This is a genomic window from Paenarthrobacter sp. TA1.8 (assembly GCF_048595705.1).
Taxonomy (GTDB): Bacteria; Actinomycetota; Actinomycetes; order Actinomycetales; family Micrococcaceae; genus Arthrobacter; species Arthrobacter nitroguajacolicus.
In genome coordinates this window covers 3,373,917-3,485,916 of record NZ_CP184287.1, presented here as the reverse complement: position 1 = coordinate 3,485,916, position 112,000 = coordinate 3,373,917, and the positions used below count along the sequence as shown (strand labels likewise).

114 protein-coding genes and 1 tRNA gene (1 of these 115 running past the window's edge) are annotated in these 112,000 nt (G+C 61.6%); 75 read left to right on the top strand and 40 right to left on the bottom strand.

What is annotated here, in order from left to right; all coding sequences use genetic code 11:
* Together ACNAOT_RS16220 and mshA are read right to left on the bottom strand one after the other, a co-directional pair.
* Positions 1-200 carry the 5' portion of a formate--tetrahydrofolate ligase gene (locus ACNAOT_RS16220; protein WP_420178591.1) on the bottom strand. It extends 1,489 nt beyond the left edge of the window, so 200 of the gene's 1,689 nt are visible here — the first part of the coding sequence; the start codon lies at positions 198-200; its stop codon lies off the left edge, out of view.
* A gap of 99 nt (positions 201-299) precedes the next feature.
* A complete protein-coding gene (mshA, locus tag ACNAOT_RS16215; protein ID WP_420178590.1) occupies positions 300-1,544 on the bottom strand; it encodes a D-inositol-3-phosphate glycosyltransferase in 1,245 nt (414 codons plus the stop codon).
* 111 nt (positions 1,545-1,655) lie between these two features.
* On the opposite strand from mshA, the gene ACNAOT_RS16210 reads away from it, so the two are divergent.
* Entirely contained in the window at positions 1,656-2,174 is a 519-nt protein-coding gene (locus ACNAOT_RS16210; RefSeq protein WP_420178589.1) for a GNAT family N-acetyltransferase, read from the top strand.
* Here ACNAOT_RS16210 and ACNAOT_RS16205 read toward each other — a convergent pair.
* A complete protein-coding gene (locus tag ACNAOT_RS16205; protein ID WP_420178588.1) occupies positions 2,171-3,544 on the bottom strand; it encodes a 6-phospho-beta-glucosidase in 1,374 nt (457 codons plus the stop codon). The two genes, ACNAOT_RS16210 and ACNAOT_RS16205, sit on opposite strands and share 4 nt — an antisense overlap.
* 64 nt (positions 3,545-3,608) lie before the next feature.
* On the opposite strand from ACNAOT_RS16205, the gene ACNAOT_RS16200 reads away from it, so the two are divergent.
* The 6 genes from ACNAOT_RS16200 (at position 3,609) to tsaD (ending at position 8,907) form a co-directional block, all read left to right on the top strand.
* Positions 3,609-4,703, top strand: a complete 1,095-nt coding sequence (locus ACNAOT_RS16200) for a carbohydrate kinase family protein (RefSeq protein WP_243836821.1) — start codon at positions 3,609-3,611, stop codon at positions 4,701-4,703.
* Positions 4,704-4,769: 66 nt separating this feature from the next.
* Positions 4,770-6,011 carry an alanine racemase gene (gene alr, locus ACNAOT_RS16195; RefSeq protein ID WP_420178587.1) on the top strand — a complete coding sequence of 414 codons (1,242 nt, stop codon included), beginning with the start codon at positions 4,770-4,772 and terminating at the stop codon, positions 6,009-6,011.
* On the top strand, positions 6,008-6,583 hold the full coding sequence (gene tsaE, locus ACNAOT_RS16190; protein WP_420178586.1) for a tRNA (adenosine(37)-N6)-threonylcarbamoyltransferase complex ATPase subunit type 1 TsaE: 576 nt from the start codon (positions 6,008-6,010) through the stop codon (positions 6,581-6,583). Before alr ends, tsaE begins: the two co-directional genes overlap by 4 nt.
* A complete protein-coding gene (tsaB, locus tag ACNAOT_RS16185; RefSeq protein ID WP_420178585.1) occupies positions 6,583-7,254 on the top strand; it encodes a tRNA (adenosine(37)-N6)-threonylcarbamoyltransferase complex dimerization subunit type 1 TsaB in 672 nt (223 codons plus the stop codon). The genes tsaE and tsaB overlap by 1 nt, the downstream gene beginning before the upstream one ends.
* Positions 7,255-7,267: 13 nt before the next feature.
* Positions 7,268-7,765 carry a ribosomal protein S18-alanine N-acetyltransferase gene (gene rimI / locus ACNAOT_RS16180; protein WP_420178584.1) on the top strand — a complete coding sequence of 166 codons (498 nt, stop codon included), beginning with the start codon at positions 7,268-7,270 and terminating at the stop codon, positions 7,763-7,765.
* Positions 7,762-8,907, top strand: a complete 1,146-nt coding sequence (tsaD, locus tag ACNAOT_RS16175; RefSeq protein ID WP_420178583.1) for a tRNA (adenosine(37)-N6)-threonylcarbamoyltransferase complex transferase subunit TsaD — start codon at positions 7,762-7,764, stop codon at positions 8,905-8,907. The genes rimI and tsaD overlap by 4 nt, the downstream gene beginning before the upstream one ends.
* 20 nt (positions 8,908-8,927) lie before the next feature.
* On the opposite strand, the gene ACNAOT_RS16170 is transcribed toward tsaD, so the two are convergent.
* Positions 8,928-10,079 (bottom strand): glutamate--cysteine ligase, encoded by a 1,152-nt coding sequence (locus tag ACNAOT_RS16170; RefSeq protein WP_178997144.1) that lies wholly within the window; start codon positions 10,077-10,079, stop codon positions 8,928-8,930.
* Positions 10,080-10,243: 164 nt separating this feature from the next.
* On the opposite strand from ACNAOT_RS16170, the gene ACNAOT_RS16165 reads away from it, so the two are divergent.
* Genes ACNAOT_RS16165 through ACNAOT_RS16155 form a run of 3 tightly spaced genes read left to right on the top strand, consistent with a single transcriptional unit; the run spans position 10,244 to position 12,385 of the window.
* On the top strand, positions 10,244-11,395 hold the full coding sequence (locus ACNAOT_RS16165) for a GTP-binding protein (protein ID WP_420178582.1): 1,152 nt from the start codon (positions 10,244-10,246) through the stop codon (positions 11,393-11,395).
* A 29-nt stretch (positions 11,396-11,424) separates the two neighbouring features.
* A complete protein-coding gene (ykgO, locus tag ACNAOT_RS16160; RefSeq protein WP_011775528.1) occupies positions 11,425-11,547 on the top strand; it encodes a type B 50S ribosomal protein L36 in 123 nt (40 codons plus the stop codon).
* 25 nt (positions 11,548-11,572) lie between these two features.
* Positions 11,573-12,385 carry a shikimate 5-dehydrogenase gene (locus tag ACNAOT_RS16155; protein ID WP_091468917.1) on the top strand — a complete coding sequence of 271 codons (813 nt, stop codon included), beginning with the start codon at positions 11,573-11,575 and terminating at the stop codon, positions 12,383-12,385.
* Between the two features lie 13 nt (positions 12,386-12,398).
* On the opposite strand, the gene ACNAOT_RS16150 is transcribed toward ACNAOT_RS16155, so the two are convergent.
* On the bottom strand, positions 12,399-13,628 hold the full coding sequence (locus tag ACNAOT_RS16150) for a THUMP-like domain-containing protein (protein WP_420178581.1): 1,230 nt from the start codon (positions 13,626-13,628) through the stop codon (positions 12,399-12,401).
* Positions 13,629-13,695: 67 nt separating this feature from the next.
* Between ACNAOT_RS16150 and ACNAOT_RS16145 the strand changes: the two genes are divergently transcribed.
* From ACNAOT_RS16145 to ACNAOT_RS16065, 17 genes are all read left to right on the top strand, one after another.
* Complete coding sequence (locus tag ACNAOT_RS16145) at positions 13,696-14,058, top strand: hypothetical protein (protein ID WP_091468911.1); 363 nt, start codon at positions 13,696-13,698, stop codon at positions 14,056-14,058.
* 191 nt (positions 14,059-14,249) lie between these two features.
* Positions 14,250-14,546 carry a co-chaperone GroES gene (gene groES / locus ACNAOT_RS16140; RefSeq protein WP_011775524.1) on the top strand — a complete coding sequence of 99 codons (297 nt, stop codon included), beginning with the start codon at positions 14,250-14,252 and terminating at the stop codon, positions 14,544-14,546.
* An 84-nt stretch (positions 14,547-14,630) separates the two neighbouring features.
* Positions 14,631-16,244 carry a chaperonin GroEL gene (gene groL, locus ACNAOT_RS16135; RefSeq protein WP_017200315.1) on the top strand — a complete coding sequence of 538 codons (1,614 nt, stop codon included), beginning with the start codon at positions 14,631-14,633 and terminating at the stop codon, positions 16,242-16,244.
* Between the two features lie 173 nt (positions 16,245-16,417).
* Entirely contained in the window at positions 16,418-18,055 is a 1,638-nt protein-coding gene (locus ACNAOT_RS16130; protein WP_420178580.1) for a helix-turn-helix domain-containing protein, read from the top strand.
* 116 nt (positions 18,056-18,171) lie between these two features.
* Entirely contained in the window at positions 18,172-18,489 is a 318-nt protein-coding gene (locus ACNAOT_RS16125) for a hypothetical protein (protein ID WP_420178579.1), read from the top strand.
* Positions 18,486-19,586, top strand: a complete 1,101-nt coding sequence (locus ACNAOT_RS16120) for a flavin-containing monooxygenase (protein ID WP_420178578.1) — start codon at positions 18,486-18,488, stop codon at positions 19,584-19,586. The genes ACNAOT_RS16125 and ACNAOT_RS16120 overlap by 4 nt, the downstream gene beginning before the upstream one ends.
* A 216-nt stretch (positions 19,587-19,802) precedes the next feature.
* Entirely contained in the window at positions 19,803-21,866 is a 2,064-nt protein-coding gene (locus ACNAOT_RS16115; protein ID WP_420178577.1) for an acyltransferase family protein, read from the top strand.
* The gene (locus ACNAOT_RS16110) at positions 21,863-23,944 is read left to right on the top strand and encodes an acyltransferase family protein (protein ID WP_091468899.1); all 2,082 of its coding nucleotides are present in this window, start codon (positions 21,863-21,865) and stop codon (positions 23,942-23,944) included. Before ACNAOT_RS16115 ends, ACNAOT_RS16110 begins: the two co-directional genes overlap by 4 nt.
* 244 nt (positions 23,945-24,188) lie before the next feature.
* A complete protein-coding gene (gene guaB / locus ACNAOT_RS16105; RefSeq protein WP_091468897.1) occupies positions 24,189-25,700 on the top strand; it encodes an IMP dehydrogenase in 1,512 nt (503 codons plus the stop codon).
* 103 nt (positions 25,701-25,803) lie between these two features.
* On the top strand, positions 25,804-27,690 hold the full coding sequence (locus tag ACNAOT_RS16100) for an ABC transporter ATP-binding protein (protein WP_178997123.1): 1,887 nt from the start codon (positions 25,804-25,806) through the stop codon (positions 27,688-27,690).
* A 42-nt stretch (positions 27,691-27,732) separates the two neighbouring features.
* A complete protein-coding gene (locus tag ACNAOT_RS16095; protein WP_091468893.1) occupies positions 27,733-28,869 on the top strand; it encodes a GuaB3 family IMP dehydrogenase-related protein in 1,137 nt (378 codons plus the stop codon).
* 167 nt (positions 28,870-29,036) lie between these two features.
* Positions 29,037-30,791 (top strand): glycerol-3-phosphate dehydrogenase/oxidase, encoded by a 1,755-nt coding sequence (locus ACNAOT_RS16090; protein ID WP_179019766.1) that lies wholly within the window; start codon positions 29,037-29,039, stop codon positions 30,789-30,791.
* A 47-nt stretch (positions 30,792-30,838) separates the two neighbouring features.
* Positions 30,839-31,327: a PTS sugar transporter subunit IIA gene (locus tag ACNAOT_RS16085; RefSeq protein ID WP_420178576.1), complete on the top strand. Its 489-nt coding sequence runs from the start codon at positions 30,839-30,841 to the stop codon at positions 31,325-31,327.
* A gap of 111 nt (positions 31,328-31,438) precedes the next feature.
* Positions 31,439-32,296, top strand: coding sequence for an SURF1 family protein (locus tag ACNAOT_RS16080; RefSeq protein ID WP_364307014.1), 858 nt, complete (start codon positions 31,439-31,441; stop codon positions 32,294-32,296).
* A complete protein-coding gene (locus tag ACNAOT_RS16075) occupies positions 32,293-32,793 on the top strand; it encodes a DUF3817 domain-containing protein (RefSeq protein ID WP_420178575.1) in 501 nt (166 codons plus the stop codon). The genes ACNAOT_RS16080 and ACNAOT_RS16075 overlap by 4 nt, the downstream gene beginning before the upstream one ends.
* Positions 32,794-32,900: 107 nt before the next feature.
* A complete protein-coding gene (guaA, locus tag ACNAOT_RS16070) occupies positions 32,901-34,490 on the top strand; it encodes a glutamine-hydrolyzing GMP synthase (protein WP_091468881.1) in 1,590 nt (529 codons plus the stop codon).
* A gap of 176 nt (positions 34,491-34,666) precedes the next feature.
* Positions 34,667-38,848, top strand: coding sequence for an AAA family ATPase (locus tag ACNAOT_RS16065; protein ID WP_420178574.1), 4,182 nt, complete (start codon positions 34,667-34,669; stop codon positions 38,846-38,848).
* A 26-nt stretch (positions 38,849-38,874) separates the two neighbouring features.
* Here ACNAOT_RS16065 and cpaB read toward each other — a convergent pair whose 3' ends face one another.
* The 3 genes from cpaB to ACNAOT_RS16050 form a co-directional block, all read right to left on the bottom strand.
* A complete protein-coding gene (cpaB, locus tag ACNAOT_RS16060; RefSeq protein ID WP_420178573.1) occupies positions 38,875-39,675 on the bottom strand; it encodes a Flp pilus assembly protein CpaB in 801 nt (266 codons plus the stop codon).
* A gap of 65 nt (positions 39,676-39,740) precedes the next feature.
* Positions 39,741-40,010 carry an FmdB family zinc ribbon protein gene (locus ACNAOT_RS16055; RefSeq protein WP_420178572.1) on the bottom strand — a complete coding sequence of 90 codons (270 nt, stop codon included), beginning with the start codon at positions 40,008-40,010 and terminating at the stop codon, positions 39,741-39,743.
* A gap of 154 nt (positions 40,011-40,164) precedes the next feature.
* Positions 40,165-40,779, bottom strand: coding sequence for a 5-formyltetrahydrofolate cyclo-ligase (locus tag ACNAOT_RS16050; RefSeq protein ID WP_420178571.1), 615 nt, complete (start codon positions 40,777-40,779; stop codon positions 40,165-40,167).
* Between the two features lie 97 nt (positions 40,780-40,876).
* Here ACNAOT_RS16050 and galU point away from each other — a divergent pair, with 97 nt between their 5' ends.
* The 5 genes from galU to ACNAOT_RS16025 all read left to right on the top strand — a co-directional run bounded on the left by galU (position 40,877) and on the right by ACNAOT_RS16025 (position 44,396).
* Positions 40,877-41,812, top strand: coding sequence for a UTP--glucose-1-phosphate uridylyltransferase GalU (galU, locus tag ACNAOT_RS16045; RefSeq protein ID WP_178997109.1), 936 nt, complete (start codon positions 40,877-40,879; stop codon positions 41,810-41,812).
* Positions 41,813-41,823: 11 nt separating this feature from the next.
* Complete coding sequence (locus tag ACNAOT_RS16040) at positions 41,824-42,435, top strand: GNAT family N-acetyltransferase (protein ID WP_091469620.1); 612 nt, start codon at positions 41,824-41,826, stop codon at positions 42,433-42,435.
* Between the two features lie 145 nt (positions 42,436-42,580).
* Positions 42,581-43,471: a hypothetical protein gene (locus ACNAOT_RS16035; RefSeq protein WP_091468869.1), complete on the top strand. Its 891-nt coding sequence runs from the start codon at positions 42,581-42,583 to the stop codon at positions 43,469-43,471.
* A 6-nt stretch (positions 43,472-43,477) separates the two neighbouring features.
* Positions 43,478-44,287, top strand: a complete 810-nt coding sequence (locus tag ACNAOT_RS16030; RefSeq protein ID WP_420178570.1) for an SDR family oxidoreductase — start codon at positions 43,478-43,480, stop codon at positions 44,285-44,287.
* A 36-nt stretch (positions 44,288-44,323) separates the two neighbouring features.
* Positions 44,324-44,396, top strand: a tRNA-Ala gene (locus tag ACNAOT_RS16025).
* Positions 44,397-44,452: 56 nt separating this feature from the next.
* On the opposite strand, the gene ACNAOT_RS16020 is transcribed toward ACNAOT_RS16025, so the two are convergent.
* Positions 44,453-44,920, bottom strand: coding sequence for a hypothetical protein (locus tag ACNAOT_RS16020; protein ID WP_420178569.1), 468 nt, complete (start codon positions 44,918-44,920; stop codon positions 44,453-44,455).
* Positions 44,921-45,264: 344 nt separating this feature from the next.
* On the opposite strand from ACNAOT_RS16020, the gene arr reads away from it, so the two are divergent.
* The 7 genes from arr (at position 45,265) to ACNAOT_RS15985 (ending at position 50,175) form a co-directional block, all read left to right on the top strand.
* Positions 45,265-45,675 (top strand): NAD(+)--rifampin ADP-ribosyltransferase, encoded by a 411-nt coding sequence (gene arr / locus ACNAOT_RS16015; RefSeq protein WP_420178568.1) that lies wholly within the window; start codon positions 45,265-45,267, stop codon positions 45,673-45,675.
* A 305-nt stretch (positions 45,676-45,980) separates the two neighbouring features.
* The gene (locus tag ACNAOT_RS16010) at positions 45,981-46,517 is read left to right on the top strand and encodes a PadR family transcriptional regulator (RefSeq protein WP_091468858.1); all 537 of its coding nucleotides are present in this window, start codon (positions 45,981-45,983) and stop codon (positions 46,515-46,517) included.
* Between the two features lie 4 nt (positions 46,518-46,521).
* Complete coding sequence (locus ACNAOT_RS16005) at positions 46,522-48,225, top strand: ABC1 kinase family protein (RefSeq protein ID WP_420178567.1); 1,704 nt, start codon at positions 46,522-46,524, stop codon at positions 48,223-48,225.
* 29 nt (positions 48,226-48,254) lie between these two features.
* Positions 48,255-48,776, top strand: a complete 522-nt coding sequence (locus ACNAOT_RS16000) for a universal stress protein (RefSeq protein WP_420178566.1) — start codon at positions 48,255-48,257, stop codon at positions 48,774-48,776.
* Entirely contained in the window at positions 48,763-49,206 is a 444-nt protein-coding gene (locus tag ACNAOT_RS15995; protein WP_420178565.1) for a fluoride efflux transporter FluC, read from the top strand. The genes ACNAOT_RS16000 and ACNAOT_RS15995 overlap by 14 nt, the downstream gene beginning before the upstream one ends.
* Positions 49,203-49,574: a fluoride efflux transporter CrcB gene (gene crcB, locus ACNAOT_RS15990; RefSeq protein ID WP_420178564.1), complete on the top strand. Its 372-nt coding sequence runs from the start codon at positions 49,203-49,205 to the stop codon at positions 49,572-49,574. Before ACNAOT_RS15995 ends, crcB begins: the two co-directional genes overlap by 4 nt.
* A gap of 70 nt (positions 49,575-49,644) precedes the next feature.
* On the top strand, positions 49,645-50,175 hold the full coding sequence (locus tag ACNAOT_RS15985; protein ID WP_091468845.1) for a ferritin: 531 nt from the start codon (positions 49,645-49,647) through the stop codon (positions 50,173-50,175).
* Positions 50,176-50,216: 41 nt separating this feature from the next.
* Here the strand turns inward: ACNAOT_RS15985 and zapE (ACNAOT_RS15980) are convergent, their stop codons facing one another.
* The 5 genes from zapE (ACNAOT_RS15980) to ACNAOT_RS15960 form a co-directional block, all read right to left on the bottom strand.
* Positions 50,217-50,795: an AFG1/ZapE family ATPase gene (gene zapE, locus ACNAOT_RS15980; protein ID WP_420181182.1), complete on the bottom strand. Its 579-nt coding sequence runs from the start codon at positions 50,793-50,795 to the stop codon at positions 50,217-50,219.
* 25 nt (positions 50,796-50,820) lie between these two features.
* Entirely contained in the window at positions 50,821-51,039 is a 219-nt protein-coding gene (gene zapE, locus ACNAOT_RS15975) for an AFG1/ZapE family ATPase (protein WP_420181181.1), read from the bottom strand.
* 62 nt (positions 51,040-51,101) lie between these two features.
* Complete coding sequence (corA, locus tag ACNAOT_RS15970; RefSeq protein WP_091468841.1) at positions 51,102-52,097, bottom strand: magnesium/cobalt transporter CorA; 996 nt, start codon at positions 52,095-52,097, stop codon at positions 51,102-51,104.
* 10 nt (positions 52,098-52,107) lie between these two features.
* Positions 52,108-52,533 (bottom strand): DUF1761 domain-containing protein, encoded by a 426-nt coding sequence (locus ACNAOT_RS15965; RefSeq protein ID WP_178997087.1) that lies wholly within the window; start codon positions 52,531-52,533, stop codon positions 52,108-52,110.
* A gap of 19 nt (positions 52,534-52,552) precedes the next feature.
* Complete coding sequence (locus ACNAOT_RS15960; protein WP_091468835.1) at positions 52,553-53,068, bottom strand: Lrp/AsnC family transcriptional regulator; 516 nt, start codon at positions 53,066-53,068, stop codon at positions 52,553-52,555.
* Between the two features lie 174 nt (positions 53,069-53,242).
* On the opposite strand from ACNAOT_RS15960, the gene ACNAOT_RS15955 reads away from it, so the two are divergent.
* Positions 53,243-54,478, top strand: coding sequence for an MFS transporter (locus ACNAOT_RS15955; RefSeq protein ID WP_091468834.1), 1,236 nt, complete (start codon positions 53,243-53,245; stop codon positions 54,476-54,478).
* A gap of 10 nt (positions 54,479-54,488) precedes the next feature.
* Here the strand turns inward: ACNAOT_RS15955 and ACNAOT_RS15950 are convergent, their stop codons facing one another.
* From ACNAOT_RS15950 to ACNAOT_RS15940, 3 genes are read right to left on the bottom strand one after another with little or no spacing between them, the layout of a single operon-like run.
* On the bottom strand, positions 54,489-54,995 hold the full coding sequence (locus ACNAOT_RS15950; RefSeq protein ID WP_420178563.1) for an Lrp/AsnC family transcriptional regulator: 507 nt from the start codon (positions 54,993-54,995) through the stop codon (positions 54,489-54,491).
* Between the two features lie 54 nt (positions 54,996-55,049).
* Entirely contained in the window at positions 55,050-55,691 is a 642-nt protein-coding gene (locus ACNAOT_RS15945; protein ID WP_420178562.1) for a TMEM175 family protein, read from the bottom strand.
* A 31-nt stretch (positions 55,692-55,722) separates the two neighbouring features.
* On the bottom strand, positions 55,723-56,952 hold the full coding sequence (locus ACNAOT_RS15940; protein WP_420178561.1) for an MFS transporter: 1,230 nt from the start codon (positions 56,950-56,952) through the stop codon (positions 55,723-55,725).
* Positions 56,953-57,052: 100 nt separating this feature from the next.
* On the opposite strand from ACNAOT_RS15940, the gene ACNAOT_RS15935 reads away from it, so the two are divergent.
* Positions 57,053-58,027 (top strand): LysR family transcriptional regulator, encoded by a 975-nt coding sequence (locus ACNAOT_RS15935; protein ID WP_420178560.1) that lies wholly within the window; start codon positions 57,053-57,055, stop codon positions 58,025-58,027.
* Here the strand turns inward: ACNAOT_RS15935 and ACNAOT_RS15930 are convergent.
* Positions 58,002-59,033: a nitronate monooxygenase gene (locus tag ACNAOT_RS15930; protein ID WP_420178559.1), complete on the bottom strand. Its 1,032-nt coding sequence runs from the start codon at positions 59,031-59,033 to the stop codon at positions 58,002-58,004. The two genes, ACNAOT_RS15935 and ACNAOT_RS15930, sit on opposite strands and share 26 nt — an antisense overlap.
* A gap of 41 nt (positions 59,034-59,074) precedes the next feature.
* On the opposite strand from ACNAOT_RS15930, the gene ACNAOT_RS15925 reads away from it, so the two are divergent.
* Positions 59,075-60,010, top strand: a complete 936-nt coding sequence (locus ACNAOT_RS15925) for an N-acetylglucosamine kinase (protein ID WP_420178558.1) — start codon at positions 59,075-59,077, stop codon at positions 60,008-60,010.
* 11 nt (positions 60,011-60,021) lie between these two features.
* Here ACNAOT_RS15925 and ACNAOT_RS15920 read toward each other — a convergent pair whose 3' ends face one another.
* Positions 60,022-61,053: a pirin family protein gene (locus tag ACNAOT_RS15920; protein ID WP_420178557.1), complete on the bottom strand. Its 1,032-nt coding sequence runs from the start codon at positions 61,051-61,053 to the stop codon at positions 60,022-60,024.
* Positions 61,054-61,103: 50 nt separating this feature from the next.
* On the opposite strand from ACNAOT_RS15920, the gene ACNAOT_RS15915 reads away from it, so the two are divergent.
* The 10 genes from ACNAOT_RS15915 to ACNAOT_RS15870 all read left to right on the top strand — a co-directional run bounded on the left by ACNAOT_RS15915 (position 61,104) and on the right by ACNAOT_RS15870 (position 70,728).
* Positions 61,104-62,900 (top strand): glycoside hydrolase family 35 protein, encoded by a 1,797-nt coding sequence (locus tag ACNAOT_RS15915; RefSeq protein WP_420178556.1) that lies wholly within the window; start codon positions 61,104-61,106, stop codon positions 62,898-62,900.
* A 29-nt stretch (positions 62,901-62,929) separates the two neighbouring features.
* Complete coding sequence (locus ACNAOT_RS15910) at positions 62,930-63,382, top strand: NUDIX hydrolase (RefSeq protein WP_420178555.1); 453 nt, start codon at positions 62,930-62,932, stop codon at positions 63,380-63,382.
* A 46-nt stretch (positions 63,383-63,428) separates the two neighbouring features.
* Complete coding sequence (locus ACNAOT_RS15905) at positions 63,429-63,587, top strand: hypothetical protein (protein WP_179019417.1); 159 nt, start codon at positions 63,429-63,431, stop codon at positions 63,585-63,587.
* A 28-nt stretch (positions 63,588-63,615) separates the two neighbouring features.
* Positions 63,616-64,797, top strand: coding sequence for a ribosome small subunit-dependent GTPase A (gene rsgA, locus ACNAOT_RS15900; protein ID WP_420178554.1), 1,182 nt, complete (start codon positions 63,616-63,618; stop codon positions 64,795-64,797).
* A gap of 154 nt (positions 64,798-64,951) precedes the next feature.
* The gene (locus ACNAOT_RS15895; RefSeq protein WP_091468810.1) at positions 64,952-66,046 is read left to right on the top strand and encodes an ABC transporter ATP-binding protein; all 1,095 of its coding nucleotides are present in this window, start codon (positions 64,952-64,954) and stop codon (positions 66,044-66,046) included.
* Positions 66,046-66,786 carry an ABC transporter permease gene (locus ACNAOT_RS15890; RefSeq protein WP_420178553.1) on the top strand — a complete coding sequence of 247 codons (741 nt, stop codon included), beginning with the start codon at positions 66,046-66,048 and terminating at the stop codon, positions 66,784-66,786. Before ACNAOT_RS15895 ends, ACNAOT_RS15890 begins: the two co-directional genes overlap by 1 nt.
* Positions 66,783-67,526 carry an ABC transporter permease gene (locus tag ACNAOT_RS15885; RefSeq protein ID WP_420178552.1) on the top strand — a complete coding sequence of 248 codons (744 nt, stop codon included), beginning with the start codon at positions 66,783-66,785 and terminating at the stop codon, positions 67,524-67,526. The genes ACNAOT_RS15890 and ACNAOT_RS15885 overlap by 4 nt, the downstream gene beginning before the upstream one ends.
* A complete protein-coding gene (locus tag ACNAOT_RS15880) occupies positions 67,523-68,479 on the top strand; it encodes an ABC transporter substrate-binding protein (RefSeq protein ID WP_420178551.1) in 957 nt (318 codons plus the stop codon). The genes ACNAOT_RS15885 and ACNAOT_RS15880 overlap by 4 nt, the downstream gene beginning before the upstream one ends.
* Positions 68,480-68,599: 120 nt before the next feature.
* Positions 68,600-69,820 (top strand): pyridoxal phosphate-dependent aminotransferase, encoded by a 1,221-nt coding sequence (locus ACNAOT_RS15875; protein ID WP_017200378.1) that lies wholly within the window; start codon positions 68,600-68,602, stop codon positions 69,818-69,820.
* Between the two features lie 53 nt (positions 69,821-69,873).
* Positions 69,874-70,728: a polyphosphate kinase 2 family protein gene (locus tag ACNAOT_RS15870; RefSeq protein WP_420178550.1), complete on the top strand. Its 855-nt coding sequence runs from the start codon at positions 69,874-69,876 to the stop codon at positions 70,726-70,728.
* Here the strand turns inward: ACNAOT_RS15870 and ACNAOT_RS15865 are convergent.
* On the bottom strand, positions 70,725-70,985 hold the full coding sequence (locus ACNAOT_RS15865) for an exodeoxyribonuclease VII small subunit (RefSeq protein ID WP_420178549.1): 261 nt from the start codon (positions 70,983-70,985) through the stop codon (positions 70,725-70,727). The two genes, ACNAOT_RS15870 and ACNAOT_RS15865, sit on opposite strands and share 4 nt — an antisense overlap.
* A 40-nt stretch (positions 70,986-71,025) precedes the next feature.
* Complete coding sequence (gene xseA, locus ACNAOT_RS15860) at positions 71,026-72,303, bottom strand: exodeoxyribonuclease VII large subunit (protein ID WP_420178548.1); 1,278 nt, start codon at positions 72,301-72,303, stop codon at positions 71,026-71,028.
* Between the two features lie 182 nt (positions 72,304-72,485).
* Here xseA and ACNAOT_RS15855 point away from each other — a divergent pair, with 182 nt between their 5' ends.
* Together ACNAOT_RS15855 and ACNAOT_RS15850 are read left to right on the top strand one after the other, a co-directional pair.
* Entirely contained in the window at positions 72,486-73,349 is an 864-nt protein-coding gene (locus ACNAOT_RS15855) for a hypothetical protein (protein WP_420178547.1), read from the top strand.
* Positions 73,350-73,399: 50 nt separating this feature from the next.
* The gene (locus ACNAOT_RS15850) at positions 73,400-74,485 is read left to right on the top strand and encodes a 4-hydroxy-3-methylbut-2-enyl diphosphate reductase (protein WP_024817476.1); all 1,086 of its coding nucleotides are present in this window, start codon (positions 73,400-73,402) and stop codon (positions 74,483-74,485) included.
* An 87-nt stretch (positions 74,486-74,572) separates the two neighbouring features.
* On the opposite strand, the gene ACNAOT_RS15845 is transcribed toward ACNAOT_RS15850, so the two are convergent.
* Entirely contained in the window at positions 74,573-75,847 is a 1,275-nt protein-coding gene (locus tag ACNAOT_RS15845) for a DNA recombination protein RmuC (RefSeq protein WP_420178546.1), read from the bottom strand.
* A gap of 111 nt (positions 75,848-75,958) precedes the next feature.
* Here ACNAOT_RS15845 and ychF point away from each other — a divergent pair, with 111 nt between their 5' ends.
* On the top strand, positions 75,959-77,044 hold the full coding sequence (ychF, locus tag ACNAOT_RS15840) for a redox-regulated ATPase YchF (protein WP_420178545.1): 1,086 nt from the start codon (positions 75,959-75,961) through the stop codon (positions 77,042-77,044).
* Positions 77,045-77,291: 247 nt separating this feature from the next.
* On the opposite strand, the gene ACNAOT_RS15835 is transcribed toward ychF, so the two are convergent.
* The 4 genes from ACNAOT_RS15835 to ACNAOT_RS15820 all read right to left on the bottom strand — a co-directional run bounded on the left by ACNAOT_RS15835 (position 77,292) and on the right by ACNAOT_RS15820 (position 79,871).
* Positions 77,292-77,858 (bottom strand): hypothetical protein, encoded by a 567-nt coding sequence (locus ACNAOT_RS15835; protein WP_420178544.1) that lies wholly within the window; start codon positions 77,856-77,858, stop codon positions 77,292-77,294.
* Positions 77,859-78,074, bottom strand: coding sequence for a hypothetical protein (locus tag ACNAOT_RS15830; protein WP_420178543.1), 216 nt, complete (start codon positions 78,072-78,074; stop codon positions 77,859-77,861).
* Positions 78,075-78,095: 21 nt separating this feature from the next.
* On the bottom strand, positions 78,096-78,989 hold the full coding sequence (locus ACNAOT_RS15825; protein WP_420178542.1) for a hypothetical protein: 894 nt from the start codon (positions 78,987-78,989) through the stop codon (positions 78,096-78,098).
* A 228-nt stretch (positions 78,990-79,217) separates the two neighbouring features.
* Positions 79,218-79,871, bottom strand: coding sequence for a hypothetical protein (locus tag ACNAOT_RS15820; RefSeq protein ID WP_420178541.1), 654 nt, complete (start codon positions 79,869-79,871; stop codon positions 79,218-79,220).
* A gap of 90 nt (positions 79,872-79,961) precedes the next feature.
* On the opposite strand from ACNAOT_RS15820, the gene ACNAOT_RS15815 reads away from it, so the two are divergent.
* Complete coding sequence (locus tag ACNAOT_RS15815) at positions 79,962-80,189, top strand: hypothetical protein (RefSeq protein WP_420178540.1); 228 nt, start codon at positions 79,962-79,964, stop codon at positions 80,187-80,189.
* Between the two features lie 2 nt (positions 80,190-80,191).
* Here the strand turns inward: ACNAOT_RS15815 and ACNAOT_RS15810 are convergent, their stop codons facing one another.
* From ACNAOT_RS15810 to ACNAOT_RS15800, 3 genes are read right to left on the bottom strand one after another with little or no spacing between them, the layout of a single operon-like run.
* Entirely contained in the window at positions 80,192-80,509 is a 318-nt protein-coding gene (locus ACNAOT_RS15810; RefSeq protein ID WP_420178539.1) for a hypothetical protein, read from the bottom strand.
* Between the two features lie 39 nt (positions 80,510-80,548).
* The gene (locus ACNAOT_RS15805; protein WP_420178538.1) at positions 80,549-80,794 is read right to left on the bottom strand and encodes a hypothetical protein; all 246 of its coding nucleotides are present in this window, start codon (positions 80,792-80,794) and stop codon (positions 80,549-80,551) included.
* A 39-nt stretch (positions 80,795-80,833) separates the two neighbouring features.
* Positions 80,834-81,058: a hypothetical protein gene (locus tag ACNAOT_RS15800; RefSeq protein WP_420178537.1), complete on the bottom strand. Its 225-nt coding sequence runs from the start codon at positions 81,056-81,058 to the stop codon at positions 80,834-80,836.
* Positions 81,059-81,160: 102 nt separating this feature from the next.
* On the opposite strand from ACNAOT_RS15800, the gene ACNAOT_RS15795 reads away from it, so the two are divergent.
* Positions 81,161-81,499, top strand: a complete 339-nt coding sequence (locus tag ACNAOT_RS15795) for a hypothetical protein (protein WP_420178536.1) — start codon at positions 81,161-81,163, stop codon at positions 81,497-81,499.
* A gap of 20 nt (positions 81,500-81,519) precedes the next feature.
* Here ACNAOT_RS15795 and ACNAOT_RS15790 read toward each other — a convergent pair whose 3' ends face one another.
* Complete coding sequence (locus tag ACNAOT_RS15790) at positions 81,520-81,960, bottom strand: hypothetical protein (RefSeq protein ID WP_420178535.1); 441 nt, start codon at positions 81,958-81,960, stop codon at positions 81,520-81,522.
* A 726-nt stretch (positions 81,961-82,686) separates the two neighbouring features.
* Here ACNAOT_RS15790 and ACNAOT_RS15785 point away from each other — a divergent pair.
* From ACNAOT_RS15785 to ACNAOT_RS15760, 6 genes are all read left to right on the top strand, one after another.
* Complete coding sequence (locus ACNAOT_RS15785) at positions 82,687-82,971, top strand: helix-turn-helix domain-containing protein (RefSeq protein WP_420178534.1); 285 nt, start codon at positions 82,687-82,689, stop codon at positions 82,969-82,971.
* Between the two features lie 304 nt (positions 82,972-83,275).
* Positions 83,276-85,807, top strand: a complete 2,532-nt coding sequence (locus ACNAOT_RS15780) for a hypothetical protein (protein WP_420178533.1) — start codon at positions 83,276-83,278, stop codon at positions 85,805-85,807.
* A gap of 768 nt (positions 85,808-86,575) precedes the next feature.
* Positions 86,576-88,213, top strand: coding sequence for a peptide ABC transporter substrate-binding protein (locus tag ACNAOT_RS15775; RefSeq protein WP_420178532.1), 1,638 nt, complete (start codon positions 86,576-86,578; stop codon positions 88,211-88,213).
* Between the two features lie 208 nt (positions 88,214-88,421).
* Positions 88,422-89,351: an ABC transporter permease gene (locus ACNAOT_RS15770; protein ID WP_420178531.1), complete on the top strand. Its 930-nt coding sequence runs from the start codon at positions 88,422-88,424 to the stop codon at positions 89,349-89,351.
* Positions 89,341-90,324: an ABC transporter permease gene (locus ACNAOT_RS15765; RefSeq protein ID WP_420178530.1), complete on the top strand. Its 984-nt coding sequence runs from the start codon at positions 89,341-89,343 to the stop codon at positions 90,322-90,324. Before ACNAOT_RS15770 ends, ACNAOT_RS15765 begins: the two co-directional genes overlap by 11 nt.
* Before the next feature lie 11 nt (positions 90,325-90,335).
* Entirely contained in the window at positions 90,336-92,051 is a 1,716-nt protein-coding gene (locus ACNAOT_RS15760) for a dipeptide ABC transporter ATP-binding protein (RefSeq protein WP_420178529.1), read from the top strand.
* A gap of 153 nt (positions 92,052-92,204) precedes the next feature.
* Here the strand turns inward: ACNAOT_RS15760 and ACNAOT_RS15755 are convergent, their stop codons facing one another.
* Positions 92,205-93,206: an SGNH/GDSL hydrolase family protein gene (locus ACNAOT_RS15755; protein ID WP_420178528.1), complete on the bottom strand. Its 1,002-nt coding sequence runs from the start codon at positions 93,204-93,206 to the stop codon at positions 92,205-92,207.
* A gap of 160 nt (positions 93,207-93,366) precedes the next feature.
* Here ACNAOT_RS15755 and typA point away from each other — a divergent pair, with 160 nt between their 5' ends.
* Together typA and ACNAOT_RS15745 are read left to right on the top strand one after the other, a co-directional pair.
* Positions 93,367-95,283 (top strand): translational GTPase TypA, encoded by a 1,917-nt coding sequence (gene typA / locus ACNAOT_RS15750; RefSeq protein ID WP_420178527.1) that lies wholly within the window; start codon positions 93,367-93,369, stop codon positions 95,281-95,283.
* A gap of 34 nt (positions 95,284-95,317) precedes the next feature.
* Positions 95,318-95,749 (top strand): hypothetical protein, encoded by a 432-nt coding sequence (locus tag ACNAOT_RS15745; RefSeq protein ID WP_420178526.1) that lies wholly within the window; start codon positions 95,318-95,320, stop codon positions 95,747-95,749.
* Here the strand turns inward: ACNAOT_RS15745 and ACNAOT_RS15740 are convergent.
* Positions 95,682-95,870: a hypothetical protein gene (locus ACNAOT_RS15740; RefSeq protein WP_420181180.1), complete on the bottom strand. Its 189-nt coding sequence runs from the start codon at positions 95,868-95,870 to the stop codon at positions 95,682-95,684. The genes ACNAOT_RS15745 and ACNAOT_RS15740 overlap by 68 nt on opposite strands.
* Positions 95,871-96,068: 198 nt before the next feature.
* On the opposite strand from ACNAOT_RS15740, the gene fdxA reads away from it, so the two are divergent.
* The 3 genes from fdxA (at position 96,069) to ACNAOT_RS15725 (ending at position 99,072) form a co-directional block, all read left to right on the top strand.
* A complete protein-coding gene (fdxA, locus tag ACNAOT_RS15735; RefSeq protein ID WP_024817464.1) occupies positions 96,069-96,395 on the top strand; it encodes a ferredoxin in 327 nt (108 codons plus the stop codon).
* Between the two features lie 12 nt (positions 96,396-96,407).
* A complete protein-coding gene (dapC, locus tag ACNAOT_RS15730; protein ID WP_420178525.1) occupies positions 96,408-97,556 on the top strand; it encodes a succinyldiaminopimelate transaminase in 1,149 nt (382 codons plus the stop codon).
* Positions 97,557-97,788: 232 nt separating this feature from the next.
* Positions 97,789-99,072: a citrate synthase gene (locus ACNAOT_RS15725; RefSeq protein WP_091468769.1), complete on the top strand. Its 1,284-nt coding sequence runs from the start codon at positions 97,789-97,791 to the stop codon at positions 99,070-99,072.
* 87 nt (positions 99,073-99,159) lie between these two features.
* Here the strand turns inward: ACNAOT_RS15725 and galE are convergent, their stop codons facing one another.
* Positions 99,160-100,200: a UDP-glucose 4-epimerase GalE gene (galE, locus tag ACNAOT_RS15720; protein ID WP_026005471.1), complete on the bottom strand. Its 1,041-nt coding sequence runs from the start codon at positions 100,198-100,200 to the stop codon at positions 99,160-99,162.
* An 80-nt stretch (positions 100,201-100,280) separates the two neighbouring features.
* Here galE and ACNAOT_RS15715 point away from each other — a divergent pair, with 80 nt between their 5' ends.
* Positions 100,281-100,907 (top strand): TetR/AcrR family transcriptional regulator, encoded by a 627-nt coding sequence (locus ACNAOT_RS15715; protein ID WP_420178524.1) that lies wholly within the window; start codon positions 100,281-100,283, stop codon positions 100,905-100,907.
* A 109-nt stretch (positions 100,908-101,016) separates the two neighbouring features.
* Entirely contained in the window at positions 101,017-101,628 is a 612-nt protein-coding gene (locus ACNAOT_RS15710; protein WP_420178523.1) for a hypothetical protein, read from the top strand.
* 17 nt (positions 101,629-101,645) lie between these two features.
* Here ACNAOT_RS15710 and ACNAOT_RS15705 read toward each other — a convergent pair whose 3' ends face one another.
* A complete protein-coding gene (locus ACNAOT_RS15705; RefSeq protein WP_420178522.1) occupies positions 101,646-102,488 on the bottom strand; it encodes a hypothetical protein in 843 nt (280 codons plus the stop codon).
* A gap of 13 nt (positions 102,489-102,501) precedes the next feature.
* Positions 102,502-103,527 (bottom strand): 2,3,4,5-tetrahydropyridine-2,6-dicarboxylate N-succinyltransferase, encoded by a 1,026-nt coding sequence (gene dapD / locus ACNAOT_RS15700; RefSeq protein WP_420178521.1) that lies wholly within the window; start codon positions 103,525-103,527, stop codon positions 102,502-102,504.
* Positions 103,528-103,612: 85 nt separating this feature from the next.
* Here dapD and dapE point away from each other — a divergent pair, with 85 nt between their 5' ends.
* The gene (dapE, locus tag ACNAOT_RS15695; RefSeq protein WP_420178520.1) at positions 103,613-104,737 is read left to right on the top strand and encodes a succinyl-diaminopimelate desuccinylase; all 1,125 of its coding nucleotides are present in this window, start codon (positions 103,613-103,615) and stop codon (positions 104,735-104,737) included.
* Between the two features lie 86 nt (positions 104,738-104,823).
* Here the strand turns inward: dapE and ACNAOT_RS15690 are convergent, their stop codons facing one another.
* From ACNAOT_RS15690 to ACNAOT_RS15675, 4 genes are all read right to left on the bottom strand, one after another.
* On the bottom strand, positions 104,824-105,690 hold the full coding sequence (locus ACNAOT_RS15690; protein ID WP_178997006.1) for an amino acid ABC transporter permease: 867 nt from the start codon (positions 105,688-105,690) through the stop codon (positions 104,824-104,826).
* A complete protein-coding gene (locus ACNAOT_RS15685; protein WP_091468752.1) occupies positions 105,687-106,337 on the bottom strand; it encodes an amino acid ABC transporter permease in 651 nt (216 codons plus the stop codon). The genes ACNAOT_RS15690 and ACNAOT_RS15685 overlap by 4 nt, the downstream gene beginning before the upstream one ends.
* Positions 106,338-106,429: 92 nt before the next feature.
* On the bottom strand, positions 106,430-107,308 hold the full coding sequence (locus ACNAOT_RS15680) for a glutamate ABC transporter substrate-binding protein (protein WP_420178519.1): 879 nt from the start codon (positions 107,306-107,308) through the stop codon (positions 106,430-106,432).
* 55 nt (positions 107,309-107,363) lie between these two features.
* Positions 107,364-108,119 (bottom strand): amino acid ABC transporter ATP-binding protein, encoded by a 756-nt coding sequence (locus ACNAOT_RS15675; RefSeq protein ID WP_011775438.1) that lies wholly within the window; start codon positions 108,117-108,119, stop codon positions 107,364-107,366.
* Between the two features lie 163 nt (positions 108,120-108,282).
* Here ACNAOT_RS15675 and ACNAOT_RS15670 point away from each other — a divergent pair, with 163 nt between their 5' ends.
* The 4 genes from ACNAOT_RS15670 (at position 108,283) to ACNAOT_RS15655 (ending at position 111,192) form a co-directional block, all read left to right on the top strand.
* Positions 108,283-109,122: a TIGR00730 family Rossman fold protein gene (locus ACNAOT_RS15670; protein WP_178997004.1), complete on the top strand. Its 840-nt coding sequence runs from the start codon at positions 108,283-108,285 to the stop codon at positions 109,120-109,122.
* Positions 109,123-109,140: 18 nt separating this feature from the next.
* On the top strand, positions 109,141-109,482 hold the full coding sequence (locus tag ACNAOT_RS15665) for a DivIVA domain-containing protein (RefSeq protein WP_420178518.1): 342 nt from the start codon (positions 109,141-109,143) through the stop codon (positions 109,480-109,482).
* Positions 109,483-109,586: 104 nt separating this feature from the next.
* On the top strand, positions 109,587-110,798 hold the full coding sequence (locus ACNAOT_RS15660) for a hypothetical protein (protein ID WP_420178517.1): 1,212 nt from the start codon (positions 109,587-109,589) through the stop codon (positions 110,796-110,798).
* A 226-nt stretch (positions 110,799-111,024) separates the two neighbouring features.
* Positions 111,025-111,192 carry a DUF3117 domain-containing protein gene (locus ACNAOT_RS15655; protein ID WP_009357720.1) on the top strand — a complete coding sequence of 56 codons (168 nt, stop codon included), beginning with the start codon at positions 111,025-111,027 and terminating at the stop codon, positions 111,190-111,192.
* A 111-nt stretch (positions 111,193-111,303) separates the two neighbouring features.
* On the opposite strand, the gene ACNAOT_RS15650 is transcribed toward ACNAOT_RS15655, so the two are convergent.
* Positions 111,304-111,936 (bottom strand): O-methyltransferase, encoded by a 633-nt coding sequence (locus ACNAOT_RS15650; RefSeq protein ID WP_017198612.1) that lies wholly within the window; start codon positions 111,934-111,936, stop codon positions 111,304-111,306.
* Between the last annotated feature and the right edge of the window lie 64 nt (positions 111,937-112,000).

The following is a 112,000-nucleotide window of genomic DNA, read 5'->3' as shown; positions in this document are numbered from 1 at the left end:
ATGGCAGAGACCAGCACCACCTTGCCGGGGGCCTTTCCCTGGGGGAGCACCAGCTTGGCCCGGTTGATCTTGGCCTTGTAGGGCCCATACAGCTCGAGGGCGTCCACATTGATGCCTGCGCGTTCGGCGATGTCTTCAATGGGGAGCATGGTTGCGTGGTGGGCAATTTCAAGATCACTCAGGACCTTGTTTTCAGACATCCTTGTCCTTCGGCTCTGCCCGCAGCGGGGATGCGGCTGCTGGGGTTCTTTCGCTGTGCGCGACAATCTATCAGCCCGGGAGCGGATACGAGTGGAGACTCAGCGCCGGGGTAGCAGCAGGCCGCCGACGGCCTCCCGATAACTTTCCAAGGTGATCGCTGCAGTGCGCTGCCATCCAAAGGACTCGGCATGGGTGGCAGCGAGCCGGCCCATGTCCTCCCGGGTTTGGACGTCGTCGTAAAGATCCTCAAGGGCGTCGGCCCAGTCGGAGGGGTCGTGCCCGTCCACCAGCAGGCCGGTTCTTCCGTCCGAAATGGCTCGGGAGAGGCCACCAACGTTGGTTGCCACCACGGGTGTACCGCACGCCTGTGCTTCCAACGCCACCAAGCCGAAGGATTCGCTGAAGGACGGCATCACCACCACGTCAGCGGACCGGAACCAACTGGCCAGCTCCGGTGCCACGACAGGCGGCCGGTGAGTGACGACGTCGGCCAGTCCGGCGTCTTCGATGAAGTGCTGGAGGTTGAAGTCCTTGGCGCCGCTAAGGGAACCCAGAATAGTCATTTCCAGATCGATATCAGGCCTGCGTTGACGCAGGATCCCGGCCGCCTTGACGAAAACCTGCGGGCCCTTGAGCCGCTGGATCCTTCCGGCGAAGAGGATATGGAAGCTGTCGGGCCTGACTCCCCGCAAGGAACGGGACTTCCTCCGGAATGACGGGGTGAACACCTTCAGGTCCACCCCGGGTGGCGCGACGTCGATCCGGTCAAGGTCTGCTCCGTAATGGGAAACCAGTTCGTCCGCCTCGGCAGGAGTGTTGGCAACCAGCCGCGAAGCACCGTCAACAATCCGTTGTTCGCCTTCTTCGCGGCGCCGTGGCTCAGGCCGTTCGCCGGACTCCAGGACGAGATTCTTGACCTTTGCCATGGTGTGCATGGTGTGGACCAGCGGGACACCCCAGAGTTCTGACAACTCAAGCCCTGCCACCCCGGAAACCCAGTAGTGGGAATGGATCGCGTCGTAACGCCCATGGAGCTGTCGGTGGCGGATCTTGTCGATTTCTTCCACCATGTGGTGCAAGAGCGCCGGTAGTTCTTCCTTGGGCAGCTTGCGGCGCGGTCCAGCCATGACGTTATGGACACAGACGCCCGGCCCGGGATGCTCGACGGCGGGCTGTCCGGTTTTCGTGGAACGGGTGAAGATCTCCACCTCCACACCGGACTCGGCCAGTGCCATGGCCAGGGCGCGGACGTAGACGTTCATTCCGCCGGCATCTCCCGCGCCGGGCTGCTCCATGGGGGAGGTATGCAACGACAGGAACGCCACACGACGGATCAACGGCACCCGGTCCTCCTCACGATCACGGCAATAATCAGCTTTGCCCTGCAGAAAACACTACTCCTGCGTTCGAGTCCCGGGCCGAGCAAGCCCCGCTATGTGGACAAGGCTGCTAGCGTGGCGGCTGTGAGCCAAGAACAAAACTTCCAGATCCGCAAAGCAACGCCTGAAGACTGGCCCGGAATGTGGTCCATCCTGGAGCCTGTGATCCGCAGCGGCGAGACCTTCACCTGGGACCGTGACACCACGGAGGAAGCAGCCAGGACCAAGTGGATCAAGGAAGCTCCCGCTCAAACGTTCGTGGCGGCGCGCCAAGACACGGGCGAGATACTGGGAACGGGGGAGTTCCACGCCAACCAAGCCGGCGGCGGCAGCCATGTTGCCAACGCAGGGTACATGGTGGGGGCCAACAACTCGGGCCAGGGCATCGCCCGGGCGCTCTGTGCCTACTCCCTGACCGAAGCCAAGGCAGCCGGGTTCCTGTCCATGCAGTACAACGCCGTGGTGGAGAGCAACGTCAGGGCTGTGTGGTTGTGGCAATCCATGGGGTTCAAGATTTTGGCCACGGTTCCCGAAGCCTTCAACCACCCGGAGATCGGCTACGTGGGCCTCCACGTCATGTACAGAAAGCTCTAGGCCCACAACTGGCTTAGCCCGGGAAAAGCTGCCTCGTACCCTTCCAGCAGCTGCCGGCCCAGGGGGGCCGAACCTACCAACGGGTGAGCGGTAAAGGCTTGGACGGCGGCCTCGCGCTCGCCGGCGACTACGGCCCTGATGGTCAGCCGCTCAACCTCTTTCACATGCTGCATCAGGGTGAGGAACTGCCCGTCCGGCCGGTCCTGCGGAAGTGGCGACGCGCCGTCGGGCGTTACCTCGCAAGGAACCTCGACGACGGCGTCTGCCGGCAACCCCGGAACGGCCACCTCTGCGGTAGACGAGGCGTGCAACACCGGCGAGTTGGGCACGTTGAGGATCAGCTGGGCGGTCCCGCCCCCGGACAGTGCGCGCATAACGGACAGGGCAACGCGTTCGTAGCCGCCCCCTGCCAGATCAGACTCGTCGCGCTGCTCCCCATGCGTCCGCGCTTCGGCCAGGTAGCCTTCCTCGCGGGAGCGCCGGGCAGCATCCCAGACCTTATAAGGATGTGGGGCCTGAAGAAGCGAGGGGTAGAGCGACTGTTGCTGGTCGTGGATGGACGCCCCGCGCGTTTCGCGTTGCTGTCCAATGGCTTCAGTGGCCTGTGACGTTTGGTAGTAGTAGTACAGGTATTCGTTGGGCAGGCAGCCAAGTTGCAGCAGGGTGTGCTGGCCGAACAACCGCCCCTCCTCCATGGTTTCGAGGGCAGCGTGATCGGACAGCAGAGCAGGTAGCAGATCCGTTCCACGAGGAGCCAGCCGGTAAAGCCAGCCGAGGTGGTTCAGCCCGTAGTAGCCCACGCCGTCGAGCGTTCCTTCTTTGAGGGGCGCCCCCGCAGCCCGGGCGGCACGCTGGACCAAACCATCGGCGGAGTCGCAGATGCCGATCACCTTGCGTCCCAGGACGGGAACCAGCGCTTCGGTGACCATGCCGGCAGGATTGGTGAAGTTGATGAGCCACGCGTCGGGGCAATGGCGACGCATCGCCTCAGCGAGCTGCAGCATGTGGGGGATCGAGCGGAGCGCATACGAGATGCCGCCGGCGCCGGTGGTCTCCTGTCCAAGCAACCCCAGCCTCAAGGGAATCTGCTCGTCCGCGATCCTCCCCGCAGTACCGCCTGGGCGGATTGCGGCGAACACCATGTCTGTTCCCGTGAGTGCCTGCTCGAGGTCTGTGGAAACCACGACGGCGGGTGCGGAACCTCTGTCCGCCGGCATGTCGCGGAGTACCGCCTCAATGGCCGCCAGCCGCGAGCCGTCCACGTCAAAAAGGACGAGTTCATCCACCAGTCCGGCGAACGGACCGGCGCACAAAGCCCGGTATACAAGGGGAACCCGGAATCCGCCGCCACCGGCAATCATGAGCCGCATGGTCCGAGTCTATGCAGGCCCGCAAGTCTATGCAGCCCAGTACGTGCAGCGTAGTCTGCCGTGCATGGACGCTAAACCCCAGCGACGCTTCGATCCCCTGGCTGCGCTGCGGTCGGATGGGGACCACCAGTGCGACCTCCTCCTCACTGGAACGGTTTTCCAGGACATCATCTTCACCGGGCTCCCGCACGCCCCGGAACCCGGCACGGAGGTCTGGAGTGAGGGCATGGGCAGCTGCCCCGGTGGTGTCGCCAACCAGGCCATTGCCGCCGCGCGCCTCGGCTTGCGGACCAATCTCGCGGCAACCTTCGGGGACGACGGCTACGGTGACTACAACTGGCAGATCCTGGAAAGCCAGGAACACGTCGACCTTTCGCTCTCGCAGAAGGTTCCCGGCTGGCACTCACCGGTCACGGTATCCATGTGCGTGAACCAGGACCGGTCAATGGTGACCCACGGCCACCCCGCCCCGATCAGTTCCTCCGAGCTGATCGGGAAGCCACCCAAGGCGCTCGCCGCCGTCGCTGACCTGGGGGAGGAGCTGGAACCGTGGATGCTCGCAGCGAAGGAGGCCGGAACCAAACTCTTCGGCGTGGTGGGCTGGGACCCGACAGGGGAGTGGTCGGAGCGCCGGCTGAACCAGCTGGGGAACTTCTACGCCTTCCTGCCCAATGCCCCGGAAGCGATGGCGTTTACCGGGAAGGCCGACCCCTGGGCGGCCCTGTACTCCTTGGCTGACCGGGTTCCCGTGGCAGTGGTAACCCTTGGCCCCCAAGGCGCGGTGGCAGTGGATTCGGAAACGGGTGAAGAGGAGTGGGTGCCGTCCCTGCCCGTATCAGCTTCCGATCCCACGGGCGCCGGGGACTGTTTCGGGGCGGCCTTCATTGTGGGATGCCTGGCAGGGTGGAGGTTGGGGGACCGGCTCCGGTTCGCGAACCTTTGCGCCTCCTTGGCGGTCCAGGAAGTGGGCGGCTCACTGGCAGCACCGGGTTGGGGTGACATCGCCGACTGGTGGCAACGGGCGAATGCGAGGAAGGAGCGTCAGTCAAGTCAGTGGTTGAGGCGCTTCGCCTTCCTGGAACCGATCGTCAAGGACATTCCGGCGGAAGCACAGCGTCGGGCCCGGGCGACCATCGCGCATTTGTCGGACGCGCAGTAGCCGTGAGAGCCCCACAGCTAACCGCGCAGTTAACCCGAGTTCACTGACAGCACTAGAATCTCTAGGGTGACTTACGAAGCAGCTGCAGATATCGGTATCGGGTCGAAGGCCTCCATAGCAAAGTCAGCGGTGCTGGAACGCTCCGCCGTGATCGACCTCGACGCCGTGCGGCACAACGTTCGTCAGTTCGTCGGCATCGCCTCCCCGGCCGCTGTGATGGCCGTGGTGAAGGCAGACGCTTATGGCCACGGTGCCGTGCAGGTTGCCCGGGCAGCCCTCGACGCCGGAGCGGCCTGGCTGGGTGTCGCCCACATCTCCGAGGCGCTCGCCCTGCGTGCCGCCGGGGTTGATGCCCCGCTACTCGCCTGGCTGCACACCCGTGAAAGCAACTTCCAAGCGGCAGTGGCCGCCGGCATCGACGTCGGAATTTCCGGTTGGGAACTCGAAGCCGTGGTGGCTGCCGCCCGGGAGCAGGAGCGGCCGGCGCGTGTGCACCTCAAGGTGGACACGGGACTGGGCCGGAACGGCTGCCCCATCGCTGACTGGGACCAGTTGTTGGGCCAGGCCATGGAGTACCAGGATCAAGGCCTCTTGCGGGTGGTGGGCATCTTCTCTCACCTCGCCGTTGCTGACGAACCCCATCGCCCTGAAACCGATGATCAACTGGCTGTCTTCCGGGAAGCCATCGCCATGGCCGAGGACGCGGGCGTGGATACCGAGGTCCGGCACATTGCCAACACGCCGGCGGCGTTGTCCCGCCCGGATTCACACTTCGACCTCGTCCGAGTGGGCCTGGGCATCTACGGATTGTCGCCCTTCGACGGGGCTACGTCTGCGGAACTTGGCCTGCATCCCGCCATGACGGTCCGGACCCTCCTGTCCAACTGCAAGAAGGTGCCCGAAGGCCAGGGCGTTTCCTACGGACTCAATTACCGGACCAGCCAGGAAAGCACGCTGGGCCTGGTGCCGCTGGGCTATGCAGACGGTGTCCCGCGGATCGCCACGGGAGGTCCTGTTCGGGTGGACGGCATCAACTACCCTGTGGTTGGCAGGATTGCCATGGACCAAATGGTCATTGACCTGGGGCCGCTGTCCCCTGAAGAGGCGGCAAATCTCAAGGGCGCCGAGGCTGTTATGTTCGGCAACGGTGCCGACGGCGGGCCCACCGCCGATGATTGGGCGGCCGCCGCGGGAACCAACAACTACGAAATCGTGACGCGCATCAGCCCCAGGGTTCCGCGCAGTTACGTCAATGAGCTGCCCGCCCGGATCGAACTCAACAATGCAGCAGATACGGCCGCGCTGTGAGCGAAGCCCAGTGGGAGCGCACGCTGACGGTCACGACGGCGGAGCAGACCCATGCGCTCGCGGCAGCTTTGGGTGGGGTGCTTGAGGCCGGGGATCTTCTGGTCCTGACCGGCGAACTGGGTGCGGGCAAGACGACGTTCACCCAAGGACTTGGCGAGGGCCTGGGAGTCCGTGCCGGCATCATTTCGCCGACGTTTGTCCTGGTACGGATCCACCCCAATCTCGCTGATGGACCCAGGCCCGGGGGCCCGGACCTGGTCCATGTTGACGCTTACCGGCTGGACTCGGCAGCGGAGATTGACGATATCGATCTGGAGAACACCATGGATACAGCGGTCACCGTGGTGGAATGGGGCCGGGACCGGGTGGAGCACCTCTCGGACAGCCGCTTGGAGGTTGACCTTCTCAGGTCTGTTGGCGGGGATAACACGGCAGCCACAACGGACGGCGATGTCATGGACTTCGATACCGATGACGACGACGAACCCCGCACCATCGTTTTCCGTGGATTTGGTCCCCGCTGGGCCGAGGCACCGAAGCTCTTGGAGACCAGCGAAAACGGAGGCTACTGATGCTGATACTGGCCATTGATACCTCAGCGGTTGCCAGTGCGGCCCTGATCTCGGATGATGCCATGGAAAGTGTGGTGGACTCTTTCGCTACGGAGGACACCCGAAGCCACGCGGAAGTGCTGGCTCCCGGGATTGAAAAACTCCTGGCTGGTGCCGGGGTCACCGGCGCGGACATCGATGCGATTGTCACCGGTGTGGGACCCGGCCCGTTCACCGGGCTCCGCTCCGGTATCGCCACCGCCCGCACTCTCGCCTTCGTGTGGGACAAGCCGCTGTATGGGCTCATGAGCCTGGATGCCATCGCCTTGGAAGTGGCGGAGTCCACCGCGGCGACCCCCGAGTTCCTGGTGGCTACGGATGCCCGACGCAAGGAGGTCTACTGGGCTCGATACAGCCTGGCCGACGGCCAGCTTCCGGAGCTCGTGGACGGCCCCCACGTTGGTTTCGCCTCGGAGCTTCCGGACTTGCCGGTGTTTGGAGCAGGGGCAGGCCTCTACGCCGATGTCCTCAAGGCGGATGAAGATTTTGCCACCACCCAGCCGGATGCGGCCTCGTTGGGCCAATTCGCCTTGGCCAAGCTCACTGCCGGGCAGGCTTTGCTTGACTCAACACCCTTGTATTTGCGGGAATCGGACGCCCAGGTGCCTGGCCCCAGGAAGCGTGCACTGTGATGGGAGGGACACTGTGAAACTGTCACCCAAGCTGGAACTCGCAGGAGTTTCCCTGCGCGACATGACCGAGGCCGATGTCCCGGCCGTGGAGACGCTGGAGCGCCGGCTGTTCCCCGTGGACGCGTGGCCCTTGCAAATGTTCTTCGACGAGTTGGCCCAGCCTGAGACCCGGCGCTACGTGGTGGCAGAGGTTGCAGGGGAGATCGTGGCTTACGCCGGATTGATGTGCATCGAGCCGATCGCGGACGTCCAGACGATCGCCGTCGTGCCTGAATTCGAGGGCAAGGGTATTGGCTCTGCTGTCCTGACAGAACTGATTGACGAAGCGCGGCGCCGCCGTGCCGAGGACGTCCTGCTGGAAGTGCGGGCGGACAATCCCCGCGCCCAGCAACTGTACTTGCGGTTCGGTTTCGAGCAGATCCACGTCCGTCCCCGCTACTACCGGGACGGCACGGACGCCCTGATTATGCGCCTTGAACTGAACAAACCCCAAAAAGGAGCCACAGCGTGAGCGGGCCGAATCCGGAACAGCCAAAGCAGCCGCTGGTGCTTGGCATTGAGTCATCCTGCGACGAGACCGGTGTGGGAATCGTGCGGGGGACCACCCTGCTGACCAACACGGTGTCATCGTCCATGGATGAGCATGTTCGCTTTGGCGGCGTTATCCCGGAGATCGCGTCACGCGCACACTTGGACGCCTTTGTGCCCACCTTGCAGGAGTCGCTCCACGAGGCCGGCGTCACCTTGGATGACATCGATGCCATTGCCGTCACGTCCGGTCCGGGCCTTGCAGGGGCGCTGATGGTGGGTGTTTGCGCTGCCAAAGCCCTTGCCGTTGCTACCGGCAAGCCGCTCTACGCCATCAACCACTTGGTGGCGCACGTTGGCGTGGGGTTGCTGGATAGTGGGGCACCTTCGGAAAGAGCGTCCGACGCCGTTGCTGCCGCCGGCCTGGGTGCCGGAAAGCTTCCGGAGAACCTCGGAGCATTGCTGGTATCGGGTGGACATACGGAAATCCTGCGCATCCGGAGCATCACGGACGACGTGGAGCTGCTGGGTTCAACCATCGACGATGCCGCCGGCGAAGCGTACGACAAAGTGGCCCGCATCCTTGGTCTCGGGTACCCGGGCGGGCCTGCCATCGACAGACTGGCACGCCAGGGCAACTCCAAGTCCATCCGTTTCCCCCGTGGACTCACGCAGCCCAAATACATGGGCACCGCGGAGGATAAGGGACCGCACCGTTACGACTGGTCCTTCAGCGGCCTGAAAACAGCCGTGGCCCGGTGCGTCGAGCAGTTCGAAGCCCGGGGCGAGGAAGTTCCCGTGGCAGATATCGCGGCAGCGTTCCAGGAGGCCGTGGTGGACGTCATCAGTTCAAAGGCGGTCCTGGCCTGCAAAGAGCACGGCATCACTGACGTCCTGCTGGGTGGGGGCGTTGCAGCGAACTCAAGGCTGCGGGAACTGACTGGGCAGCGCTGTACCTCCGCAGGTATCAAATTGCATGTTCCGCCGCTGGATCTTTGCACGGATAACGGAGCCATGGTTGCCGCGCTCGGAGCGCAGCTGATCATGGCCGGCATTGCTCCCAGCGGAGTTTCCTTCGCGCCGGATTCTTCCATGCCGGTGACTACGGTCTCAGTGCCCGCCTAGCGCTCCGCGGGCTAGTACAGCTAGGCGTCCGGACCCTTGCGCATCTGCTGGACGAGGTCCATGACCACTGCCTGCAGGTCGCCGTTGTGTTCAGCGGCCACCCGGCGCTGGCGTTGGTAGCTTGCTCCGCGCTCGATAATCTTCAGGACGTCCGAGAGTTCTTCGGAGCAACCGAGCTTGGCCGCTACAGGTTCCAGCCGGGCGACGGTTTCAGCGAGGTGCTCTGTGACCAACTGCTCGTTGCCCTCGGCGTCGAGAATGATGATGGCTTCCATGCCGTACCGTGCGGCGCGCCATTTGTTCTCCTGCACATGCCACGGCGGCATGGTGGGGATGCTGCCGCCGGCATCAAGGATGGAGGAGAACTCGTCCACGAGGCATTGGGTCAGCGCAGCAATGGCGCCTACTTCTTCAAGTGTGGCCAAGCCGTCGCAGATGCGCATCTCGATGGTGCCCAGGTTCGACACGGGGCGGATGTCCCAGCGGATTTCGGAGGTCGCGTCAATGACACCTGTGGTGAACATGTCCTGGACGTAGGACTCGTAGGCCTCCCATGTTTCGAACTGGAAGGGCAGCCCGGCGGTGGGAAGCTGCTGGAACATGAGCGCACGTTGGGAAGCGTAGCCGGTTTCTTCGCCGGCCCAGTACGGGCTGGAGGCGGACAACGCCTGGAAGTGCGGGAAGTAGTTGACCAGGCCGTCCAGGATGGGGAGGACCTTGTCCCGGCGGTCGATGCCCACATGGACGTGAACACCGTAGATCACCATCTGGCGTCCCCACCATTGGGTCCGCTCGATCAGCTTGGCGTAGCGTTCCTTGTCCGTGACGGGCTGGAGCAGGGGAGGGCTGAACGGGTGGCTGCCTGCGCAGAACACCTCCACGCCCATGGGGTCGGTGACTTCACGGACGGCGGCCAGGGATCGGCTGAGGTCTTCCTTGGCATCCTTGACGGTCTCGCAAATGCCGGTGACCAGTTCCACAGTGTTGAGGAGCAGTTCGCGCTTGATATGGGGGTGTTCGTCGTCCTCATTGAGGTCGGGGTGGTTCGCGGCGACGCCCTTCAGGACATCGTTGGCCACTGATACCAATTCCCCGGTGCGTGCATTGACGAGCGCCAACTCCCATTCCACACCCAGTGTCGATTGCCTGGATGGCGCAAAATCAATCTGCACGTAGTCCCCTCATAGTCTGTCTCAGCCGGACACGGTTCCCCGCTGTGGGGCCGCCAGCGGTCGGATCAAGTCTAATGCAGCCGGAACACAGGTGGCTGCTGGGGACTAGCGGGAGACAAAGACCGTCATTTGCTAATGAGAATGATTCGCAATAGAATCAACGCATGCATCTTACAGTCCTCAGTTCCCTGGACAGCCAATGCCGGGAGTCAGCCGCCGCCAGGCTCGGCCAGACCCACGCCAATTCCGTAGTGGTCCTTCACGATCTTCTGGATGGTTCACTGGTCCTGCGGCGCGTCTATCGGAACGGCCAGTTGTTCGAACGCGAAACCACGGTGTTGGAGCATGGTTGCCTTAGCTGCACCGTCAGGTTGGACGTTGTCCCGACGGCGGAACGCCTCGGCTCATGCGGCTTCGACCACGTTGTCCTGGGCCTCCCACCCGGCGTCGCAGCAGGGATGGCTGTTGCCGGGCTTCGACGTGGATTGAGCCGCCCGGCGGTGATCGACAACGCCGTCCTGGCCTTGGACCCCGTGGACCTGGACGACCATATCTGGGATCGTCACACGTTGTTTGAATCAGGATTCACGTCCATGCCCACTGATGATCGCACCAGTGGAGAATTTCTGATCGGCGAGTTCGGGCAGGTGGACACCGTGATGGTGCACCCCGGACTGGGGGCCGTGCTGACCGGCGAGCCCCGCGAGGGCTCCGCACAGTGGCTGCTGGGTGTCGAATTACTCGGCCAGTTGGCGTCCCATGCCGGAGTTGTTGGCGCGGCTGACGACTACCGGCCGGGATGCTTCGACGACGCCGAAGCCGCGGCCCGTAACCGGCCCGGCGTCGTGCGTGTGCCCGTCAGCGAAGCCAAAGGTTCCTTCCGGACGGTGCTCCGGAAAGCGGGTCGACCACTGCATCCTGGGCGCTTCCGTGATGCGCTGCCACAGCTGGCGGCCGGCACGCACTGGCTGCGTGGCCGGCTCTGGATCGCATCGGCGCCTAAAACGCGGATCGCCGTCCAGGGAATCGGGCCGCGCGTGTGGCTGGAAAGCACCGGAAAGTGGCTGGCTGACACTGTTGAATCAGCGCCCGGCCTCGCGCGCCCGGGGAAGGCAGGCGCCGACGTCGACTCCCTCCTTGACTGGCACCCCAGCCATGGCGACCGCGGAACTGTGCTGGCCATCACCGGAAGGTCGGAGGACATTGATCCCCAGGAAATCAGCGATCTGCTGGACGGCTGCCAACTAACGGAGGCGGAGATGGAGCAGGATTTCGGCGTCTGGGACGACCCCCTGGAACTCAGCGACGCCCTCTAAACCGAACACCCACACAAAGGAGAAACACCATGAAAGTCAGGAATTCGCTGCGTGCCCTCAAGAAGATCCCCGGCGCCCAGATCGTGCGCAGGCGGGGGCGCACCTTCGTCATCAACAAGAACAACCCGCGGATGAAGGCGCGGCAGGGCTAACAGCACGGCGTTGTTTAATGGGGGAATGCCAATCCTGAACAAAGACATGTCCCTGTGCATTTCGCTTGCGGCCCGGCCCAGCAATATCGGGACCAGGTTCCACAACTATCTGTACGATCTGCTCGGCCTGAACTTTGTCTACAAGGCATTCGCCCCCGCGGACATCACCCTTGCGGTAGCGGGCATCCGCGGCCTCCCGATCCGGGGCGCCGCGGTGTCCATGCCGTACAAGGAAGCCGTCATCCCGCTGGTTGACGTCATGGACCCGTCGGCCAAAGCCATTGATTCGGTGAATACCATCGTCAATAACCACGGTGTCCTCACCGCCTACAACACGGACTACATCGCGATCGCCCGGCTCCTGAAGGACCACCAGGTTCCCAGCAGCCACACGGTGCTGCTCCGCGGTGCCGGCGGCATGGCCAAGGCCGTAGCCGCAGCCCTTCGGGACGCCGGGTTCACCGCTGTGACCATCGTGGCACGCAATGAGGGCACCGGCCGTGCGCTCGCAGACCTCTACGGCTTCGGATGGCAGGACGACGTCAACGGCTCAACCGCGGACCTCATCATCAACGTCACTCCCTTGGGAATGGCAGGTGCGGATGAAACCGCCCAGTCCTTCGATGACGCCACTATTTCCGCTGCCCAGGTGGTGTTCGACGTCGTGGCATTGCCGTCGGAGACGCCGCTCATCACCGCTGCCCGGCGAGCCGACAAGAAGGTGATCACGGGCGCCGAAGTCATCGCTATCCAAGCCGAGGAGCAGTTTGTCCTATACACGGGCGTGCGTCCGAGCGCCGAGCAGGTGCGTGAAGCTTCGGAGTTCTCCCGCCGCTAGCTCTTGTGACACATCAGGCCGTCACTGGCTCCACGACAACAGCCACTCTTTCCTCGCCGATCCGGGTGAGGACCAAGGTGGCTGTTTTCGCATCCTTGCCCTTGATGGGTTTGGCGGGAAGCAGTTGCTTCCGCAGCTCCTCCGGGGTCACTGCCGTGCCGCGCTTCTTGATATCCAGCACCGTGACGCCGTTGTTCTTCACCCATGCCTTGAGCGCCTTGACGTTGTAGGGCATCACTTCAAGCACTTTGTAGGCACGGGCGAACGGGGTGTCATGCAGCTCGGGGGCGCATATGTAGGCGATGTGCTCGTCCACCAGATGCCCACCGAGGCGTTCTGCGACGTCGGCCACCAGCCCTGCCCGGATCACCGCCCCATCGGGTTCGTAGAGGAAGCCCCCGACAGGTCCGACGGCGGCTACCGGGCCGCCGTCGAAATCCGCACCGCTGGTGATTTCAGCGGCGCCTTGGCTGCCGATAACCAGCGCTGCGCGACGCACGCCGGCGCGGGCCACTGCGTTGAACCATAAGGTCACTTCGGTAACATCGCCGCCCACTGAGACCCATTGGGCCTCGCAGCCTGACGGCACGGAATCATGGGGGATGCCGGGACCCATTTTGACGCCGATTGCGCGGCCGGTGGCTGCCAGGCGTTCAACGAAGGACAACGGGGGAGAGAACGCTTCAGGGTCCCAGATCCGCTTGGTTCCGGAAGTGGACGTGGTTCGCCGGGCAGGATCCAGCCATACACCGTCGATCCCGTCCAGTTCCACGGACGTGGCATCCGAGTGCACCACAGTGGCGTGCGGGAATGGCATGAGGTTGATCGTGGCGCAGGCGGCAGTGGTTTCATCCATCTCAACGGCGGTCACCGAAATGTCCATGGAAGCCATCGCCATGGAATCGGCACCAAGGCCGCAGCCGAGGTCGGCAACGTGCGGGATGCCCGCCTTCGCGAAACGCTCGGCGTGCCGGGCCGCGACGTTCAAGCGCGTTGCCTGCTCCAGTCCCGCTTGAGTGAAAAGCATCTGCCGGGCGAACTCGCCGAACTTGGCCTCGGCACGTGTCCGCAGGCGGGATTGCGTGAGGACCGCGGCCACGAGTTCGGGGGAGTGGCCCGCTTTCCGGAGCTCGGCATTGACGCTGAACGAGTCGGCTTCCCGGTAGGGCCCCAAGGAGGCAAGAAGTTCCCATCCTTCAGTTGTCAGCAAGGGCGCGATCTGTTCCTGCGGTGCGTGAGGCATGGGATCAAGCCTAACGGCGCGGTGCTTGACAACGTGACCGGCGAATCAGCCCGATAGGGTTGTTTTCATGGAAGACAACGCAGCCCCGCATCACTCCACCATGACAAAGTTCGCTCGTCCGGCCCTGATAGCGGGGGCAGTGATCGCGGTGGTTTGCGTCGGCCTGCTAATCATTATCTTCGCGCTGGATTCCTTCAATGCCGCCACCTACTCCGTCGCCGGCAAGAGCGTTAACGACGCCACCGAGGAAGCGCGGGGCATCCGCGAACTCTACAGCGGCGCCAGAACCGGTGGAATCATCACCTTGGTGATCTCCGGCGTCGTTGCTATTGCCGCTGCCGTAGTGCTGTATCTGAACCGCGGCAACGCTCCGCTGGACGAGGATGACGACGGCGAGGACTACGATCTGGACGACCTCACCGGCCGGTGACGGAGGTTCACTCATGACGAAATTCTGGCACTCGCCTTGACCGAGTGCTAACGCTTACATAGAGTCTTGTTAGCACTCTCCCCCGGAGGGTGCTAATCACGCCAAGCGTCTTCCGGCACCGCGACGACGGTTGTACGCTCCGGCACCCTAGTTCTTAGTCCATGAATCAGCTCATGAAAAGGAGAGTCCGAGTGTCGGTCTCGATTAAGCCTCTTGAGGATCGTATTGTTGTTCGCCCGCTCGAAGCAGAGCAGACCACGGCTTCCGGCCTGGTAATTCCGGACTCCGCACAGGAGAAGCCGCAGGAAGGCGAAGTTGTTGCAATCGGCCCCGGCCGTTTCGATGACAACGGCAACCGCGTACCGGTTGACGTAGCTGTTGGCGACGTCGTCATCTACTCCAAGTACGGTGGAACCGAAGTCAAGACCGGCGGCAACGAGTACCTCGTTCTGTCCGCCCGCGACGTCCTTGCGATCGTCGTAAAGTAACTTCCTGGAGCCCCGCACCGCCGCCGCGTTGGAATCATTCCGACCGTCAGCGGTGCGGGTTTTCTGTCTTGAAAGGACACAACCATGGCAAAGCAGCTTGCTTTTAACGATGCTGCCCGCCGGTCTCTTGAGGCCGGTATCGACAAGCTCGCCAACACTGTCAAGGTGACGCTTGGCCCGCGCGGCCGCAACGTCGTGCTGGACAAGAAGTGGGGCGCTCCCACGATCACCAACGACGGTGTGACCATCGCCCGCGAAGTTGAGCTTGACGACCCCTACGAGAACCTTGGCGCACAGCTGGCCAAGGAAGTAGCAACCAAGACCAACGATGTCGCCGGCGACGGCACCACCACGGCCACCGTGCTGGCACAGGCCCTGGTCAAGGAGGGCCTCCGCAACGTTGCTGCCGGCGCCGCTCCTGGCGAGATCAAGCGCGGCATCGAGGTTTCCGTCGAAGCGATCGCAGCCCGCCTCCTGGAGAACGCCCGCGAAGTCGAAGGCACCCAGGTTGCCAGCGTCGCAGCCATCTCCGCGCAGAGCGACGAGGTTGGCGAACTGCTGGCCGAAGCGTTCGGCAAGGTTGGCAAGGATGGTGTCATCACCATTGAAGAGTCTTCCACCACCCAGACCGAACTGGTGCTCACCGAGGGCATGCAGTTCGACAAGGGCTACCTTTCCCCGTACTTCGTCACCGACGCAGAGCGCCAGGAAGCAGTTCTTGAAGACGCCCTCATCCTGATCAACCAGGGCAAGATCTCCTCGCTGCAGGACTTCCTGCCGCTGCTGGAAAAGGCCCTGCAGGCCAACAAGCCGCTCTTCATCATTGCTGAAGACATCGAAGGCGAAGCCCTCTCCACGCTGATCGTCAACCGTATCCGCGGCACGCTCAACGTTGTTGCCGTCAAGGCTCCGGGCTTCGGCGACCGCCGCAAGGCCATGCTCCAGGACATCGCGACGCTCACGGGCGCCCAGGTTGTTTCCCCGGACCTCGGCCTGACCCTGGACAGCGTTGGCCTCGAGGTACTTGGTACCGCTCGCCGTATCACGGTGACCAAGGACAACACCACCATCGTTGACGGCGCCGGCACGGCCCAGGACGTTGCCGACCGCGTGGCGCAGCTGCGTGCTGAGCTCACCCGGACGGACTCCGACTGGGACAAGGAAAAGCTGCAGGAACGCCTGGCCAAGCTGGCCGGCGGCATCGGCGTGATCAAGGTTGGCGCAGCCACCGAGGTTGAGCTGAAGGAAAAGAAGCACCGCATCGAGGACGCTGTTTCCTCCACGCGTGCAGCCCTGGAAGAAGGCATTGTTTCCGGTGGCGGTTCCGCTCTCATCCACGCCCTCAAGGCGCTGGACGAGTCCCCGGCCGTCAAGGCCCTGGAGGGTGACGCGGCAGCTGCTGTGGGCATCGTCCGCCGCGCCTTGGTTCAGCCTTTGCGCTGGATCGCCCAGAACGCCGGCTTCGATGGCTTCGTGGTTGTTGCCAAGGTTTCCGAGCTGGAAGCCAACCACGGCTTCAACGCCAAGTCCGGCGAGTACGAGGACCTGATCGCCGCTGGCGTGATCGACCCCGTCAAGGTCACCCGTTCGGCTCTCCGCAACGCCGCTTCCATCGCTGCCCTGGTTCTCACCACCGAGACCCTGGTTGCCGAGAAGCCGGCTGAGGAAGAAGACGCACACGCAGGCCACCAGCACTAAAAGCCTGTTATACAGAAGCCCCGGTCACCTTGACCGGGGCTTCTGTTGTTTCCGGGGTGGTGTCGTGGCCTGTGTCGCTCAGCTATTGTGAGCGCACGACGGCGGCGGTAACCTGACGCTAATACGGCGGCTTGGGTGCGTCAACGGGGCGCATCGACGCCGACGGGTAAGCCATGACGATGCCTGCCACAGCTTTGGACCTGGGACGCTCGGCATTCTCCGAGCACCGCTGGAGCGATGCCTTCGAATGCCTCGCACGCGCCGACACCGCAGGGGGACTGCCTGCTCAAGACATCGAGTTGGTGGCCTCCGTAGCGATGCTGTTGGGCAAAGACACCGAGGGCGTGGCCTACTTGACCCGGGCGCACGACGAATTCATCACGCTGGGCGACACGGATAGTGCCGCACGCTGCGCAGCGTGGCTGGTGCTGTACTTGATGGATCTCGGTGAGCCCGCCCGCAGCAGCGGCTGGATGTCCCGGGCCAAGCATCTGGTGGAAGGGCTGGATAGCCCTACTGCAGCGGAGGGCTACCTGTTGGTTCCGGAGGCACTTGGTGCCCTGTACGGAGGAGCTCCGGAGGCGAGCTTTGCGATTTTCAGCCGGGCGTTGGAGATCGGCCGGCACTTCCAGGACAAGGACCTCATGGCGCTGGGCCAGCTCGGCGTCGGAACCGCCAGGCTCACCCTCGGATTCCCTGATGAGGGCCTTCAACTTCTTGATGAAGTGATGGTCTCGGTCATCGCGGGCGAAGTTTCGCCCATCCCGTCCGGGATCATCTACTGTGCGGTGATCGGCAACTGCCGTTTGGTGTTGGATGTCGGCCGTGCCCAGGAGTGGACGGCCGCGTTGGAGAAATGGTGCGGGGCCAGGCCGGACATGGTCATGTTCAGCGGGCAGTGCCAGTCCCACCGGGCGGAGTTGTTTCTCCTCCATGGCGCATGGGATGACGCCCTTGCCGCGGCGCGGATTGCCCAAGACCGTGCGCGGCGGGGCGATCCGGAAGCCACTTACGGCGCTTGGTACCAGCAAGGGGAAATTCTCCGTCTCAGGGGAAGCCTGGCCGAAGCCGAAGCTGCCTATGCAAGGGCAGGGGAGACAGGTTTCGAGCCTCTTCCCGGTATGGCCCTGGTGCGATTGGCCCAGCAGAACGGCCCCCAGGCCCAGTCCATGATGCGTCGGGCAGTGGCAGCATCGGATCCTGCCAACCGGCGAAGACTTCTTCCGGCTCTTGTTGAGGTGGAACTCGCCTCCGGTGAGCTGGCAGCGGCAAGGTCCGCTGCCAATGAATTTGCGTCCCTCGTTAACCCGGAAAAGCGCCCTCTGGAAGCTGCCCTCGCTGCCCACGCGGAGGCGAGCGTGCTCTTGGCTGAAGGCAGCGCGGAAGCTGCCCTGATGGCGGCACGGACGGCATGGAGGCTGTGGTTCTCCCTTGAAGCACCGTATGAGGCAGCCCGTTGCCGCGTGCTCGCGGGCAGGGCCTGCGCGGCGCTGGGCGACCCTGATTCGGCGACCATGGAATTCGAAGCGGCCCGGGCGGAATTCGTGGAGCTGGGTGCCGCTCCCGCGGCCTCAGAAGTAGTGGGCAACAGTGGAGAACGCGATCAAGGCACCAGCTCGCCGCTTACTGTCCGCGAACTGGAGGTCCTGCGTCTGGTGGCGGAGGGCAACGCGAACAAAACCATTGCCCGATCCCTTTACCTCAGCGAAAAGACCGTTGCGCGGCACGTGAGCAATATCCTCACCAAACTCGCTGTGCCATCGCGCGTGGCTGCGAGCCGGTATGCGTTCGATCACCATCTGTTGAGCTAACGCCATCTGTTGAGGTAACGCCCGTTCGCCTGTGCGCATAAGTACCCATGCAGCGTGGGTGGGAATGGGTCATTTTGCCGACGCGGTGGATGGGGCTGGACTCATAGCTTGGCTGTATGAACATTCCACTGCTTGCCGGCACCGTGTCCACCGTGCTCTTCGCCGCCAGCATGCTCCCCATGCTTCTGAAGGCCGTGCGCACCAAGGACCTTGAGTCATACAGCGTCGGCAACATCGCCACCACCAACGTGGCCAACGCAGTGCATTCGTTCTATGTCTTTGATCTTCCGGCAGGCCCCGTATGGCTGCTGCACTCCTTCTACGTTGTGGCGTCTGCCCTCATGCTCCTGTGGTGCCTGCGCTACCGGAAGGTTCCTGAAGACACACACAAAGAACCCATCGGAGAGCCAGTAATTGAAGGGAAAAAGTCATGAACTGGAGCCAGAACCCAGCAGTAGACACGCTCATAGTAGGAGGTGGACAGGCAGGCTTGGCGATTGGATATTGGCTGGCACAAGAAGGCAGCAGCTTCCTGATAGTGGATGAAAATGCCAGGACGGGAGACTCTTGGCGGCAGCGATGGGATTCCCTGCGGCTGTTCACTCCCGGCAAGTACGACGGCCTTCCCGGGGCGCCGTTCCCCGGCGACAGGTTGAGTTTCCCCACCAAGGATGAGCTGGCTGACTACCTTGAGGACTACAAGCGTCGCTTCGACCTGCCGATCGAACACAATGTGCGTGTCGACGGCCTTGTGAGCGACGGGGATGGATTCCAAGTCACCTCGGGGCAGCGATCATGGCATGCCAGGAACGTGGTTATTGCCACGGGGGGATACCGCGTGCCCAAGACCCCGGCCTTCGCCGGGGAGCTGTCGGCGGACATACTCCAACTCCATTCCCAGGACTACAAGAATCCTTCCCAGCTCCAGCCCGGCCCTGTCCTGGTGGTGGGACTGGGGAACTCAGGGGCGGAGATTGCCATGGAGGTCAGCGGGAGCCATCCGACCGCTGTGGCGGGAGCACCCGGTGGCGAGCTCCCCGTGCGCCACGGACGTGCAGCAGCGCGCTTCGTGCTTCCGGTCATTCGTTTCGCGGGCCTGCACGTGCTCACACTCGACACCCCTGTTGGCCGCAAGGTTGCTCCAAAGTTCATGCAGAAGGCTGCGCCGCTGATCCGGACCAGGACCAAGGAACTGCGCGCTGCAGGTGTTGAATTGCTGCCCAGGGTCACCGGTGTCCGGGACGGGTATCCGGAAGTTGGCGGAGACACCCAAACGGTCAAACCTGCCAACGTTATCTGGTGCACGGGTTACCGGGACGACTACTCGTGGGTCCGGGTGCCCGTGGTGGACGGGGCCGGCAGGCTGCTGCAAAAGCGGGGAGTGGTGGCCGATGTTCCAGGTGTGTTCTTCATCGGCCAGGAATTCCTGTTCGCTGCGGCTTCGGCGACCCTTCCGGGGGTCGGACGGGACGCGCGCTACCTTGCCCGTCGGGTGGCCGCACCGCGTTCCAGCGGACTGGTGAACGTGTAATGGGTCACGTTAGTGAGGGGCGTGGCCGGCTGCAGTGTTAACGAGAGCGGGGAGTATCAGCACAGGTCACGCACAGGTTCGGGTGGCACAATGTATGGCTGGACCTGTGCTGATGGGGCTTCGGATGGCGGCCAGGGACACCCTTCCACATCGGTTGCGCGACTGAAACCGCGTAATATTGATGCTTTGTGCCAGAGCTTTGAGGAACTGCCTAACGTGACGACGCCAACGATTCCAGCCCCTGCCCACCACGGTAAGCGGGCTGCCGGACCCGTTGCAAAGTCTAAGTTCCGCCCCGAAATTCAGGGCCTTAGGTCCCTCGCAGTCCTGATGGTGGTCAGCTACCACATCTGGATCGGCAGGGTCTCCGGAGGCGTTGATGTCTTCCTCCTCATTTCAGCGTTCCTCATGACCCTCCAGTTCACGGGACGTTACAAACAGGGCCGCCCCATGGACCTTGTGCGCCACTGGCTGCACCTGTTCAGGCGGCTGCTGCCCGCCGTCGTCGTTGTTCTGGTGGGCACTCTCGCAGCAACCTTCGTTTTCCTGCCAGCCACGCGTTGGGTTGAAATTGTCCAGCAAACCTGGGCTTCGCTGTTTTACTTTGAGAACCGGCTGCTGCAGGAGCTGGCGGTTGATTACTATGCCACCGACCACAGCATGGCGAGCCCCGTTCAGCACTTCTGGTCCTTGTCCATCCAGGGCCAGGTATTCATTGTGTGGCCCATCATCTTTGCGACGGTTGCGCTGGTGTGCCGCCGCTTTGCCCTCCGCTACCGCGCCACTCTGGTGTATGTTTTCGCCATCATTTTCCTGGTCTCGTTCATCTACTCCATCATCTTCACAGCCAACAACCAGGCCGTGGCATACTTCGATACCTTTGCCCGTTTGTGGGAGTTCGCCTTGGGCACGCTGGTGGCGTTGGTGCTACCGGGCCTGGACTTCTCCAAACCCGTCCGTGTGATCTTGGGATGGGTGGGGGTGGCAGCGATGCTCACTTGCGGAATCCTGTTGCAGGTACAGACTGCGTTCCCGGGATTCGTCGCCTTGTGGCCCACGCTGGCCGCGGTCGCGGTGATCGCAGCCGGTCAGACCGGGAGCCGTTTCGGGGTGGACCGGATCCTGAGTTCCAAATTCCTGGTCCGGCTCGGTGACAACTCCTACGCCCTATACCTCTGGCACTGGCCCATCCTGGTGATTGCCCTGGCCTGGAGCGGCAAGGGTCAGGCCGGTTGGCTTTCCGGCACGGCCATCATTGCGCTGTCACTCGTTTTGGCGTTCCTGACCACCAAGTTCGTGGAGAAGCCGTTCCGGGAATGGAAATGGCCCGAGATGAAGCGCCGCCGCTCGGTCATCGCAATCGCGACGTGCCTGGCAGTCGTTTCCGCACCCCTGCTCGCTTTCCAGTACAAGCTGGACTTGGACCAGCAAGCTGCAGAGGCGCGAATGGTCTTCGACAATCCCGGGGCAAAGGCACTCCTGCCAACGTACGTGAATGAAGCGGCTCCAAATGCGCTCACTCAGCCCACCGCGGAAAGGATCGGGCGTGACTGGGCCCAACTGCCCGAGGGGTGCTCCGGAGACACGAAACCCGAGTCGCAGTTGCTGCGGGATAACTGCCGGCAGAACGGTGTGGGTTCCGACGCCACCAAGACAGTCCTGGTGGTAGGCAACTCGCACTCCCAGCAGTGGCTTGCCGCCATGGAAGTATTGGCGGAGCAGCATCATTGGCGTCTCTACTCGCTGCTGTACGGGGCGTGCCCCTTCATGACTGAAGACCCCGAGTCGGAGCCTGGCTGTAACGAGTTCAACCGTGAAGTGCGCAGCCACATCCGGGACCATACGCCGGATGCCATCTTCATGGTGGGCACAGCGGCTGTGTCGTCCTTGCCTGACGAAAGACTGACCCACGGCTTTGAGGACCTCGTTCCCGAGGTCACGGCACTGGGCATCCAAATGGTGGCAGTGCGGGATAACCCAAGGTTCACTTACAGCCTGACGGACTGCGCCCTCGCCAAAGGGGTGGACAGCCCTGATTGCCGTCCGCTGAAGTCGGACGTCCTGGCCGAACCCAGTCCTTTTGACGCCGTGGCGGGTAAATACCAGGACCTGATCCTGCTGGATATGACCGACCTTGTGTGCCTGGGGATCTACTGCCCGCCCATCATCGGTAACACCTTCGTGTACCTGGATGACAACCACCTGACCAAAACGTACGTCAAGAGCATGTCGGGCATGCTCGATGAAAGGTGGTTTGCCGCGACAGGGTGGCAACGATGATGGACACTCGCGCAAGAACGGCTGCCCCGCCAAGCAAGGAATCCACGACGTCGAAACCCGGCTTCCGCCCGGAAGTCCAGGGCCTGCGTGCCCTGGCAGTGCTCATGGTCGCGGCCTACCATATCTGGCTCGGCAAGGTCTCGGGCGGCGTGGACGTTTTCCTGCTGATCTCGGCTTTCCTGCTGACGCTGTCCTTCACGCGCAAGCTCGAAAGTCATAAGCCACTTCGACTCCTGCGGCATTGGCTGCACGTGTTCAAGCGGTTGCTGCCCGCCGTCGTCGTTGTCTTGCTGGCCGCCCTGGCAGGCACCTGGGCACTCATACCGCAGAGCCGGTGGCCCGATATCCTCACCGAGGCCTGGGCATCCCTCATGTACCGGCAAAACTGGCAGTTGGCCGCTTTCGCGGTGGACTACTACGCCCAGCAGCACGTTCATGCCAGCCCCCTGCAACACTTTTGGTCGCTATCCGTGCAAGGCCAGGTGTTTATTCTGTGGCCGTTGATCTTCGCCGGAGTCGCGCTTCTGCAACCGCAGCTGGCTAAGCTGTCTCCGCAGCGGAAGGCCGCAACCCACAGGCAGTTGCTGTTCATCGCCTTCGGCGCGGTCTTCCTGGCATCACTCGTGTTCTCCATCGAGCAGACCGCCAACAACCAAGCCCACGCTTACTTTGACACCCGTGCACGCCTATGGGAATTCGCGCTGGGTTCCCTTCTCGCCCTGGCGATCCCATACCTGAAACCGGGACGCCGGTTCCGTGTTTTCCTGGGATGGGCAGGAATTGCAGCGATGCTCGCCTGCGGGCTGATGCTCACGGTGGACCGCTCCTTCCCTGGATTCGTAGCCCTTTGGCCCACCCTTGCGGCTGCAGCAGTCATCATCGCGGGTCAGAGCGGTAGCCCCTTCGGTGCCGACCGTCTCCTGGGCTCACGCCCACTGGTCATGGTGGGTGACAACTCGTACGCCCTGTACCTGTGGCACTGGCCGGTTTTGGTGTTCTTCCTCCTGGCCACCGGCACTACCGCGCCCAGCCTCCTCCAAGGCCTGGGAATCATGACGGTTTCCATGCTGTTGGCGGTAGCCACCACAAGGTATGTGGAAGTTCCCCTGCGCCGCTGGAAGTGGCCGGACGTGCGGTCCTGGCGGGCCGCCGTCGTGATTGCCACGTGCGGTGCGCTGTTGGCGTTGCCGGTCACGGTGTGGCAAAGCGCCATCACCGCTGAAGCTGCAGCGATTGCGGATCAGCCCCACGAACTGACGCCGGGTGCTGCCGCGTTGTCCCCGGAGTACGCCGGTGAGCCGAGCGAAGAAGCCCTCATCATCCCCGCGCCCGCAGCCATGAAGGACGAGTGGGCAAACGTCGACGGCAAGTGCACCGGCGACAACGTACCCAGCGATCCGTTGCTGCAGGACTGCCTGCAAAATGAGGAACCGGCGGTGGTCACCAAGAGGATCGTGGTGCTCGGTGATTCCCATTCCCAGCAGTACACGGCTGCTCTTGGCCCGATTGCCAAAAAGCACGGCTGGGAAGTGGTGACGCTGCTTAAAGGTGGCTGCCGGTTCGGTGCCCAGTCGCCGGAGCGCCCCGATTTCTGCAACGAGTTCAACAAGGCAAGTTCCGCCTACGTGATGGAGCACAAGCCCGACGCAGTTTTCACCGTGGCATCCAAGACGCACGTCGATGCTCCATTTGAAACCGAAGTGCCCGGATACCTCGAAGGCATCAAGCCGTTCACGGACCTGGGAATCGATGTGGTGGGTGTCCGGGACAACCCGCGGTTCAGCTTCAATATGCCCGAGTGCGTGCAGAAGAAGGGCAAGGATTCGCCCGACTGCAATGTGCCCCTTGAAGAGTCCTTGGCGGCGTCATCACCTTTGGACGACTATGTAGGCAAGGTGGAGCGGCTCTACCTGATGGACATGAGCGACTTCATCTGCGAGCAAGGGACCTGTCCCGCGGTGGTTGGTAACGTCTACGTGTATAAGGACGACAACCACCTCACCAAGACCTATGTTCAAACCATGATCCCCATGTTTGAACAGCGGCTGCTGGCCGCTACCGGTTGGTCCGCAAGCTAGGTTCCGCGCTCGCCGGCGGTTTCAAACGTACGACGGCGGCCTGCCGCCAGTGCTGTTGCTCACAGTCAGGCGTCGCGGAATATGGCGATCGGCGCGGAGGTTCTAGTATTTATCCAATACCTTCTGCACAGGTAACTTTTGCACAGGTACTCTCTGCACAGGCCAGTCCCGTAATGACGGGCTGGTCATCAGTTGCAACCCCTACCAGTTAAGCCCCCGGAACCCAGGTAAGAGGCGCACACTCATGACCCAGCCCGAACACGATCCCTTTGGCTTTGTAGGCCTGACCTACGACGACGTCCTGTTGCTGCCCGGCCACACGGACGTCATCCCGTCCGACGCTGACACGTCCTCCCGCATTTCCAAGCGCATCTCTGTACAGACTCCTTTGCTTTCAGCAGCAATGGACACCGTGACCGAATCCCGCATGGCCATCGCCATGGCCCGGCAGGGTGGTTTGGGCGTGGTTCACCGTAACCTGTCCATCGATGACCAGGCCGAGCACGTAGACCGCGTCAAGCGCAGCGAATCCGGCATGATCACCAACCCGCTGACCATCGGCCCGCAGGCCACGCTGCAGGAGCTGGACGAGCTGTGTTCCCGCTACCGCGTTTCCGGGCTTCCCGTCGTGGACACGGACGGACGCCTGCTGGGTATCGTCACCAACCGCGATACCCGCTTCATTCCCGAATCTGAATTTCCGCTGCGCAGCGTTAGCGATGCCATGACCAAGATGCCGCTCATCACCGGTCATGTGGGTATCAGCCGTGAGGAAGCCTCCCACAAGCTGGCCACCAACAAGATCGAGAAGCTCCCGCTCGTTGATGAGCAAGGCCGCCTGATGGGCCTCATCACTACCAAGGACTTCACCAAGGCTGAGCAGTACCCGTTGGCCACCAAGGACGACGAAGGCCGCCTCCGCGTAGGTGCCGCCATCGGATTCTTCGGTGACGGCTGGGAACGCGCCATGAAGCTCGTCGACGCCGGCGTAGACGCACTGTTCGTTGATACCGCCAACGGCCACTCCCAAGGTGTGCTGGACATGATCCGCCGCCTGAAGTCGGATCCCATTGCGGCGCATGTGGACATCATCGGCGGCCAGGCAGCCACTCGTGAAGGTGCCCAGGCACTGATCGACGCCGGTGCTGATGGCATCAAGGTGGGCGTGGGGCCGGGATCCATCTGCACCACCCGCGTCGTCGCCGGCGTGGGCGTGCCGCAGATCACCGCCATCTACGAATCCGCCAAGGCAGCAATCCCCGCCGGTGTTCCCCTGATTGCCGACGGCGGCCTCCAGTACTCGGGCGATATCGGCAAGGCACTGGTTGCCGGAGCCGACACCGTGATGCTGGGCTCCCTCCTCGCCGGCTGTGAAGAGTCCCCGGGCGAGCTCATCTTCGTCAACGGCAAGCAGTTCAAGAGCTACCGTGGCATGGGCTCCCTTGGCGCCATGCAGTCGCGCGGCAAGAACACGTCCTACTCCAAGGACCGCTACTTCCAGGCCGACGTCTCGGGCGACGACAAGCTCATCCCCGAAGGCATCGAAGGCCGCGTTGCCTTCCGCGGTCCGCTGGCCTCCGTGGCTTACCAGTTGGTGGGTGGTCTCCGCCAGACCATGTTCTACACGGGCGCCCCCACCATCCCGGAGCTGAAGGCACGCGGCAAGTTCGTCCGCATCACGCCCGCAGGCCTGAAGGAATCGCACCCGCATGACATTCAGATGACCGTCGAAGCGCCGAACTACGGTTCCCGCTGATCACCCATCTGCTCAACAGCTGTTCCCCGTGGAAGTTTCCACGGGGAACAGCTGTTTAACAGGACGCGACATAAATGTCGGTCCCGAAGAATAGGCTGGGCACATGTCAGAAAAGCCCGCACAATCGCGGCACCCGGAGTCGGTCCGGCTGAACTCGGTCCCACCGGGGGCGCCGCCCCGCAAGCTCGCCTTGCGGCCATACGCGCGCGCCGTTGGGCAGGTCCTCAAGGTGAGCTTCAAAGCTTCACCCGGCGCAGTCATCATGAAGGTGGCAGGGTCCCTGATTTCGGCCACTCTGCCGCTGGTCACCACGTATTTCGCTGCACTGACCACCACAGCACTGGCGGCCGGGTACGCGGGAGACCCCGACGCCGGTCCCCGGGCCATTCTGTACGTCATCATCACCGCAGCGCTGGGATTGTTCTGGGGCGCCTTCAGCAGCGTTGACCGCTACATCCAGCAGCTGATGAGCTTCAAGGTGGGCGCCATCGTGGGCGACATGATGTACCAGCGCTTCCTCGCACTGGAATTCTGGCGCTATGACGACAAAGAAACGGTGGATCTTTACGACCGCGCCAAGCGGTTCTCCGATTCGTATGCCCGCGTCCTGGACCGGATAGCCGCCATCTTCACACAGTTCGTTTCCGTGGTCCTGGCTATCGGTGCTTTGCTCCTGGTCAGCTGGTGGATCGCAGTCATCGTACTGGTGGCCATCGTGCCCAGCGTCTACCTGCAGTTCAAACTGTCCCGCGAACAGATCGCGCACTGGAATACGCAGGTGGATTCGAGGCGGCAACGCCGGATGATCGAACAAAACCTGCTCCGGCCCCAACACATTGCCGAGATGCGGCTGTACGGGATCGTCGGATACCTCATGGATCTGCGATCGAGGCTGCGGGATGCTGACGAACGCAGGCGCCTGGACTTCCAAAAGCGGTACATTCCCAAGCAGCTTGCCGCCGATTCCCTGCAGTACGGGGCCGAGGTTGTGTCCCTGATCTGGGTTGTTGGCCAGATCATCGCCAGGGCGCAGCCAGTTGGACAGTTCCTGTACGTGCAGCAGATTGTGAGCCGCGCGCTGTCTACCGCCAACAGCCTTGTCTCTTCGCTGAGCTCCATTGACGAGGACCTCGCCAACCTCAAGGACTATGAGCTTTTCATGGCCCTCCCTATCCCAAGCGGGAAAGAAAAGCCGCTGTCTTCGTCGCCCGCAACTGTGGAGCTGCGGGACATCCGGTTCAGCTACACGGGGAGCGACATCGAGGTCATCAAGGGCATCTCCATGACCATCAGGGCAGGTCAGCACATCGCCATTGTGGGGGAGAACGGTGCAGGCAAATCAACGCTGATCCGAATCCTGGCTGGACTGTACCGCCCCGACTCCGGCCAAGTGCTGCTTGACGGCGTGGACCTTGCCGGGATCGACGTCACCAGTTGGCACCGGCACCTTGCAGTGCTGAGCCAGGAGTTCCTGAAATACGAGTTCGCCACCGCGGCGGAGAACATCTATCTCGGCGACGTGGACCAGCCCCGGGACGACGACCGGATCCGGCGGGCGGCCTCGGACGCCGAAGCCATGGAGTTCATCAACAAGTTGCCCAACGGCCTGGAGAACCACGTCAGCAACTGGATGGAGGACCCCCGGGGACGCAAGGGAAGCGGGCTGTCGGGTGGCCAATGGCAGCGCCTGGCCATGGCACGCAACTTCTACCGCGATGCCTCGTTCATGGTCATGGACGAGCCCACGTCAGCCATCGACGCTTTGGCGGAACATCGCATTTTCACCCGGCTTTTCGCAGACCGGAGCAGCACCATCATTGCCATCAGTCATCGCCTCGCCACCATCGAGAAGGCAGATATCGTGTACATGCTGGAGGACGGCCGCATTGCCGAGCAGGGAACCCACAAGGAACTGGTGGCATTGAGGGGACGCTACTTCCGGATGTTCGAATCCCAGCTCTCGGTGGATGAAACCAGCCGGAACACCTAGGGGGAAAACGGGGCCTTCGTTTTGGTGGGATAAACTCGAGCAGTGACTTATGAGATTGAGATTGGCCGTGGCAAGCGTGGGCGTCGTGCCTACTCCCTGGATGACATCGCGATCGTCCCGAACCGCCGGACGCGTGACCCGAAGGACGTCTCTGTCTCCTGGCAGATCGACGCCTACAAGTTCGACACCCCCGTTATTGCGGCTCCCATGGACTCCGTCATGTCCCCGGATACTGCCATCGCTTTTGGTCGCCTCGGCGGCTTGGGCGTCCTTGACCTCGAAGGTCTCTGGACGCGCTATGAGGATCCCCAGAAGGTGCTTGACGAGATCGCGGACTTGGCCGACGAGACCAACAGCCCAGCCGTCACCCGTCGCATGCAGGACCTTTACCAGGCACCCATCCAGCCTGAACTCATCAGCTCCCGCTTGGCGGAGATCCGCGCCGCCGGCGTGACTGTTGCAGGGTCCTTGACCCCCCAGCGCACCCAGGAGCACTACAAGACCGTGGTGGCTGCCGGCGTCGACATCTTTGTCATCCGCGGGACCACGGTTTCGGCTGAGCACGTCTCCAAGAATCACGAGCCCCTGAACCTCAAGCAGTTCATCTATGAACTCGATGTTCCGGTGATTGTTGGCGGAGCAGCCGGCTACACGCCTGCCCTGCACCTCATGCGCACCGGCGCTGCCGGCGTCCTGGTCGGTTTCGGCGGCGGAGCCACCACCACCACTCGTCGCGCCCTCGGTATCCACTCACCCATGGCTTCAGCCATTTCCGATGTCGCTGCCGCCCGCCGCGATTACATGGATGAGTCCGGTGGACGTTACGTCCACGTCATTGCCGACGGTGGCATGGGCAGCTCCGGAGACATCGTCAAGGCCATCGCCATGGGTGCCGACGCCGTCATGCTTGGCAGTGCACTCGCTCGCGCCGAAGAGGCACCGGGCCGGGGCTGGCACTGGGGTCCTGAAGCACACCACCTCGAATCTCCCCGCGGCGATCGCGTCAACGTCGGAACGGTTGGTCCGTTGGAAGAGGTCCTCTTCGGACCCGGCCACCACACGAACGGGACGTCGAACCTTATCGGCGCCCTGCGCCGCTCCATGGCGACCACCGGCTATTCGGACCTCAAGGAGTTCCAGCGCGTCGACGTCGTGGTTTCTCCTTACGCAGGCAACTGAAACTAGTCGCTGAAGGCCCGTGTTGGCTCCGATCACCATCGGAGCCAACACGGGCCTTCTTCGTTGGGGCGGTTCTTCCGATCGCGGCTGCACCCGTGCCCTGCCCAAGGAGGCGAGCAACAAGTAGGGTAGGGGACTACCAGCTGTTGCGTTTGAGGAGGGGTCCGATGAGCAATGTCGCAGGCGGTCCGCAGGTGAATTCCCCGGGAGCACTGAGCCCGGAATCCCGTGCCGCATCGATCGAAGTCCTGAAAGCCACTGCCCAGCCGGGCAAAGAGCTCGACATCCTGATTGTTGGCGGCGGAGTAGTAGGAGCCGGTGCAGCGCTGGACGCAGTGACTCGTGGCCTCACGGTAGGCATCGTCGAGGCGCGGGATTGGGCGTCCGGAACCTCCTCCCGATCGTCCAAGCTCATCCATGGCGGCCTGCGGTACTTGGAGATGCTGGATTTTGGCCTCGTCCAGGAAGCCCTTCAGGAACGGGGGCTGTTGATCCAGCAGATCGCGCCGCACCTGGTGCGCCCCGTCCCCTTCCTCTACCCGCTGACGCGCCGCATCTGGGAGCGCCCTTACGTCGGTGCGGGCATCATGCTCTACGACACCTTGGGTCTGACGTCCGGCCACAGCCGGGGCGTCCCCATGCACAAGCACCTCTTCCGGCGCGGAACCCTGCGCGCAGCTCCGAGCCTCAAAGAAGATGCCTTCGTCGGATCCATCCGCTACTACGACGCCCAGGTGGATGATGCCCGTCTGGTGGTCAACCTTGTAAGAACTGCGGCGCACTATGGCGCCCACGCAGCGAACCGCGTCCGCGTGGTTGATTTCCTGCGCGAGGGGGAACGCGTGGTCGGTGCCAAGGTGGAAAACCAGGAGGATGGCACAGTCTTCGAGGTCCGGGCCAAGCAGGTGGTCAACGCTACAGGCGTATGGACCGATGAAACCCAGGCAATGGTGACGGACCGTGGGCAACTCAAGGTGCGGGCCTCCAAGGGAATCCACCTTGTGGTGCCGCGCGACCGCTTCCAATCCACGGTCGGGTTGATCCTCCGCACCGAAAAATCTGTGCTCTTTGTGATCCCTTGGGGCAGGCACTGGATCATCGGCACAACAGATACCGATTGGACGTTGGACAAGGCACACCCGGCAGCTTCCAGCAAGGACATCGATTATGTGCTGGAACATGTCAACAAGGTTCTCAAGCGTCCCCTGACCCGCGAGGACGTGGAAGGCGTGTACGCAGGGCTCCGCCCCCTGCTCGCTGGTGACAATGACTCCACTGCCAAACTGTCCAGGGAGCATGTGGTGGCGCACCCCGTGCCCGGACTCGTGGTGGTAGCCGGCGGGAAGTACACAACGTACCGTGTCATGGCCAAAGACGCCGTGGACGAGGCAACCAGGGCCATGGACGAACGTGTTCCCTCCAGCTGCACTGAGACAATTCCGCTCCTGGGCGCCGAGGGATTCAAAGCCGCGTGGAACCGTCGCGGCAGGTCCGCCGAGCAGGCGGGCGTGCATGTGGCACGCGTGGAGCACCTGCTCAACCGTTTCGGATCCATGACCCCCGAAGTCCTGGACATTATCGCTGGACGGCCGGAACTGGGCGAGCCCCTTCCCGGAGCGGATGACTACTTGGCTGCCGAAGTTGTCTATGCAACAACCCACGAGGGCGCGCGCCACGTTGACGACGTTCTGACCCGCCGCACCCGGATCTCCATCGAAGCGTGGGACCGGGGTGTGTCTGCCGCGCCCGTTGTAGCTAAGCTGATGGGAGAAATCCTTGGCTGGAGCGAGACCCAGCGTGAGAGCGAAATCAAGCACTACCTGGCGCGCGTGGAAGCTGAACGACTTAGTCAGCAGCAACCCGATGACGAATCGGCCGATGCCGCGCGCATGGGAGTGGATGACATCGTTCCCCTTCGCTGACCAGCTCAAGGAATTGAGGCCGGGAGGCCACATGGAGGGAACATAACTTGGCTGAACCACTTGACCGTTACGACGCGGAACTGACCACCCCGGATACGGTCATCCTTGAACTTGTTGCCAAAGACAAGATCGATGCCGCAGCGCAACTGGCTCACAGGCTCCACGCAGCAGGCAGGATCTCCAATCTTGAAGGCTTCCTGGAGCAAGTGCATTCGCGTGAGCACCAGCTTGCCACCGGGCTTCCGGGTGGCATAGGACTGCCGCATGCCCGAAGCGAATTCGTGGACAGGATCTCCATTGCGGTAGGCGTGACCAAGTTTGGCCATGCCTTGGACTTCGGCGCCACTGACGGTCCGGCAAACCTGGTCCTCCTTATCGCCACCCCGGCCAGTTCCTTCTCCGACCACCTGGAGGTTCTTGCCACGCTCGCGCGTTCCCTCTCCAAGGAGTCATTCCGGGAGTCCCTGCGCCGGGCACACGATACCGAGGTCATCTCCGAACTCATCAACTCCAGCCTGGTGTTCTTCGACCACTAAAGATTGGGGCAGGCCCTTTCGTGTCGACTTCGTCGCCACGTAGGGACCCTGCTGCCCCATCTAGCCAACCTCGTTTCGTTGTTCTACAGCCGGACGAAGTACGGTTAAGGGGTGTTGAAAACCGCGTTGAAACCCCGCTGGATCGCAGGACTGGTCTTTGCGCTTCTGTTGTCCGGGGTGTTTGTGCTGCTCAGCCAATGGCAGCTCAGCCGGTCCGCCCAGCACGAGCCCCCCGCTCCGTCCAGCATCGAAGAAGTGAAACCGCTGGTGGACGTCCTCCAGCCGGGCCAGTTCTTCCCCGGCTCTGTCTCGGACCAGATGGTCACCGCTACGGGATCGTACGATCCCGGCAAGCAGGTCCTCGTTGAAGGCCGCCTTTACAACAACCAAAAAGGCTTCTGGATAGTCTCAGCCTTTGCCGTCAACAACGCTCCCACAATCAAAGGCGCAGGCGCCTCGCCCCAGACCTGGATCCCGGTGGCCCGCGGCTGGGTGGCGGACCCCGCCCAAGCTGGCCCGCCGCCGTCGGGAACCATCACGTTGACGGGTCGCCTCATCCCATCCGAAGCGCCGCTTCCAAACGTCGACGCCGGTCCAGACCGGGCGTCTGCAGTCTCAACGGCGGAGCTCATCAACAAGTGGGAAGTCTCCAGCTATCAGGGTTTCGTCGCCGCGACATCCGAGGCCTCAGGCGGAGTGACCATTCCCCTTGACGGTGACGTCAAAGCACTTAATATCCCGCCGCAGCCCCCTGCAGAACAAGTCAACTGGCTAAACCTCTTCTATGCGGTGGAATGGGTTGTCTTTGCCGGGTTCTCGATCTTCATTTGGTGGCGTCTGGTGAAGGACGACTACCGGCGCGACCTCGAAGAAGACGAAGACGAGGATGATGACTTCGACGAAACGGGCCATCCCGAAGCAGCCACAGAACCCACAAGCCCAGAGCCAGAACATAAGGTGCAGCAATGATTGAGCCAAAACCGGCTATCCAGCCCGAACATTCCGGACCCAAGCCCAAGAAGCGACGCTTCGGCGGCACGGAAGCGCAGATCCGTTCGGCGTTGAAGTTCTACAAAGTCATGGCATACCTGACAGGTGCCATGCTGCTCCTGCTATGCGCCGAGTTGATTGCCCGCTACGGCTTTGGTGTCTCGCTCTTCGCGGGCGGCACGAATGCGATTACGGGCCAACCCTTTGGCTTTGGCTTTGCTGAGTCAGAACCCAAGGGCGTCATCGGTGGCTTCAACATCTCCACCTCCGTGCTGATCGTGCACGGTTGGATGTACGTGGTGTATCTGGTTTCAAACTTCCGCCTGTGGTCGCTCATGCGCTGGCCTTTCTCCAAAATGGTCCTTCTGGCGCTGGGCGGAGTCATCCCGCTGCTGTCCTTCATCGTGGAGAAGAAATTCCACGCGCAGGTGGAAGCGGAACTCGCAGCCAACCCGCAGGCGTCCAAGCGCTACTAGGACTTCACGGCGTCCCGGTGTGAGATGCCTAACGGCAGGCCCTGTTTTGGGCCTTGGCCGCCCTTGTCAACGTGCACCGGGGCGGCCCGGCAAAGTAGTCTTGTCTGGTGACTACTCCCACCGCACCCCAAACTTCCCAGAAGCCGGTGCTGGTTGTTGACTACGGTGCCCAGTACGCGCAGCTGATTGCCCGCCGCGTCCGCGAAGCGAATGTGTATTCGGAAATCGTTCCGCATACCTTCACCACCGAGCAGCTTCTGGCCAAGAACCCGGCAGCCATCATTCTCTCCGGAGGGCCTTCCAGCGTCTACGCCGAGGGCGCCCCGTTCGTGGGTGCTGACCTCTTCGAGGCCGGCGTTCCCGTTTTCGGTATCTGCTACGGCTTCCAGGCCATGGCGAATGCCCTGGGTGGCAAGGTGGCCCAGACCGGTTTGCGGGAGTACGGTGCCACCGAAGCACTCCTGGTGGGTGACGCACGCTCCATCCTCGACGGAGTCCCGGCGTCCCAGAACACGTGGATGAGCCACGGCGATTCCGTTCACGAAGCCCCCGAAGGCTTCGAGGTGCTGGCAACTACGGCCGGAGCCCCAGTGGCTGCCTTCGCCAACGATGAGAAGCGCCTTTACGGTGTGCAGTGGCACCCGGAAGTGAAGCACTCCGTCCTTGGACAGCACGTCCTGGAGAACTTCCTGTTCAAGGGCGCGGGCCTGAGCCCCAACTGGACCACGGGCAACATCCTCGAAGAGCAGGTGGACCGTATCCGCCAGCAGATCGGCGACTCGAAGGTCATCTGTGGCCTCTCCGGTGGTGTCGACTCTGCAGTGGCTGCCGCTCTCGTCCAGCGCGCTGTCGGCGACCAGTTGACCTGTGTGTTCGTTGACCACGGCCTGCTGCGTGAAGGCGAAGCAGAGCAGGTTGAACGCGACTTCGTGGCCGCAACGGGTGTCAACCTGTACGTTGCCAACGAGCAGGAGCGCTTCCAGTCGGCATTGGCCGGTGTCAGTGATCCCGAGACCAAGCGCAAGATCATTGGCCGGGAGTTCATTCGGGCCTTCGAGGAAGCGGAACGGGCCATCATTGCCCAGGCCGCTGCCGAGGGTGAAAAGATCAAGTTCCTCGTCCAAGGCACACTGTACCCGGACGTCGTCGAATCCGGCGGTGGCGAGGGTGCTGCCAACATCAAGAGCCACCACAACGTTGGTGGGCTTCCGGAGGACCTGCAGTTTGAGCTGGTCGAGCCACTGCGGGCCCTGTTCAAGGACGAAGTCCGTGCCGTTGGCGCCCAGCTCGGCCTCCCGCAGGAAATCGTCGGCCGCCAGCCGTTCCCCGGTCCCGGCCTGGGAATCCGCATTGTGGGCGAAGTGACCAAGGAACGCCTGGACCTTCTGCGTAAGGCTGATGCCATCGCCCGCGCCGAGCTGACAGCTGCCGGCCTCGACAATGACGTATGGCAGATGCCGGTGGTCCTCCTGGCCGATGTCCGCAGCGTTGGAGTTCAGGGCGACGGCCGGACCTATGGCCACCCGATCGTGCTGCGTCCGGTGTCTTCCGAAGACGCCATGACGGCAGACTGGTCGCGCCTGCCGTATGACCTGCTCGCACGTATCTCCAACAGGATCACCAACGAGGTGGACGGCGTTAACCGCGTGGTACTGGATGTCACCAGCAAGCCACCGGGAACCATCGAGTGGGAATAGCATTCTGAGTGGCCGGCTTCCGTTGGGAGGCCGGCCACTGTGCTTGAACCGGGCAACGTCATCCGGGGTACGTCTTTGCCCCAGGAAATGCTTCCTACTGTGAAATGACGGCGAATTTCACGTTGGAACAGCGTTGCGGAGCGGGCTGACCGAGGATTCCCGCTACCCTCGAACGTATGCCGGTATGGTCCAAGGCGTCTAAAGCTAGTACAGAAAAGAAGGCAGAAGTCGTGTCAGTAGGTCAAGGCCAGGAAGAGGGCTCCGAAGAGCTCCGCAAATGGCTGTCTGGTCTCAAACCCGTCACCGGGGCAGATACGATGCTGCGCTTCGTCAAGACACCCGAAGGCGCGATCGATCTCAGCAATGCCCATCCTTCCGGGCTGGCTCAGTTGCTCGCCGGTCGCAGAACACGGCTGTCCACTCTCATCAGGGACCGCCAACAGTACTTGGTGGCGGCCAGGGCGGCCCGCAACATCCGGTCCAAGATCTTCGAGCTCAGCAACGACCGCGGCATCGAGGCCGGGTACTTGTCCGCCGGGACCGTGGTGTGGACCTCGGCCGTTGGTGGTAAGCCGCAGCGCGTCTCCGCGCCTGTGATGCTCACGTCCATCGTCCTTACAGTCAGGCCGGGCGAAGACGACTTCGAACTTCAGCTCACTGAACAAGCACGCATGAACCCCGCGCTGGTGCGTCACCTGAAGACAGTCCACGGCATCGTTTTCGACGTCAACGCTGTAGCACGCATGGCTTACAACACGGCCCGGCTGGATCCCCAGCCGGTTCTGGACCGGTTGTCCACGCTCATTAAGCCTATCCATGGTGCAGAGGTGGAGTTCAACCTGCTGGTCACTACCCTGGCTGACCTTTCGGGCAACCTGGATGATCCCTGGATCAACATGAACAACCCCACGGTTGCGGCCCTCTCGACCGCAGCCAATGGCGGCGACATTGAGCCGGAGCCCATTAAAGCGGGCAGGTTCCCCAGCTTGGATCTTCGGGACCCGGCCGACGAACTTCTCTTGCTCGACGCCGATACGGACCAGCAGTACGTGGTGGACGCCGTTCGCGCGGGAGACTCCCTGGTTGTCTCCACTCCTCCTGGAAGTGGGCAGACGCAGACGGCAATCAACGCCATCGGTGCCTTGGTCAGCGAAGGCAAGTCCGTGTTGGTGGTAGGAGACAGGCAAGCCAGCCTCGCGGGTCTTTCCGCGCACCTTGAATCGTTGGGCCTCGAATCGGTGCTCTTCAGGCCTGGTAACGGGACCACGCCGCAGCAACTCAAGGGTCAGCTGGTCAGGGCCATCATGCGCAATGAGAAAGCGCTTGAACCACAGCTTGGCAACCTTCACCAGACACTGACAGGCCACCGTCATGCCCTGATGGATCATGTTGCCTCGCTGCACAACGTCCGTGAGCGCTGGGGGTGCTCGCCCTATCAAGCGATGCAATCACTCGCCGAGCTGACGTCCATCCATCCGGCACCCTCCACTACTGTGCGCTTGAAGCGAAGCGTCCTGGACAATATCAAGGACCGTGAAGAGCTCGCGGGGCGCCTTCGTCGCGCTGCCGAACTTGGTAGCTTCAGCCGGGCCTCCACTTCCAGCCCTTGGTATGGCGCCCGTTTGGTCACCCGTAAGGAGACCGAGGAAGCCCAGCAGCTCGCACGCTTGGCCGAGGAGAAGCTCCCCGTCCTGCGGGATCGCATGAAGCAGGTTTCCGATCACGCTGAGATTCGTCTGGGCGAAACCTTTACCGAGTGGGGTGCGCAGCTTGAACTGCTGATCGCTGTCCGCGAGAGCTTGGATAAGTTCACTCCGGACATCTTCGACCGGCCGGTGCATGACCTCATCTCAGCCACTGCCAGTTCCGCCTGGCGCCGTGAGCGCAATCTTGAGATGCCTTCCATGCAGCGATCACGCCTGCGCCGGGTCGCCAAGGAATACGTACGCCCCGGTGTCCACATCGCGGACCTCCACAGCTCCCTGGTCCTTGTCCAGGAGCAGCGTGCCCTGTGGGCAGGCTATGCCACAACCCAGCGACACCCGGCGGTGCCATCCGGCCTTGCCGATCTCGGGGCCCTCTACCGCGAACTCGACGCCGAGCTGCGCCGTCTTGGTGATTCGCTCAAGCACACGTCCGATGGCGGTTCGTTGCAGGAGACGCCGTATCTGCAACTGATGGAACGCCTCGAGCGTCTCGTCGCGGACACGGCCACCTTGGAAACCCTTCCTGAGCGAACACTCCTCATCGAGGAAATGCGGGAGCACGGGCTCGGCGAACTGCTTGCCGACCTTGCTGCCCGGGAAGTCCCGGCGTCGTCGGTAGCGGCCGAGCTGGACCTTGCCTGGTGGCAGTCCGCTTTGGAAGCCATGATCAGTGGTGATGACTACCTCGCCATGTCCGACGGTGATTCGTTGCGGCGCCTCGAAGCTGAATATCGCCTGGCCGACCAAGCACATATTGCCAGTGGCGCCGCCCGCCTTCGTTGGCAGCTGGCCCAGAAGTGGCGTCAGGGCCTTCTTGAGCACCCGAGGCAGGCGGAGTTGCTCCGTGCCTTGTTGAAGGACGGCCGTGTGACGTTGCCCGCCTTGAGCGCCCAAGCACCGGATCTTGTGCCTCTGTTGGTTCCTGTGTGGTCCGTCAGCCCTTATTTGCTCACGGGCGTTCTCCCGGCCGAGCAAAAGTTCGACGCCGTGGTGGTCATCGACGCCGAATCCACCTCTCTGCAGGCGGTTCTTCCCGCGATCGCCCGAGCACGACAGGTAGTTGCCTTCGGTGATGCAAAAATCGCCAATGCGCGTACTTTCAGCGTGGCCGTGGAACCTCCCGTTGCCGGGGTTGCCAGCCATGAAAACGTGGACAGTGCATTCAAGGCTCTGGCCCGGGTCCTGCCCACCTGGCAATTGAACTGGGTCTATCGCGCGGTGGACGAGGACTTGATCCTCCAGCTGAGCAAGAACTACTACGACGGCGGTCTGCGACGCCTGCCGGACGGCAATTCGGTCACTGGCCTGGATCGATCGATTCACGTGGAGTACATACCCGACGGCACCGGGCTGCCCGGTGCGGACCATGAGGGCGTTGAGTCTGTCACTGCAGAAGTGAACCGCGTGGTGGACCTTGTCTTCGAACATGCCAGGCTCCGGCCCCGTACTTCCTTGGCCGTGGTGACCGCAAGCCTGCGCCATGCTGCCAGGATCGGCGAGGCCATCAGGCTCCAATTGCCTAACCACACTCTTTTGTCCAGCTTCTTCGGAGCGGGCCCCGAGTCCTTCCGGGTGGTGGACCTTGAGCGCGCCCAGGGGCTGGTGCGTGACCACGTGATCTTCTCGCTGGGCTATGGCCGCACTCCGCACGGCCGTGCGCTCCATTCCTTCGGCCCGTTGTCCACCGAAGGCGGGCGAAACCGTTTTGCCCTGGCAATGACGCGCGCTCGACGCTCCATGCACGTCCTGACGTGCTTCCGGCCTGAGGATCTCGACCTTGATCGTCTGGCCCATGGTGCAGTGGATTTCTATGAACTGCTGGACCGGGAACTCTCCGGTAACAGCAACCTTGGAACACCTGCCTCCCGCGCTGTAGCCAGTGAGCAGGCGCTGGGTGAGGATCCGTTGGTGGCCGATCTTGGCGAACGCCTGCGTGCACGTGGAGCCCGGGTCTGGCATCTTTACGATGGTGTGCTGGATATCGCGGCGGCCGCGGACCCCGTCCACACCATTGGCCGCGAGGGTGCGGAAATCCCCACCCCTGTCGCCATCGAATCGGATGGCACTGAACGGTACCGGCGGATGAGCGTCCGTGAACGGAGCCGGTTGCGGCCGCAGTTGCTTGAGCGTATGGGCTGGCGCTACATGTCGCTTTGGACGATCGAAGTGTTCACGGATCCGTCCTCCTGCGCTGACCGGATTGGTTCGTACCTGGGGCTTGAGAACCACATCGCCCAGTCCGCTTCTGCCCACCATGGCTTCCTGCATTCGGATGGTGAACAATTGAATCCGGGCAATGAAGACCAGAGGGTGGACCAGGGCCCCGCCGTCCATGCAGACGGCGAAGCTCAGGCCGTTGCTCGTGAAGAACATGGCGTCGCCGCGACCAAAGGCTACGCGGAGAATGGGAAAGAAGCACCACTGATGGATCAGGAAACAGGCACAGAAGACCGCGCCGCGCAGGACTCCGGCGAGCCGGTCAACGATGCCACTGAAGAAGCTGCGGATGCCAAGGCCACGGCAGCTAAGACAGCCTCCAACGGAATTCTTCCTACGAAGGCTGCAGAGGATGATCCCCGGCGATGGGGCGACGAGTCCGGCTACGACCATGAGCAGTGGCTGAAGGAACAGAAGCCCCCGCATTGGGGCTGAGCTCCATCCGGCAGCAGACCGGCGCACTATGGGCTGACTAAAACAAAGAAGAGCTTGCCTTGCGTGGATGCGCCGGCAAGCTTTTCTGCTTGTTGGGGATCGGCCGCCACCACTACCAAGCCGTCGGTATCACTTGTCCCCAGCCATTCGCCGGGCTTGCCGCCTTGGGCTGATGTCCAGAGAACGGGCACCGGGCCCGCAAGAACCTGGCTTTGCCGGGCCTCGTCATAGGAGCCCGCCGCGGTAATGACCACTGTAACCAGCTGGCCGGGGGAGAGAAGCTGGATGGATGAGGGATCAGCCATCCTGAGGGGGACCGCTGCCGAGCCCACGGGTGCGCCCGTCAGGAGTCCCGGGCCCAGCAGGCTGGCCTCCGTAGGTATCTGCCCTCTGCGGAGGGGGGAAGCAAGCTGACGGCCAACAAGGGTGCCGATACTATGCACCGATCCGGTAATCGCGAGATCGGACGGCACTCCAACGCTGGTGAAATCAGATTCTGTGAGGCTGCTACCTGTCGGCAGGTCGCGGGCTGCTACCACGATGCTCACGCGCTGCTCAGACGCAGGAGTAAGTTGCTGGACGGCGATGCCGGCAGCCACGCACAGCAGGAGCGCAACGGCCAAGCGGCGGTTGCGTGAAATCCATGATCCAAATCCGCCCCGCTGACCGACATGACCTCTTGGACGGCGGCTGAACCGTGAGGTGTCTCCGGCTCGGGAACGGGATGGTCGGGCAGGAGAGCGGTTCAGCGGCGGCCAGTCACCGGCGGCTGCTGCTGCTGAACGCTCGGCGCGGGCCATGAGGGCTCTGCGGGAGGAAGATGACATCCCGCCACGTTAGCCAGTCGCACCGGGCCGCAAACAGCGGTCCGGTGCCTTATGTGGAAAACCTTTTAGCTGGCTGCGGCTGCAGTTGCGGGTGCTGCTGCAGGGGCCGCCGGGGACGACGGTGAAGCTGGTGCGGCCGAAACCGTGCTGCCCTTGGCATCGCGGGAATCAGTCCGGTAGAACCCGGAGCCCTTGAAAACGACGCCAACGCTGTTGAACTTCTTGCGAAGCGCGCCCTTGCATTCGGGGCACTCCGTCAAGGAGCTGTCAGAAAAGGACTGGACGATGTCAAAGGCATGGTCACAGTCTTTGCAGGCGTATGCGTATGTGGGCACTGAGTTCCTCCTTCAGGACAAAGTTCAGGTCCTGTGCAACACCGGCGGAGAATGTCCGCCTTAGCAGTCGCAGGGCCTGAGTGCTAATTCTATCATTGGTCCCTGTCTGGTGTACCAGCGGATGTGCCGGACCTCACTTGCCGGGACAAGGCTGTCAGACGGGCTCCGGTCCGTCGTGGAGTTGGACGACGCCCGACGGGGTCAGCACCTGGCGTACCGGGCGATCAAATGCCTCGGCGGGAATCGAGCCTGAAGGCAACAAATCGTCGTCGTACACCACTGCGATGGTGGGCGGCCGCTGGCCGGCAGCATCGAGGCCTTGGAGAAGTCGGTCGTAGTAGCCACCGCCCTGGCCAATGCGGTTTCCGTCCCGATCCACGGCTGTGGCGGGCATGAAGATCCCTGCAGCTTTGGCAATCACGGTGCTTTCCAAGCGTTCACCCTCCGGTTCGTCTATGGGCGCATAGGCGGACCTGACAAAGGCCGTGGAAGGCGTCCAATACACCCAACTCAGCAACCGCCCAGGCTCGCAAACAGGCAGCAGCACTTGATGCCCGGCCCCGTGCAGGGACTCGATGAGGGGGATAGTGGGCGGCTCGAAGGCGACGCCAAGGTACACAGCAAAGGTGGCGGCGCCGCCGGGGGAGAGCTCCGCTGCCCAGGCTGTCCCATGCCGTGCAAGCGACTCGCCTGCAGTTGCTATGTGCTCCGGAGTGAGTGTCCGCCGGTGCAGCCGCCGACTGCTGCGGATGTCTTCCTTGGATGCCATGTATGTCCAATCTGAGGTTCTCCCTGCCCGCTGAAGAGCAGGGGCTGTCCGCTACCAAGACGAAATGTGCGTCCCGCCGCGGCGAGGGGTTTAGCCGATGATGTGTTCCTTCCGTTACATTAGTCCGGTGACTCTAGAAAACAACGCTGTCCGTAAGGCCGTCATCCCCGCAGCGGGCCTTGGCACCCGGTTCCTTCCCGCCACCAAGGCGATGCCGAAGGAAATGCTGCCCGTGGTGGACAAGCCCGCCATCCAGTATGTGGTCGAAGAAGCAGTCAAGGTGGGCCTGCACGACGTCCTGATGATCACGGGGCGCAGCAAGCGCGCGCTGGAAGACCATTTTGACCGCGTGCCCGCTCTGGAGGCCACCTTGGCTGAAAAGGGCGACACCGCCAAGCTTGAGGCCATCCAATCCGCCACCAACCTCGGCGACATTCATTACGTCCGCCAGGGTGACCCGAACGGCCTGGGCCACGCAGTCCTTCGTGCAAAGCAGCATGTTGGCTATGAGCCCTTCGCCGTTCTGCTGGGCGATGACCTGATCGATGCCCGCGAGGACCTGCTAAGCGAAATGATCGCTGTCCAGCAGAAGACCGGCGGTTCCGTGGTTGCCCTTATTGAGGTGGAGCCGTCCAAGATCAGTGCTTATGGTTGCGCTGATGTTGAGGACAATGGCGAGGACGGCTACGTGCGCATCAAGCAGCTCGTCGAGAAGCCTTCTCCGGAAGAGGCCCCGTCCAACCTTGCTGTGATCGGGCGCTACGTCCTGCACCCGGCTGTGTTCGACGTCCTGGAGAAGACTGCACCCGGACGCGGTGGAGAGATCCAGCTGACAGACGCCCTCGAGGTTCTCGCTGCCGGCGAGGGCGAAGGCTATGGCGTCTACGGCGTTGTCTTCCGCGGCCGTCGCTACGATACCGGTGACAAGCTCAGCTACCTCAAGGCCTGCATCGAGCTTGCCTGCGAGCGTGAAGACCTCGGTCCTGAGCTTCGCGAGTGGCTGCCCAACTTCACAGCCGCTCTTCCCAAATAAACAAACTCATGATGTACGGCTCCGCGATCTGGCCGGTGACGCTGGAAAGCGGAGACCTGCTGCTTCGGCCTATCCGTTACCGCGATAAGCGGGAATGGTCCGAAGTCCGTTCGCGGAACAGCGAGTGGCTCGCGCCATGGGAGGCGTCCAACCCGGCACCGGGTGGGCGCCTCCCCAGCTACCGCCAAATGGTGGGTTCCTTGAATGAACAAGCCCGTCAGTCAACCGCCCTGCCATTCCTCATTGTTGAGCGAACCGATGGCTTTGGTGAGCCGAAAATCGTCGGGCAACTGACGGTTTCATCGATCGTTTGGGGGTCGGCCATGATGGCCACCCTCGGATATTGGGTTGATAAGGACCGTGCCGGGCACGGCATCGCTCCCACAGCGGTTGCGATGGCCACAGACCACTGTTTCAGGGTGCTGGGACTGCACCGTATGGAAATCAACATCCGCCCCGAGAACTCAGCGAGTTTGCGGGTGGTGGAGAAGCTTGGATTCCGCGACGAGGGGTACAGGGAGCGCTACCTGCACATCAACGGCGAATGGGCTGACCACCGCTCCTTTGCACTGACCTCCGAGGAAGTTCCAGAGGGACTCCTGCGCCGGTGGCTCAGAAGATAAACGGGCAGGTCATCGGCCTTTTTGCCCATATCTCCAATCATTTGCGGACTTGCGGGCGACACACCGGCCGCAATGCCGCCGCACCCGAAGATTTGCTTCTACGGTTTTGAATGTGGACTTCCCTCTCAGCAGCTCAGTGATACTCGTGGTCACTGTTGCGCTGTGGATGGTCTGGGTGGCGCCCTATGTTCTGCGGAACAGGCGGCAACAAGTCCAAACGGCCGGTGTTCCAGCAGAGGCTTTTGATGACGAACCAGACGAAACGCAGGCAGGGGTGGTACTGACTTTGGCACCTCAGCAGGAGAAACCGATGGAGACCATGCATAGCGAAGCACCGGCGTCGCCCCAGGAATCCCGCGCGGCCGAGCCCGCCCTCGGGAAGGTACCCACTACTCCATTCACTATCCGCTACGCCCGGCTAACGCTGGCCCTGGCAGGTCTTGCCCTGCTGGTGACAGCTGCGGTGTCCGGAGTCCTACGAATTCTTGGGATCGGTTCTGTCTGGTTGCCGCTGGTGTCGCTCATCGGTGCGGTGCTCGCCGTCGTAACGTTGCGGAAGCTGGCCCTGCGTGATCTTCGCGAACGCCGGGCCCGTCGTGCTGCTCAGGCCTCTCCCATCCCGACGCCTGCGCGATACCTGCCGAAGGAACCGGCTGTGGAGTCGAAGGAAACCACGGTTTTCGACGCCGAAGCCACCAGCCGTGAGGCTGCTCGCTTATCCGCGGTGGAACTGCGGCAGGCAGCGCTGGCCGTGGCTATTGCCGCGGGAGACAAATCTGCTCAGAATACGAAGGATTCGAAGGGTGCCTCCTGGCAGCCAGTCGAGGTCCCGAAGCCCACGTACGTGGCTGCTGCCAAAGCACCGCGTCCGGCTCCAGAGCCTTTGGATCTGCCCGAAGCACCAAAGCCTGTGGGCAAACCTGTCCTGAAGCAGAACGTTGAACAGGCTGAGGTTGCGGCCGCCGTAGTCGCATCCGCCAAGGGCCACAGTGCTCTGAGCAACCTGGACGATGTCCTGCAGCGTCGACGCGCCTAACCACACGTGACAACGCTGTGCGTTGCGGGTGGCACGGGCCAGGTAGGTCATGAGCTTGTCCGACTCGCCCTTCTAGCGGGGTACCAGGTTTCGGTCCTGAGCCGCAATGTGCCGCCTGTCGGCTCAGCGAAGCACCACGACGGCGCCACATACTTTGCGGGCGACGTCACCTCAGGGGATGGCCTGGCAGCCGCGGTGGCGGGTGCCGACGTCGTCATCGATTGCCTTGAAGGGCAGTTCGGCAAAGCCCAAAAGCAGTTCGCCGACGGCGGCGGCAGGCTTCTTGCTGCAGCGCACCTGGCTGGCGTCCGCAAAGCTGTGGCTCTGTCCATCATCAACTGTGATCTCAGCTCCTTTTCCTACTACGCCTCCAAAGCCGCCAAGGAACGGAAGTACGCGGAGTCGCCATTGAAGACCGTGGTGGTCCGGTCAACGCAGTTCCATGGCTTGGTGGCAAGGATTTTCGCGGCCGGTGCAAAGGTAAGGCTGATTCCCACCTTCAAAGCCGTCAGACTCCAGTCGATCGCGCCGGCAGATGTTGCAGCGGCGTTGCTTGAGGCAGCGGTGGGTGAATCGCGGGATAACTCGCATGCCGAGCATCTAGTGGTGACAATTGCAGGCCCGGAAACCCTGGCAATGAGGGAGATGGCAGAGTCATGGAAATCGGTAGTGGGCTCGAGGGGCAGGATTATTGAGTTGCCTTTGCCCGGACCGATGGGTGATTTTCTTCGCGCCGGACACAACCTGAGCTCCGAGCAGCCGTATGGCACGGAGACGTTCGTGTCGTGGTTGGAAAAGCACAGGGAAAGTTTGTAGCCTAAGGTCACTGGCCGGGCAGTTGAGCTTGGTTCAGGGGCTATAGCTCAGTTGGTAGAGCGCTTCGTTCGCATCGAAGAGGTCAGGAGTTCGAATCTCCTTAGCTCCACAGATTTTCTGGCCTTCGGTGGTCCGCAACGCCGAAGAACGTTCCCATCTATCGCTTTAGGGGCAATTCAGCGTGCCGCTGAGGGGCTGCCCGGCCCAGAAGTTGGTGGAGTTGGGAACCTTGTAGTAGCCACGGATCTGGTACGTCCAGGTACCGGACAAGTCACCTATGCTGTGGATGCCCGAACTATAGGAACGTCCGGAGCTCTTGCTCATGTCGCCGGTGAACTGCACGAGGCCATCCGGGTCGATGACCTTGAGCTCGTGGTAGTTGGCGAACGGAACAGCCGGGAAGCTGCCGACACTGATTTTGGCCTGGGCGAACCAGAGGAAGGAATCGCAGCTCTTGGTCACGGCCACGGTGTTTGCTGCTGGTGCCGGAATACGTGCGGCAGTAAGCGCCATTGCGCCGGCATCGGTGTCGTTGAATTGGGCGTGTGCGGGTGGAACCTGGGCACCCATCAAGAGGAGTACCGCGGCCAGGATGATGGCCGGTACTTGCCAGATGATGCCCTTGCATTGCATGCGTGTGGTCCTCGTTCCCGTAGCGTGGTGATCTCTCCCTCCAAAAGTGTGCCCGGGCGGTCTCAGGAATGGCCTCGGTGAACACTCAAGGTCTGCTCAAGAATGAAAGTACCCCCTGAGACTGGACCAGGAAAGTGGACCGGGGACCGGCCTGAAGAGCAAACGGGCCGGCCCCCGGGGACTTTGGTGGAACCTCTGGGGCTCCTGCTGTTGCTGCGTCTGGCTGACAAGAACTACTGTGCAGGGCCCGGATCAAGAACAAATCCTGTGTTTGGTCAACAGTTCCTCAGGAAAACCTCAAGACTTCCGCGCTGCCTGGATGAGCTGGTATGTAGGCTGTACCTGTGAGTCAACCGTTGGACGAGGGTCCGTTCTTTCACGGCACCAAAGCCCATCTTCGGGAGGGCGATCTCCTGAGGCCAGGCTTCAGGTCGAACTACCGTCTTGATGTGGTGATGAACCATATTTACTTCACGGCTCTTCGGGACGGTGCGGGGCTGGCTGCCGAGCTGGCGGCCGGCGAAGGGGAACCGCGCGTCTATGCCGTTGAACCCACCGGAGCATTCGAGGACGACCCGAACGTGACCGACAAGAAGTTCCCGGGCAACCCCACCCGATCATTCCGCAGCAGCTCCCCGCTCAAGGTCACTGGTGAAGTGACTGACTGGACTCGGCTGACTCCCCAAGCGCTGCGAGAGTGGCGGGAACGGCTGGCGGCAATTGTTGCGGACGAACGCGGCGAAATCATCAACTAACGGCTTTGCGCGGAGCAAGCGCTCAGGGCAGGTAGTGGCCCCTCCGGAAGCAGCAAAAGACGAGTACCAACTACTCGTGTGCCGGCTTGGCGGCTCGTCTTTACTGGACCCAGCGGATCCCCGCAACGGCCAGTGACCCCCCTCGTTGGCCGGGGCTGCCCAAGGATCCGCGGCAGGGGCCGGACGGCATCACCCAGAAGTGCTGTCCGGCCCTGCGCAAAGGGCCCTGCCATTGTCTCAGGGACAAACCGTGTATATCGTTAACTATCGTTCAGTATCGTTCGCGACATACCGAGGTGAGCCTGATGCATAATTCATTCCCCGCAAACGGATTTATGGGAAACAACCTGGACGGCATGTGGCAAGCCGTGGAGGAGTTCCGGTCACGCTTCGAGAAGCGTTCAGGCACCCGGGCTGGGCGGGGCGAGCTGAGGACAGCCATTCTGGCCCTCCTCGCTGAGCGTCCAATGCACGGTTATCAGATCATCCGTGAAATCGAAGAGCGGAGCGGTGGAAGCTGGAAGCCAAGCGCTGGCTCCGTTTATCCGACCCTGCAGTTGCTGGCAGATGAGGGGTTTGTCAGCACTGAGGAATCAAATGGCCGCAAGATCTACTCCCTCACCGAAGCGGGCCGCGAGGACGTTGCAAGTGCCGAAACAGCAGCGCCTTGGGAGTCCGCCGGCAACACTCCCGGCTTCGGCGCACTGCCCAAGGCTGGGGTCGAGCTTGCTCAGGCGGCGGCCCAGGTGGGGCGCACCGGAACGCCAAAACAGGTGCAGGAAGCTGTGACGGTGCTGGAAGACGCACGCCGTCGGCTGTACTCGATCCTCGCCCAGGACTGAAGGGGTGACGTCGGTTCGACGTAACCGGACGGATCCCTTGGCCGGTGAAGCCAGAGCCCGTTATCGCCGAATCCTGCGCTTTGCCGCATGGCATTTACTGGTCACCTGGTGGTTCGAGTTGTTTCTGCCTCGAGTCGGGCTGCGCCGACTGACTGAGCGCAACCGGGCTCAAAGGATGCGGCGCTTCGCGCAACGCTTCCATGGCCTTGCGGTGGAGCTTGGCGGCCTCATGATCAAGGTGGGCCAGTTCATGTCGTCCAGGCTCGATGTACTCCCGCCGGAGATCACTGCCGAGCTGGAGGGCCTTCAGGACGAAGTCCCGCCGGTCCCCTTCCCGGCCATTCGCGCGCTTGCTGAAGCCGAACTGGGTGCGCCTTTGGAAGCAGTGTTCGCTTCGATCGAGGAGACGCCGATCGCAGCCGCGTCACTCGGCCAGGCCCACCGGGCGAAATTGCTCCCCGGCAACGCCGAAGACACTGGCCTCAGCAGCGTGGTCTTCAAAGTGCAGAGACCGGGCATCGATACCATCGTGGATGTAGATCTCGCTGCCCTGAGGAGAGTGGGTGGCTGGCTTAGCCGCATTCGTATCGTCTCAAACCGTGCTGATGTGCCCGCCCTCATCAAAGAGTTCGCCCAGACCAGTCTGGAGGAAATCGACTACCTGAATGAGGCGGCAAATTCAGAGCGTTTTGCTGCTGACTTCGTCGACGACGCCCGGGTAACCGTGCCGGGGGTGGTGTGGGAACGGACCACGCGCCGCGTGCTCACTTTGGAAGATGTCACAGCCATCAAGATCACTGATGCGGAGTCCCTGCGAATGGCGGGGATCGACCCTGCCTCCGTTGCCCCTGTTTTCGCTTCCGTGATGTTTGACCAGTTGTTCACCAACGGCTTCTTCCATGCCGATCCGCACCCTGGCAATATCTTTGTCACACCCAATGCCGGATCAGCGGAACATCCTTGGAAGCTGACGTTCATCGATTTCGGGATGATGGGCGAGGTCCCTGCGAAGACCAGGAGCGGACTGCGTAAACTCCTGATCGCGGCTGCCTCGCGGGATGGAAAGGGCCTCGTCGCCGCCATCAGCGACGTCGGCGTCTTGATGCCCTCGGCTGATACTGCCGAGTTGGAGCGGGCAATGACGCAGCTGTTCGCGCGTTTTGGCGGGATGGGTTTCGCTGAACTTCGCGATGTGGATCCGCGGGAATTCCGTGATTTTGGTGCGGAGTTCGGCAACGTGATCAGATCGCTTCCGTTTCAGTTGCCGGAGAATTTCCTGCTCATCATCCGCGCAATGTCGCTCACGTCGGGGGTATGCAGTTCGCTGGACGCCCGTTTCAATCTTTGGGATTCGGTGGAACCGTATGCGGCACAATTGCTGCGGGATGAGCGCAGCAATCTCGTCAATGACGTCGCTGCACAGGCGTTCGACGCCGCTGCGGTCGCCTTGCGCCTGCCGAAAAGGCTCGACGGGCTGGTCACCAAGCTTGAGGACGGCTCACTGCAGGTATCCAACCGGCGGCTGGAACAACAAATGGCCCGCATTATCGTCTTGCTAAAGCGAGCAGTGGGTGCGCTGATCTTCGGAGCAATGCTGGTGGCTGGATCCGTGATGAGGGCCGACGACCTAGTGCTCGGCAATGTGCTGATGATCGGGTCGGTGGTTCCGCTGCTCTACGGGTTGTGGCCGGGCCGGGGTCATCTGTAAGCCAGCCGTCGTCGTCGTAGAATTGCCCTGTGACTGAGACCCCCACCCCACGTCCCGAGGCCTCCGGCAACATGTCCGGCCCCATCCTGGTGGGGGTGATGCCCGGGCAACATGCCATCGTTGTGGAGCGGGCAGCACAGGTTGCCGCCAGCGCGGGTGTTCCACTGGTCTGCGCCTATGCGGATGTCACGGTGTACCCCGTGGACGGAACAGCGGGCGGTCCGGCCGCCCCCATTGATCCGGATGGGGTTGCCGGAGCCCAAGGCATTCCGGAATCAGTGACGGCGACCATTGCCCACCAGCTTGATGGCCTGGACATCGAGTGGTCCATCGTGCCGCTCGCGGGGGAGCCCGCGCGTGCCCTGGCACGCGAGGCCGGGGATATCGGCGCCTCCATGATCGTGGTGGGTACGCGTGAGCACAAACTGACGGCCGCCCTCAAAGAGCTGACGGCCGGTTCGGTGGCCCGGCATCTGTTCCATCGTCAAGACCTGCCAGTGCTCGTTGTCCCCGTGAACCCCAGGGTCCCGGACGACGATGACGACGACTGAGGCAACAAAGGCACTCCACCGTCAGTGGGGCTTCATCGGCATAGTTGCAGCGGGCGGGGTGTTCGGAGCGCTCGCCCGGTACGGCTTGGGACTGGTGATACCGGCGCCAAATGCTTGGCCGCTTCCCACCCTGGTCATTAATCTCTCCGGCGCGTTGGCACTGGGCGCCCTTCTGGAAGGACTTTCCCGCAGAGGGTCCGACGTCGGTAATCGCCAGGTTTTGCGGCTCGCCTTGGGTACGGGGTTCTTGGGGGCATACACCACCTACAGCACCCTCGCTTTGGACGCAGTTCACTTGTTTACGGTGAGTGAGGCACCTGGAGCTATCGGATACTTGGCTGTGAGCCTGCTCGGTGGAGCCGCGGCCACGACTGCGGGCATCTGGTTGGGTGCCTGGCACCATCGGCGTGCAACCGGACGCCAACAATGACGGTGGTACTCCTTGCGCTCGCGGGCGGAATCGGCGCAGCTGTCAGGTTCATGGTTGACGGTTTCATGAGGCAGCGCTTCAAGACGGCCCTCCCGTGGGGAACCATCCTGATCAATGTCTCAGGTTCCTTGGCGCTAGGGTTCCTTGCCGGACTGCTGATGCGGGGCCAAGCACCTGAGCCGCTGTTCTTAATCGTGGGAACAGGCTTCCTCGGTGGATACACCACGTTCAGTACGGCAAGCCTGGAGACCATCCGGCTGATTCAAAGTGGCAGGACGGGCCTGGCGCTCCTTAACAGCTTGGGATCCATGGCGGCAAGCGTTCTTGCTGCAGCGGCAGGAGTGGGGTTCGGCCTGTTGCTCGCTTGAGCGGTTGATGGCTCCAGCAGTGGCGAAGCTCACCCACAAAAGTGTCATGGCCCGGCTGTAGGATCGAGCCATGGCTAAGAAGACTTTCAATGAGCTGTTGTCCGCCCAGGTCGCCAATGAGTTTGCGGCCTCCCAGCAATACATCGCAGTAGCTGTGTATTTTGATGGCGAAGACTTGCCGCAGCTGGCCCGTCACTTCTATCGCCAGTCCCTCGAAGAGCGCAATCACGCCATGATGATGGTCCAATACATGCTGGACCGCAACGTGCACGTGGAGATCCCGGGTATCGCCCCGGTGCGCAACAACTTCAGCAACGCCAAGGAGCCCATCGCCCTCGCCTTGGAGCAGGAAAAGGAAGTTACCCGGAGCATTGAGGAGATGTTCCGCGTTGCCCGTGCAGAGGGCGATGCTTTGGGTGAGCAGTTCATGCTGTGGTTCCTGAAGGAACAGGTCGAGGAAGTTGCCTCAATGACCACGTTGCTGAACATCACGGAACGTGCCGAGAACCTCTTCGACATCGAGAACTACGTCGCGCGCGAAACCGTAGGCGACGGCGGACACGACACCAGCGCGCCATCGGCCGCCGGCGGGGTCATCTAGGTAGCTGCCTCGGTTAAGTGCCTCAAGGGGCCGCTGGATGCTTAGCTTCCGGCGGCCTCTTCGCTGTCCATGTCCTTGTCCGGATGGGAGCGGCTCAATAAGGACAATCGGCTGGCGATGCGCGCAAGGTCTACCGGCAGGGCAGTGCCGCTAGGCTCAACGTCCCAGTCGAGAGGTCCAGCGCCCACCAGGAACAGCGTGATGTCCTGGTCGTAAAGGACATCCACCACGTTGCTGAACCGCTGCCAAGCAGGCGCGGACGCAGCATCATCGGCCGGCGAGGGAACATCGTCGATGACCCATGTCCTGAATGTTTCAGCCAAGGCGAGAAAGTCCGATGTCGAGGTCAACCCACCGCACAGTTCCTCAAATCCAACCCACAGGAGATCAGGATCGGAGTTCTTGACCACGATCGGTTGGGCGGTGGGGGTCAAAACGCGGCTTTGCGGGGGCGTTGGCCGGAACAAGCCCAAGCGCCCCAGCTGTCGGGGTGTGCCGGGGGAAATAATGCGGCCTGAGCGGAACGCACCACTATCGGCAGCGGGGTCGGTTCCAGCAACCGGATAGCGACGAAAATCCGAGGCGCCACTGATTTCCACGGTATCCATCATCTCCTTGATCGCCTCGATGGTGGGCAGGAAATGGTCATGCCATAGGGGATTGGGCAGTAAGTCGTCCGTAGCTGTCCATCAGCCAAGTTTTACCGCGGCCGACGGGTCCGTGGATGTATAGGCTTCGAGGCGGCTTCCGGGGAAGCGCCCGACGGCGGCGGGTTACTTGGGCGCCAAATGCCGCCAGTCGCCCGGCTGCTTGCCGCTGGCTGGATTCGAGCTCAAAACCCGACCGCGCGGCGTCGTGCGCCATGCCCTCCACCAAAGTCCTCATGACGTCCCGCGGAGTGCGCGGATCAGGCCTCAGCGGCGGCGTCACAACCAGCCTTTGCGTTTGAAGATGACATACATGAGCAATGCGGCGCCGAACATGAGCCCAACAGCCAGTGGATAGCCAAAGTCCCAATGCAGCTCAGGCATATGGTCGAAGTTCATTCCGTAGACGCCTGCCACGAAGGATGGAGCGAAGAGGATGGCAGCCCACGAGGAGATCTTCTTGACCTGCTCGTTTTGGGCAGCACTGGCCTCGTTCTGGCGGTTGGCGGTCAGCGTGCCGTCAAGGGTGAGGGCGTTCTGGAGGAGATCCCGGAACGAGTTTGCCCTGGAGATCACGCGTTGGACGTGGTCCTCCACGTCCCGGAGGGAGCGCTGCAGCTCGATGTCCACGCCGTACTTTTCGAAGCCCTTCTCCAGGAGCACCATCATGTCCGGCAGGGGATGAATGGCACGCTGGAACTGGATGACTTCGCGGGCGAGCTCATAGATACGGCGGGATACGGCGCTGTCGCCGCTGAAGAGCTGGTCCTCAATCTCGTCAATGTCGTTTTCAAGACCTGCAACCACAGGGGCGTAGTCGTCCACTACTTGGTCCAGGAGGGCGTACAGCACTGCCTCCGGGCCGTGGCGGAGGAGATCCGGGCGTTCCTCCAGCCGCTTGCGCACCCGGGCCACGCCACCGGTTTCGGCATGCCGGATGGTCACCACAAAGTTCGGTCCCGTGAAGACGTGGAGCTCGCCGAACTCCACAGTTTCGGTTTCGTCCAGATACCGCGCCGGACGGAGGACGGTAAACAGATTGTGGTCGTAGCGCTCCAGCTTGGGTCGCTGGTGCGCGGAGACGGCATCTTCCACGGCGAGTTCGTGAAGCCCGAACTCTTCGGCGACGGCGGCCATTTCGTCTTTGGTGGGACGGTAGAGGCCAATCCAAGCCATGCCGCCGTGTTCCGCGAGTGTCTCAAATGTCTGTTCGAGGTTTTGCGGGGTGGCAGTGCGTACGCCGTCTACATATACGGCGTTGTCGATAATGGTCACTGGTTGAACGCTACTGCATGGCCCCGATGATGGCGCCCGCGACGGTCATTGCCACGATGTCGTGGCCGGAGTCGATGAGGGTCACTGCCCATGGGCGCCCGGCGAAGCCGTTATGAATGACATGGCCGCCGGCGCGGAATACCAAGGCAAGGATCAGCGCGAAGAAACCGCCGGCAAGGAAAGTGTTGAGGTCCAGGGCGCTGATGAGGACAGCGAGGAGAATGCTGGTCACGGCAGCTGCCACCATCATGGGAACCCAGATGCCTGCGCCGCCTTCAATGTTCTTGAGGTCGTCTTCGGTTTTGCCGATTGCCTGCATCCACTTCCGGCCAAGCACAGCCGGCATGTACCAGACGAAGCCGATCACCATGCTTGAAACGAAGGCCAGAAGTACGGCGAGCCAGTTGATCTGGGAGATGTGTGAGAGCCAATCCATGCCTAAAAGCCTAGTGCGTTCAGGCCTCTGGGCTTGCGCTCCGGCCTTCTTGCCTGGACCGTGTTGGTGTTGCAGCCATTCTCCCGATGAGGGGCTCAGTACGGTACGGGATGTGGGTGTGCAGGGCTAACACTGTTTCGGTCCTGATGACTCCCTTGGTACGGAGTACTGACCGCAAAGCTGACTGGAGGTTGTGTGTATCCGTTGCCACCACGCGGCACCAGAGATCGCCGCGGCCGGAGATTTCATGGACCTCCAACACTTGGGGGATCAGGCGCAAGGCGCCGATGACGCCGTCGAGTTCCCGGTGGGTGACTTCAATCGTGACGAAAGCGACGACGTCGTAGCCCACCTTTTCGAGGTCCACTTCCCGCCCAGCGGCTTGCAGCACGCCTGAACGGAGAAGGCGCTTGACCCTGCTTTGGGCTGTATTGCGTGCTATGCCCAGTTCGTCGCTTAACTCCGCGATCTGGATGCGGGGGTCTTTGATCAGTTCCAAGAGGATCTTCAGGTCCAGGGGGTCAAGGGTGTTCAAATGGTCACTCCAGCTCACTTGGCTCGTACTACTTTGAGTATTCTGCTCAATTCTTGCATTCTGATAGTCCTCAAAGATCAGTGCTACTGCATTCTATTGCCATCACTACATAGCTGGGCTGCAATTCTCACAAGGAAACAAACAGTCCGGCCACCGAGTCCGAAGGCATGGAAAATGACTGTCTTGAGCGAACTCCGCATGCGTCCGGTTACCGCCGAACGCTGGGGATGGGATGCCTCCACCACTGCCAGGTTGGTCCTGGCCGGGGTTGTAATCTTTACGCTGCTGGTCGGCGCCAACCTGGCTACGCCCTTGTACCCGTTGCTGCAAGCCAGGATCGGCATGTCTTCGCTCGGCGTGACGGTTGCGTTCTCCAGCTACGTCCTCGCACTAGTAGCCGTTCTCATGGTGGCGGGCCATTGGTCGGACCACATCGGGCGGAGGGCAGCGCTGGTGCTCGCTGTCCTCGTCGGTTTGGCGGGAGGCGTCATCTTCGCGAACGCGGACACTCTCATCACCTTGTCCCTGGGCCGGGCGCTGCAAGGCGTGGCGGTTGGACTAGCCACGGGAGCCAGTTCCGCTGCACTGCGCGAATTACTGCCCCAGCGGCCCGATTGGGCGTCCCGCTTTACGTTGCTTTCTTCTGCCGGCGGCGTGGCCGCGGGCCCCGCAATCGGTGGTCTCTTGTCGCTCCTGCCGGACCCGACGCGCACTCCGTACTATGTGCACTCCGCGGTATTGGTAGCTGCCCTCATTCCCTTGTGGCTGCTGAAAGCCAGGCCAGCCATCGCGCCGGCGGAAGGACCGAAGCCGCTGAAGGTCCTTGCCCCCCGGAAACCGTCCATATCGCATGATGCGCGCGGAGCATTCTGGATGGCTTCGGCTACCGGGTTCCTGAGTTTCGCGGTCTTCGGCTTCTGTCTGTCCTTGGCGCCCGGGTATTTCGCCAGCGTTGTCCACGCCGATTCCAGGCCGCTGATCGGACTGCTTGCCGGCGTCACTTTGGGCGCTTCAGCACTGAGCCAACTGCTGGGTGCACGCGGACGCTTCGTGGTCCCCGTGGCGCTTGCCGTGCTGGGGGTCTCGGTTGTTTTGGTGGGAGCCGCCGCAGCATGGTCCAGCCCCTGGTTGCTGGTGGCAGCAAGCATCACCGCCGGAGTGGGGCAAGGGATTGCTTTTCGGCAAGTATTCAACGAAGTGGCTGGGAAAGTGGAAGCCGCCCGCCACGCCCAGGTCATCAGCACCGTCTACGTCATCACTTATCTGGGGAGTGCTGTTCCGGTAATTGGGCTGGGGCTGGCTGTCTCGGCGCTCGGACTGCAGCCCGCCGTCGTGGGTTTCACTGCTTTGTGCGGCCTGGCTGCCTTGTCGCTTGCGGCGGTGTCCCTTCGAAGCGCCTTGCGTTCCTGAGCTGCTCCGTTTATTCGGGCAGCGGTCCCCGGTTGCCGGGAATGTGCTGGAACACCATGGTGGTTTCCGTGTGACCCACCACGGGATCGGTGGCGAGGTTGTCCAGGAGCCAGTTGCGGAGGTCGTCCGTATTGGCGACGGCGATGTGCAGCAGGTAGTCCACTGAACCGGTGGTGTGGAAAGTGGAAATGACGGCCGGGAGATTGGGAACCCGCGCCGTAAAGCGGTCGATTTGGTCACGGTCATGGGCGCGGAGGCGAACCGCAATGAGGGCCTGAACAGAACGGCCGATGGCCGGCAGGCTCAAGACCGCTTCAAATCCCTCAATGATTCCCCGTTCGGAGAGCGCCCTGGTGCGCATGAGGGCAGTGGAGGGGGCGATTCCTACAAGTTCAGCCAGCTGCTTGTTGGAGATCCGGGCGTCGTCCACCAACGCGGCGAGGATTCGTTCGTCGATCGCGTCGAGCGGCTCTGCGCTGCCCGTGCTTGACCGAACATTCTTCGTGGGGTTGCTCACGGATCCTCCTGAAATTGCCTTTTGTCCATCCTAATCCGTGAAATCTTCAGGTGACTATCGTTTGGCGGGGCGTCGGCGGGCCCATCTCCGATCAAGCCGCTGGAGAGGCTCACTAAGCAGCATCACCAGCAGCGGCCAGTTTCCTACGCCCGGAATGACAAGGGCCAAAACAAGCGCCAACAGGAAAAGTCCGGAAACGATGCCGCTCGCTCGAATTCCTGACACCGCATCAGCGTCATCCATGGTGTGGAGATCGGGGTGGGTCCGCAAATAGGCACGGGCCAGAAGGAGCATGAGGCTGGTGGCGAACAGGGTTCCAATGTAGACAAGGGGCTGCGCCCAGTCAGACTGCATCTGGGTGGACAGTGATGTGGCCACGGGCATCACCACAATGGTGAACATCCATGCCACCGTCAGCCACAACAAGCCCGGGTCCACGCGCTTGACGCTGCGGAACAGCTTGTGGTGGTGCACCCAAAAAACGGCAATCAGGATGAAGCTTAGGACAAACCCGAGCAGGGCGTACTGTTCTTCCGCCAACCACTCGGCCGTTGTGCCATCGTGGTCCGCCAGTTCACCCACACTCTCCATGAGGGGCAGGATCAACAACGTCAAAGCAATCGCCACCACGGCATCCGTAAACGCCTGCAAACGCTCCGGCGACGACAGTTCCCGGCTTTTCGTGACCTGTGTCATGCCTCCGATTGTAGGGGCAGCCCGGCTGAAATCAGCGGGAGTTTAGCCGTGGGCGGTGCACTATCAAGGTGACTGCCGCCGTCGTACATGACAGTGCGATGACGCTCAACGCCAAAGCCGGCCAGCCAAACGCCTGAAAGGCAAGCCCGCCGGCCCAACCGATGACGCTGGAACCCAGGTAGTAGGACAGGTTGTACAGGGACGCTGCCTGCGCCCGGCCAGTGGTGGCAATAGCTCCCGTCCATCCGGACCCAACGCTATGGGCGGCGAAGAAGCCGCCAGTGAAGATCACCAGCCCGGCAAGGGTGGCTGCGAGGTTCTCCACCAATGTCATTGCCAAACCTGCCGACATGATGGCAATACCTGCCACCAGGACGTTCCGCCGACCGAACCTGGTGGTCAGCCCCGCGGCCCATCGTGAGCTGATGGTCCCGGATAGGTACGCCAGGAAAATTAGGCTGACTACGGTGGCAGGAAGTCCAAAAGGTTCGGCATGCAATCGGAATCCGAGGTAGTTGTAAACGGCAACAAAGCCACCCATGAGCAGGAAGGCCTGCAGATACAGCGACACCAACTTGGGATTACTCGAGTGCCGACCGAGGGTTCGCAGGGCGCCACGAAATCCCATGGGCGGGGCGGGACTGAACCGGCGTTGCTTGCGAACAAGAACCAGGAACAAGACTGCTGAAACGGTGGCCAGCAGGGAAACAGCCAGCGCCGCGGCGCGCCACCCCCAAAGTTCTCCAACAGGTCCGGCGACCAAACGCCCGGCCAAACCACCCAAGGTAGTTCCGGCAACGTAGGTTCCAGCGGCGAGGGCGGTATGGATTTTAGTAACTTCCTCATTGAGGTAGGCGATGGCGATGGCCGGGATTCCGCCCAGGGCCATACCTTCCAGAGTTCGGAGCCCCAACAGCCAGGGCACTGTGGGTGCCAGAGGCACCAGCAACCCTAAGAGCGTGGCGACGGCGACGCCGATGGCCATGGCGCGGACCCGGCCAATCCTGTCGGCCACAAAGGACCACGGCAGCACAGTGACTGCCAAGCCCACAGTGGCGAGGGAAATGCTCAAGGCCGCTTCGGCCGCCGTGATCCGGAGGTCCGCGGCCATGAGTGGAAGTATGGCCTGCGTGGAGTACAACTGCGCGAAGGTCGCAACCCCGGCAAGCGCCAAAGCGGCCAGGACGCGACTATAACCGCGGGAACCTTTGACGTGTCCGTCCCAGGAGTCGGTGCTGGGCTTGGAGGTTGCGTTGCTCACCGAGCCAGATTAGGGCTGGGTGGACACCATGTTCCAATGCATAGGTCACTTAGGATTGATGCAATAGTGCATGAATTGATCCTGCCAATAATGGAGCTTTATGGAACCCGATCACCAACAGCTCGTTCAACTGCTCCCTCTGCTACCTGTCTTGGCGGAACTTGGCCGGACGGAACACATGACTGAAACAGCCGAGATCCTCGGCGTTCCACAGTCGACAGTGAGCAGGGCCGTTGCACGGGCCAGCGCCATCGTGGGGATGGACCTGCTGATCCGCGAGGGTCGTGGCATTCGCCTGACACCGGCCGCGCGGACGCTGCTGCCCTACATCGAAGCAGCGCTGGAGGACTTCCAAGCCGGGCTGGACAGGGTGCGGCACGAATCTGACGTTGTGAGGGGCAGGATCGGGGTTTCGTTCCAACACACCTTCGGTGAAGCCACCCTTCCCTTGCTCATCAGCGCCTTCCGCGCACACCACCCGCACACTGTGTTCGAACTCTGGCAGGGTCCACGCGACGATTGCCTGAGGCAGCTGGCTAACGGGGACATGGATTTCGCGTTGACGGCACCCATCGCGCCGGAGGGGCGGGGTATTCGTGCTCTGCCTTTGTACCGCGAGCCATTGCGTGCGGTGCTGCACTACCGGCACCCTCTGGCCGGAAGGTCCAGCGTCCGCCTCTCCGAACTCCGGCACGAACCGTACATCACCCTCCCGGAGGGGGTGGGCCTTCGAGCTTTGGGTGAAGCGCTCCTGCGCGAAGCCGGATTCAGGCCGCGGATTGCTTTTGAAGTCCAGGAGTCCACCTCTGCCCGTGGATTGGTCTCGGCCGGGCTGGGCTTTAGCATCCTTCCGCCAGCGGGACCCGGTTCAGGGACCGGCCAGTTCCTTCCCGAGGCCGAACTTGGGCTCGTGGAAGTGGCTATCGAATCGGACCTGGCATTCCGGCAGATCGGTATCGCCTGGAGGGAGCGGAGTTTCGAACCGGACGCCGTCAGGCTGTTCCGGGAACTCGTGGTCACCGAGGGCGGCGACTTGCTCGCCGAACTTGTCAGAGCCCGTTCAGGAACTCCCTGACCACGTCTTTCGCAGATCCTTCCCTGGCCTGCTGCCAGCCGGTCCCTGCCCACAGGTTGAGGCGATGGGGATCACCTGCCGCGGATGATGCAGCCCGGACAGGGCTGGTGAGGTGGTGGATGGCCGGATAACCCTCCGGCGCGTCCTGATGGTCGCGGATGAATTCATTGACCAGCGACCGTGCCCATCGCCCCGTGAATGCCCGGGTCATTGCTGTCTCCGTAAATCCGGGGTCACCCAGCGCGTCCTTGTGCGGTTTCCGTGCACCGCTCTCGTCAGTCCGAACCAGGGCGGTCCCGACTTGCGCTGCTACCGCGCCAGCGGCCAGCACGTCGCGCAGCACTGCGGTATTCATGATGGCTCCGGCAGCGATGAGGGGAAGTCCGACGGCGGCGCGCACCTGGGCCACCAGCTCCGCCGTCGTACGGGCTGCTGGTCCCTGCGGGCCAGGCAGGAAGGCTGCCGTGTGTCCGCCCGCGGAGCTGTGCTGCACTGCGATGGCATCGGGGCCCTCTTCTGCAGCCGCAAGAGCCTCGTCCACACTGGTAACACTGGAAATGACCCGGCTGCCTGCTTTTTGCAGGGCCTGGACCACCGGCTTTCCCGGCAGGCCGAAAGCGAAGCTCACGAACTCCACGGGGTCGGCCAGCAGGGCATCGATCTTGTCCTGCCAGGCGTCGTCGTCATCGAGCCGGAGGGGAGGTAGCGTCACGCCGTAACGGGCCGCTTCGGGTTTCAGCTCCGCCCGGTATGCCTCAAGTTCCGCCCGTGCTTCAGGACCGGGCGGGAGCTGGCTTGGGTCCGGTACGAACACGTTCATGCCAAACGGAATATTAAGTTCCCGCGTGGCAGCAATTTCAGCCGTCATGGCTTCGGGGCTCTTGTAGCCGGCAGCGATGAAACCCAGTCCACCACCCTCATGAACTGCTTTCACCAACGCCGGCGTGGACGTTCCCCCGGCCATGGGAGCTGCAACAAACGGTGTACCAATCAGGGATTCAGGCATGTGCGGTTTCTCCTCCGGACGCTCCAAGCTAGTCTTTCACGGTGAACAATCCTGACTCTGCCACGCATTCCCACGCCGCCCCGGAAGCCGTGAGCGGCACTGTCATCGGCCTCGACATCGGCGGCACGAAAACCCGCGGCGTGCGGTTCCACAACGGATCGCCGGTCCGGGATGAGAGCGCAGGCAGCTCCAACGTCCAAAATGTTAGCCGGGACGTGGCCGCAGCGAACCTCGCTGAGTTGTTCGGGAAAATCGGTGGGGGCCACATTGACCAGGTGTACGCCGGTGCAGGGGGGATCGATACGGACGAAGACGCCCAGGCGCTCGCCGACCTCATCGCACCGCACGCCCCAGGCGCCCGCATCACGGTGGTTCACGATTCACGGCTGTTGCTGGCGGCTGGGGGAGCGGGCACGGGCGTCGCGGTCATTGCCGGGACCGGCTCGGCCGCGTGGGGAAAGAACGACGCCGGCGAGGAAGCCCGGGCAGGTGGCTGGGGCTATCTCCTGGGCGACGAAGGAAGCGGCTACTGGCTGGGGCGCGAGGCCGTCCGGCACAGCCTGCGCCGGATGAACCAGGGCCTGGAGCCTGACCGGCTCAGCCGTGCACTGTTGGACTCCGTCGGTGTGGAGGAACCCGGCAAGCTGATCGCACTGTTCCACTCCCCGGACACCGGCCGCCGCTACTGGGCGCAGCAGGCCCGGTTGGTAGTGGAAGCCGCCGACGCCGGTGACGAAACAAGTCAGGCACTAGTGGAGCAAGCAGGCCGCGACCTGGCTGAACTCGCCGAACAGGCCGTTCGCCAATTGGGCCTGGACGGTCCAGTGATCCTCGGCAGCGGACTCGGCATGAACGTCCCGCGGCTCCAGGAAGCGTTCAAGGCCAGGCTGGCCCAAAACGGCATTACTGATGTGCGCATTCTTCAACAGGATCCCGTGTTCGGCGTCCCGCGGCTCGTAGCGGAGCAGCGGGGTTAACCGTACAAAACTTAGCCGCGGGTTCGTGGCCGTAGCTTGACGCCCGGGAGCGGCGGGGCGGGAATGCGGCCAGCCTCCGGTCCTGCGTCAGGACCATGCCCGGGGACGAAGCCGAAGCGTGAGCTGGCGGCAGCGTCGTCGTCGAGCGATCCTTCGGTTTCCCACTCCTCACGGGCCTTTTCCACTTCCTCATGCGTCCTGCCCACGAAGTTCCACCACATGAGCAGGTCTTCGCCGAACGGTTCGCCGCCGAGGAGCATGAAGCGGGTGTCCGGTTGCGCTTGGACGGCAAGGCTGGACCTGCCGGCCCCCAAGTAGGCCAGGGGACCAGCCTCGATGTCCTGGCCATCGATCACGACGTGGCCATCCAGGACCAGTACGGCGTGCTCAAAATCGGGCCGCAAGGGCAATTCGAGGGACCCCGTGCCCGTGATGTCGGCTCCAACAATCGGGCTGAACATCGTGGCGGGGGAGCGCTGTCCGGCAAATTCGCCCACCATCACGGTGGCCGTAAAGCCTTCGCCCACCGCTACCGGCAGGTCCCTCACCTGTTCAAATGACGGCGCACGGTGCCTGTGCTCGTCCGGAAGGGCAACCCACAGCTGGAGTCCTCGGGACATCGGAATTTCTTCCACCAGTGGACTGGACCCGGTCTCGGTAGTGGCCGGAAGGACGGAGAACTCGGAATGGGAGATGCCATGGCCTGCCGTCATGATGTTCAGCTCGCCGGGCCGGACCACTACATCGCTGCCTACGCTGTCGCGGTGCCGTACGGCGCCTTCCAGGGGCCATGTGACAGTTTGAAGTCCGCAGTGTGGGTGGGGGAGTACGCTCATGGCCACCCGGTCGGGCCCGAAACTGTCCAGGAAACACCAGGCACCCACAGTCGGTAGACCTCGCTGGGGCAGCGTCCGCATGACGTTCATGGCGCGCACGCCACCCAGGGGAACCTCACGCTCGGGCCACAGCTGAACGCAAGGACCTTGACCTTCCGGCGCCGCGGGGCACACTTCCTGTGCGGGGGAAGTATCAAGATTGGTCATGTGATCATCACCTGTGCATAAATGTTGGAAATTGAGCTAATCTGTTCCACGTGAACAACGCCCTCCTGAGCTACCGAGACGCCGTCCTTTACCGTTCGGGTGAACCGTATCGCATCCTCGCCGGAGCCATCCACTACTTCCGTGTACACCCGGACCTGTGGCAGGACCGGCTGCGTCGACTTAAAGCGATGGGCGCTAACACGGTGGACACATATGTTGCCTGGAACTTCCACCAGCCTACGCGCGATGAGGCGCCGGACTTCAGTGGCTGGCGGGACTTGGGCCATTTCATTGACCTCGCGGCCGAGGAGGGGCTCGACGTCATTGTCCGCCCTGGCCCGTATATCTGCGCCGAGTGGGACAACGGTGGCTTCCCCGCCTGGCTGACCGGCGTTCCCGGCATCGGCCTGCGCTGCATGGACCCGGAATTCACGGGTGCCATCGAGGAGTGGTTCGATCAGCTCCTCCCGATCATCGCCTCACGGCAGGCGTCAGCGGGCGGTCCTGTGGTGGCCGTTCAGATTGAAAACGAATACGGCAGCTACGGCGACGATCACGAGTACATCCGCTGGAACCGACGCGTCCTGGAGGATCGCGGCATCACTGAGCTCCTGTTCACGGCCGACGGCGGCACGGACTATTTCCTTGACGGCGGTTCCATCGGGGGAACCTGGGCGACGGCAACGCTGGGAAGCCGGGGCGACGAAGCGGTGGCCACATGGCAGCGACGCCGGCCCGGCGAGCCGTTCTTCAACGTTGAGTTCTGGGGCGGCTGGTTCGACCACTGGGGCGAACACCATCACCGCCGGGACGCCGAGGACGCCGCGTTGGAAGCACGCAAGATGCTCGATCTCGGTGGCTCACTCTGCGCCTATATGGCCCACGGCGGGACTAACTTCGGCCTCACTTCCGGCAGCAATCACGATGGCACCATGCTGCAGCCGACGGTTACCAGCTACGACTCAGACGCGCCCATCGCAGAGAACGGGGCCCTGACGCCCAAGTTCCATGCTTTCCGCAGGGAGTTCTTCCGGGCGCAGGGCGTAGAGAAGCTACCCGACCTCCCTCAGGAGTTGCTGGCTGACGCACCGGTACTTCCGGCGCAGTCCCTGCCTTTGACCGCGGGCCCGGACCTGCTGGAGCTTGTGCGGGAAGCCGGCAAACCTGTCAGCAGCGTGAGGCCACTTAGCTTCGAGCAGCTGGGACTCGACGCGGGCATGATCCTCTACGCCGCCGAAGCCATCCTTCCTGGCCGCCCAGACGCTCCCTCGGAGAGCCGGCTGAAGATCACTGGCCTGAATGACCGTGCCTACGTGTGGGTGGACGGCACCTTTGCTGGTGTCCTGGACGACGTCAACGGTTCCGAGGGGTTGCCCGTCAGCGGCACGGGCATCCCCGCCAAGCTTGAGATCCTGGTCGAGAACCTCGGCCGCATCAACTACGGACCTCTGACGGGTCATGGGAAGGGAATTCTGGGCGGCGTCCTCGTCAACCAGCGCTACACCTTCCACTGGACGCAGACACCTGTTGCACTCGCAGACTGGACGCAGGAAGACCTTGAGGGGTTGGCAGGCGTCGACTTCGAGGTCCGGGAACCGGCCGACACTTACATTGCCTTGCCCGACTCGGGGAAGGGCTTCGTCTGGCTCAATGGCTTCCTCCTGGGCAGGTACTGGGATAAGGGCCCACAGGTGACGCTCTACGCACCGGCTCCTTTGCTTAAAACCGGCCGAAACAGCATCAAGGTGCTGGAACTCGGGAAACCAGGGACCGTCGTCGAACTTCGCGAAGCGCCTGACTTGGGTCCGGAAGAAGCAGGTCCGATCTCGGCGGCCGAGCTTCCGTAGAGTCCAGCCCGAGGATTTATGCTGACTCCATGACCCTCCAGTTCGATACCCGCCCAGCCGCTTACGCCGTGATTGTCCAAGAGGACAAGATCCTGCTTGCTTACTGGAAGCAGGACGGCAAGGAAGGCTGGACGCTACCGGGCGGAGGCCTGGATCTGGCGGAACATCCGGTGGACGGTTGCAGGCGTGAAGTCTTCGAGGAAACCGGGTATGAAGCGCGCATCGATCGCATGCTGGGTATCGACGTCGGCCATTGGCCTGCTGATGTCCTTCCCGACGGTTCGGTCAAGGATTTTCAGGCCATCCGACTGGTCTACGAGGCAACGGTGGTGGGCGGAGAACTGACCCATGAGGTGGACGGGAGCACCACGCACGCCGCGTGGATCCCCCTGAAGGACATTGGGAAACTCAACCGGGTGTCGTTGGTGGACACGGCACTGCGCCTGCACCGGGAGCGCCCGGCGGACGGGAAGCTGAGCTAAGCCAACCGGAAGGTGGGCCATAAGGCCTAGCCAAAAGATTCCGATGTTGGCTACGCTGAACATCGTTGCCGGCCCATCAGCTGCCGGCCTGGATGCCGAGGAGGTGGATTTGATGATTGCCACGATCTTGCGCGCCCCGCACTACGTTGCGGCGCGCCGTCATCAGCCCACCATTCCTGCCCCGGCATCAGCCTGCCAAAACTAGGCGGCCGGGCCTCCTCAGAGGCATTACATTGAACACTTACGCTTCAAGCGACCCTTCTTTTAGTTCCATCAAGCAGCTGCCCACTCACCCATTAAACGGACCAGTGGAGTACGGCTTCACCGACAAAACCGCGGAGCTTTTCCGCGCCCACAGCGCCCCCGGGAACCAGGAAACGGCCACACCCGGTCGCGTAGTGCGCCTTGACAGGAACCGGGTGCTCGTCGCATCGGCCCAAGGTCTCCTGCATTTGCCCTATCCCACGCATGGGTTTGTTCCGGCCACCGGAGACTGGGTATGGCTAGGCCACAACAACGCTGGCGAGCCCGCCGTCGTCGAGGTCCTTCCCCGCCATTCGGCGCTGAGCCGCAAGCGGGCCTTTGAAGCCTCGTCGGAAGAACAGATACTGGGCAGCAACATCGACATTGTTGCGGTGGTTGTCCCTGTGGACCGTCCGCTGACACATAACCGACTTGAACGGACGTTGGTGGCTGCGTGGGACTCCGGCGCCACGCCGCTGGTGGTCATCACCAAGGCTGACCTCGCCCACCTCGCGGACGACGTCGTGGGGGAAGTCATCCTTCAGGCCGCGGGCGTTGACGTCGTTACCACGTCTGCGGAGCAGGGCGATGGCCTCGACGAATTGATGCAGCGAATTCCTCAAGGCGCCACCTTGGTTCTCCTGGGTCCTTCCGGTGCCGGGAAATCGACGCTTATCAACGCCCTCGCGGGGCGTGAGCTCCAGCAGACAGGCGAGGTCCGGGCAGGCGACGGCAAGGGCAAACACACCACCACCTCGCGGGAGTTGGTACCTCTGGCGGGCGGCTCCGTGCTGATGGATACGCCGGGAGTCCGCGGGTTCGGGCTCTTCGACGCCGACGAGGGCATGGACGAGATGTTCGGCGATCTGGAGGAACTTTTCTCCCGGTGCCGCTTCACGGACTGCGCCCACCAAGCGGAGCCGGGATGCGCAGTCCAAGAGGCGCTCGCGGAGGAAATCCTGGATCCCCGGCGCTGGGCCAGCTACCTGAAGCTGCAACGCGAACTGGCGGCCTTGGCCAGGAAGCATGACGCTGCGGCCCGCCGTGCCTACCAGCGCGAATGGCACCAAAGGGTGATGTCAGCGGACCGAGGCCAGCGTGCAGCGGAACGTTACAAGCACGACCAAGCCGAGGAACGGACCGGAAAGGGCGGCAAGCGACGAAAACGCTGAACATTGCCGATTCATTACGGAACTCGTGGCGACGCTGACATCGTCGGTGGTGCTGGCTACGCTGGGTGAAGATTGCTTTGCAGCCAAGTAATAAGAGTGCATATGATCATCTGGCTCTACCGATGTTCTCTACCACAGATAGGTAAGCCCGGGTATGGCCGAAGCCATGATTGATTTCAAGAGCGTCACCAAGCAATACCAGGGCGGGCAACCGGCGGTGGATTCTCTCACCATGTCCATCGACAAGGGCGCCATAACCGTGTTTGTTGGCCCTTCGGGCTGCGGAAAGACCACTTCCCTGCGCATGATCAACCGAATGGTGGAGCCCACCAGCGGAACCATCACTGTTGCAGGGGAAGATGTCTCCCAGGTTCCCGCGGCCAAGCTCCGCCGCTCCATGGGCTATGTCATGCAGTCATCCGGCTTGCTTCCGCACCGATCCGTGCTGGATAACATCGCCACCGTTCCACGGCTCAACGGCGTACCCAAGGCGGCTGCGCGGAAACGCGCGGAGGAACTGCTCGACGTCGTCGGGCTGGCTTCCGTCCTGGGCAAGCGATACCCGTCACAACTCTCGGGTGGTCAGCAGCAGCGCGTTGGAGTTGCCAGGGCGCTCGCTGCTGATCCGCCGGTCCTGCTGATGGACGAACCTTTCAGCGCAGTGGATCCTGTGGTCCGTGACGAACTGCAACAGGAACTTCTGCGTCTGCAGCGGGAATTGGCCAAGACCATTGTGTTTGTCACGCACGACATCGACGAAGCCACTGTTCTTGGTGACAAGGTGGCTGTCTTCGCCGTCGGGGGCAAGCTCGCGCAATACGCGGCTCCTGAAGAGATCCTTCGGGCACCTGCGAATGACTTCGTGGCCTCCTTCGTGGGGCGCGACCGCGGCTTCCGCCACCTTGCCTTCAACGCCGCAGACGCCGTGACGCTGCACCCTGTCACCATGGTGAGTCCTTCCGATGGCCACCACGCGGGCCGCCAATCGGGGGAGTGGGCACTGGTTGTCGACGACGATTCGCGGCCGCTCGGATGGTCTTCACCGCGGGACGGCGCCGGGCTGATCCCCGGAGGTTCGCTCTTCCGCAAGGGAGATACGCTGCGGCGCGCGCTGGATGCGGCGTTGTCGTCGCCGTCGGGCCTGGGCGTCGCGGTTGACGACGACGGCCGGGTGGCCGGAGTCCTGAAGGCGCCGGAAGTCCTGGCTCTTATCGAAGAAGTCCGGCACCACAGGGAGGACGCCACCTGATGGAGTGGTTCCTTGCCAACAGTGGCATGGTCCTGGGGTTGGCCGGTCAGCACATGGTGCTGGCGATCATTCCCATGATCTTTGGATTGCTGATTTCGGTCCCCCTGGCCCAGCTGGCCAGGCGCAACAGCACGCTCAGGTCAGTGGTGGCAACAGCCACCTCATTGCTGTACACCATTCCCTCACTGGCCCTCTTCATCATTCTTCCCACCATCCTCGGCACGCGGATCCTGGATCCGCTGAACGTGGTGGTGGCACTGACCATCTATGCCGTGGCATTGCTGGTCCGTGCCGCGATGGACGCCTTCGACTCCGTGGATGATGACCTCCGAAACGCTGCCGTTGCCATGGGTTTCAAGCCCCTGGCCCGGTTCTTCCAGGTAGACCTTCCGTTGTCTTTGCCTGTGCTGTTCGCAGGACTTCGAGTGGTGTCAGTCAGCAATATCTCCCTGGTGAGCGTGGCGGCCCTGCTTGGTGTGGGCAACCTTGGGGTCCTGTTCACTGACGGCCTGCAGCGCACGTTCATCACCGAAGTTGTGGTGGGCATCATCGCGATCCTGGTGTTGGCGCTGTTGATGGATGCGGTTCTGGTGGTGTTGGAGCGGCTCTTGACGCCATGGACCCGCGCGGCAGGTGGAAGTTCGTCGCGTCCGGATGGAAACGCCGTGCTCACCGAGCCCAAAGCGGGACCCGCGAAGCCGCACGCGGCCCTCCGCCCGGACCCGGGAGCGTCCGCATGAACATCTTTGCTGAAACCATTGCCTGGCTGACAAACCCCAAGAACTGGGCCGGAAGCGGTGGAATCCCCACCCGCTTGCTGGAGCACCTGCAGTACAGCGCACTGGTGCTACTCATCGCCGCCGCCATTGCAGTGCCAATCGGTCTCTACATCGGGCACACCGGGCGCGGCCGCGTTGTCGCAGTGGCTGTCGCCGGAGCATTGCGTGCCCTCCCGACGCTCGGTTTGCTGGTCCTCTTCGCGTTGCTCGCCGGCAGTGGCTTGATGCCTCCAGTGTGGGCGCTGGTCATCCTCACAGTGCCGCCGCTTCTGGCCGGGACCTATGCCGGCATTTCCAGTGTTGATGCCACGGTGGTGGACGCTGCCCGGGCCATGGGCATGACCGAACTTCAGATCCTGTTCCGCGTGGAACTGCCCAACGGACTGCAGGTGATGTTCGGCGGCATCCGCACCGCGGTTCTGCAGGTCATCGCGACAGTCTCTGTGGTTGCCTACCTTCCGTTGGGTGGGCTTGGCCGGTATCTGTTCGACGGCCTCGTGCTGCAGGATTTCCCCAGGATGCTCGGAGGCTCCCTGCTCATCGCGGGGTTGGCCATCGCTGTGGACCTGATCCTGGCCGGCATACAAAGGCTCGTCATCTCGCCCGGCCTGACCCTCGACTCAAGCGGCCGCCAGAAGGCAGCCGACGATCTCACAGCCACGGTTCCCGCCGGGGCTGCCGTTCAAGGAGGTACATCATGAAAAACCCCGTCCCCATGACTCTTACGCGCCGTGGTCTGGGCGGCCTTGCCGCTGGACTGGGTGTGGCCCTCGCGTTGAGCGCCTGCGGCGGCAGTCCCTTGGCCACGCCTTCCACCTCGGCGCCCAGCGGTTCCTCCGCCGGAGGCTCACTGGTAGTCGGTTCGGCAGACTTCCCGGAGAGCCAGGTCATCGCAGAGATCTATGTGGGTGCCCTCAACGCGGCTGGTCTCACTGCCACGTCCAAGCCGAACATCGGGTCGCGCGAGATCTACTTCAAGGCTGTCCAGGACGGCTCCGTGGACCTCGTGCCGGACTACTCCGGCAACCTTCTCTCCTATGTGGACACGGAGGCCGCTGAGGTATCTGCCGAGGACGTCTACAAGGCGCTCCCGGGCAAGCTTCCGGAAGGCCTCGCGGTCCTGGAGCCAGCCAAGGCCGAGTCCAAGGACGCCATGGTGGTCACCAAGGCTACGGCGGAGAAGTACCAGCTGAAGTCCATCGAGGACCTGGCCAAGGTCTGCAAGGACTTCACCATGGCTGCACCGGCCACGTTCGAGACCCGTGCCTACGGCTTCCCGGGGCTGAAGGCCAACTATGGTTGCGAGCTCAAGGGCCTGCAGCCCTTCAACGACGGCGGTGGCAACCTGACTCTCCAGGCTCTCCTGGAGGACAAGGTTCAGGTGGCGGACATCTACACCACCACGCCGTCCATCGCAGATAACGACCTCGTCGTCCTGGAAGATCCGAAGAACAACTTCAAGGCACAGCAGGTCCTGCCGTTGGTCAAGGAAGCCAAGATGACGGACAAGGCCAAGGAAGCGCTCAACAACGTTTCCAAGATCCTTACCACCGACGACCTGATCAACCTGAACCGCGCAGTAAGCGGCGACCAGAAGCAGTCGCCTAAGGATGCCGCAGCCGCATGGCTGAAGGACAAAGGCATCGTCAAGTAGTACCTGAACAAAACCGCGTACGACGGCGGTGACGGACCCGCGCGGGACCGTCACCGCCGTCGTCGTATGTGTGAGTCAAGTCTCAGCTGAACTCCATCACCCGTGTGGCATATTTGAGGGATGGCGAATTTCAAGCAGTCCACCAAGCTTCATAATGTCCTCTACGACATCCGTGGACCGATTCTTCAGGCCGCCCAGCAAATGGAAGCGGAGGGTCACCGGATCCTCAAACTGAACATCGGAAACCCGGCCCCTTTTGGTTTTGAAGCGCCTGACGCCATCTTGGTGGACATGATCCGCCACCTGCCTAACGCTCAGGGCTACAGCGATTCCCGAGGCATCTTCTCGGCCAGGACCGCCGTCTCGCAGTACTACCAAACGCGCGGCATTCAGAACATCCACGTTGACGACATCTACCTCGGCAACGGTGTCAGCGAGCTCATCACCATGTCCCTCATGGCACTGCTGGACGACGGTGACGAAGTGCTGATTCCCACGCCGGACTACCCCCTGTGGACGGCTTCCGTGGCACTTGCCGGCGGCCGTCCCGTGCACTACCTCTGCGACGAAGAGTCCGGATGGCAGCCCGATCTTGAGGACATGGAATCCAAGATCACGCCGCGGACCAAGGGCATTGTGGTGATCAACCCCAACAACCCCACCGGCGCCGTCTACCCGGAGGAGACCCTCAAGAAGATCGTCGCGTTGGCAGAGAAGCATGGACTGGTTCTCTTCGCTGACGAAATCTACGAGAAGATCCTCTACGAAGACGCAGTTCACGTTAACCTCGCCGGGCTTACCGGTGATGACGTTCTGTGCCTGACGTTCAGCGGCCTGTCCAAGGCCTACCGCGTCTGTGGCTACCGCGCGGGCTGGATGGCAATTTCCGGGCCCAAGAAGGATGCTGCCGATTATCTTGAGGGCATCAACCTGCTGGCCAACATGCGCTTGTGCGCCAACGTACCTGCACAGCACGCTATCCAAACCGCGCTCGGCGGCTACCAGAGCATCAACGATCTCATCCTTCCCGGCGGCAGGCTCCTGGAGCAGCGCAACAAGGCGTACGACCTCCTGAACGCCATCCCCGGTGTCAGTACCCAGCAGGCCAGGGGCGCCCTTTATCTGTTCCCGAAGTTGGACCCCGAGGTTTATCACATCAGGGACGACGAGAAGTTCGTCCTGGACCTGTTGAAAGAACAGAAAATCCTGGTCTCCCATGGGCGCGCGTTCAACTGGGTTCGTCCGGATCACTTCCGAATGGTCACCTTGCCCAACGTCAAGGACATCGAAGAAGCCATTGGTCGCATGGCGGACTTCCTGTCGAGGTACCCGGGCAACTAGCCTGAGGTCCATAGCCGCGCCACGGGGGCGCGGCCGGGCAGAAAGGCATGCCAATGGCTGCTGCAGTTGAGTTCGCCAAAAGTCCGGCCGAAGTACTCAGGGTGGGCTCGGGGTTTACGCTGGCAGGCGTGGACCCTGAATCCACCCCGGGCTACACCGGTGTGAAAGCTGATGGCACGGCGCTGCTGGCCGCCCAGGATGATCGACTTGCGGAACTGCAGGAAAAGCTCTTTGCCGAAGGGAAGTTCGGTAGCCCCAAGAGGCTCCTGCTCATTCTTCAGGCCATGGATACTGCGGGCAAAGGCGGCATTGTCAGCCATGTTGTGGGAGCGATGGACCCGCAAGGTGTGCAGCTGACCGCTTTCAAGGCGCCGACGGACGAGGAAAAATCGCACGACTTCCTCTGGCGGATCGAAAAACAAGCCCCTGCGGCCGGAATGGTGGGTGTTTTTGACCGTTCACAATATGAGGACGTCTTGATTCATCGCGTCCATGGCTGGGCTGACGCTGGCGAACTGGAGCGCCGTTACGCAGCCATCAACGACTTCGAGTCACGCCTGCACGAGCAGGGAACCACCATCGTCAAGGTCATGCTCAACATCAGCAAGGACGAGCAGAAAAAGCGCCTCATCGCCCGCTTGGACGATCCCGGTAAGCACTGGAAATACAGTCGCGGCGACCTCGCGGAACGTGCGTACTGGGATGACTACATGGACGCGTACAGCACGGCGTTCGAGAAAACGTCAACCGATATCGCACCTTGGCACGTGGTGCCCGCCAACAAGAAGTGGTACGCCCGCATCGCCGTCCAGCAACTGCTGTTGGATGCCCTGGGTGGTTTGCAATTGGATTGGCCCAAGGCTGACTTTGACGTCGCCGCGGAGCGAGCCCTCGTGGTGGAGTCCTAGGCCGTAGGACTGCCGCTGGCCGGGGCTCCGCCGTCGCTGCTTGCATCACGGGCGGTGGCCAGACGCTTGCGTGCGCCCTCAAGCCAGTCCTCGCAGCGTTTGGCCAGTGCCTCGCCGCGCTCCCAAAGCGCTAGCGATTCTTCCAAGCTGGCTCCGCCTGCTTCCAAGCGCCCTACGACGGCCACGAGTTGTTCGCGGGCTTCCTCATAGCTCAAGCTGTCCAAGGATTCCGGTGCCGTTGGATTGTTCTCAGTCATGGTGTCCTTTGATGTGGTGGTGACGGTGGTTTCAGCAGTCTTAGTGTTCGACGAGTTGTCCTTGGCCGGCGGAAACAGCCCTGAAACGGCCCTCAGCTACGCGGACGCTTAGCGGCGTCCCCTCCGGTGCTTCCTCGGGGCTGCTCACCACGTGGTGCCCCGTCTGGTCCTCGCCGAGGAGCTGGACAACGGCATAACCGCGGTCCAGTGTTTTTTGGGGTGAGAGGGCACGGACCTGCGCACGCAAGTGGTGGACTTGGTCCAATGCCCTGAGTACCGCGGTGCTGACCGCAGAATGGGTCCTGCGCTGCAAGCGGTGGATGTCTTCGGAGCGGGCATCCACCATCGAAGCAGGAGTGGCCAATACGGGCCGGGACCTCAGTGCATGGAGACGATCAGTCTCGCGGTCCACCATGCGGCTGATACTTCGGCGGAGATGGTCCCGCGCCTGGCGAACCATGGCCAGTTCTTCGGCCACATCCGGAACTATGCGCTTGGCCGCGTCTGTGGGTGTTGACGCACGTAAGTCCGCTACGTCGTCCAGGATCGGACGATCAGCTTCATGGCCGATTGCACTAACAATCGGAGTGGTCGCGGCCGAGACGGCTCGAATGAGGTCTTCATTGCTGAACGGCAGGAGATCCTCCAGCGCGCCGCCACCGCGGGCGAGGACAATGACATCCACGTGGGGGTCGGCATCCAGTTTCTTTAGGGCCGCGATGATCTGCGAAACGGCGGTGTTGCCTTGGACAGCCACTTCGCGAACGTCAAACTCAACTGCTGGCCAACGCAACGCTGCATTGCGAAGGACGTCCTTCTTGGCATCGGAATCCCGACCCGTGATGAGGCCGATGCGGTGGGGGAGCAACGGGAGTTTGCGCTTCCGCGAATCCGCGAATAGTCCCTCGGCTGCCAAAGCCTGGCGAAGTCGTTCGATCCTTGCCAGTAGATCGCCCAGGCCTACCGGACGAATGTCCTTGACGGACATGTTCAAGCGGCCGGTCTTGACCCAGAAGTCCGCCTTGACCAAGGCAACCACCCGGGAACCCCGTTCCAGGGGTATCTTCTGGCGGTCAAGCACCGTTGACCAGACCGATGCCGGAAGTGAAATTCCTGCGTCAACATCACGCAGGGTCAGGAAAGCGTTACCGCCCCGGCGGTTCAGTTCAATGACCTGACCTTCGATCCATGCAGCCGGAGCCCGCTCTATGTGTGCCTTGAGCTTGCGGGACAGCAATTGCAGGGGCCAGGGGTTGTCCGGGCTGGTTTCGGCGGCAGTCCCCGGCAGCGTGGATTCCGGTGTCGCTTCAGCGGACATGGTGGGTCCATGGCTGGTTCAGTCGCCGTGTTTTTTCCTGCATTGTCATAGTCCTCGCTCAGGGGTGCGGCTGTGGTTGCCAACCGGCCTTCCAACTCTATCCATAGCTTGGGCGACGCCTCCGACATTTTTTCTGCCATGTGGACAGACCTAGGATGGTGCCATAGCCCCCGAGCCTGAGGATGACCTTGCGTACTTTTGTTTCAGCATTGGGAGTTATCCTCGCCTTAATCCTTACGGCTGTGGCCGTTCCAACGGCGTGGATTGACCAGAACATCGTCAAAGAAGAGGGCTTTGTACGCATAGCAGGTGAATTAGGCAACGATCCGGAATTCCAAGACCGCCTGGCCACGGCCGCTGTTGGAACCTTCGAGTCCTCCGTGGATCTTCCAGGACCTATCCAGTCCTTGGCGGCCGACGCGCTCCGCAGCGCTGCATCGGGCATGCAATCGTGGAGCGACTACCCTCAAGCGTGGGAAGAGACAGTACGCAACAGCCACAGGTTGAACTTCGGCGCAGCGAACCAACCGGAGGAGGCCGCCACCACCACTGCCCTGGTCCTTGATATCAGCCCTTTGGTTCGGCTCATTCGTGATCATTTTGCCGAGGCCACCCGGATTCGGATTGATGTTCCTGCGGAAAGTCTGGTGTCCCTGGGGGAGCCCTCCCACCGCCAACTGGTGGAGCGGGTGGCGGCATTCGCACCCCTGTGGTGGGTGGCCGCACTCGGTGCCCTGATATCCATGCTCCTGGCGCTTGTCGCCGCGCGCCGGCGGTCCTTGGTGTTGGTCTTCCTCGGACTGGGCGGCTTGGCGCTTGCTGCTCTCTGGACGGCCGGGGCGGATCTTGCCGGGGGAGTGGTTGGCAGTCTGTCCAGCGCAAACGGCGTGGCTGAGCTGTTCAAGCAGGAGTTCCTCACGGCAGCCAAGGCAGGCTTCGGGGAATGGATCCTCATCGCAGCGGTGGCGTCCGGTGGAGTCTTTGTGGCCGGCATCATAGCTTCCGTTGTGTCAGGGCGACGAGGGTCACGTTCGGCCAGCAGCTAAAGTCCTGCCCGATAGCAGGGAGGCAAAGTCCGGCCCGGTAGCATGGAGGAATGACCAGCACAGCAGTTTCCATTCCTATGCCCACGGTGCCCCGTAGACGCCGTTCCCCGGAAGAGGTTCAGGCAGCGGCGCCCGTCACGGGCCCCAAGAAGGTTCTGTTGGCGGCTCCCCGCGGTTATTGCGCTGGCGTGGACCGGGCTGTCATTGCTGTGGAGAAGGCCCTGGAGCACTACGGCCCTCCCGTTTATGTGCGCAAGCAGATCGTTCACAATGTGCATGTGGTCAGCTCCCTGGAGGAACAAGGAGCCATCTTCGTCGAGGAGACCGACGAGGTGCCCGAAGGTGCCCTGGTCATCTTCTCAGCACACGGTGTCTCTCCTGCAGTGGTCCAATCAGCCGAAGACCGCGGTCTGCGCACCATCGACGCAACGTGCCCACTGGTGACTAAAGTCCACAAGGAGGCCGTGCGCTTCGCCAAGGAAGACTACGACATCCTGCTCATCGGCCACGAGGGCCATGAGGAAGTCGAAGGAACCGCCGGTGAGGCCCCGGAGCATATCCAGATCATCAACGGACCGCACGAGGTAGACAAGGTCACCGTGCGGGATCCGGAGAAGACCATCTGGCTTTCGCAGACCACTCTCAGTGTGGACGAAACCATGGAGACGGTTCGCCTCCTTAAGGACCGGTTCCCCACGCTGCAGGATCCGCCCAGCGATGACATTTGCTACGCCACCACAAACCGTCAGGTGGCCATTAAGAAGATCGCACCGCAGGCTGACCTCGTGATCGTTGTGGGTTCGGCCAACTCGTCCAATTCTGTGCGATTGGTTGAGGTAGCCCTCGAATATGGTGCTAAGAGCTCGTACCGAGTGGACTTCGCCAATGAAGTGGACGAGTCCTGGTTCGAGGGCGTCGCCACTGTGGGCGTGACGTCCGGCGCTTCTGTCCCTGAAGTGCTCGTCAAAGATGTTCTGCGGCTTCTGGCTGACTACGGTTACGGCGAGGTCCAGGAAGTGGTGACAGCAGAGGAAGACCTGCTTTTCTCGCTTCCAAAGGAACTGCGGGCCACCTTGAAGAAGGCCGGCGACGTGACACGTGCCCTTGGCGGCCGTGGAAACCGTCAGACCTCCTAGCTCTTTCTCCTTACAAAACTGGCCCGCCATGGTCGCCTTCCGGGAAGGCTTCCACGACGGGCCAGTTTCGTTAGGAGGGGTTAAGTCCTAAGCGGCTGACTCCTGGTCTTCGCTGTCCTCGTGTTCGCTGGTCGTGTCCTGGTGCCCGAGGGTGTCGACGGCGAGCAGTTCAGGGGCTGCCAAGGCGCGGGGGACAGCCTCCACAGACATGGGAGCGGCAAGACCCGCATCGTTCATGGTGTTGAGCTTGCGCGCGGTCGGAAGTACCCGAGCCTCCAGCGTGCCCACCATGGCGTTGTAGCGATCCACGGATGTCTTCAGTGAGCTTCCCAACTTACCGACGTTCTCGCCAAGTGTGCCCATGCGCTCGTACAGTTGCTTGGCGAGCTCGAACAGCTCGTGGGCGCTGTCCGTTAGGACGTCCTGTCGCCAGGTGAAGGCAACCGACTTGAGGACCGCCAGCAAAGTCCCGGGCGACGCCAGAACCACGTTCCTGGACAAGGCATGTTCAAGCAAGGCCGGATCGGCTTCGAGGGCTGACGCCAGAATGGATTCCGCCGGAAGGAAGCAGATCACCAGCTCAGGCGAGTTCCCCGGAATGTCCCAGTATTTCTTGGCCGCCAAAGCGTCGATGTGGGCCTTGAGCGCCTTGGCATGCTGTGCCAGCAGGGTCTTGGAGTCATGGTTGACGGTAGGTCCCACCGACTCGCCGAACGAGCCGTCTCCGTGGAGTTGTTCCTGCGCGGCGAGGTAGGAAGCCAGCGGTACCTTGGCATCCACCACCAGTTGCTTGCCTCCGGGAAGCTGGACCACCAGGTCCGGCCGCAGGGTGTTGTCACTACGTCCGGAATGAACCTGCTCATGGAAATCCACGTGCCGGAGCATCCCGGAGGCCTCCACCACCCTGCGCAGCTGCACCTCGCCCCACTGGCCGCGGGCGCTATTGGAACGGAGCGCTGAGGCCAAAGCATGGGTTGACCGCAAGAGCTGTTCGTCGGACGAACGCGCATCCTGAAGTTGCTGGGCGAGTTGCCCGTATTGCTCCACCCTGTCCCGTTCGAGGAGCGAAACCTGTTGCTGGACGGCCGTCAGCTTTTCCGCCACGGGAGCGAGCGCACGCAGGACGCTGCCGTCAGAATTCCTTGCTGCGTTCAGCTCACGGTTCTGTGTAAACAAGAGCCGGCGTTCGGCGTCGGCCGCTGCCAGCTGTGCCGTCACCTCCGAAAGCCGTGACGAAACGGCGTCGAAGTCTTCTTCCAAGCCGGCGCCCCGGCGTCGGAAGACAACATAGCCGGCCGCGAGGCCAACCGCAGCGCCAATCAGCAGCATGAGCAGGGCCAATACCAATCCAAATCCATCCATGTGGCAACCCTGTCACAGGGGTACGACAGTTTTAGCGAGGTTGCCGCTGGGGGCGTCGAATGGGGGAGTGAACAACCCCGGACACGGTTGCAACGGGTAGAATCAATGCTCGTGGCTCTTACTATTGGCATCGTCGGACTGCCCAACGTCGGCAAATCAACTCTTTTCAACGCACTGACCCGTAATCAGGTGCTCGCGGCGAACTATCCGTTCGCAACGATTGAACCGAACGTCGGAGTGGTCAACCTCCCGGACCCCCGCTTGGCGAGGCTGGCGGAGATCTTCGGTTCGCAGAAGTTGCTTCCCGCTCCCGTGTCCTTCGTGGACATCGCCGGCATCGTGAAGGGCGCCTCCGAGGGCGAAGGCCTGGGCAACAAGTTCCTTGCCAACATCCGCGAGGCAGAGGCTATCGCGCAGGTCGTCCGCGTATTTGACGACCCCGACGTGATTCACGTCGACGGCAAGGTTGATCCGCGCTCCGACATGGAGACCATCAACACCGAGCTGATCCTGGCAGACCTTCAGACCATCGAAAACGCGATCCCGCGCATCGAAAAAGAAGTCAAGATCAAGAAGCGCGAAGCAGCCGAACTCGCCGCCATCAAGGCAGCCCAGGCAGTTCTGGAACGCGGCGACACCATCTTCTCCTCCATCAAGAGCGACAAGTTGGAGATGGGGCATCTTAAGGAGCTCGGACTTCTCACCGCAAAGCCCTTCATCTATGTCTTCAACGCCGATGAAGGCATCCTCGGCGACCAGGAAAAGCAGGACGAGTTGCGTGCCCTGGTTGCTCCCGCCGATGCCGTATTCCTCGACGCCAAGCTCGAAGCCGACCTCGTCGAACTGGACGAGGAAGAAGCCCGCGAGATGTTGGAAATGAACGGCCAGAGCGAATCCGGCCTGGATCAGCTGGCGCGCGTCGGTTTCCACACCCTTGGCCTGCAGACCTACCTCACGGCCGGTCCCAAAGAAACCCGCGCCTGGACCATCCGCCAGGGCGACACGGCACCGCAGGCTGCCGGCGTGATCCACTCTGACTTCCAGCGCGGCTTCATCAAGGCCGAGGTTGTCTCCTTCGACGACCTCATCGACGCCGGTTCCATGGCCGAGGCGAAGTCCCGTGGCAAGGTCCGCATCGAAGGTAAAGAGTACGTGATGGCCGACGGCGACGTGGTGGAGTTCCGCTTCAACGTGTGATTAGTGCCGTTTTCCCGCTTGTTTGCTGGGGTCAGGCTTGTTGAGTCCGCAAGGAGTCCGCAGAAATGCCGAGAGCGTCATCCATCATAGCGCTGGCAGCGGTCCTCGTGCGGTCCTCGGCAGTCGGCCACAGATGCGCGTAAGTGTTTAGTGTGGTGGTTGCTTTCCGCTGAATCGGGGCAGCAGAAGGCACTCATAACCGTTGTGCCCGTAGCCGTGTTAAGGCAGCTACGGCACAACGGTGCCCCTACAAGCTGCGATTGGACAGGACCGCGCGAAGGGGGTCACAAGCCTCTCGTGTGGCCATAGCTATTTGGCGGATTTGGCTCACGACTAAATGAAGCTCGTCGTTCAAAGCGTCAGAGACAATTGAACCTTCGGTTCGTTTGGCAAGCCTCTTGTCGAACGAAATTGTTATTTTGCCGCGATGTACGCCACCTAAGCCATTGGCTGCCACTCGAATGACATTCTGAACGGTGAAGTCTTCGTCAAAAAGACGCATCAACGGGCGCGTAAGGAACTGCTCCAACGTCAGCTCCACCCGTTCGTGTCCAGGCGAGATATGCCGAGGGTCTAGCTCTAGCCAATTTACATCCATTAAAACGCCTTCAGCTGGTCTTTCGATCTCAGCCTGTTGGGCAGCTCGGAAGATCAACGGCATGCCAACGTCCTGGCTGACCTTCTGCGCGAACCGCTCCACGAGAAGCAGACGTAAAAGACCAGAAGCCTTCAATACGTCATATTCACTAGCAGTGCTCAACGTTCGCTCACGCAACTCGCTTAGCGTTTCAAGGAAGAACCTTCCATCCTGCACCTATGCGTACTTCGGGTTCGGCACGTAAGGGTTGACGAAAAGATCCATCGGCAACCCCTTCTCATTAGTCCCAATGACACGGAACCAATCGTTCTGCCCCCACACGTCAATGACATTCTCATCGGCATCGTATGAGGTCAGCACGTAGTCATCGTCGTGGCCCCAGTTGGCCGCCCTCACGCGGTACGGCTTCGGATCATTAGCAAGCTCAATCATGAACATATCCATCGACTGATCCTAATGTGTGGATCGGGCAGAGCCGGGAACAATCGGCGTTGGTAGGAGCCGTGGTTGGCCAGTTTCGTCCCAGCCCACTACGTAGTCGCGCTTTTGCTTATCTACGACCAGCTTTGAAAGGTAGTTTTGCATCGGGTCAGGCCCTAATGCACGTAGCGAGTAATTCCCCTCGCCAGGACCGCTTTCCAAGAGGGTTCCTTCTATCCGCAGAGGCTGACGCACAAGCACGCCAGTTTCACTGTCAACCTCAACCGACCAACCCGAAGTGGCAACTACGATGCGGTCTCTATCGGGCGCGTGTGTTGCTCGGATCCACTCAGAAACACGGCATCCGACCGCAAGGTAGGAAGGAGTCGCATTGCTAACGGAGATTTCTATTTGACGTTGGCGCCGAGTCGCGGCGCCATCGCTCAGGTGGCCGAAGCCAATCCCAGGATTAATTACAAGTGGCTGGGTGCCAGAGTTTTCAAATCTGACCCTGAAGATCGCAAAAAGCCATGAGCCATCATCTGGCCCCTTCTGGAACACTGTTCCTGGCTGAATGACATCGAGCACGGGAACGTCATAACTGTCCGACCGCGCGTAGGCGCAGGCTTTCGGGCCGTTTTCGTCGGTATCGCTGAAGGTAAAGAAGATAGCAGGCCCGTTTGCTTCCATGCGGGAGCGGATTGCCTCAGCTGTCATCACTTCTGACTGGTGTGCCTGCTTGCGGGACAGTTCTAGTGATTCGTTGGCGACCGCTGCTGCACGTTCGGCTGCGTCTGCTGACCGATTTGCCGCACCGAGGGCCTTCAGCGTCAACACGGCTTGGACGGCTATGACAACGGCAGACGACGCGGTTGCAATCGCCGCAAACATTGTCCAGTAAACGGCTGGTTCCATTTTTACCCCCATGGCTAAAAGTTCTCGGTCAGTCTCCCACGGATTGACCGGCGCTTAGCGCCACCGATTGATTCATGCCGGCTGATTTCGGCACATATGGCAAGCCCGCTCATGGCGGGTTTTTTCATGCCCAGAACCAAGACAGGAGTCCTTTGTGGCTATCGCAACAACACCCCTCAGTTTCCAAGAAACGGACTACTGGCCACCGCAATAAGACGCCTGGGCACTGCCGGAGCATCATCAACGCAGGGGCCGGCTGGGCTTCCGCCTGCGTCGGAGCACCCAATTGGTGCGTCCCCACGGGAGGTAGTCGCGCACGCGGAGGTCCTGTCGCATATCGGATGCAACCTTGTTGGTGTGTTCGATACTTTCACTCACGTACTCGCTCAGTTTTTCTTGCAACAGTTGAAAGGCTTCAACTGAAAGCATTGCGCTGGCAGCCTCGCGCTCTTCGTCGCTCTGATCTATGTGGAAGTGCTTCTCTCCAAGAATTTCAGGAAGGCTATTGCTCCAGTCTGCGAGGCTGCCCATACGACCGAGATGTGCGTTGATTTCATCGTTGATGTTCGCAGGTGTTATCAACATGACTCTCATGGCAGCAGAGTAATTGGCGGCGACAAAGTCCAGTATTCGGTCCACTTCGGGTTTCTCGTCAGACTCGTCCCTGCCCAGGATGTCGAAAAAAACTCTAGGGGCAGGAAGAGCTACTGTCTCCAAGTAGTGCCTGTACGCGTCAGCCTTTTCGTTACGGAGCCACTGACGATGTTCGTTGTTCCTCGTGAGTGCAGCACCAATAATCGCGCCGATAAGGGCGAAGGATCCTGCAAGGATTGGTACCCAGAGGGTAGACCAATTTATCTCAGCACTTTGGTTAGCGATTTCAGCGGGAGTCATAGCCTCATTCTTTCCGAGAGTGCTACCAAGCCGTTGTGCCCGTAGCCGTGTTAAGGCAGCTACGGGCACAAAACGTGTAAGGATTGGGCGGTGAAGATCACCGTGATAGTTGCGCTGTCTGTCTTGGCTGTCATTGTGACAGTTGTGGGCATTGTGTGGAGCAATAAGCCGAGCGTCCGCGAACATCCTGACGACGAGCATGCTCTACTGATTGAAACCCCGGGCAACCGTTGGCAGGCTCACAGAGGGACCTGGTTTGGGATTAGCGGTGCAGCATTGGGCTTCGCCGCTACGATGATCGCCCTATTTACCGCCTGACCTCAACAAGCGCATGTTGGGGGCCAAATAATCGATTGAAGAGCCGCGCCGGCGATGGCAAATCCCCCTACCACGATGAAGCTATAGGACCATGGATTAATTTTCTCCCTACCAACTTCCAGCGCATTCAGCGTTGCCAGCAGACCACCCGCCGCCACTAGCAGCGCGCCGATGAAGTTGCCCGAAGCAGCAGGCCAATGCCCGTTCGGAAACAAGGTCCAGAAGAAGATAAAAACGCCAACACCTGTTAGGGCAAGAGTCAGTTTTCGTGCCCTGACCTTAGGGGATACGGCAGTAGCTTGAGCGGATTCACGATTCACCAAGTCACTATATATCTAGGCATTGACGGAGCATGGACTTTAGTCGCGGTCTTCTGTAGGGCTGACACCCCACTCCGTCGCGTCATGCGCCTGGGTCTGTAGCTTTGCCTCATGGTGTTCATCGGTTGTGTCGATGATTTCCGTGTCACTAGGTTCCACCGGCACAGGCTCGACGGAAGAGTCGATCCCGAGTTGATCGCCCTTCTCTTTCAGTAGCGATTCGAGATGCTCCTTGGAGTCCTTCTCAGCAGCAAACAAGCGATCATGCACCGGGTCACTAGTCATGGCAAGATGCTAACCCAGTTCGAGACCTTCTTTGTCGTACTAGCGGCTCGTCAAAGCTGCTGCGATGCGTTTTAGGTAGCCGACCGCGATCATGAGCAGACCTAGTACGCCGCCTCCGAAAAGGATAAGACCATTGCCCAGTCCGTTGAATGCTGTGATGAGATAAATTACGGCACTGATGCAGCAGAACGCCAAACCCACTGACACTACGTTCTCACCCGGAAGTTTGGCGGCTTTCCCTGTTTTCCCCATTTTGTTTGTCATGGGCTGATCTAATCACGATTGCGCGGAGTAACAGCCACAGCTAACGCCCATAGCGTTGGATAAGGGGGTATGGTCGGCTCACTACACGACTCAGGGGGACTAATGCGTAAACTCTTACCGCCGCTCATAGTCACGGCGATGTTTCTGACCGCCTGCTCACAGACCTTGAAGGACACTGATCCAGCTGGCTACGAGGCATGCATAATGCTCGACCGATCCCGAGACAAGTCGGTGAACGTAGATGAACGACTCGAACTCGCAATCTTCACAGTTGGGGAACGCGCGGCACAGGCCAACACTCAAGCAATTTTGGACGGCATCGAAAAGGCTGACAAGCCAGCAGGTCTTGAAGCACTCCCTGACTACACGGTGAAAGACTCCCTCGCTGACACATGCCGGGATCTCGGGGTTCCTGTACGAGACATACCTAGAAATCAATAACCCATGATTACAGGGCGAGGCTAGTCGTGTCCTCCAGCCGAGGTTGGTAGCGCCTCGACCTGCTCGCCGGCTCCGTTAGGATTCACTGCTACCCGAGTGAATTCCTTGGGCAGCTCAGGCGACTCCGACACAAGCACTATGCTGGCGTGTTCCGCGGGGGCAACATCATCAAGCAGTGAGTTGTGAAGTTCGACTTCCTGATCGTTAAGCGATCTTCCGGCTGCCTCATCGAGGGCTGTTCCATCAGGCAGACGGTAGACGAAATCGGAGCCATACGACGGTCCCCAGGCGCTCACGAACTGATACGCGCGACTAAATTCGTACTTCTTCCCCTCTGGGTCGAACGCCGTTACCTTGAACATGTTGATCGAGCCTCTGCCTGCGCGATTGTCTACGTCAGCCACGACGTAACTGACAGGCGCTGCCCCTGCTTTTACGCGGAATGCTTCAATCTCCGACACGGCCGGATCATTGATCGAGGCCGGTAATTCAAATTGGATGAGGGCTCCGGTCCTTGCAATAGCCGAGTAGCGTCCTTGAGGCATCACAGTCCGCGTGGCGGAGGGCACGGGCTGCGCCGGTGATGAAGCCGCTGGTTGCGGTTGGGACGAGGCTGACTCACCCTGATTAACTGGTGGGGAGCAGGCGGTCAGCACGATTAGCGAAGCGCTCAGTATTACGGCTTGTACCCGACTCATGATCTGCTCCCGGCGTCGGAGATGGAGTTTAGGCACATCTTAGAAGCTGTAGTTCACGTTTGGAATGGTCGCAGGGCTTGGCTGTCGTACCTTGCATGTACCGTCCGACAGTATGGCGAAGCTTGACCGTGATGGTTCCCAAAGATGATGGCTGAACTCAACGCGGAGGACAGCGGCGGTGTAATTGCACGGTCCCTATATGAGGACTTGGAACCAGATCCGGAGTACCTGCCGCAGAAGACCTGATGCACATTTTTGCAGATCAGCACGCGACGGACTTGCGCTAGTCTGCATTTCTGTTAATCTAATACCAGATCAACTTGGTAATTGATGAAGCTTTTCGAAAGGCCCGTAGCTGTGGTGGCTACGGGCCTTTCTGCTGTCTAATCAAGTATGTTGTGGCAGGTTCAGGTATATGTGTCCCACCCTGCGGGGCTTCTTACGCGGAATGTTGCTCCGCAGTGTCAGAGTGTGTCTATGCTCCCCGACATGAGCACCTCAATCGACCGAACGTACCAGTTGTTCACGGTGAAGGATCTGACCGAACTGTTCCAGGTCAGCCGTTCTACGATCTACCGCCTGAGGGAGCGCCAGGGCTGGCCGCACATCGAGATGGGCAATGAGATTCGATTCTCCTTGGCTCATATCGCGGCCATTCATGCGATGAATGAGATTGTTCCACCTAAGAAGCAGGCCAGAAGCACCAAGATCGGAACCGCTCGAAGCCGCGCTTACTCGCGGTCGTACAACATCCGTAACGGGCTGAAAGAGTGACCGCAGTCCGCAGCGAGTCCGCAACAGGTCCGCAAAGGGGCGATCTCTGGCCGGAACAGCCAACCGCAAGAAACCCTAGAAATCAACGATCCCAACAACTCATGACACCACACAGGTATATAAGGTACGTTCCGCTTCAACGTCTAGATTTTTGTTTGATGGAAGAATGCCGCACCTGCAGAACGGAGGGCGGCATTTTTCGTAGTGTGAAGGCCGAAGCATTCCACGCGATATGACAACCGCGTGGGATGTATCGGGCTATGACACCATGAGCAGGATAAAGAACAATAAGGGGGAAATTGTTATGACCGAACCACATCAACCACCTGCCACGCCCGGCGGCCCGCCGCAAAATACCGGCCCGCACAATGCTGCGCCGGACAGCCCACCGGCCGCTGGCACGGAGAACGCCGGCCACAACGAAGCCGGGGCAAAAAGTACACAGGTGTCCACTCTTTTCAGTTCCTTTGACTTCAAATCGCTGATTCCCGGGGCCCTAGTGGGGGCCGTTTCCTATATGGCCGTTCTCATCACGGCACTTCTCTTTCTGATTCTGGCTTTGATAGGTGTAGCTGTCAGCAACGGCGGCAACACCGAGATACCGTCCAATTCAATGGTGTCCGGCGACAGCACAATGCCGTCTCCGTGGTCCCTGCTAGGCCAGTTCGCTGTTCAGTTGGTGGTCATGAGCCAGCTTGGCGCGCTTGGCTCAAGCATCGACGCAACCATTCCGTTCGTCGGTAGCGTGCACGGTTCGGCGTCATTCTTTGCTGTTCCACTGTTGCTGACTGCCATCTCGGTTGCTGTCCTGTTTTTTGCCGCACGGTTTGCCGCCAGGCGGTCCGCGGCCCAATCCACAGCCGGATTCTGGATCGAGGCAGCGACAGCAGGCCTCGTTTTCACTCTCTTGGTCAACATCATCGGGGCGATCTTTGCTGTAAGCCTGCCGATTCCCAATGTGAAGATCAGCCCGATCGGGGCAGTGACTTTTGGCTCTGTGGCGTTTGCATTGATCCTCGGAACTCTCGCCGCATATTTGGGGCGCGTGTCAGGTACGCCACGTTTCTCCGTCCGCAGCGGGCTGCGTGCTGCAATTGGCCGGGCCTTTGAAACTGTGGCGGTTCACTATGGTGTATTCCTTGCCATTGCGATTCCCGTCCTGGTGATTGCCATCGGCATAAAGTCCGGATGGCAGGCCTCACTCTCATCGCCCTTGTGGGCGCCAACGGCAGGCTTTTTCATGTTCGGCCTGGGCCACCTGAGTGCCGTCAGCCGCACCTGGAATTCCGGTTCAAGCATGTCTTCATCGTCCAATTCTTCAGGTTCAGACATCAGCGTTGGATTTGGAAACGCGCTCACCCAGTTCGGTGTCCCGGGTTGGGCAGGGTGGTTGATGCTTCTCCTGGCGCTAATTTCCGTCGTGGTGGCTTCCGTCTTCTGGTACCTCCGCCGGGGGCCGGTGGTGAGCAACAAGATCGCCGACTGGGTAATGCTCCCTGCAGCCTTCCTCGTTGTCGGGACGCTGATGACGTGGCTCAGCGGCGTGACGGGGACTTTCGACGCCGGGTCGTTGGCTTCGGGCGCCGTCAGCATGACGCTGGCGTGGTGGACGCCGTTCTTCCTGCTGCTGTGGGGCGGCGCAACGGAAGTTTCAGCACGCTATCTGGCGCCCCAGTTGAGCAGGTACGTGCCTTTGCCCTTGGCGTACAAGATCGCTCCTGCCCAGCCAGTCGTCGCGGAACAGGTTGCCACTGCGGCCGTTGACGATCCAAACGGGACGGCTGCCGCTGGAGCCTACCCGGCACTGTCACCGAGAGAGCCCATGACTGCCCAGGCAAAGCGCAAGCTTGGCCTGATTTTGGGGGCAGCCGGTCTCGTCGTCGTACTGGTTGTCGGTGGGTTTATCGCTGTCGATGTGATCAAGGGAAACAATGGACCCGACAAGGCCGTTGCCAGCTACCTCCAGGCGCTGCAGAATGGCGAGGCGTCCAAAGCGATGGCCATCGCCGATCCCGGCGTTGCCAATGATCAGCGGGTTCTTCTCTCTGACGAGGTCTATTCCAAGGCGGCCAAGCGCATCGACAGGTTCGACATCGTGTCGACGAATATCTCCAACGACAAAGCCAACGTGGTTGCCGATATGTATCAGGACGGCCGGAAACAGCAAACGACCTATAGTTTGCGTAAGTCCAACCCGGAGTTTTTGGATGACCACTGGGTCATGGAGTCTGCGCCTCCCCGGAACCTGCGTATCTCCTCGGACACCCCGGTGAAGACGGTCCTGATCAACGGACAGCCAGTTGACGTTAACCTTGCCGACAATCGCTCCGTGACCTACCCTGCCTTGCCCGGCGAGTACACGGTGGAGTTGCCGTCCTCGGAGAAATACCTGACGGCCCCGAAGCTGACGGCGATGGTGAACATCGGAACTGTTTCAACTTCCCCCGTGGCCAGCCTTGAGGTGGAAGCTTCCGAGACCTTGAAGTCGGAGGCGATGGCCCAAATCGACGCCTACCTAGCTGAATGTGTGAAGTCCACCGAGGCCAGGCCGGCCAACTGCCCGTTGAACAGCTACAGTTCGTCGCGCTATACAAAGAACTTCCGCTGGGCACTCACCACCAAGCCCACGTTCGTTGTGAGCAAGGGTTACGGCACTTCCCCTTGGCGTGTCCGCACGGAGACTCCCGGTAAAGCGACCGTCACCTATGAGAAGGACAACTCATATGGATTCGGGACTTCTGATTGGAAAACTACAACGGACACCACCTCAGTGTCCCTGAGCGCCAATATCAGCGTGGAGGATGGCAAAGTGAAGCTGTCTTTCAACAGCTACTAGGACCCGTGGCACTCTGGCGGGGTCTCTGACACTACCGAAGTTTCGCTGACATCAGAATCCATAAAGTTGAGGCCCTTCCCGGCGACCCGGTAAGGGCCTCAGCTTTATGAAGATCTTGGGGGTTTTATGGACGGCGCATCTGAAAAGCGGCCACGGAACAGCTGACGATTCGCCGCCGGGAGGCGGGAACTGCCCCTCTTAGAGCAACACGCCGCACCGGGCGGCAAGCGCCTCGGCTTGTGCTGGCTTAATCAGTTTTCCAAGTCCCGACCCTACTCATCCTAGAGTGCGGCGCTGACGCGGTGGCCGCCGTCGAACACTGTTCCAGCCGAAGACTCCGGACACCTTCTAGACGGCAACTTCATGATGCGCCAGGGTTCCGCGCGGAAGTCCTAGAGCGGGATCTCGCCGGCACTGGTTCGTAAGCCACCAGAGGCCCCTGAAGGTGCCAAGAGATGGCGTTGGATGCCGTCGTGATCCAGCCGGTGAGGGTGAGGTGAACCGGGCTGTTCCCGGAGAAGAGAGGTCCTGTCCTGCTGTCAGACAGCGGATATTACCACCGAGTAGGGTTTGACTTGAAATCCGCGCCAGTTTAGGCATGTGGAGGTTGCGGAACGGTTACAGTTTGGCCAGCATGTCCCAACATCTGGACACAATGTGGGTAGGCTTACACACACATGTAGGCAACGTCACAGTAGGAAACTGTGCCTGTGCCTGGGGGAAATCACGAATTTCCCCTGCTCAACTCCACGACTCATAGGAGGCGGAATGCGTTTCTCGCGCACTTCCAAAGCTCTAGGCGTAGCGGCGATCATCGCCCTCGCAGCGACCGGTTGCGGCGGCGGCGGCGGCAATGACTCCGGCACGTCCGCAGGCGACCCGAATAAGGTCATCATTGCTGACGGTTCAGAACCTCAGCGCCCGCTCATGCCTGCAGACATTAACGAGGTCGGCGGCGGCAAGATTGCCACGCTGATCTTCTCTGGCCTTGTTAGCTACGACCCATCAGGTAAGCCGGTTAACGAGCTGGCGGAGTCCATCGAGGCGCCGGACGCCCAGAACTTCACCATCAAGATCAAGAAGGATCAGAAGTTCACCAACGGTGACACCATCACGGCTAAGACGTTCGTTGACTCTTGGAACTACGGAGCAGCAGCAAAGAACGGGAACCTGAGCGCTACCTTCTTTGAGAGCATCAAGGGTTACGACGAAGCCAGTGCAGAGGGTTCCACGGTGGACACATTGTCCGGCCTCAAGGTCGTGGACGACACCACCTTCACGGTAGAACTTAAGCAGCCTGAATCTGACTGGCCGCTGCGTCTCGGCTACACCGCGTTCATGCCTGTTCCGGCGGCGGCACTTGCTGATCCCAAGACTTACGGCGAAAAGCCCGTAGGCAACGGCCCGTACAAGATGGCTGAGAACGGCTGGCAGCACAATGTGCAGATCCAGCTCGTCCCGAACCCTGACTACAACGGTCCCCGCAAGGCAAAGAACGGCGGCGTGACGTTCAAGATCTTCCAGAACGATGACGCTGCGTACCAGGATCTCCTGTCCAACAACCTGGACATCCTGCAAGTCATTCCCACAAGCGCCCTGAAGAACTTCAAGACGGATCTGGGTGACCGCTTCATTGAGAAGCCTTACGCTGGCAACCAGACCATCGCTATTCCGGAATACCTCCCGGAGTGGAGTGGAGAGGCCGGCAAGCTCCGTCGCCAGGCAATCTCCATGGCCATCAACCGGGAAGAAATCACCAAGGTGATCTTCAGCGGCGGCCGCCAGCCGGCCAAGGACTTCACTGCTCCCGTCCTGGACGGCTACAGCGACAGCATTCCGGGCTCGGACAACCTGAAATTCGATGCGACCAAGGCCAAGGACCTCTGGGCCAAGGCAGATGCCATCCAAAAGTGGGACCCGAATACGGCCTTCACCATTGCGTACAACGCTGACAAGGGTGGTCACAAGGCTTGGGTTGAGGCTCTTACCAACCAGCTGAAGAACAACCTAGGCATCAAGGCAGAGGGACTTCCGTTCGCAACGTTCAAAGAAGCCCGCGATCTTGCTACGACCGGTAAGTTGACTGGTGCAATCCGTGCCGGCTGGCAGGCAGACTACCCGTCGCTGTACAACTTCCTCGGTCCGATCTACAAGACCGGAGCTGGCTCGAACGACGCCCGCTATGAGAACCCGACTTTCGACAAGGCGATCTCTGACGGACTCTCTGCACCTTCTGTTGCTGAAGGTAACAAGGCAATGAACAAGGCCCAGGAAATCCTGCTGCAGGATCTTCCCGCCATTCCGCTGTGGTACCAGGTATCACAGGGTGGCTGGAGCACTGGCGTCACGAATGTTGACTACGGTTGGGACGGCGTCCCGCTGTACTACAACATCACTGGCAAGTAAGCGAAACGGCGGCGAGGGCGCTCAGTTGAGTGCCTTCGTCGCCGTATCACGTTGCAAATCAATGACGCCCAACTCCGGTTGGGCGTCCTTGTGCAGGCTTACTTTGCCTTGGCAGGGAACGTTTGCACATCAGACGAAAAGGTTCTTCAATGAACGACTCTGCTGCACCCTTGGACCGGGTGCCTACTGATCGGGGTGTGATGCGCTGATGGCGACATACATCCTTAAGCGATTCCTCCAGCTGATTCCCGTTTTCCTGGGAGCTACACTGCTGGTCTATTTCCTGGTTTTCAGTCTTCCCGGCGATCCCATTGCCGCTCTGTTTGGCGATAAGCCTGTTAACGAAGCTGTTGCTGCGAAGCTGAGGGCTCAGTACAACCTGGACCAGCCCTTCATCATCCAGTACTTGCTCTATCTCAAGAGCATCTTCACTTTTGACCTCGGCCAGGACTTCTCCGGCCGGCCGATTGCCGCCGTTCTCGGCGAGGTTTTCCCCGTCACGGCCCGGCTTGCAGTGATGGCTCTAATATTTGAAGCCGTCTTTGGCATCGCCTTCGGCCTCATCGCAGGTCTTCGCAAGGGCAAGTTCTTCGACGGAACCGTTTTGATCGCCTCGCTGATCGTCATTGGCATCCCGATCTTTGTCCTGGGCTTCATCCTTCAGTTCTTCATTGGTGTGCAGCTGGGCTGGGCGAAACCAACGGTGAGTTCAGCCGCGACAGTACAGGACCTTATCCTGCCGGCGATCGTTCTTGGCCTGGCATCGTTCGCCTACGTTTTGCGTCTCACGCGCACAAGCGTTATCGAGAACATGAACGCCGACTATGTCCGGACAGCGACGGCCAAGGGCTTGTCTCGTTTCAGGGTTGTCAACGTCCACATTCTGCGGAACTCGCTCATTCCAGTAGTGACGTTCCTAGGCGCCGACCTTGGCACCCTCATGGGTGGCGCGATTGTCACAGAAGGTATCTTCAACGTTCCCGGCGTGGGCAACAGGCTATATCGGGCCGTCTTGTCCGGTGAGGGACCCACCGTGGTCTCCATTGTCACGGTGTTGGTGTTGATCTACTGCCTCTCCAACCTGCTCGTTGACCTCCTATACGCCTGGCTTGACCCGAGGATCCGTTATGACGCCTGAAAATAATCTGACCGGGCAGGACATCGCCCGGCGACACATCGAGCACTTCGTTGCTGATCTTGACGAGACGCCGCTTCAGGCCACAGACAAGGTCAAGGAAGACAGTGCCCCCTCAAGTCTGTGGGGCGAAGCATGGAAGAATCTCCGCAAACAGCCGTTGTTCATTATCTCGGCGATCATGATCCTGGCCGTTGTGGTGGTATCTCTCTTCCCAGGCCTGTTCTCACAGATCGATCCCTCCAATGAGGCCTGCCAACTGGCCAACTCGGATGGTGGACCGACCAATGGACACCCGCTCGGGTTTACCCAGCAGGGCTGCGACGTTTACGCCCGTGTCATCTTCGGTACCCGTTCGTCGGTGACCGTTGGCCTCTTCACCACCATCGGAGTCGTTCTCTTCGGCGGCGTAGTCGGTGCCCTTGCCGGTTACTACGGCGGCTGGGCTGACGCGCTCCTGGCCCGCCTGACGGACATCTTCTTCGCATTGCCCCTGATCCTCGGCGCAATTGTGATGATGCAGCTCCCCGTTTTCCGTGCGAACCGCACGGTGTGGACGCTGGTGTTAATTCTGATTGTCTTCGGCTGGCCGCAAATCGCGCGCATTACGCGGGGCGCCGTCATAGAGGTCAGGAATGCCGACTTCGTCGTGGCCGCACGGTCCCTTGGTGTTTCGCGCTTCCGCTCACTGCTGCGTCACGTCCTGCCCAACTCCCTGGCGCCGATCATCGTGGTGGCAACAATCTCCCTGGGCACGTTCATCGTGGCTGAGTCGACACTGTCCTTCCTGGGCATTGGCCTGCCACCGAGCGTTATGTCATGGGGTAACGACATTCAGGCTGCACAGGCCTCTCTGCGTTCCAACCCGATGCCACTGCTCTACCCGGCTATCGCGCTGTCGATTACAGTCCTGAGCTTCATCATGCTCGGCGATGCCCTCCGTGATGCCTTGGATCCCAAGGCCCGCAAACGATGAAAGGCGAAGCCATGAACTCTTCAGTTCATATCAAGGAAGAAGTCGCTGGCTCCGAGCGTCCGCTGCTGGAGATCAAAAACCTCGCAATCAACTTCGCCACGAGCAACGGTGAAGTTAACGCGGTGAGGAACGCCCATCTCACGGTCATGCCGGGAGAGACGGTCGCTATCGTGGGGGAGTCGGGCTCAGGCAAATCGACATCTGCACTTGCTGCCATCGGGCTGCTTCCGGCGAACGGCCGGGTTGCGGCCGGCGAGATTCTCTTTGACGGCGAGGACATTGCCCACGCTAGCGAAAAGCGAATGATCGAGCTACGGGGCAATTCGATCGGCATGGTTCCGCAGGACCCCATGTCCAACCTGAACCCCGTGTGGAAGATCGGCTTTCAGGTCAAGGAGACCTTGAAAGCGAACGGGCTTCCTTCCGGACCTGACGATGTTGCGATGGTCCTCTCGGAGGCAGGCCTGCCCGATGCTTCCCGCAGGGCCAAACAGTACCCGCATGAGTTCTCCGGCGGCATGCGCCAGCGTGCCCTGATTGCGATCGGGCTTTCGTGCCAGCCGCGTCTCCTGATCGCGGACGAACCGACTTCTGCCCTTGATGTCACGGTCCAGCGCCAGATTCTGGATCACTTGGACAAGATGACCTCCGAGCTGGGAACGGCCGTGCTGCTCATCACTCATGACCTCGGCCTCGCAGCCGAGCGCGCGGACAAGGTGGTGGTCATGTACAAGGGCCAGGTTGTGGAGTCCGGCCCATCACTTGAGCTGCTCCGCAATCCGCGGCACCCGTACACGAAGCGACTGGTTGCTTCGGCGCCGTCGCTGGCCTCACGTCGTATCCAGGTGGCCAAGGAGCAGGGCATCGAGTCCGAGGACCTGCTGGCTCCCACTGAGCCAGTGGTTATCGAGAAGGCTTTACCTGAGGAGGTGCTGAAGGTTGAGGACTTGACTAAAGTCTTCAAGCTTCGCGGTGGCATCGGCAAGTCCACGGATTTCACGGCCGTGGACTCTGTCTCTTTTGCCGTCAAGCGCGGAACCACCACGGCTATTGTCGGTGAGTCGGGATCCGGCAAGTCAACCGTGGCGCAAATGGTCCTCAACCTGCTGGAACCGACGTCCGGAAAGATCATCTTTGACGGCGTAGACACGTCCACGCTCAGCAGCAGGGACCTGTTCAAGTTCCGTCGCCGGGTGCAGCCTATCTTCCAGGACCCCTACGGTTCCTTGGATCCGATGTACAACATCTTCCGCACCATCGAAGAACCGTTGAGGACCCACAAGATCGGCAACAAGGCCAGCCGTGAAAAGAAGGTCCGGGAGCTTCTGGACCAGGTAGCCCTGCCGCAGTCCACCATGCGCCGGTACCCCAACGAACTTTCCGGTGGCCAGCGCCAGCGCATTGCCATTGCGCGTGCCTTGGCCTTGGATCCGGAAGTCATCATTTGCGATGAAGCGGTCTCAGCATTGGACGTCCTCGTCCAAGCGCAGGTGCTGAACCTGCTGGCTGATCTGCAGGACAACCTGGGCCTGACGTACCTGTTCATCACCCACGACCTCGCGGTGGTGCGGCAGATCGCGGATCACGTCTGCGTCATGCAGAAGGGCAAGCTCGTGGAGACGGGCAGCACGGATGACGTCTTCGACAACCCGCGCGAGGCCTACACGCAAGCACTCTTGGATGCCATTCCGGGCGGTTCGCTGTTGTTGCCACCCGCGGTGGCCTGACCGGCGTCGAGCGTTTGACGGCTGTTTAGCAGAAGAGCCGGTGGTTCCCGAGAAAGGAACCACCGGCTCTTGCCGTTAACTTCGTGTTGTGAGGCCTGCTTTGCACGTCATAAAGCTCGCGAAGCGTGCAGAGCGGGCCTCACAACGCACGCTCTACTGCGCAGGTGCAGGTGCAGGTGCAGGTGCAGATTCAGGTGCGGAGGCGGAGCTGTCCGGGCGGGCAGTGAGACCAAGCGAAGTGAATTCGCGAGCCAGTGCTGCGCCTAACTTTGCATGCCCGGCCGGCTTCAAATGCACGCCGTCCTGGAGATCCCCGATTGCGTTATAGCGGGTGAGCCAGTCGCCCGCGCTGACGAAAGGTATGCCGTGCTTGGCGGCAATACGGCCTAGAAGGGCATCGATTTCAGTGCGGCGTCCGCCTCCGTTGCTCACGCCCCTGGCAAGGGTTCCAATCATGGCCAGGGTGGTGCCCGGGTAGCGTTTCTTCAGGGCTGCGAGAAGCCGCTCGGCGTTGCTGGTGATCTGGGCGTCGGTGGCGCGTTGGGTGGCATCGTTGCCGCCCCCCTGGACCACGATCAGCGGTGGATCCCCGAAGGGCAATACCCAGTCGCCGCGCTGCAACGCGTCCATGTAGTTGCCGGTCTTTCCGTTGGTGGCCACGTACCCGGTGCCGCCCATACCGACTACGTGCAATTTGTAGCCCATGGCTGCGATGCCCTGCTGCGGCCAGGAATCCTTCGGCATGGACTGGGAATCGCCAATAAGAACCGCGGTGTGCCGCACGTCGGCGAGAACCAGTTCGCTGCGGTTGTTCGCGGGGTTCTTATACAGGGATCCCACGGGCAGGTTGAGTGAACTGGGGGCAGGTGCAATCCTGAGCGGTTTGTCTGCGGCGGCTGTCTGCGCAGGCCCGGGCGCGGTCGATCCAGAGGGGGCGGTCATTGGTGCTGGGCTTGGTCCGCAGCCTACCGCTAGAACGCCAATGGCGATCAATGGTGCGAGCATACGGAACACGGCCGGAGCTTGTCGCATCGTTGTTCTCCACGTGGCACTGGTTCTGCAGCCCATCATGGTGCACAGCGCGGGGAAAATCCAGCATCTGGACTTGCGTTTACGTAACAACACAACAGTGTGAGCAGGGCCACATCCGAGCACTGAATAGCTTGCTTTTTAGGCTCAGAAATGCAACTGCGTTTAGACTGGATGCAGGTGCCCTGTGTCCCGGGGTCTTTTCGCTGTGTGTTCCGATCAAGTCGATCAGGTATGCGCGCGGATACAAACAGCTGACTTCACCACTGAATCGAGTCATTAACGCATGTCTGAAACCATCACCAACACTGCGTCGCGGAGCGATCTGCGCAACGTCGCGATCGTCGCACACGTTGACCACGGTAAGACCACCTTGGTCGACGCCATGCTCAAGCAGACCAACTCCTTCGCTTCCCATGGTGAGGTTGAGGACCGTGTCATGGACTCCGGTGACCTGGAGCGCGAAAAGGGCATCACCATCCTCGCGAAGAACACCACGGTTGCCTACAACGGCCCGTCGTCCAACGGTGAGACCATCACCATCAACGTCATCGACACCCCCGGCCACGCCGACTTCGGTGGCGAGGTAGAGCGCGGTCTCTCCATGGTTGACGGCGTCGTCCTGCTGGTCGACTCCTCCGAGGGCCCCCTGCCCCAGACCCGCTTCGTGCTCCGCAAGGCCCTTGCCGCGCACCTTCCGGTCATCCTCCTGGTCAACAAGACCGACCGTCCCGACGCCCGCATCGACGAAGTTGTCCACGAGTCCATGGACCTGCTCCTGGGCCTCGCTTCGGACCTCGCCGACGAAGTTCCGGATCTGGACCTGGACAAGGTTCTCGAAGTTCCCGTCGTCTACGCCGCTGCCAAGGTTGGCCGCGCGTCCCTGGATCAGCCGGCCAACGGCTCTGCTCCGGAGAACGAGGACCTTGAGCCTCTCTTCAAGACCATCATCGAGCACATCCCCGCTCCGATGTACAACCCGGACGGCGTGCTGCAGGCACACGTGACCAACCTGGACGCATCGCCGTTCCTTGGCCGCCTCGCACTGCTTCGCATCTACAACGGCACGCTCCGCAAGGGCCAGACCGTTGCCTGGGCGCGTGCTAACGGCGAACTCAAGAACGTCAAGATCACCGAGCTGCTTGCTACCAAGGCCCTGACCCGTGTTCCTGCCGAGTCCGCTGGCCCGGGTGAAATCGTTGCTGTTGCCGGCATCGAGGAAATCACCATCGGTGAAACCCTCACGGACGCCGAGAACCCGCAGCCGTTGCCGTTGATCACCGTGGACGATCCCGCGATCTCCATGACCATCGGTATCAACACCTCGCCGCTGGCCGGCAAGGTCAAGGGTGCCAAGGTCACGGCCCGCCAGGTGAAGGATCGCCTGGACAAGGAACTGATCGGTAACGTCTCCATCAAGGTGCTCCCCACCGAGCGTCCTGACGCTTGGGAAGTCCAGGGTCGTGGCGAGCTCGCGCTGGCCATCCTCGTTGAGCAGATGCGCCGCGAAGGCTTCGAGCTGACCGTGGGCAAGCCGCAGGTTGTCACCAAGACCATCGACGGCAAGCTGCACGAGCCGATGGAACACATGACCATCGACGTGCCCGAGGAATACCTCGGCGCCGTCACGCAGCTCATGGCTGCCCGCAAGGGCCGCATGACCAATATGGCCAACCATGGCACCGGCTGGTGCCGCATGGAGTTCATCGTCCCTGCGCGTGGCCTGATTGGTTTCCGTACCCGGTTCCTGACGGACACCCGTGGCGCCGGTATCGCTGCCTCCATCTCGGAAGGTTACGAGCCGTGGGCAGGACCGATCGAATACCGTACCAACGGTTCGATGATTGCCGACCGCGCCGGTGTTGTTACGCCGTTCGCCATGATCAACCTGCAGGAGCGCGGTTCCTTCTTCGTTAAGCCCACCTCCGAGGTTTACGAAGGCATGATTGTTGGCGAGAACTCCCGCGCTGATGACATGGACGTCAACATCACCAAGGAAAAGAAGCTCACCAACATGCGTGCCGCTTCCTCCGACACCTTCGAGAACCTGACGCCGCCGCGCGATCTCACCCTCGAAGAGTCCCTCGAATTCGCCCGCGAAGACGAGTGCGTCGAGGTAACCCCGGATGCCATCCGTATCCGTAAGGTCATCCTGGACTCCAACGAGCGCGCCAAGGCCAACCGCGCCCGCGCCAAGTCCTAGTCCTAACTGGCCTGAACCAGTTCGGAACAGCTGAATGAAGAGAGGAGCCGCCGGTTCGGTCCGTGGAATTGCCACGGCCGTGCTGGCGGCTCTTTTCGTTGCCCTGGCGGGCACCGCATTGCACCGGCAGACCGTACTCTGGTCCGGCGTCGAACTCCCTTGGGGCGTGGCCGCAGCCCTGCTGCTGCTGGCGTCCGTGCAGTTGTGGCTCGCTGCATGGTCCCGCTCGGTGCTACCGACGGCGGTGGCAGGCGTGGTGAGCTATGCCGTCGTAGGCGTCCTGTCTTCAGCCGGCTCCGCCAAGCAGTTGATACTCGGCGATCTCGTGGGCAACGTGTGGGTCTTCGGCATCGGCGTAGTGACGTTAATCATGCTTATGGTTGTTAAGCGGCTGGTTGTCAGTCGGCTGCGACGCGGACGGACTGCCGACGCGGCGGTGGCGGTGGAACCTCTTTCGCCGCGATAACCATTGCCAACGGAATCTCGACGTCGGCCGTACGGGTCCTGATGGTGCAGGAACCTTCCGTAGTTCCCACCAGATAGCCCAAGGCGTCCGTCAACCCGTCCTCAATCCTGTACCTGACCACCACCCGGATGCCTGGTTCTGCGGCGAGGAGGAATTGTCGGGGCGGCAAGTTCGGGGGAGTCACCGTTTCATACTAAGACGCGGGCTAGGTTGGCGTCAGCGCACTGTTGGATAATAGGCTCGGAAGTTGAGTGCCCGGCATGATGCCGGCCGTATTACCCCGGCCATCGCCGGGACAAACCGTGGAGAGGTCTGGGACGTGACGTACGTAATCGCGCAGCCGTGTGTAGATGTCAAGGACAAGGCATGTATTGAAGAATGCCCTGTCGACTGCATTTACGAAGGTGAGCGTTCCCTCTACATCCACCCCGATGAATGTGTCGACTGTGGAGCCTGCGAACCCGTGTGCCCGGTTGAGGCCATCTACTACGAGGATGACACCCCGGAGGAATGGGCCGACTACTACAAGGCCAATGTTGAATTCTTCGACGACCTCGGTTCCCCAGGTGGAGCAGCCAAGATCGGCAACACAGGTAAGGACCACCCGTTCATTTCCGCGCTGCCCCCGCAGAACCAAGACCACTAGGCGGTAGTTTCGGTGATTTCAGCGGCGCCGGCTTTCGGCCTGAACCTGCCTGACTACCCTTGGGAGGCCATGGCGCCGTATGTCGCCACGGCTTCCACGCACCCCGGTGGCGCAGTGAATCTCTCCATCGGAACTCCGGTGGATCCCACCCCCGGGTTGATCCGCGAGGCTCTGGCCAACGCTGCCGATGCCCACGGCTATCCCACGGTTCACGGTACGGAGGCCTTGCGGGAGGCGGTTGTCCACTGGTTCGCCAGCCGTCGCGGTGTCCCGGGGCTGGACCCCAAGGACGTCATGCCTACCGTGGGTTCAAAGGAGCTCGTGGCGTGGTTGCCGTTCCTGCTGGGCTTGAGCGCAGGCGACGTCGTTGTGCGTCCCACCGTTGCGTACCCGACCTACGACATCGGCGCCTCATTGGCAGGTGCCACGGCAGTTGCCGCTGACGATCTGGATGAGCTCGATCCCGCCACCCGCGCGAAGGTTCGGTTGATCTGGATCAACTCGCCGGGCAATCCCACAGGAAGCGTCCGTGACATCGAGTCGCTGCAACGGATCGTCGGCCAGGCCCGTGAGCTCGGAGCAGTAGTGGCCTCCGACGAGTGCTACGCGGAGCTGGGCTGGGACGAATGGGATGCCCAGCGTGGCGGCGAAGCTGTCCCCAGCATCTTGGATCCCCGAGTTACCGGAGGTTCCACCGATGGCTTGCTGTGCGTCTACTCGCTCAGCAAGCAGTCCAACCTTGCCGGGTACCGTGCCGCGTTCGTGGCCGGAGATTCGGCGATCATGGCCAATCTGGTCAACAGCCGCAAACATGCGGGCATGATCGTTCCCTACCCTGTGCAGGAAGCCATGCGCGTCGCTTTGGGCGATGCCGGCCATGTCCTGGCCCAGAAGGACCTGTACCGCGGACGCCGCGAAAGGATCGTGCCGGCGCTGGAGAACTTCGGACTGAAGATCCACGAATCCAAGGCCGGCCTGTACCTGTGGTCCACGGCCGGCGAAGCCACGTGGGATACGGTGGCGCGCTTCGCGGAACTCGGCATCGTGGTTGGCCCGGGCGTTTTCTATGGCGATGCCGGCAATGGCTTCATCCGCGTGGCGCTCACCGGCACCGACGAACGAATTGATGCCGCCGTAGAGCGGCTTGGCACGGCCTCATAACAATGCTGTGACTTGCACCACTAATAGCGTTATTCCGCCAGTAACCGGACGATACGGATTAGTTCCGTAGGGTTACTGGCGGTAGCTTTTTAACTGACTATCAATGGTGGCCTTCTCTAAGAAAGCACTTCGGCCGTTGGAGCCCTGCAACAGTAGGGCCGAAGGCGGCGACACCAGAAGGTTGTTGGACAAGCGTTCGATAGAGGCCCTGAGGCCTCATGAAGGGGACTCCATGACTGAGACCACCAGCGCGACACTGCGCCATGCCGGCGGCGAACTCGAACTGCCGCGCATCAAGGTTGTAGAAGGAAACGAAGGTTATGACGTTTCCAAGCTGCTGAAGCAGACGGGCGCCGTCGCCTATGACCCCGGCTTCATGAACACAGCGGCCACCACCTCGGCCATCACCTACATCGACGGCGACGCAGGCGTACTGCGTTACCGCGGTTACCCCATTGAGCAGCTCGCGCAGCACTCGAGCTTCCTCGAAGTTTCCTACCTGCTGATCTACGGCAACCTCCCTTCTCCCACAGAGTTGGAAGAGTTTGATCAGAAGATCCGCCGTCACACGCTCCTGCACGAAGAGCTTAAGGGCTTCTTCGGTGGGTTCCCGCGTGACGCCCACCCCATGCCGGTGCTTTCCTCGGCTGTTTCTGCGCTGTCCACCTTCTACCAGGACTCGCTGGATCCCTTCAACGCGGAACACGTGGAAGTTTCCACCATCCGCCTGATGGCAAAGCTGCCGGTCATCGCTGCTTACGCGCACAAGAAGTCCATCGGCCAGCCGATGCTCTACCCGGATAACTCCCAGAACCTGGTGGAGAACTTCCTGCGCCTTAGCTTCGGCCTGCCCGCCGAGCAGTACGAAATGGATCCTGTGGTCGTGAAGGCCCTGGACCTCCTGCTCATCCTGCATGCGGATCACGAGCAGAACTGTTCCACGTCCACCGTGCGACTGGTGGGCTCGTCCAATGCGAACCTCTTCGCGTCGGTGTCCGCCGGCATCAATGCCCTCTTCGGCCCCGCTCACGGTGGCGCCAACGAGGCCGTGCTGAAGATGCTGCGCCAGATCCAGGCCGACGGCATCAAGCCCGAGGACTACATGGAGAAGGTCAAGAACAAGGAAGACGGCGTCCGCCTCATGGGCTTCGGACACCGCGTCTACAAGAACTACGATCCCCGCGCCAAGATCATCAAGGCAACGGCACACGAAGTTCTGGGCAAGCTCGGCGGCAATGACGAACTGCTGGACATTGCCATGCGCCTCGAAGAGAAAGCACTGGCTGACGACTACTTCATCCAGCGCAAGCTGTACCCGAACGTCGACTTCTACACCGGCCTCATCTACAAGGCCATGGGCTTCCCGGAGAAGATGTTCACTGTATTGTTCGCCATTGGACGCCTCCCGGGCTGGATTGCCCAGTGGCGCGAAATGATCAACGATCCCCAGACCAAGATCGGCCGTCCGCGGCAGCTCTACACAGGGGAGCCGGAGCGCAACTACCCGGCCAACTGATACGGCAACAGCGTCAATAACGACGGCGGCCGCCCACCTCGCGCGAGGTGGGCGGCCGCCGTCGTTAGTTGCCGAAGCAGTGCTCGTCTAAGCGTTGCTCGTCGCGGCAGCCTCAGCTGCGTTGTAGCCGTAGGGGTTGTTCTTCTGCCAGCGCCAGTGGTCCTCGCACATCTGGTCCACGGTCTTCGTGGTGGACCATCCAAGGTCAGCAAGGGCGGAAGAAGCGTCGGCCCAGAAGGCGGGGAGATCGCCGGCACGGCGGTCGGTGATCTCGTACGGGATCGGCCGGCCCACGGCCTTCTCGAAGGAACGCAGGACCTCCAGAACGGACGAACCGCGGCCGGAGCCCAGGTTCCAGCGACGGACACCGGCACGCTCGGCGATGTAGTTCAGGGCTGCTACATGGCCATCGGCTAGATCGACTACGTGGATGTAGTCGCGCTGCGCAGTGCCATCGGGAGTGTCGTAGTCGCCGCCGAAGACCATGAGCTTCTCGCGGCGTCCTACGGCTACCTGTGCGATGAAGGGGACGAGGTTGTTCGGGATGCCCTGGGGGTCCTCGCCGATGCGGCCGGACGGGTGCGCTCCAACCGGGTTGAAATAGCGCAGGAGTGCGATATGCCAGCGGTCATCCGCGTTACCCAGGTCTGAGAGGATGTCCTCGATCTGTTCCTTGGTGCGGCCGTAAGGGTTGTTGGCCCCGATTTCCATCTTCTCGATGTAAGGAATCGGGTTGTGCTCGCCGTACACCGTGGCCGAGGAGCTGAAGACGATGGAGCGCACGTTGTGCTTGTCCATGGCGCGGAGCAGGTTCAGGGTGCCCACGATGTTGTTGTAGTAGTAGGCGAGGGGTTCCTGGACGGACTCGCCTACGGCCTTCAGCCCCGCGAAGTGGATGACTGCGTCGATCTGGTGCTGGTCGAAGACGGCCTCAACGGCGGGCTCATCCACCAGGTCCACCTTGTGGAAGGCGGCAGTCTTGCCGGTGAGCTCCGAAACCCTGCGGAGGGATTCCTCGCTGGAGTTCACGAGGTTGTCGAGCACAACGACGTCGTGGCCGGCTTCCTGAAGGGACAAAACGGTGTGGGAACCGATGTAGCCGGTGCCACCCGTGACAAGAATTTTCATGGTTCCTACGCTATCGGAAATCGGAGCCACGCCGCTCTGTGTTGAGCGGTGTTGAAGCACGTTCGTGCTAAAAACTACTGGTGCCCAAAATTGTTGATGCCGAAGCCCGGCGCCATGAAGTTGTCCAAGCCGTCTTCCGGATTATCGCCAGCGATGGCTTGGAGCGGGCATCCCTCAGGGAAGTAGCTGACGAAGCAGGCCTGGCTGTTGGTTCGGTGCGGCACTACTTCGCCAGCAGTGATGAACTTCTGGTCTTCTCCTTCGCGGCCGTCATCGATCGCATTTCATGGCGTCTTGAGGCGGCACTCGTGTCCGTCGAGGACGCCCCACCTGAAAGCCCCGAGCAGCACAACGCGGTGCTTAATCTCCTCGGCCAGTTCCTGCCCTTGGACGAGGAACTCGCAGTAGATGCCTGCGTGTGGATGGCATTCCGGCACGCTGCCCGGATCAAGCCCGTTCTGGCCGACGAAGCCGAGCGCAGCCACCGTACCGTGGCCGCCGTCGTCGGTCGCCTCATCATGCTCCTGAATCCGGGTGAAGCTGACGCGCAGCAAACCCTTGTGACGGAAGCGGAGAGGCTCTTGGCCACCATGGACGGGCTGTGCATGCATGCGCTGCTGCAGCCCGAGTGGATGACCGCAGAGATGTGCAGCGACGTCCTCACGGCCCACCTGCGATCCTTGGGGGCAGTGCCAACCAGCCGCTGAGGGTTGTTGCGGCTGCCCAGCCTACAAGAGCCGGACAACGCCATTACCGTCCGGAGTCATCGGGAATAGACTGGAACATGTCGGGGACCTGCCAAAGGGAGGAATTCGCATGCACGAGTCAGGCGGCCCGGGATGGCGCATCACCATGGATACGTCCGGGCCTATGCTCATTGCCCTGTACTTGCGCGACGTAGCCGGATTGGATGGTGCTGGAAAACCCATCCTCTCCCACGCAGCTCCAAAAGTCAGGCATGCAGACCACCAACACCTCACCTCTGATGTGGGGGGTCTCCCGGCGCTAAAGACCGAGTGGGAGGCCTGGTGGGAGAGCCTGGTGAAGTCTTATCCCAATCCGGCTCCCGAGCTATCGCCGCCCAGCTTCAAAGCTTTTGGCAACTCACCGGCACTCCAGCGCGTCCTGCAGGCACACTTTGGCTCTGCGCTGGGATGGGCCACCGACAGGATTGACGAGTATGCCCATCTTGAGGCCGCGCGTGAAGCCAACGGGGTGACACACGTGCTGAACGAAATGGTCGAGGACAGGCTCCTCGAGGTCGGTCGCAGTTCCCGGGACTTCGAACTCACTATTATTGAGCTGCCCCTCAATGAACCCCGGGCCTGGTACCTGGAACCGAGCACCATGATCATGAGCCATCGGCTGCTGTCCGAGCCCGATGTGTTCCGTAGTTACGTCCAGCCCGTGGTGGAGATGCTGGCCTGATGGGCTGCACAAAAAACTCAGGTTGCTGGCGCTGAAACAGTGATGGTGACCGTCTCAGTGGGAGCGGCGGAGGGTTGCCATCCGTCGCGTTTCTCCCGGTTCCACGTCTGGCCTGCAAGGTCCACTTGCGTGATGGACAAAGTTTTTGCGTTTGCCACCGCCCAGTGAGCCACAGCCCAAGCCTGCGTTCCGCCGATCTGCAACTGAACCGAGCGGCCCTGAACGGTGGCCGCCTGGGGGCCGAACGCCGTCGTGAGTTCATCGACGACGACGGCAGGGTCACCCGCCGCCTCCGGCATGCGCAATTCGCAATTCAATGACGAGGTGGAATGCCCGGTGAGGGCGGAAGCAAAAGCCCGTGCCATTCCCTCATGCTGGGCGTACGCGCGGGGGAAAGCGGAACGCTGGACCGCTTGGGCAGCTTGGGTGATCTCCATGGCCTCGTAGCCGGGCACTTTGACCAGTCCGTCAAAGAAAGCATTGCTTGCATAGATGGGGTCCATCACCTGTTCCTCGGTTCCCCAGCCTTGCGAGGGGCGTTGCTGGAACAAACCGCGGGAGTCCGGTCCGGCGTCGTCGCCGTAGTTGATGTTGCGCAGCCTGGATTCCTGCATGGCTGTGGCAAGAGCGATACTCGCCGCCCGGGGCGGCAGCCCACGCCGGACGGAGATCGCCGAGATGAGCGACGCGTTGGCAGTCTGGTCCGTGGCAAGCTCATGGTTTTCAGAGCCGACCACGGCAAAGCAGCGCTCCGTGACCAAGGTCTCGGAGCGCTGCAGCACGGCAACTATCGCGTAAATGGCACCTGCTACGAGGGCCAAAGCCAGCACCGCAACGATGGCGCGGCGGAACCGGCGCATTGGGTGTCTCCTGCTAGTTGGCGTGGAGAGCCTCGTTCAGCTCCACCGTCTGGCCCTTGCGCGGCAGGACTTCCACGCCGCCGGTGGTGGAGTTGCGACGGAAGAGGAGGTTCGGGACGCCGGAGAGTTCCACGGCCTTGATGATCTTGCTGGTGTCCTCGCCGTTCTCGTCCTTGGGGCCCGGAACGCGCACGCGGGTGCCGGCGGTAACGTAGAGGCCGGCCTCCACAACGGAGTCGTCGCCGATGCTGATGCCCACGCCGGAGTTGGCGCCGAGCAGAACCCGCTCGCCCAGGGCGATCTTTTCCTTGCCGCCGCCGGAGAGCGTGCCCATGATGGACGCTCCGCCTCCAACGTCCGTGCCGTCGCCGGCAACAACGCCAGCGGAGATCCGGCCTTCCACCATGGAGGTTCCCAGGGTTCCTGCGTTGAAGTTCACGAAGCCTTCGTGCATGACCGTGGTGCCTTCGGCGAGGTGGGCACCCAAACGGACGCGGTCGGCGTCGGCAATGCGCACACCGGTGGGAACGACGTAGTCAACCATCCGCGGGAACTTGTCCACGCCGAAGACCACAACGTTGCCGCGCTTGCGCAGGCGGGCGCGGGTCAGTTCGAAGCCGTCAACCGCTGCGGGGCCAAAGTTGGTCCACACGACGTTGGGCAGCTTGCCGAAGACACCGTCCAGGTTGATGCTGTTCGGCTTGACCAGGCGGTGCGAGAGGAGGTGCAGACGCAGGTAGGCGTCGGCGGTGTCTGCCGGGGCGGCGTCGAGGTCTATCTGCGCGAAGACGACCTTCTGCTCGGTGGCGCGGTCGGCGTCCTTGCCTTCCTCGGCAAGTGCAGTGAGCGCGGGATCGGCGTTCTCGACGTCGCGCAAGGACTCGGCGGCAACGCCCAATGCGGGTGCGGGGTACCAGACATCCAGCACGGTTGCTTCCCCGGAAGCCGAGGTGGCGATGGTGGCGAGGCCGAAGCCGTAGGCGGATCGGTGGTTTTCGGTCGCGTTTGCAGGCACAGCAGAGGAAGCAGTTTCAGTCATGGGCCAAGTCTATCCAGCAGGCAGAGGTCGGTTAAAACCCGTCTCATGCCATAGAAGTCGCATTTGCGGGCATTAGGCTGGACGGGTGACCCTGAACCCTGCTCCCGCCCTCCTTGACCTGCGCCAGGACGTTGCTTTGCTGACGGCCGCGATCATCGACTTCAACAGCGTTTCCGGCAATGAGACCGAGCTTGCCGACGCCGTCGAGACCGCCCTGCGCGCCATCCCCGCCTATACCGTGACCCGGGACGGAGACGCCATCATCGCCCGCACCGAACTTGGCCGCCCGGAGCGAGTCATCCTGGCCGGACACCTGGACACCGTGCCCCTGCCCACCGTGGCGGGCTCGCTCGGCACCGTCCCGGCCACGTGGGAGTCCGGCGTTCCCGGCGAAGGCGTGCTTTACGGACGCGGGACTACTGACATGAAGGGCGGCGTTGCGGTGCAGCTCGCGCTGGCGGCAACATTGTTCGACGACGGCAGGCAGCCGGACAAGGACGTCACCTTCGTCTTTTATGACCATGAGGAAGTGGAAGCGGTGAAGAGCGGGCTCGGAAGACTGGTCCGCAACCACGGCGACCTGCTGAAGGGCGACTTCGCAATCCTGTTGGAGCCAACGCATGGCACAGTGGAAGGCGGCTGCAACGGAACCAGCCGTTTCGAAGCAACCACCATCGGCGAAACAGCACACTCTGCGCGGGCATGGATGGGCATCAACGCGATCCACGCCGCAGCACCCATCCTGGCCCGGCTCGCCGACTATGAGCCGCAGACCATCAACGTGGACGGCCTCGATTACCGCGAGAGCCTCAATGCCGTAAAGATCAACGGTGGAACTGCGGGCAACGTCATCCCGGACCGCTGCGTGGTGGAGATCAACTACCGTTTCGCCCCGGACAAGACACCGGACCAGGCTGAGGCCGTCGTCAGGGAATTGCTGGAAGGATTCGACGTCGTACGTACCGACGATGCTGCAGGCGCGCGCCCCGGACTCAACCATCCCGCCGCCGCGTCCTTCGTTGCCGCAGTGGGTGCCGAGCCCAAGCCCAAATACGGCTGGACCGACGTCGCGCGCTTCAGTGAACTGGGCATCCCGGCAGTGAACTTCGGCCCCGGCGATCCTCTGCTGGCGCACAAAGACAACGAACACGTCGACGCCGACGCCGTCCGTGAGTGCCTCCGGGCACTGAGGACGTGGCTAACGCCGTAGTCCCAGGGCTTCCCGCTCAGCAAATGAAGAAGGTCCGCAGCCTGGTGAACTGGTCACCGTGGCTGCGGACCTTCTTTGCTACAGAGCTACTTCTTATCGGTACCCGGTACGTTGACTTCGAGATCCACCGTCTTGATGGCCGAGGCCACGCCGCCGGCGGCCTTCTTGGAACCGCGACGCTCAATCATGATCGCAATCCGCGACACCGTCAGGTTGATCAGGATGTAGATCGCAGCGCCCACGAAGAACGCGGGGAACAGGAAGTCCGGACCCAGGAAGTCGGCCATGATCTGGATCTTCCGCAGGAGTTCCTCGTAGCCCACAATGTAGCCGAGCGAGGTGTCCTTGAGCAGAACCACCAGCTGGGCCACCAAGGACGGAAGCATCCGGCGAACAGCCTGGGGGAACTCGATGGACATCCGTGACTGGAAGCTTCGGAGGCCGATGGCCAGACCCGCCTCGCGCTGTCCCTTGGGGAGGGACTGGATGCCTGCACGCAGGATCTCAGCAAAGATGGCGGCGTTGTAGAGAACCAGGCCAACAACCACGGCTTGGAACTGACCCGTGGCGAAAACCAACAGGACAAACAACATCATGAGGACCACGGGCATGCCGCGGAGGAACTCAAGCACTACCTGCGTGGGAATCCGGATCCAAGGAATCAGGGAAATACGCAGCAGGCAGAGCGCGATGCCCAGGGGGAAGGCGATTACGGCTGCCACGGCGGCTGCGGCCAACGTGGAGAGAATGCCTTGGCCGATCAGGTTCCAGACGTCCGGAGCCATGGGACCGTAGAAAATCTCCCAACGATCGGCGTCGAAAATGCCCTGCTGTGCCAGCGTTACGACAGCAATGGCGAGGATGCCGAGGATGATCAGGATTCCAGCGGCAGAGCCCAGGAGCGAATAGAGGCGGGCCTTGGGCCCGGGGACGTCGTACAGGACCGATGTCATCGGGCAATCGCCACCTTTCGTTCAACAAAGTGCGCCAGAAGTCCCAGCGGAACTGTGATCAGGAGGTAGAAGAAAGCCACCCCGAGGAGGATCCAGAGGACTTGGTTGCCGTAGTCGTTGGAGAGCTGGCGGCCGTAGCCGAAAAGCTCCAGGACGAAGAACGCGCCGGCCACCGAGGAGTTCTTGACCAGTGCTATCAGAATGTTGATCAACGGAGGTATGACGGTGCGCACGGCTTGGGGGAGGACGATGAAGCCCAACACCTGGGTGAAGGTCATGCCGACGCTGCGGGCAGCTTCTGCTTGGCCCACAGGCACGCTGTTGACGCCGGAACGGACGGCTTCGGCGATGAAGGCCGCCGTGTAACTGCTCAACGCGATAATGGCCGCGACTTCGAATTGTTCAAACTTAACGCCCAACCGCGGCAGAACAATGGCGGCGAAGAAGAAAATGATGGTGAGGGGGGTGTTACGCGCCACTTCAACATAGAACATGCTGAAACCGCGAAGTGCTGCCACGGGGGAAACCCTCATGGCTGCCAGGAGTGTGCCGACAAGGAGGGCAATGATTCCTGAAATTATGGAGAGATAAAGGGTTCGGAGAAATCCGTCCCAATACTCGGGGAGGCTTGCTATGACGGCGTCCATGGCTTCCTTTGGCTGCAGCTAATCAGGGAACAGGGTCCTGGATTCGTCAACTGCCGCCGTCCGGGTGGGCGGCGGCAGTTGACGGGTCCCGACTAGTAGCGGTTGATCGTAGGAAGTTCAGGAGCGGTCTTGATGACCTTGCCTGCAGTGGCTTCCCAAGCCTTCTTGTAGGTGTCGTCCTTGGCGAATTCCTCAAGCTGGTCATTGATCCAGTTGCGGAAAACGGTGTCGTCCTTCTTCAGGCCGATGCCGTAAGGCTCCTTGGTGAAGGTTTCATCCGAGGCGAGCTTGAAGGCGTCCGGTTCCTTGTCCACGTAGCCGGCGAGGATGACGTTGTCAGTGGTGACGGCGACAACCTGCTTGTTGCGAAGCGGCTCCAGGCAAGCGGTGTAGGTGGCCGCAGGGACTACCTCAGCGCCGTACTTCTCGGCGATGGTCTTGGCCGGGGTGGAACCCGTGACGGAGCAGACCTTCTTGCCGGCGACATCTTCGGGCTTGGTGATGGAGGTGTCGTCCTTGTTCACCAACAGCGCCTGGCCTGCTTCGTAGTACGGTCCGGCGAAGGCGACCTTTTCCTTACGGGCATCGTTGATGGTGTACGTGGCGATCACGAGATCGACGCGACCCTGCTCGATGAACGACTCACGGTTCTGGGAGACAGTTTCTACCCACTCGATCTTGTCAGCCTGAATTCCAAGCTTGGCGGCGATTGCCTTGCCCATTTCGACGTCGAAACCGACAGGCTTGCCGTCCAGGCCCTTCTGGCCGAACAACGGCTGGTCGAACTTGGTACCGATCTTGATCGTCCCGGCCTTGTTCAGCTTCTCCATGGTGGTGCCGGCTTCGAAGCTCGCCGAGGCAACGGGGGGAGTGGTGGTGCTGCTGCCGCCGCCGCAAGCGCTCAGGGAGAGAGCAAGCGCAGCCGATGCGGCCACCAGGAGTGACTTCCTCCGGGTAATAAGAGACTTCATGATGTTCCTTTCATTGGGTGGCCGCCTTACGGCCGGGGGTGCTGGCGGTAAGGAGCTAGTGGGTCAAGAGCTTGGACAAGAAGTCCTTGGCACGGGTGCTCTTCGGGTTGGTGAAGAATTCCTCGGGAGTTGCGTCTTCCACGATCTGACCGTCAGCCATGAACACCACTCGGTCAGCGGCCTTGCGGGCGAAGCCCATCTCGTGGGTGACCACGATCATGGTCATGCCTTCCTTGGCCAGCTGGATCATGACGTCCAGTACTTCGTTGATCATCTCGGGGTCCAACGCGGATGTGGGCTCGTCGAACAGCATTACCTTCGGCTTCATGGCGAGAGCGCGGGCAATGGCCACACGCTGCTGCTGGCCGCCGGAGAGCTGGGCGGGAAGTTTCGGGGCCTGATGCCCGACGCCTACACGCTCAAGGAGGGCCATGGCCTCCTTATCAGCCGTGCCCTTGGCCACCTTCTTAACCTTGATGGGGCCCAGCGTGACGTTCTCAAGAATCGTCTTGTGGGCGAACAGGTTGAAGGACTGGAACACCATGCCGACGTCGGCACGCAAGTGCGCGAGGTCCTTGCCTTCTTCGGGAAGCTTCTTCCCGTCGATGGCGATGTCGCCGTCGTCGATCGTTTCCAAACGGTTGATCGCACGGCAGAGAGTGGATTTACCGGAACCGGAAGGCCCGATAACCACCACGACTTCACCCTTCTGAACCTGGAGGTTGATGTCTTTGAGGACGTGCAATTGACCGTAGTGCTTATTGACGCCGTTCAGGGAGACGAGGGCATCGCCGGACGCTTGAGTAGTCATACGACGAATCTAGCGAACAAAGAAGCAAATATGACCACGGTCACGGCAACTTCCTGAAGATCGTGACTGAACAGAAACCTGCCCCACAGCGATATACCAGACTGCAATGCAAGAAGCGGGTCGCAGCGACGGAGCAGGCCTTCGTACGCGCTAGCCTTGGGCAATGAGCATCAGCCAGCACCCAGTTCCCCACCCGGATGCCAACGGTCGCGTCACGGGCACCCATGTGCCACTCCCCTCGGAGATCGCTCCCGCCAAGCACAAAGGCTCCCTCGAGCTCCGTCGCAAACAAGCGGATACGGGGATGTCGGACCAGCATTTGTTGGATACCAGCGGTGCCGGGCAGTTCATCCACACCGATCCTTGGCGTGTCCTGAGGATCCAAAGCGAATTCGTGGAGGGCTTCGGAGCCCTGGCTGACTTGGGGCCTGCCGTCAGCGTGTTCGGATCGGCACGAACCAAACCGGGAACCGAGTACTACGAGATGGCCGTCGATGTAGGACGCAAGCTCGCTGAAGCCGGAGTTGCCGTGATCACCGGTGGCGGACCCGGATCGATGGAAGCCGCCAACAAGGGCGCCGTGGAAGGCAACGGAGTCTCCGTGGGCCTGGGCATCGAACTGCCTTTCGAGCAGGGACTCAACCAGTGGGTGGACCTGGGCATCAACTTCCGGTACTTCTTCGCCCGCAAAACCATGTTCGTTAAGTACGCGCAGGGCTTCGTGGTGCTTCCGGGAGGACTCGGCACCCTCGATGAGTTGTTCGAGGCCATGGTGCTTGTCCAAACCCGCAAAGTGACGTCGTTCCCCATCGTGCTGCTCGGTATTCGGTTCTGGGGACCCATGATCGAGTGGATCAAGGACACTCTGGTGGCAGAAGGCATGGTTTCCGAGAAGGACCTTGACCTGATCCAGCTGGTGGATGACCCCGCCGATGCCGTGCACCGTGTCCTGCACGGTGCACCGCTACCCCCTACCACCAATGGAAACCAGCGCCCGGAATAGGCGGCTGTTTCTGGCACGATGGACCCTGTGAGCTTTTTCCTGGTTTTTCTCGCGATAGTCCTCATCGGCGCGGCGCTGTATCTCGGCGCCGGGATCGTACGGGGGCGCTCGATCGGTTCGGGACTTGACCAACCGGTCCCCAACTTGCCCGCTGTTCTGCTGCCGGAGGATGCCAAGCCCTCCGACGTCGACTCCTTGCGCTTTGCCTTGGGGCTTCGCGGGTATCGCATGGATCAGGTTGACCAGGTCCTGGATGAGCTGAGGGACCAGCTGCAGGCAAAGGATCGCGAGATCGAACGGCTTGGCGCCTTGGTCCAGCCGCGCCTCCAGGACGGCGAAACCGGCCGGACCGGGCAGTGAGTTCCCGGGTCCCGGCGCCGAAGGGAACTGCTGCCCCGAAGACACAGGTGCAGCGAGGGCCCACCGCGCGGCTTTCCCTGGGGTTGTCAGCCGCGGCCGCCAGAATGGCTGGATGGCCGTGGTGGGTACAGGTTTCCTTGGTTTTTGTGGCTGCCAGGCTGGTCAGCGCCTGCATCTTCATGGCGGCCGCCATTCACCAGGGAACGAATCCCTGGTTCCCGCCGGCTCCTGACTACTGGAACTTCATCACCATCTGGGATGGGCGCTGGTACCAGGAAGCTGCTGACAAGGGATACCCCTCGGTCCTTCCCCTGGACACGAACGGCGTGGTGCAGCAAAACGCCTGGGCGTTCTACGCGCTCTTTCCTTTCCTCGCCAGGGGTCTCTCGGCGGTCACCGGGATAGGAACCCTCCCTTCGCTCACGATCATCGCGATGCTGGCAGGTGTGGGCGCTGCTTTGGTGATCTACAAGCTCTTCCGCGAGTTCGCAGGCAAGCGGGCCGCCCTGTGGGGCGTCATCTTCGTCTCTACTTTCCCGGTATCACCTATTCTCCAGGTCCCTTATGCCGAGTCGCTGAATCTGTTGTTGTTGTCGGGTTCCTTGCTGCTGGTGGTTCGGCGCCAGTACCTGGCAGCTATTCCCGTAGTGCTCCTGATGTGCCTTTCCAGGCCCACGGGGGTTCCTTTTGCAGCCATGGTGGGGTTGCTGTTGCTGTGGCGTTTATGGCAGCACTTCGGGCCATCCAGGACACTGCCGGCTCCAGCTCCGGCTTCAGCTTCCAACGACGACGGGCCGACGCCGGTGCGCAGCCTGTTATCGCTGGCCGCATTGGTGTTGGCAGCGGGAGCCGGGGCTCTGGCGTGGCCGGCGATTGCGTGGGCCACTACCGGTGAACTAACGGCCTACACACGTACCGAAACAGCCTGGCGGGGGCACGATCTTGTTCCTTTCAAGCCATGGTTCGATACGGGCAGGATGCTGTTCGGTCCCGTGCTGGGTGTGCTGGCCCCCTTCGTCTTCACGGCACTTTTCGTGCTGGTCATGGTGTCAAAGCCCGTTCGGGCGCTCGGAACCGAGTTAAGGCTCTGGTGCGCCTGCTACATGGGATACCTGCTGGTTTTCCTGCATCCGCAGACCAGTACATTCAGAATGCTGCTGCCCCTTTTCCCGCTGGCGCTGGGGGTGGCGTTGCTGTCCAAGTCCAAGGCGTACCGGGGAACCGTCGTGCTGATGTTCGTCCTCCTCCAGATCGTGTGGGTGGTGTGGCTGTGGGCGTGGGCCCCGCTCCCCGGGGGCGGAGACTACCCGCCCTGACGTGGACCTTTGCCGGGCAAGGCGAGTATGTACAAAGCCCGGACAAATAGGCGTTTGATTCGCTACGGACGGGTAATTACGGGATAATGGACTAAGAGCAAGGACAAAGCACCGAAAAGTGCCCGGCCAAGGCGGCCTCCCAAGCGGTGCCGCCGGCTGCAATTGCGACGCGGAACCAGCCCGGCCGGGTTGGCGTGACTTGGGACAAATGGAGGGGATTTTCCTAATGGCGGCTATGAAACCACGTACCGGCGACGGCCCTATGGAAGTTACCAAAGAGGGACGCAGCTTGATCATGCGTGTGCCGCTCGAAGGCGGAGGACGACTCGTTGTCGAGCTCAATGCCGCGGAAGCGGCCAACCTCAAGGAATGCCTCGTAGGCGTCACTGAATAGGCATTTTTGACTAGAGTTACAAAGCAGGGCCTGGCGAGCATTTCAGAGCCGGGGCCCTGCTTTTGTTTAAGCTCTTGCTACCGGTTCTGGTCCCGGGTTTGTTGAACCGCCCTACTTCTTGACGGCCACCAGAAGTCCATCGCCGGTGGGCAGCATCGCCGAAGCCAGCCGCTCGTCGTCGCGAATGGCCTTGCCGATCTGACGCAGAACCACCGTGGTGGCATCCCGAGCTGCGGGATTTGAGACGCGGTCTTTGTCCAACGCATCGTTGATGACCAGGGTGCCGCCGGATTTCAGGAGGCGGATTGCCTGTTCTACATACTTGGGGAAGTTGGGCTTGTCGGCGTCGATGAAGACGAGGTCGTAGGCAGAGTCGGTCAGGCGCGGCAACACGTCGGCTGCGCGGCCCGAGATGGTACGGGTGCGGTTGGCCGGGCTACCCGATTCCAAGAACGCTTCCCTGGCCGCCTTGAGGTGTTCGACGTCCACATCGATAGTGGTCAGCACCGCGTGAGGACTCAATCCACGCAGCAGGCAAACCCCGGATACCCCGGCACCTGAGCCGACTTCCACCACTGTCTGCGCTTTGGAGGCGGCAGCGAGTACGGTCAGCACGGCGCCCACACCGGGACTGATGGGAGTAACACCAAGTTCGAATGACCGCTCCCGGGCACGCAACAATACGTCATCCTCAGCCGGCAGATCTTCTGCGTAGGACCAGCTGCTTGACTTGTCGGCACTCATGAAGGGGTTCGCTTTCCGCGGGTAGGGGTGTTTGTACCAAGACTACTGTGTCCGCCCCCGTAAA

Excerpts from the sequence above, each read along its gene's own strand:
- typA (WP_420178527.1), top strand. The coding sequence starts at position 93,367 with ATGTCTGAAACCATCACCAACACTGCGTCGCGGAGCGATCTGCGCAAC.
- ACNAOT_RS16155 (WP_091468917.1), top strand. The coding sequence starts at position 11,573 with ATGCCAATCCTGAACAAAGACATGTCCCTGTGCATTTCGCTTGCGGCC.
- ACNAOT_RS15870 (WP_420178550.1), top strand. The coding sequence starts at position 69,874 with ATGGCTGCTGCAGTTGAGTTCGCCAAAAGTCCGGCCGAAGTACTCAGG.
- ACNAOT_RS15965 (WP_178997087.1), bottom strand. The coding sequence starts at position 52,533 with ATGGATTGGCTCTCACACATCTCCCAGATCAACTGGCTCGCCGTACTT.
- ACNAOT_RS16090 (WP_179019766.1), top strand. The coding sequence starts at position 29,037 with ATGAGCAATGTCGCAGGCGGTCCGCAGGTGAATTCCCCGGGAGCACTG.
- dapD (WP_420178521.1), bottom strand. The coding sequence starts at position 103,527 with ATGACTGAAACTGCTTCCTCTGCTGTGCCTGCAAACGCGACCGAAAAC.
- ACNAOT_RS16165 (WP_420178582.1), top strand. The coding sequence starts at position 10,244 with ATGCATCTTACAGTCCTCAGTTCCCTGGACAGCCAATGCCGGGAGTCA.
- cpaB (WP_420178573.1), bottom strand. The coding sequence starts at position 39,675 with ATGTCATCTTCCTCCCGCAGAGCCCTCATGGCCCGCGCCGAGCGTTCA.
- ACNAOT_RS15690 (WP_178997006.1), bottom strand. The coding sequence starts at position 105,690 with ATGACATCGGTCCTGTACGACGTCCCCGGGCCCAAGGCCCGCCTCTAT.
- zapE (WP_420181181.1), bottom strand. The coding sequence starts at position 51,039 with ATGGCGCACGACGCCGCGCGGTCGGGTTTTGAGCTCGAATCCAGCCAG.
- ACNAOT_RS15845 (WP_420178546.1), bottom strand. The coding sequence starts at position 75,847 with ATGGATGGATTTGGATTGGTATTGGCCCTGCTCATGCTGCTGATTGGC.
- ACNAOT_RS16065 (WP_420178574.1), top strand. The coding sequence starts at position 34,667 with ATGCCGGTATGGTCCAAGGCGTCTAAAGCTAGTACAGAAAAGAAGGCA.
- tsaB (WP_420178585.1), top strand. The coding sequence starts at position 6,583 with ATGCTGATACTGGCCATTGATACCTCAGCGGTTGCCAGTGCGGCCCTG.
- ACNAOT_RS16100 (WP_178997123.1), top strand. The coding sequence starts at position 25,804 with ATGTCAGAAAAGCCCGCACAATCGCGGCACCCGGAGTCGGTCCGGCTG.
- ACNAOT_RS16150 (WP_420178581.1), bottom strand. The coding sequence starts at position 13,628 with ATGCCTCACGCACCGCAGGAACAGATCGCGCCCTTGCTGACAACTGAA.
- ACNAOT_RS15805 (WP_420178538.1), bottom strand. The coding sequence starts at position 80,794 with ATGACTAGTGACCCGGTGCATGATCGCTTGTTTGCTGCTGAGAAGGAC.
- ACNAOT_RS16120 (WP_420178578.1), top strand. The coding sequence starts at position 18,486 with ATGAACTGGAGCCAGAACCCAGCAGTAGACACGCTCATAGTAGGAGGT.
- ACNAOT_RS15995 (WP_420178565.1), top strand. The coding sequence starts at position 48,763 with ATGACGACGACTGAGGCAACAAAGGCACTCCACCGTCAGTGGGGCTTC.
- ACNAOT_RS15795 (WP_420178536.1), top strand. The coding sequence starts at position 81,161 with ATGCGTAAACTCTTACCGCCGCTCATAGTCACGGCGATGTTTCTGACC.
- ACNAOT_RS15935 (WP_420178560.1), top strand. The coding sequence starts at position 57,053 with ATGGAACCCGATCACCAACAGCTCGTTCAACTGCTCCCTCTGCTACCT.
- ACNAOT_RS16205 (WP_420178588.1), bottom strand. The coding sequence starts at position 3,544 with ATGCGGCTCATGATTGCCGGTGGCGGCGGATTCCGGGTTCCCCTTGTA.
- ACNAOT_RS15850 (WP_024817476.1), top strand. The coding sequence starts at position 73,400 with ATGACCAGCACAGCAGTTTCCATTCCTATGCCCACGGTGCCCCGTAGA.
- ACNAOT_RS15770 (WP_420178531.1), top strand. The coding sequence starts at position 88,422 with ATGGCGACATACATCCTTAAGCGATTCCTCCAGCTGATTCCCGTTTTC.
- ACNAOT_RS15880 (WP_420178551.1), top strand. The coding sequence starts at position 67,523 with ATGAAAAACCCCGTCCCCATGACTCTTACGCGCCGTGGTCTGGGCGGC.
- ACNAOT_RS15825 (WP_420178542.1), bottom strand. The coding sequence starts at position 78,989 with ATGGGGGTAAAAATGGAACCAGCCGTTTACTGGACAATGTTTGCGGCG.
- ACNAOT_RS15865 (WP_420178549.1), bottom strand. The coding sequence starts at position 70,985 with ATGACTGAGAACAATCCAACGGCACCGGAATCCTTGGACAGCTTGAGC.
- ACNAOT_RS15780 (WP_420178533.1), top strand. The coding sequence starts at position 83,276 with ATGACCGAACCACATCAACCACCTGCCACGCCCGGCGGCCCGCCGCAA.
- galE (WP_026005471.1), bottom strand. The coding sequence starts at position 100,200 with ATGAAAATTCTTGTCACGGGTGGCACCGGCTACATCGGTTCCCACACC.
- ACNAOT_RS16020 (WP_420178569.1), bottom strand. The coding sequence starts at position 44,920 with ATGCAATGCAAGGGCATCATCTGGCAAGTACCGGCCATCATCCTGGCC.
- ACNAOT_RS15945 (WP_420178562.1), bottom strand. The coding sequence starts at position 55,691 with ATGACACAGGTCACGAAAAGCCGGGAACTGTCGTCGCCGGAGCGTTTG.
- crcB (WP_420178564.1), top strand. The coding sequence starts at position 49,203 with ATGACGGTGGTACTCCTTGCGCTCGCGGGCGGAATCGGCGCAGCTGTC.
- ACNAOT_RS15725 (WP_091468769.1), top strand. The coding sequence starts at position 97,789 with ATGACTGAGACCACCAGCGCGACACTGCGCCATGCCGGCGGCGAACTC.
- ACNAOT_RS15830 (WP_420178543.1), bottom strand. The coding sequence starts at position 78,074 with ATGATTGAGCTTGCTAATGATCCGAAGCCGTACCGCGTGAGGGCGGCC.
- ACNAOT_RS15875 (WP_017200378.1), top strand. The coding sequence starts at position 68,600 with ATGGCGAATTTCAAGCAGTCCACCAAGCTTCATAATGTCCTCTACGAC.
- ACNAOT_RS16040 (WP_091469620.1), top strand. The coding sequence starts at position 41,824 with ATGTACGGCTCCGCGATCTGGCCGGTGACGCTGGAAAGCGGAGACCTG.
- guaB (WP_091468897.1), top strand. The coding sequence starts at position 24,189 with ATGACCCAGCCCGAACACGATCCCTTTGGCTTTGTAGGCCTGACCTAC.
- ACNAOT_RS15745 (WP_420178526.1), top strand. The coding sequence starts at position 95,318 with ATGAAGAGAGGAGCCGCCGGTTCGGTCCGTGGAATTGCCACGGCCGTG.
- ACNAOT_RS15655 (WP_009357720.1), top strand. The coding sequence starts at position 111,025 with ATGGCGGCTATGAAACCACGTACCGGCGACGGCCCTATGGAAGTTACC.
- ACNAOT_RS16010 (WP_091468858.1), top strand. The coding sequence starts at position 45,981 with ATGCATAATTCATTCCCCGCAAACGGATTTATGGGAAACAACCTGGAC.
- ACNAOT_RS16145 (WP_091468911.1), top strand. The coding sequence starts at position 13,696 with ATGGAAGACAACGCAGCCCCGCATCACTCCACCATGACAAAGTTCGCT.
- ACNAOT_RS15895 (WP_091468810.1), top strand. The coding sequence starts at position 64,952 with ATGGCCGAAGCCATGATTGATTTCAAGAGCGTCACCAAGCAATACCAG.
- ACNAOT_RS15705 (WP_420178522.1), bottom strand. The coding sequence starts at position 102,488 with ATGCGCCGGTTCCGCCGCGCCATCGTTGCGGTGCTGGCTTTGGCCCTC.
- ACNAOT_RS15890 (WP_420178553.1), top strand. The coding sequence starts at position 66,046 with ATGGAGTGGTTCCTTGCCAACAGTGGCATGGTCCTGGGGTTGGCCGGT.
- ACNAOT_RS15675 (WP_011775438.1), bottom strand. The coding sequence starts at position 108,119 with ATGACTACTCAAGCGTCCGGCGATGCCCTCGTCTCCCTGAACGGCGTC.
- ACNAOT_RS15685 (WP_091468752.1), bottom strand. The coding sequence starts at position 106,337 with ATGGACGCCGTCATAGCAAGCCTCCCCGAGTATTGGGACGGATTTCTC.
- ykgO (WP_011775528.1), top strand. The coding sequence starts at position 11,425 with ATGAAAGTCAGGAATTCGCTGCGTGCCCTCAAGAAGATCCCCGGCGCC.
- ACNAOT_RS15765 (WP_420178530.1), top strand. The coding sequence starts at position 89,341 with ATGACGCCTGAAAATAATCTGACCGGGCAGGACATCGCCCGGCGACAC.
- ACNAOT_RS15785 (WP_420178534.1), top strand. The coding sequence starts at position 82,687 with ATGAGCACCTCAATCGACCGAACGTACCAGTTGTTCACGGTGAAGGAT.
- ACNAOT_RS15820 (WP_420178541.1), bottom strand. The coding sequence starts at position 79,871 with ATGACTCCCGCTGAAATCGCTAACCAAAGTGCTGAGATAAATTGGTCT.
- ACNAOT_RS15710 (WP_420178523.1), top strand. The coding sequence starts at position 101,017 with ATGCACGAGTCAGGCGGCCCGGGATGGCGCATCACCATGGATACGTCC.
- groL (WP_017200315.1), top strand. The coding sequence starts at position 14,631 with ATGGCAAAGCAGCTTGCTTTTAACGATGCTGCCCGCCGGTCTCTTGAG.
- ACNAOT_RS15985 (WP_091468845.1), top strand. The coding sequence starts at position 49,645 with ATGGCTAAGAAGACTTTCAATGAGCTGTTGTCCGCCCAGGTCGCCAAT.
- ACNAOT_RS15775 (WP_420178532.1), top strand. The coding sequence starts at position 86,576 with ATGCGTTTCTCGCGCACTTCCAAAGCTCTAGGCGTAGCGGCGATCATC.
- ACNAOT_RS15930 (WP_420178559.1), bottom strand. The coding sequence starts at position 59,033 with ATGCCTGAATCCCTGATTGGTACACCGTTTGTTGCAGCTCCCATGGCC.
- ACNAOT_RS15760 (WP_420178529.1), top strand. The coding sequence starts at position 90,336 with ATGAACTCTTCAGTTCATATCAAGGAAGAAGTCGCTGGCTCCGAGCGT.
- ACNAOT_RS15910 (WP_420178555.1), top strand. The coding sequence starts at position 62,930 with ATGACCCTCCAGTTCGATACCCGCCCAGCCGCTTACGCCGTGATTGTC.
- ACNAOT_RS15665 (WP_420178518.1), top strand. The coding sequence starts at position 109,141 with ATGGACCCTGTGAGCTTTTTCCTGGTTTTTCTCGCGATAGTCCTCATC.
- ACNAOT_RS16125 (WP_420178579.1), top strand. The coding sequence starts at position 18,172 with ATGAACATTCCACTGCTTGCCGGCACCGTGTCCACCGTGCTCTTCGCC.
- ACNAOT_RS15680 (WP_420178519.1), bottom strand. The coding sequence starts at position 107,308 with ATGAAGTCTCTTATTACCCGGAGGAAGTCACTCCTGGTGGCCGCATCG.
- ACNAOT_RS16075 (WP_420178575.1), top strand. The coding sequence starts at position 32,293 with ATGATTGAGCCAAAACCGGCTATCCAGCCCGAACATTCCGGACCCAAG.
- ACNAOT_RS15660 (WP_420178517.1), top strand. The coding sequence starts at position 109,587 with ATGGCTGGATGGCCGTGGTGGGTACAGGTTTCCTTGGTTTTTGTGGCT.
- ACNAOT_RS15955 (WP_091468834.1), top strand. The coding sequence starts at position 53,243 with ATGACTGTCTTGAGCGAACTCCGCATGCGTCCGGTTACCGCCGAACGC.
- ACNAOT_RS16200 (WP_243836821.1), top strand. The coding sequence starts at position 3,609 with ATGGACGCTAAACCCCAGCGACGCTTCGATCCCCTGGCTGCGCTGCGG.
- galU (WP_178997109.1), top strand. The coding sequence starts at position 40,877 with ATGATGTGTTCCTTCCGTTACATTAGTCCGGTGACTCTAGAAAACAAC.
- ACNAOT_RS15920 (WP_420178557.1), bottom strand. The coding sequence starts at position 61,053 with ATGACCAATCTTGATACTTCCCCCGCACAGGAAGTGTGCCCCGCGGCG.
- ACNAOT_RS15855 (WP_420178547.1), top strand. The coding sequence starts at position 72,486 with ATGACCTTGCGTACTTTTGTTTCAGCATTGGGAGTTATCCTCGCCTTA.
- ACNAOT_RS15885 (WP_420178552.1), top strand. The coding sequence starts at position 66,783 with ATGAACATCTTTGCTGAAACCATTGCCTGGCTGACAAACCCCAAGAAC.
- ACNAOT_RS16050 (WP_420178571.1), bottom strand. The coding sequence starts at position 40,779 with ATGGCATCCAAGGAAGACATCCGCAGCAGTCGGCGGCTGCACCGGCGG.
- ACNAOT_RS15650 (WP_017198612.1), bottom strand. The coding sequence starts at position 111,936 with ATGAGTGCCGACAAGTCAAGCAGCTGGTCCTACGCAGAAGATCTGCCG.
- ACNAOT_RS15670 (WP_178997004.1), top strand. The coding sequence starts at position 108,283 with ATGAGCATCAGCCAGCACCCAGTTCCCCACCCGGATGCCAACGGTCGC.
- ACNAOT_RS16110 (WP_091468899.1), top strand. The coding sequence starts at position 21,863 with ATGATGGACACTCGCGCAAGAACGGCTGCCCCGCCAAGCAAGGAATCC.
- ACNAOT_RS15800 (WP_420178537.1), bottom strand. The coding sequence starts at position 81,058 with ATGACAAACAAAATGGGGAAAACAGGGAAAGCCGCCAAACTTCCGGGT.
- xseA (WP_420178548.1), bottom strand. The coding sequence starts at position 72,303 with ATGTCCGCTGAAGCGACACCGGAATCCACGCTGCCGGGGACTGCCGCC.
- ACNAOT_RS16130 (WP_420178580.1), top strand. The coding sequence starts at position 16,418 with ATGACGATGCCTGCCACAGCTTTGGACCTGGGACGCTCGGCATTCTCC.